At 67.3% G+C, this 83,884-nt stretch carries 69 protein-coding genes, 1 tRNA gene and 1 pseudogene; 42 read left to right on the forward strand and 29 right to left on the reverse strand.

What is annotated here, in order from left to right; all coding sequences use genetic code 11:
* The 3 genes from Q0Q36_RS11765 to Q0Q36_RS11775 form a co-directional block, all read right to left on the reverse strand.
* On the reverse strand, positions 1–385 hold a 385-nt coding region (locus Q0Q36_RS11765), incomplete at its 3' end, for an HAS-barrel domain-containing protein (RefSeq protein ID WP_367187173.1).
* Complete coding sequence (locus Q0Q36_RS11770; RefSeq protein WP_293798345.1) at positions 385–954, reverse strand: F0F1 ATP synthase subunit delta; 570 nt, start codon at positions 952–954, stop codon at positions 385–387. The genes Q0Q36_RS11765 and Q0Q36_RS11770, both read right to left, overlap by 1 nt.
* A gap of 208 nt (positions 955–1,162) precedes the next feature.
* Positions 1,163–3,346 (reverse strand): primosomal protein N', encoded by a 2,184-nt coding sequence (locus Q0Q36_RS11775; protein WP_293798347.1) that lies wholly within the window; start codon positions 3,344–3,346, stop codon positions 1,163–1,165.
* A gap of 89 nt (positions 3,347–3,435) precedes the next feature.
* Here Q0Q36_RS11775 and Q0Q36_RS11780 point away from each other — a divergent pair.
* Together Q0Q36_RS11780 and Q0Q36_RS11785 are read left to right on the forward strand one after the other, a co-directional pair.
* Positions 3,436–4,332: pseudogene (locus tag Q0Q36_RS11780) on the forward strand (tyrosine recombinase XerC); the annotation flags it as partial.
* A gap of 67 nt (positions 4,333–4,399) precedes the next feature.
* Positions 4,400–4,960: a DUF4337 domain-containing protein gene (locus Q0Q36_RS11785; protein ID WP_293798350.1), complete on the forward strand. Its 561-nt coding sequence runs from the start codon at positions 4,400–4,402 to the stop codon at positions 4,958–4,960.
* A 13-nt stretch (positions 4,961–4,973) separates the two neighbouring features.
* Here Q0Q36_RS11785 and Q0Q36_RS11790 read toward each other — a convergent pair whose 3' ends face one another.
* Genes Q0Q36_RS11790 through Q0Q36_RS11805 form a run of 4 tightly spaced genes read right to left on the reverse strand, consistent with a single transcriptional unit; the run spans position 4,974 to position 9,115 of the window.
* The gene (locus tag Q0Q36_RS11790) at positions 4,974–5,774 is read right to left on the reverse strand and encodes an SDR family oxidoreductase (protein ID WP_293798351.1); all 801 of its coding nucleotides are present in this window, start codon (positions 5,772–5,774) and stop codon (positions 4,974–4,976) included.
* 23 nt (positions 5,775–5,797) lie between these two features.
* Positions 5,798–6,658: an ABC transporter permease gene (locus tag Q0Q36_RS11795; RefSeq protein WP_293798353.1), complete on the reverse strand. Its 861-nt coding sequence runs from the start codon at positions 6,656–6,658 to the stop codon at positions 5,798–5,800.
* Entirely contained in the window at positions 6,655–7,599 is a 945-nt protein-coding gene (locus Q0Q36_RS11800; RefSeq protein ID WP_293798355.1) for an ABC transporter permease, read from the reverse strand. The genes Q0Q36_RS11795 and Q0Q36_RS11800 overlap by 4 nt, the downstream gene beginning before the upstream one ends.
* Positions 7,600–7,624: 25 nt before the next feature.
* Entirely contained in the window at positions 7,625–9,115 is a 1,491-nt protein-coding gene (locus Q0Q36_RS11805; RefSeq protein WP_293798356.1) for an ABC transporter substrate-binding protein, read from the reverse strand.
* Between the two features lie 177 nt (positions 9,116–9,292).
* On the opposite strand from Q0Q36_RS11805, the gene uxaC reads away from it, so the two are divergent.
* From uxaC to Q0Q36_RS11820, 3 genes are all read left to right on the forward strand, one after another.
* Positions 9,293–10,696 carry a glucuronate isomerase gene (gene uxaC, locus Q0Q36_RS11810; RefSeq protein WP_293798357.1) on the forward strand — a complete coding sequence of 468 codons (1,404 nt, stop codon included), beginning with the start codon at positions 9,293–9,295 and terminating at the stop codon, positions 10,694–10,696.
* On the forward strand, positions 10,693–12,162 hold the full coding sequence (locus Q0Q36_RS11815; protein ID WP_293798358.1) for a mannitol dehydrogenase family protein: 1,470 nt from the start codon (positions 10,693–10,695) through the stop codon (positions 12,160–12,162). The genes uxaC and Q0Q36_RS11815 overlap by 4 nt, the downstream gene beginning before the upstream one ends.
* Before the next feature lie 170 nt (positions 12,163–12,332).
* Positions 12,333–13,160: a transporter substrate-binding domain-containing protein gene (locus tag Q0Q36_RS11820; RefSeq protein WP_293798359.1), complete on the forward strand. Its 828-nt coding sequence runs from the start codon at positions 12,333–12,335 to the stop codon at positions 13,158–13,160.
* A 3-nt stretch (positions 13,161–13,163) separates the two neighbouring features.
* Here Q0Q36_RS11820 and Q0Q36_RS11825 read toward each other — a convergent pair whose 3' ends face one another.
* A complete protein-coding gene (locus Q0Q36_RS11825; protein WP_293798360.1) occupies positions 13,164–14,324 on the reverse strand; it encodes an amidohydrolase in 1,161 nt (386 codons plus the stop codon).
* Positions 14,325–14,532: 208 nt separating this feature from the next.
* Between Q0Q36_RS11825 and Q0Q36_RS11830 the strand changes: the two genes are divergently transcribed.
* The 3 genes from Q0Q36_RS11830 (at position 14,533) to Q0Q36_RS11840 (ending at position 18,404) form a co-directional block, all read left to right on the forward strand.
* The gene (locus Q0Q36_RS11830) at positions 14,533–16,242 is read left to right on the forward strand and encodes a lysine--tRNA ligase (protein ID WP_293798362.1); all 1,710 of its coding nucleotides are present in this window, start codon (positions 14,533–14,535) and stop codon (positions 16,240–16,242) included.
* A gap of 19 nt (positions 16,243–16,261) precedes the next feature.
* The gene (locus tag Q0Q36_RS11835; protein ID WP_293798364.1) at positions 16,262–17,647 is read left to right on the forward strand and encodes an FAD-binding oxidoreductase; all 1,386 of its coding nucleotides are present in this window, start codon (positions 16,262–16,264) and stop codon (positions 17,645–17,647) included.
* 64 nt (positions 17,648–17,711) lie between these two features.
* On the forward strand, positions 17,712–18,404 hold the full coding sequence (locus tag Q0Q36_RS11840; RefSeq protein WP_293798366.1) for a nitroreductase: 693 nt from the start codon (positions 17,712–17,714) through the stop codon (positions 18,402–18,404).
* 120 nt (positions 18,405–18,524) lie between these two features.
* On the opposite strand, the gene Q0Q36_RS11845 is transcribed toward Q0Q36_RS11840, so the two are convergent.
* Positions 18,525–20,594, reverse strand: a complete 2,070-nt coding sequence (locus tag Q0Q36_RS11845; RefSeq protein WP_293798368.1) for a 3-hydroxyacyl-CoA dehydrogenase NAD-binding domain-containing protein — start codon at positions 20,592–20,594, stop codon at positions 18,525–18,527.
* 189 nt (positions 20,595–20,783) lie between these two features.
* On the opposite strand from Q0Q36_RS11845, the gene Q0Q36_RS11850 reads away from it, so the two are divergent.
* The 3 genes from Q0Q36_RS11850 (at position 20,784) to pbpC (ending at position 29,224) form a co-directional block, all read left to right on the forward strand.
* The gene (locus Q0Q36_RS11850) at positions 20,784–21,530 is read left to right on the forward strand and encodes an enoyl-CoA hydratase-related protein (protein ID WP_293798371.1); all 747 of its coding nucleotides are present in this window, start codon (positions 20,784–20,786) and stop codon (positions 21,528–21,530) included.
* A gap of 183 nt (positions 21,531–21,713) precedes the next feature.
* Positions 21,714–26,972 carry an alpha-2-macroglobulin gene (locus Q0Q36_RS11855; protein ID WP_293798373.1) on the forward strand — a complete coding sequence of 1,753 codons (5,259 nt, stop codon included), beginning with the start codon at positions 21,714–21,716 and terminating at the stop codon, positions 26,970–26,972.
* 206 nt (positions 26,973–27,178) lie between these two features.
* A complete protein-coding gene (pbpC, locus tag Q0Q36_RS11860) occupies positions 27,179–29,224 on the forward strand; it encodes a penicillin-binding protein 1C (protein WP_293798432.1) in 2,046 nt (681 codons plus the stop codon).
* A gap of 170 nt (positions 29,225–29,394) precedes the next feature.
* On the opposite strand, the gene Q0Q36_RS11865 is transcribed toward pbpC, so the two are convergent.
* Both Q0Q36_RS11865 and Q0Q36_RS11870 read right to left on the reverse strand, forming a co-directional pair.
* Positions 29,395–32,490 carry an efflux RND transporter permease subunit gene (locus Q0Q36_RS11865; protein ID WP_293798376.1) on the reverse strand — a complete coding sequence of 1,032 codons (3,096 nt, stop codon included), beginning with the start codon at positions 32,488–32,490 and terminating at the stop codon, positions 29,395–29,397.
* Between the two features lie 11 nt (positions 32,491–32,501).
* Positions 32,502–33,581: an efflux RND transporter periplasmic adaptor subunit gene (locus Q0Q36_RS11870; protein ID WP_293798378.1), complete on the reverse strand. Its 1,080-nt coding sequence runs from the start codon at positions 33,579–33,581 to the stop codon at positions 32,502–32,504.
* Between the two features lie 427 nt (positions 33,582–34,008).
* Between Q0Q36_RS11870 and phnC the strand changes: the two genes are divergently transcribed.
* The 4 genes from phnC to phnE (Q0Q36_RS11890) all read left to right on the forward strand — a co-directional run bounded on the left by phnC (position 34,009) and on the right by phnE (Q0Q36_RS11890) (position 37,721).
* A complete protein-coding gene (gene phnC, locus Q0Q36_RS11875) occupies positions 34,009–34,827 on the forward strand; it encodes a phosphonate ABC transporter ATP-binding protein (RefSeq protein WP_293798380.1) in 819 nt (272 codons plus the stop codon).
* Positions 34,828–34,909: 82 nt separating this feature from the next.
* A complete protein-coding gene (gene phnD / locus Q0Q36_RS11880) occupies positions 34,910–35,824 on the forward strand; it encodes a phosphonate ABC transporter substrate-binding protein (RefSeq protein ID WP_293798382.1) in 915 nt (304 codons plus the stop codon).
* 164 nt (positions 35,825–35,988) lie between these two features.
* Positions 35,989–36,870 (forward strand): phosphonate ABC transporter, permease protein PhnE, encoded by an 882-nt coding sequence (phnE, locus tag Q0Q36_RS11885; protein ID WP_293798384.1) that lies wholly within the window; start codon positions 35,989–35,991, stop codon positions 36,868–36,870.
* On the forward strand, positions 36,867–37,721 hold the full coding sequence (phnE, locus tag Q0Q36_RS11890; protein ID WP_293798385.1) for a phosphonate ABC transporter, permease protein PhnE: 855 nt from the start codon (positions 36,867–36,869) through the stop codon (positions 37,719–37,721). Before phnE (Q0Q36_RS11885) ends, phnE (Q0Q36_RS11890) begins: the two co-directional genes overlap by 4 nt.
* 135 nt (positions 37,722–37,856) lie before the next feature.
* On the opposite strand, the gene phnF is transcribed toward phnE (Q0Q36_RS11890), so the two are convergent.
* Positions 37,857–38,600 (reverse strand): phosphonate metabolism transcriptional regulator PhnF, encoded by a 744-nt coding sequence (gene phnF / locus Q0Q36_RS11895; protein ID WP_293798386.1) that lies wholly within the window; start codon positions 38,598–38,600, stop codon positions 37,857–37,859.
* A gap of 88 nt (positions 38,601–38,688) precedes the next feature.
* On the opposite strand from phnF, the gene phnG reads away from it, so the two are divergent.
* From phnG to Q0Q36_RS11935, 8 genes are read left to right on the forward strand one after another with little or no spacing between them, the layout of a single operon-like run.
* Positions 38,689–39,120 (forward strand): phosphonate C-P lyase system protein PhnG, encoded by a 432-nt coding sequence (gene phnG, locus Q0Q36_RS11900; protein WP_293798387.1) that lies wholly within the window; start codon positions 38,689–38,691, stop codon positions 39,118–39,120.
* Positions 39,120–39,722, forward strand: coding sequence for a phosphonate C-P lyase system protein PhnH (gene phnH / locus Q0Q36_RS11905; RefSeq protein WP_293798388.1), 603 nt, complete (start codon positions 39,120–39,122; stop codon positions 39,720–39,722). The genes phnG and phnH overlap by 1 nt, the downstream gene beginning before the upstream one ends.
* Positions 39,722–40,834: a carbon-phosphorus lyase complex subunit PhnI gene (locus Q0Q36_RS11910; protein ID WP_293798390.1), complete on the forward strand. Its 1,113-nt coding sequence runs from the start codon at positions 39,722–39,724 to the stop codon at positions 40,832–40,834. Before phnH ends, Q0Q36_RS11910 begins: the two co-directional genes overlap by 1 nt.
* Positions 40,831–41,754, forward strand: coding sequence for an alpha-D-ribose 1-methylphosphonate 5-phosphate C-P-lyase PhnJ (locus Q0Q36_RS11915; protein ID WP_293798392.1), 924 nt, complete (start codon positions 40,831–40,833; stop codon positions 41,752–41,754). The genes Q0Q36_RS11910 and Q0Q36_RS11915 overlap by 4 nt, the downstream gene beginning before the upstream one ends.
* Positions 41,751–42,557 carry a phosphonate C-P lyase system protein PhnK gene (gene phnK / locus Q0Q36_RS11920; protein ID WP_293798393.1) on the forward strand — a complete coding sequence of 269 codons (807 nt, stop codon included), beginning with the start codon at positions 41,751–41,753 and terminating at the stop codon, positions 42,555–42,557. Before Q0Q36_RS11915 ends, phnK begins: the two co-directional genes overlap by 4 nt.
* A 45-nt stretch (positions 42,558–42,602) precedes the next feature.
* Entirely contained in the window at positions 42,603–43,298 is a 696-nt protein-coding gene (gene phnL / locus Q0Q36_RS11925; RefSeq protein WP_291659470.1) for a phosphonate C-P lyase system protein PhnL, read from the forward strand.
* A gap of 2 nt (positions 43,299–43,300) precedes the next feature.
* Complete coding sequence (locus tag Q0Q36_RS11930) at positions 43,301–44,440, forward strand: alpha-D-ribose 1-methylphosphonate 5-triphosphate diphosphatase (RefSeq protein WP_293798394.1); 1,140 nt, start codon at positions 43,301–43,303, stop codon at positions 44,438–44,440.
* Positions 44,437–45,132, forward strand: a complete 696-nt coding sequence (locus tag Q0Q36_RS11935; protein ID WP_293798395.1) for a DUF1045 domain-containing protein — start codon at positions 44,437–44,439, stop codon at positions 45,130–45,132. Before Q0Q36_RS11930 ends, Q0Q36_RS11935 begins: the two co-directional genes overlap by 4 nt.
* Positions 45,133–45,230: 98 nt before the next feature.
* On the opposite strand, the gene phnN is transcribed toward Q0Q36_RS11935, so the two are convergent.
* Positions 45,231–45,782, reverse strand: a complete 552-nt coding sequence (gene phnN / locus Q0Q36_RS11940) for a phosphonate metabolism protein/1,5-bisphosphokinase (PRPP-forming) PhnN (protein ID WP_293798396.1) — start codon at positions 45,780–45,782, stop codon at positions 45,231–45,233.
* 46 nt (positions 45,783–45,828) lie between these two features.
* On the opposite strand from phnN, the gene Q0Q36_RS11945 reads away from it, so the two are divergent.
* Both Q0Q36_RS11945 and Q0Q36_RS11950 read left to right on the forward strand, forming a co-directional pair.
* The gene (locus Q0Q36_RS11945) at positions 45,829–46,452 is read left to right on the forward strand and encodes a chloramphenicol acetyltransferase (RefSeq protein ID WP_293798398.1); all 624 of its coding nucleotides are present in this window, start codon (positions 45,829–45,831) and stop codon (positions 46,450–46,452) included.
* 196 nt (positions 46,453–46,648) lie between these two features.
* Positions 46,649–48,163, forward strand: a complete 1,515-nt coding sequence (locus Q0Q36_RS11950; protein WP_293798399.1) for a globin-coupled sensor protein — start codon at positions 46,649–46,651, stop codon at positions 48,161–48,163.
* A 21-nt stretch (positions 48,164–48,184) separates the two neighbouring features.
* Here Q0Q36_RS11950 and Q0Q36_RS11955 read toward each other — a convergent pair whose 3' ends face one another.
* Complete coding sequence (locus Q0Q36_RS11955) at positions 48,185–48,844, reverse strand: methyltransferase (protein WP_293798401.1); 660 nt, start codon at positions 48,842–48,844, stop codon at positions 48,185–48,187.
* Positions 48,841–49,995: a glycosyltransferase gene (locus tag Q0Q36_RS11960; RefSeq protein WP_293798402.1), complete on the reverse strand. Its 1,155-nt coding sequence runs from the start codon at positions 49,993–49,995 to the stop codon at positions 48,841–48,843. Before Q0Q36_RS11960 ends, Q0Q36_RS11955 begins: the two co-directional genes overlap by 4 nt.
* Before the next feature lie 142 nt (positions 49,996–50,137).
* Between Q0Q36_RS11960 and Q0Q36_RS11965 the strand changes: the two genes are divergently transcribed.
* Positions 50,138–50,611: a 2TM domain-containing protein gene (locus tag Q0Q36_RS11965; RefSeq protein ID WP_293798403.1), complete on the forward strand. Its 474-nt coding sequence runs from the start codon at positions 50,138–50,140 to the stop codon at positions 50,609–50,611.
* Positions 50,612–50,630: 19 nt separating this feature from the next.
* On the opposite strand, the gene Q0Q36_RS11970 is transcribed toward Q0Q36_RS11965, so the two are convergent.
* From Q0Q36_RS11970 to Q0Q36_RS11985, 4 genes are all read right to left on the reverse strand, one after another.
* Positions 50,631–52,112 carry a S8 family serine peptidase gene (locus Q0Q36_RS11970; RefSeq protein ID WP_293798404.1) on the reverse strand — a complete coding sequence of 494 codons (1,482 nt, stop codon included), beginning with the start codon at positions 52,110–52,112 and terminating at the stop codon, positions 50,631–50,633.
* A gap of 61 nt (positions 52,113–52,173) precedes the next feature.
* On the reverse strand, positions 52,174–52,866 hold the full coding sequence (locus tag Q0Q36_RS11975) for a hypothetical protein (protein ID WP_293798406.1): 693 nt from the start codon (positions 52,864–52,866) through the stop codon (positions 52,174–52,176).
* Between the two features lie 48 nt (positions 52,867–52,914).
* The gene (locus Q0Q36_RS11980) at positions 52,915–53,475 is read right to left on the reverse strand and encodes a sigma-70 family RNA polymerase sigma factor (protein ID WP_265056511.1); all 561 of its coding nucleotides are present in this window, start codon (positions 53,473–53,475) and stop codon (positions 52,915–52,917) included.
* 283 nt (positions 53,476–53,758) lie between these two features.
* Entirely contained in the window at positions 53,759–54,133 is a 375-nt protein-coding gene (locus tag Q0Q36_RS11985; RefSeq protein WP_293798407.1) for a DUF6481 family protein, read from the reverse strand.
* Positions 54,134–54,476: 343 nt separating this feature from the next.
* Between Q0Q36_RS11985 and proB the strand changes: the two genes are divergently transcribed.
* From proB to Q0Q36_RS12030, 9 genes are all read left to right on the forward strand, one after another.
* Entirely contained in the window at positions 54,477–55,601 is a 1,125-nt protein-coding gene (gene proB, locus Q0Q36_RS11990; protein WP_293798408.1) for a glutamate 5-kinase, read from the forward strand.
* Between the two features lie 46 nt (positions 55,602–55,647).
* Positions 55,648–56,952 carry a glutamate-5-semialdehyde dehydrogenase gene (locus Q0Q36_RS11995; protein ID WP_293798409.1) on the forward strand — a complete coding sequence of 435 codons (1,305 nt, stop codon included), beginning with the start codon at positions 55,648–55,650 and terminating at the stop codon, positions 56,950–56,952.
* Positions 56,953–56,967: 15 nt separating this feature from the next.
* Positions 56,968–57,591 carry a nicotinate-nucleotide adenylyltransferase gene (locus Q0Q36_RS12000; protein ID WP_293798410.1) on the forward strand — a complete coding sequence of 208 codons (624 nt, stop codon included), beginning with the start codon at positions 56,968–56,970 and terminating at the stop codon, positions 57,589–57,591.
* Positions 57,592–57,741: 150 nt separating this feature from the next.
* Positions 57,742–58,071: a ribosome silencing factor gene (rsfS, locus tag Q0Q36_RS12005; RefSeq protein WP_293798433.1), complete on the forward strand. Its 330-nt coding sequence runs from the start codon at positions 57,742–57,744 to the stop codon at positions 58,069–58,071.
* 12 nt (positions 58,072–58,083) lie between these two features.
* Positions 58,084–58,563, forward strand: coding sequence for a 23S rRNA (pseudouridine(1915)-N(3))-methyltransferase RlmH (gene rlmH, locus Q0Q36_RS12010; RefSeq protein WP_293798411.1), 480 nt, complete (start codon positions 58,084–58,086; stop codon positions 58,561–58,563).
* Positions 58,560–59,906 (forward strand): peptidoglycan DD-metalloendopeptidase family protein, encoded by a 1,347-nt coding sequence (locus tag Q0Q36_RS12015; protein WP_293798412.1) that lies wholly within the window; start codon positions 58,560–58,562, stop codon positions 59,904–59,906. Before rlmH ends, Q0Q36_RS12015 begins: the two co-directional genes overlap by 4 nt.
* Entirely contained in the window at positions 59,906–61,267 is a 1,362-nt protein-coding gene (locus Q0Q36_RS12020) for a S41 family peptidase (RefSeq protein WP_293798434.1), read from the forward strand. Before Q0Q36_RS12015 ends, Q0Q36_RS12020 begins: the two co-directional genes overlap by 1 nt.
* 350 nt (positions 61,268–61,617) lie before the next feature.
* Complete coding sequence (locus Q0Q36_RS12025; protein ID WP_293798413.1) at positions 61,618–62,667, forward strand: divergent polysaccharide deacetylase family protein; 1,050 nt, start codon at positions 61,618–61,620, stop codon at positions 62,665–62,667.
* Complete coding sequence (locus Q0Q36_RS12030; RefSeq protein WP_293798414.1) at positions 62,664–63,188, forward strand: RNA pyrophosphohydrolase; 525 nt, start codon at positions 62,664–62,666, stop codon at positions 63,186–63,188. Before Q0Q36_RS12025 ends, Q0Q36_RS12030 begins: the two co-directional genes overlap by 4 nt.
* 5 nt (positions 63,189–63,193) lie before the next feature.
* Here Q0Q36_RS12030 and Q0Q36_RS12035 read toward each other — a convergent pair whose 3' ends face one another.
* Both Q0Q36_RS12035 and Q0Q36_RS12040 read right to left on the reverse strand, forming a co-directional pair.
* The gene (locus Q0Q36_RS12035) at positions 63,194–63,781 is read right to left on the reverse strand and encodes a hypothetical protein (protein ID WP_293798415.1); all 588 of its coding nucleotides are present in this window, start codon (positions 63,779–63,781) and stop codon (positions 63,194–63,196) included.
* A gap of 83 nt (positions 63,782–63,864) precedes the next feature.
* A tRNA-Arg gene (locus Q0Q36_RS12040) sits at positions 63,865–63,941 on the reverse strand.
* A gap of 34 nt (positions 63,942–63,975) precedes the next feature.
* Between Q0Q36_RS12040 and Q0Q36_RS12045 the strand changes: the two genes are divergently transcribed.
* The 3 genes from Q0Q36_RS12045 to Q0Q36_RS12055 all read left to right on the forward strand — a co-directional run bounded on the left by Q0Q36_RS12045 (position 63,976) and on the right by Q0Q36_RS12055 (position 67,201).
* Positions 63,976–64,743 carry a hypothetical protein gene (locus Q0Q36_RS12045; protein ID WP_293798416.1) on the forward strand — a complete coding sequence of 256 codons (768 nt, stop codon included), beginning with the start codon at positions 63,976–63,978 and terminating at the stop codon, positions 64,741–64,743.
* Between the two features lie 4 nt (positions 64,744–64,747).
* A complete protein-coding gene (locus Q0Q36_RS12050) occupies positions 64,748–66,232 on the forward strand; it encodes a M48 family metalloprotease (protein ID WP_293798418.1) in 1,485 nt (494 codons plus the stop codon).
* A gap of 99 nt (positions 66,233–66,331) precedes the next feature.
* Complete coding sequence (locus Q0Q36_RS12055; protein ID WP_293798419.1) at positions 66,332–67,201, forward strand: dienelactone hydrolase family protein; 870 nt, start codon at positions 66,332–66,334, stop codon at positions 67,199–67,201.
* 74 nt (positions 67,202–67,275) lie between these two features.
* On the opposite strand, the gene Q0Q36_RS12060 is transcribed toward Q0Q36_RS12055, so the two are convergent.
* The 6 genes from Q0Q36_RS12060 to Q0Q36_RS12085 form a co-directional block, all read right to left on the reverse strand.
* Positions 67,276–67,872, reverse strand: a complete 597-nt coding sequence (locus Q0Q36_RS12060; protein WP_293798421.1) for a CarD family transcriptional regulator — start codon at positions 67,870–67,872, stop codon at positions 67,276–67,278.
* A gap of 378 nt (positions 67,873–68,250) precedes the next feature.
* On the reverse strand, positions 68,251–68,586 hold the full coding sequence (gene fdxA / locus Q0Q36_RS12065) for a ferredoxin FdxA (protein ID WP_293798422.1): 336 nt from the start codon (positions 68,584–68,586) through the stop codon (positions 68,251–68,253).
* A 173-nt stretch (positions 68,587–68,759) separates the two neighbouring features.
* Positions 68,760–69,068: a S4 domain-containing protein gene (locus tag Q0Q36_RS12070; RefSeq protein WP_265056526.1), complete on the reverse strand. Its 309-nt coding sequence runs from the start codon at positions 69,066–69,068 to the stop codon at positions 68,760–68,762.
* Between the two features lie 21 nt (positions 69,069–69,089).
* Positions 69,090–72,419: a helicase-related protein gene (locus Q0Q36_RS12075; protein WP_293798423.1), complete on the reverse strand. Its 3,330-nt coding sequence runs from the start codon at positions 72,417–72,419 to the stop codon at positions 69,090–69,092.
* Positions 72,420–72,724: 305 nt separating this feature from the next.
* Positions 72,725–73,171 (reverse strand): helix-turn-helix domain-containing protein, encoded by a 447-nt coding sequence (locus Q0Q36_RS12080; protein ID WP_293798424.1) that lies wholly within the window; start codon positions 73,169–73,171, stop codon positions 72,725–72,727.
* 69 nt (positions 73,172–73,240) lie between these two features.
* A complete protein-coding gene (locus Q0Q36_RS12085; protein WP_293798425.1) occupies positions 73,241–74,215 on the reverse strand; it encodes a KpsF/GutQ family sugar-phosphate isomerase in 975 nt (324 codons plus the stop codon).
* Between the two features lie 148 nt (positions 74,216–74,363).
* On the opposite strand from Q0Q36_RS12085, the gene Q0Q36_RS12090 reads away from it, so the two are divergent.
* Entirely contained in the window at positions 74,364–75,893 is a 1,530-nt protein-coding gene (locus tag Q0Q36_RS12090; RefSeq protein ID WP_293798426.1) for an outer membrane beta-barrel protein, read from the forward strand.
* 108 nt (positions 75,894–76,001) lie between these two features.
* Here the strand turns inward: Q0Q36_RS12090 and Q0Q36_RS12095 are convergent, their stop codons facing one another.
* The gene (locus Q0Q36_RS12095) at positions 76,002–77,843 is read right to left on the reverse strand and encodes a M3 family oligoendopeptidase (RefSeq protein ID WP_293798427.1); all 1,842 of its coding nucleotides are present in this window, start codon (positions 77,841–77,843) and stop codon (positions 76,002–76,004) included.
* Positions 77,844–78,022: 179 nt separating this feature from the next.
* On the opposite strand from Q0Q36_RS12095, the gene Q0Q36_RS12100 reads away from it, so the two are divergent.
* From Q0Q36_RS12100 to Q0Q36_RS12110, 3 genes are all read left to right on the forward strand, one after another.
* Positions 78,023–79,519 carry a sigma-54 dependent transcriptional regulator gene (locus tag Q0Q36_RS12100; RefSeq protein ID WP_293798428.1) on the forward strand — a complete coding sequence of 499 codons (1,497 nt, stop codon included), beginning with the start codon at positions 78,023–78,025 and terminating at the stop codon, positions 79,517–79,519.
* A 105-nt stretch (positions 79,520–79,624) separates the two neighbouring features.
* The gene (locus Q0Q36_RS12105) at positions 79,625–81,541 is read left to right on the forward strand and encodes a L,D-transpeptidase family protein (RefSeq protein WP_293798429.1); all 1,917 of its coding nucleotides are present in this window, start codon (positions 79,625–79,627) and stop codon (positions 81,539–81,541) included.
* A 189-nt stretch (positions 81,542–81,730) separates the two neighbouring features.
* Positions 81,731–83,512, forward strand: a complete 1,782-nt coding sequence (locus tag Q0Q36_RS12110) for a DUF882 domain-containing protein (protein WP_293798430.1) — start codon at positions 81,731–81,733, stop codon at positions 83,510–83,512.
* Positions 83,513–83,515: 3 nt separating this feature from the next.
* On the opposite strand, the gene Q0Q36_RS12115 is transcribed toward Q0Q36_RS12110, so the two are convergent.
* Entirely contained in the window at positions 83,516–83,692 is a 177-nt protein-coding gene (locus tag Q0Q36_RS12115; protein WP_293798431.1) for a hypothetical protein, read from the reverse strand.
* Positions 83,693–83,884: the final 192 nt, after the last annotated feature.

Consider the following 83,884-nt stretch of genomic DNA (forward strand, 5'->3'; position numbering starts at 1 on the left):
CGCGGGCGCGCTGGGTCGCCTTGATCGGGCCCTTGCCGTCGATCGGGTTGCCGAGAGCGTCGACGACGCGGCCGAGCAGCTCCTTGCCGACGGGAACGTCGACGATGGCGCCGGTGCGCTTGACGGTCTGGCCTTCCTTGATGTCGCGGTCGTTGCCGAAGATCACGACGCCGACATTGTCGCTCTCGAGGTTGAGCGCCATGCCGCGCACGCCGGACTCGAACTCGACCATCTCACCGGCCTGGACCTTGTCGAGGCCGTAGACGCGGGCGATGCCGTCACCGACGGAGAGAACCTGGCCGACTTCGGTAACCGAAGCTTCCGAGCCGAAATTCGAGATCTGAGCCTTCAGGATGGCGGAGATTTCAGCGGGGCGGATGTCCATCAGCCGACCTCTTTCATGGCAAGACGAATTGAATTGAGCTTGGTTTTCAGCGAGGCGTCGACCATGCGGGAGCCCATCTTGACGATGAGCCCGCCGATCAGGGTCGGGTCGATCTTGATCGCGACGTCGACATCCTTGCCGGCGACGCCCTTCAGCGCCGCGCGGATCTCGTCGACGCGCTTGGCCGTGGGCTCCTCGGCGACCGTCACCTCGGCGGAGACGATGCCCTTGGCCTCGGCGACCAGACGCTTGTAGCCGGCAATCATGCCCGGCAGCGCGAAGAGACGGCGCTTGCTGGCGACGAAGCCGATGAAATTGGCGGCGATGCCGGTGATGCCGGCCTTCTCGAGCACGCCCTTGATCGCCGCGACCTGTTCCTCGGCGGTGAAGGCCGGGCTCTCGATCAGGCGGGTCAGATCCTCGCTCTCGGCGAGCAGGCCGTTGAAGCTATCCAGAGCGGCCGCGACGGTGTCGATCGCACCCGTCTCCTCAGCCAGCTCGAACAGAGCGGTGGCATAGCGCTGAGCTACGCCCGACACCAATGTCCCCTGCGATCCGCCTTCAGCCACGCTTCCCGTCTCTCGTTTCAAGGAACCACACCGGCGACCTTCCTGACGAAGGTGGAGTGCATGGTTCCGGCGCTGCGAGTATCAATGGCGCAAAGCCGGCAAGACGACTTCGCGACCGAAATGTGGCGGTGCACTAGCATGTGGTTCCGGGCCGCGCAATCGCTGATTGCCCTTCATAAGCGGCGATTTTGCCGCGCCTTTCAGCGCTTCAAAGGAAGCTTTGCGGATCGACGTCGACCGCGACCCGGACTGAGCCCTTGGGCCGGGGCGCCCGTTTCAGCCAGGCGCGCAGGTAATCCTGCAGGTTGATCTCGCGCGCCGTCTTGACGATCAGGCGCATGCGATGGCGCCCGCGCAGCACCGCCAAGGGCGCTTCCGCCGGCCCCAGCACCATGATTCCGTCGCTCGCCTCGGCCGAGCGCGCCAGCGCCCGCGCATGGCTTTCGGCCTCCGCCTGACTATTGGCCGAGACGATCAGGGCCGCCAATCGCCCGAAAGGCGGCAGCCCGGCAGCCTCTCGCGAGGCCTCCTCTGCGGCATAAAACCGCTCCGGGTCCCCCGAGATCAGGGCTTTCAGCACGGGATGCTCGGGTTCATGCGTCTGAAGCAGGGCGCGACCGGGCTTCTCCCCCCGTCCCGCGCGGCCCGTGACCTGCCTCAGCGCCTGAAACGTCCGCTCGGCGGCCCGCGGATCGCCTGAGGTCAGGCCGAGATCCGCATCGATCACCCCGACCAGCGTCATGCCCGGGAAGTTGTGGCCCTTGGCGACGAGCTGGGTACCGATGACAATGTCGAATTCGCCCTCCGCCACGGCCATCAGCTCCGTCTTCAACCTTTCCGTGCCGCCCGGAAAATCACTGGAGAGCACGATCGAACGCGCCTGTGGAAAAAGCGTCGCGACCTCCTCGGCCAGCCGCTCGACGCCGGGCCCGCAGGCAACAAGGCTCTCGGGTTTGTGGCAGGCGGGGCACTCATGGGGCCGGCGCTCGACATGGCCGCAATGATGGCAGACTAGGGACCGCCGGAAGCGATGGTCGACCAGCCAGGCCGAACAGTTCGGGCACTGGAAGCGATGGCCGCAGTCCCGGCACAGCGTCAGCGGCGCATAGCCGCGCCGGTTGAGGAAGAGCAGCGACTGCTCCTTCGCCTCCAGATTGGCCTCGACCGCCTTGATCAGCGCGCTCGAGAGCCAGCGCCCGCGCTCCGGCTTGTCGCGGCGCAGGTCGACGAGGCCGAGAACAGGCAATTCGCGCCCGCCAAAACGCTCCGGCAGCTTGAGATGGGCATAGCGCCCGCGCTCGGCATTGACGCGGGTCTCTAAGGAAGGTGTCGCGGAAGCGAGCACGACCGGCGCATTTTCGATCCGCCCCCGCACCACCGCCATATCGCGGGCATGATAGGAGACGCCATCCTCCTGCTTGTAGGCGCTCTCATGCTCCTCATCGACGACGATGAGGCCGAGATCGCTATAGGGTAGGAACAGGGCCGAACGCGCGCCCGCCACCACCTTGGCCTCGCCGCTAGCGATCGCCGCCTGCAGCCGCTCGCGCTTGCGGCCGGTCACCGCCGAATGCCACAGGCCCGGCCTGACGCCGAAACGCGCCTCGAAGCGGTCGATGAACTGCGCCGTTAGCGCGATCTCGGGCATCAGGATCAGGCTTTGCCGGCCGAGCCGAATCGCCTCCGCCACCGCCTCGAAATAGACTTCCGTCTTGCCCGAACCGGTTACGCCTTCGAGCAGCGAGACGCCGAAGGTTTTCGCCTGCACCGACCTGACCAGCGCCTGCGCGACTTCGCCCTGCCCTTCCGAGAGCTCGGGCACGGCATGGTCGGGATCGGGCCACGCCGCGATCGCCTCGCGCGGCAAGGGCTCGACGATGAAGGTGCCCGCGTCGACGAGGGAATCGATCACCGCTGCGCTCACTGAAGCTGCCTCGGCCAGCGCCGATTTCGCGATCAGCAAACCGCCCTCTGCTGCCGCGATGGCGCGGGCTCGTGCTGGGGTCATCCGTCCCGGCGGCGGACCTGCGAGCCTGACGCCGAGCTTCGGTCGCTCCGGCGTATCGTCCGGCTGCCGCCGCAGCGCCAAGGCCAGAACCGAGCCCTTGGGCGCCAGCGTGTACCAGGCCACCCAATCGACGAGCTTGCGCAAGGCCGGATCGAGCGGCGGCATGTCGTATTTGCCGGTGACCTTTTTGAGATTGCCGCCGCGCCCGCTGCCGACATCCCAGACGACGCCGACGGTCTCGCGCGGCCCGAGCGGCACCTGCACGACATCTCCGGGCTTGAGCACGAGCCCAGCCGGCACGGCATAGCTATAGGCCTGGTCGAGCCCGAGCGGGATCAGCACATCGACCGTGCCGCCTTCGATCATGTCCGCCGTCTCATCCATCGCGCCAGTGTCTAGCACCGATTCGGCTGGTGTTAAGGCAGGAGCGTCATGCTGCCGCGATGACCGATTTCGATAGCTTCCGGCGCGACTGGCTTTCGCACCTTGCGGCCGAGCGGCGTCTCTCGCCGAAGACGCTGGAAGCCTATGCGCGCGATCTCGGCCAGTTCCACGCCTTCCTCACCGAACATCTCGGCGGCGCGCCCTCCCTTTCCGACATTGCCGCGCTGAAGCCCGTCGACCTGCGCGCCTTCCTGGGTCAGCGCCGTCGCGACAATGTCGGCAACCGCACCTTGATGCGCCAGCTCGCGGCTCTGCGCTCCTTCGCCCGTTTCGGCGAGCGGCAGGGCAAGTTCACTGCCGCCGCCTTCGCCGCGACGCGCGGCCCGCGCCTCGGCAAGTCGCTGCCGCGCCCGCTCGAACCCTCCGCCGCCCGCGCCATCACCCAGGCCGATAACCGTGCCGGCGAAGAGCGAGAGCAATGGATTCTCGCTCGCGACGCCGCCGTGCTCGGCCTGCTCTATGGCAGCGGCCTGCGTATATCGGAGGCGCTCTCGCTCGCCCGCACCCAGGCTCCGCAACAGGCCGGCGATACGCTCACCGTCATCGGCAAGGGCAGCAAGACGCGGATGGTCCCGGTGCTGCCTGTCGTGATCGCGGCGATCGCCGAATATCTCGAGCTCTGTCCCTGGCGGCTGCCGCCGGAGGGCCCGCTTTTCGTCGGCGCCAAAGGCGGCCCGCTCTCGCCGCGCATCATCCAGCTCGCCGTCGAGGGCTTGCGTGGCGCGCTCGGCCTGCCCTCCTCGGCGACGCCGCATTCCCTCCGCCATTCTTTCGCGACGCATCTCTTGGGGCGCGGCGGTGACCTGCGCGCGATACAGGAACTGCTCGGCCACGCCTCGCTCTCGACGACGCAGATCTACACTCGCATCGATTCGGCCCGCCTGATGGCGGCCTATGACGCTGCCCATCCGCGCGCCGGGCGCTGAACGCATCCCTCTTGATGCCGCAACGGAACACCCTCACAAGGCGCCAGCCACCTCAGGGAATGATTCGATGTCGGGACATGTCGAGGCGCCGGAAAGCGGCAACAAGAAGATTGCCCTGCTGATCGCCGTGCTCGCGCTGCTGCTCGCGCTGGCTGAAATCGGCGGCAAGCAGGCAGAGAACGAAGCCGTATCCAAGAACATCGAGGCCTCCAATCTCTGGGCCTTCTTCCAGGCCAAGACGATCCGCGGCACGGTCGTGCGCACTGCGACGGAGGCGATGGAGCTCGACCTCGCCGATACCACTGATGCCGCCGCGCGCGACCGCATGCAAAAGCGCATCGAGGCGTGGAAGGCGACCGCGACCCGCTACGACACCGAGCCCGAAACCAATGAGGGCCGCAAGGAGCTGGCCGCGCGGGCCAAGGCGGCCGAGCAGAAGCGCGACGACTACAAGGCCCGCAACGAGAATTTCGAGATCGCCTCCGGCCTGCTCCAGATCGGCATCGTTGTGGTGTCGGCTTCGATCATCACCGGGGTGACGCTGCTTGCCTTCGTCGGCGGCGGCCTGGGTGCGGTTGCGCTCAGCTTCATGGGCCTCGCGCTCTTCGCGCCGCATCTCCTGTTCTGAGGATCAACGCCCCTCAGTAATGGATCGCCCCGCGGATGCCGCCGCCGCAGGCGATGGCATCGCCATTGATCGCGACGCTGCGCGGCGAGGCCAGGAAGGCGACGATGTCGGCGACCTCGGCCGCATCGACCAGCCGCCCGATCGTGATGTTCGAGATCATCCCGGCCTCGATCTGCGCCGCACTCTTGCCGCTGGCCGCCGCCTTTCCCGCGATCAGGGGCACGGTCTTCTCCGTGCGCGTCAGGCCGGGATGAACGACGGTGACATTGATGCCCTGCGGCCCGAGTTCGTCGGCGAGGTTCTTGGTCAGCGCCGCCACCGCGACATTGCGCATCGAGCCGATGGTCGAGCCGGTCGAGCGTGCCGCGAGCCCGCTGATATTGATGATCCGGCCCCAGCCATTGGCCGCCATATGCGGCGCGGCCTCTCGCGCCACCCGCAGATAGCCCATCACCTTCACGTTCACATCGTCCCAGAACAAGGCGTCGGTGATCTCCGCGAGCTTCGGCGGCGGCGCCTGCCCGCCAGGCTTGCCGGCGGCGTTAACGAGGATGTCGAGCCCACCAAGAGCCGCAACCGCCTCCGCGACGAGGCGCTTTACCGAATCGTCGTTGGCGGTATCCGCGACGATGCCCGTGACCTTTCGCCCAGTCTCGGCGGCAAGCGCTGTGGCCGCGGCATCGAGTTCACCCTGGTTGCGCGCGGCGATGACGAGATCGACGCCTTCCCGCGCGAGCTGTCGGGCGACGGCGAGGCCGATGCCCTTGCTGCCGCCTGTCACCAGTGCGCGCTTGCCTTCGAGCTGCAGATCCATGGCCTGTCCTTCCCTGTGGGGGCCTACCGGGCGCGCCGCAGGCGCGGATCGACCGCGTCGCGCAGGCCGTCGCCCAACAGGTTGAAACCCAGCACGGTCAGCGCGATCGCGGCACCCGGAAAGATCGCAAGCCAGGGCTGCGCCGCCATGAAGGTCTGCGCTTCGTTGAGCATCCGCCCCCAGGACGGGTTCGGCGGCTGGGTGCCCAATCCCAGATAGGACAGCCCCGCCTCGGCCAGCACCGCGAGCGCGAACTGGATCGTCGCCTGCACCACCAGGATGCCGGCGATATTCGGCAGGACATGGCGCACAGTAATCTGCCGGTTGTTGAGCCCCGCCGCCCGCGCCGCCTGGATGAAATCCTGCGCCCAGACCTGCAAGGCCGCCCCACGCGAGAGCCGCGCAAAATAGGGCAGGTTCAGCACCGCGATGGCGACGATCGCGTTGAGCATGCCCGGCCCGATGATCGCGGTCATCATGATCGCGGTCAGCACGGCCGGGAACGCATGGGTGAAATCGGCCGTGCGCATGATGATGTGGTCGAGATAGCCGTTGCGCCGGACGGACGCGGCCAACCCCAGCGCCGTGCCCGCGACCATGCCGATGCCGACCGCGCCCAGCCCCACCGCAAGCGAGTTGCGCGCGCCGACCATGATCATCGAAAACACGTCGCGGCCGAACTGATCGGTGCCGAACCAGTTCACGGCCGAGGGGCCCTTGAGCCGGTTCAGGATCATCATCTGCGTCGGCTGGTAGGGCGTCCAGACGTAAGAAGTCAGCGCCGCCGCGACGACGAGCACAGCCAGCACGGCACCGATCACGAAGGAGGGCGCGAGCCACCAGTGTCGCTTGCCGCCGGGCGCCTTGTCCTGGACCGCGCTCATGACTGCCTCAGGCGCGGATCGATCAGCCCATAGAGCAGTTCGACCGCGAAATTGATCAGGATCGCCAGCCCGGCGAAGAGCATGACGAGATCCTTGACCACGATCAGGTCATGCTGGGCGATGGCCTGGAAGACGAGCCGCCCCAGCCCCGGAAGGGCGAAGACGTTCTCAATGATGATGGCGCCCGCGATCAGGACCGAAAACTGAAGGCCCAGGATGGTGATGACCGGGATCAGCGCGTTGCGCAGCGCATGCCGGCGCATCGTCGTGCCTTCGCTCAGGCCCTTGGCGCGAGCGGTGCGGACGAAATCCTCCTGCAATGTGTCGAGCATCGAGGAGCGCGTCACCCGCGCGATGATCGCCGCCTGCGGCAACGCCAGCGCCAGCGCCGGCATCAGCAGCGCCTTCAGCGAGACACCTATTCCCGCCTGCCAGCCCGGAAAGCCGCCAGCCGGCAGCCAGCCGAGCCCGACCGCGAAGACGAGGACCAACAGGAGGCCGAACCAGAAATTCGGAATGGCGAGACCGGCCTGCGCGAAAGCCATCACGCCGGCATCGGCCAGCCTGCCATGACGCGAGGCAGCGAGCATGCCGAGCGGGATGCCGATCGCCGTGGCCAGCGCGATCGCCATCAGCGCCAGCGGCAGCGTCACCGCCATGCGCTCGGCGATGAGTTGCAGCACCGGGACGCGATAAGTGTAGCTCTGACCGAGGTCGCCGGTGACGAGCCCGCCCAGCCAGATGAAGAAACGCAGCACTGCCGGCTTATCGAGCCCCATCTCGGCATGGAGCGCGGCCAGCGCCTCGGGCGCCGCGTTGAGGCCGAGCGTCACCGCTGCCGGATCGCCCGGCAGGATTTCGAGCACGACGAAGATCACCACCGCCGCCGCGAGCAGGGTCAGGCCCAGCGCGACGAGCCGGCGCAGGATATACCCGATCATGGCGTTCTGGCGCCTGCCGACGCCTTCACCGCCAGCGCAATTCCGCCAGCGGCGTCACCGGCAGCGGCCAGTCGGTCCACATGCCTTCCAGCGCAGCATTCGCCACCGTGATCTTCGGCAGGATGAACAGGAAGCCGTTGACCGCGTCCTGAGCCAGCTTGCGCTGCGCCTGCTTGTAAAGCTCGTTGCGGGCGCCCTCGTCCAGCGTCTCCGAAATCTTGGCGATCAGCGCCTTGAACTCGGGATTCTTGTACTGGAAGTAGTAGCCGTCGCGGGCATAGATATCGATGTCGAGCGGCTCGGTATGGGCGATGATGCTGAGATCGTAATCCTTGTTGCGGAAGACGCGCTCCAGCCATTGCGGGAATTCGAGCGGCTCGATCGCCGCGTTGATGCCGACCTGCGCGAGCATCGCCGCGACGATCTCGCCGGAGCGGCGGGCATAGGATGGCGGCGGCAGCTTCAGCGTGCAATTGAAGCCGTTCGGGAAGCCGGCCTCCGCCAGCAGCGCCTTGGCCTTGGCAGGGTCGTAAGGATAGGTGCCGGTCAGGTCGATATAGGCCGGGTGCAACGGCGAGAAATGGCTGCCGATCAACGGCACGTCGAAGCCGTAGACGCCGAGCGCGATGGTCTTGCGGTCGAGCGCATGGGCGATCGCCTGGCGCACCTTGAGATTGTCGAAGGGCGGCTTGGCATTGTTGGTGGCGAGCACTGTCTCGCCCTCGGTGCCGCCGATTGTGACCTTGAGCTTGGGGTCGGCCTTCAATTGCGGCACGGCCTCCGGCGCCGAGAGATTGGTATGGGCGTCGACATCGCCGGCCCGAAGCGCCGCGACCTGCGCCTGCGGGTCTGACATGAACCGGAAGGTGGCCTTGGCCAAAGCCGGCTTTTCGCCCCAATACCCGTCGAAACGGGCGAGCTCGAGCCGGTCGCCGCGGTTCCAGCGCACGAACTTGAACGGTCCGGTGCCGACCGGCTCGGTCTTGTTGTTGGCGGCTGTCGCCGGCGCCACGATCACCGCATCGCCCCAGGCGAGGCCGAAGAGAAAGTTCGCCGTCGGCTGCTTCAGCTTAATCACCACGGTCGCCGAATCCGGCGTCGTGATCTCGGCGATCGGCGTGAAGAGCTGACGCTGCGCATTGGTCGAATCCGGCGCGACGGCGCGTTCGAACGAGAACTTCACCTGCTCGGCTGTGAAGGGCGTGCCGTCATGGAATTTCGCACGCTGCCGCAGCTTGAAGCTGTAGGTGACGTTGTCGCCAGCGATCTGCCAGCTCTCGGCGAGGCAGGGCTGGATCTTGCCGGTGCGGTCGATCTTGACCAGGCCCTCGAAGATGTTCTGCAGCGTCACCTCGCGAATAGCCTGCGCGGCGCCGGAGGTCGGGTCCAGTGTCGGCGGCTCGAGCGTCTGGGCGATGGTGACGCTGTCCTTCGCCTGGGCCAGCGCGACGACGGGAAGCTGCGCCGCCAGCGCTGCCAGTCCCGCCCCTGCCAGGAGTTCACGCCGCGTCGTCATATCCATCGCTCCGGTGCCGTTGTGGCGCGAGGATGGCGCGGGAAACCCGGCAAACGCAAGCCCGCTTCCGGCACAATCCCCGATGGGCGGAAACCGGCATCTGGCGCACTAGTATACCAGGCAATTGACCCCTGCCGCAGCCGGCTCTAGAGATCGGAACGACCGATGGAGTTGCCCATGCTGTTGCACGACGATCGCCTCTTCCCCGCCGATCCGGTAACGCGCGGCATCGCGCGCCGGCTCTTCGCCACGGTCCGCGATCTGCCGATCATCTCGCCACATGGCCATACCGACCCGCGCTGGTATGCCGAGGACAATGCCTTTCCCGATCCGGCGACCCTCTTCGTCAAGCCGGACCACTACATCTTCCGCATGCTCTATTCGCAGGGCGTCCGGCTGGAAGAGCTCGGCATCAACAGAAAGGATGGCGGTGAGGTCGAGACCGATCCGCGCAAGATCTGGAAGCTCTTCGCCGATCACTGGCACCTATTCCGTGGCACGCCGACGCGGCTCTGGTTCGAGCACGCGGCCTCGACCGTCTTCGGCATCAACGAACGCCTGACGCCTGAGAATGCCGACAAGATCTACGACAGGATCGCCGCCAGGCTGGACGAGCCGGAACTGCGCCCCCGCGCCCTGTTCAAGCGCTTCAACATCGAGGCGATCAGCACGACCGAGGGCGCGCTCGACGATCTGCGCTGGCACGACATGATCAGAAATTCAGGCTGGGATGGCAAGGTCGTCACCGCCTACCGGCCCGACAGCGTCGTCGATCCGGAATTCGAGGGCTTCGCCGACAATCTCGAAAAGCTCGGGGAGCTTACCGGCGAGGATATCGGGTCCTGGACCGGCTACCTCGCCGCCCATCGCAAGCGGCGCGCCTATTTCAAGGAGCGCGGCGCCACCTCCTCCGACCATGGCCATGCCACAGCCCGCACCGCCAATCTCTCGGATGCGGATGCCGAAAAGCTCTATGCCAAAATCCTGAAGGGCAAGGTCTCTGCCAAGGATGCCGACCTGTTCCGCGGCCAGATGCTGACCGAGATGGCCAAGATGAGCCTCGATGACGGGCTCGTCCTGCAAATCCACCCGGGCTCCCATCGCAACCACAACGCGGCGCTGTTTGAGCATTTCGGCCGCGACATGGGCTGCGATATCCCGACCGAGACCAATTATGTCGAGGCGTTGAAGCCGCTGCTCGACGCGGTCGGCAACGAGCGCAACCTCACGGTCATCGCCTTCACGCTGGACGAGACCGCCTATTCGCGCGAACTCGCCCCCCTCGCCGGCCATTATCCCGCGCTGCGGCTCGGGCCGGGCTGGTGGTTCCTCGATGCGCCGGAAGCGATGCTGCGCTTCCGCGAACTCACCACCGAAACGGCCGGCTTCTACAACACCGTCGGCTTCAACGACGACACCCGCGCTTATCTCTCGATCCCTGCCCGGCACGATGTCGCCCGCCGCGTCGACTGCGCCTATCTCGCCAAGCTCGTCGCCGAGCACCGGCTGGAAGAGGACGAGGCAGCGCAAGTCGCCTATGACCTCGCCTATCGCCTCGCCAAGGAGGCGTACAAGCTGTGACCCGCCTCTCCGCCGCCACGCTCGCCGGCCTGCCGGCCTCGGTCCGCCGCCCGGCCTATGACCGCTCGGCGCTCAAGCCCGGCATCGTCCATCTCGGCCTCGGCGCCTTCGCCCGCGGCCACCTCGCCGAGTACACTGAGGACGCGCTGGAGAAACGCTTCGGCGCCTGGGGCATCGTCGGCGCCAGCCTCCAGCGCCCCGATCAGCGCGACCGGCTGAAGCCGCAGGACGGGCTCTACACCTTGCTCAAGCTTGCCCCGGCGGGGCCGGAACTGCGCGTTATCGGCTCGGTGCTCGATGTGCTCGTCGCGCCGGAAAGCCCCTCGGCCCTCATTGCCCGGCTGGCCGCGCCCGAGACCCGCATCGTCTCGCTCACTGTTACCGAGAAGGGCTATTGCCACGATCCGGCGACCGGCAGGCTCAAGGCCGACCATCCCGATATCGTCCATGACCTCGCCAATCCGCAGGCACCGCGTTCGGCCATCGGCATCCTCGTCGCCGGCCTCAAGGCGCGCCGCGATGCGGGGCTGGGGCCGTTCACCGCGCTCTGCTGTGACAATCTCCCCTCCAACGGCCATGTGCTGAGCGGCCTCGTCCGCGATTTCGCGGCGCTCACCGACGACAGGCTGGCCGCCTGGATCGAGGCTAATGGCGCCTTCCCGGCGACGATGGTCGACCGCATCGTACCCGCTACGACCGACGCCGATATCACCGAGGTCACCCGCCTGATCGGCGCCGAGGATGCCGCGCCCGTCATCGGCGAGCCCTTCCGGCAATGGGCGATCGAGGACGTTTTTGCCGATGGCAGGCCCGATTGGCATGCAGTCGGCGCGCAGATGGTCTTGGAGGTCGCGCCCTTCGAGTTCATGAAGTTGCGCATGCTCAACGGCGCGCATTCCTCGCTCGCCTATCTCGGCTATCTCGCCGGCCATGAGACCGTCGCCGAGGCCAGCGGCGATCCCATCCTCGCCCGCTTCCTGCAAGGGCTCTGGGCCGAGATCATCCCGACCGTGCCAGCCCCGCAAGGCGTCGTGCTGACGGATTACGCCAAGGCCCTGCTGACCCGCTTCCAGAACCCGGCCATCCGCCACCGCACCTGGCAGATCGCCATGGACGGCTCGCAGAAGCTGCCGCAGCGCCTGCTCGGGACGATCCGCGAGCGCCTCAAGGCCGGCGCCCCGATCGACCACCTCGCGCTCGGCGTCGCGGCCTGGATGCGCTACGTCACTGGCACCGACGAGAAGGGCGCCGCCATCGACGTGCGCGACCCGCTGGCCGCCGAGCTCAAGAGTCGCACGGAAGCGGCTGGCCGGAATGCCAAGGCGCTGGTCAAGGCACTGACCGGCATCGAGGCGATCTTCGGGGCCGATCTTCCGAGCGACCTTCGGTTTACAAAACCGCTGACCGCTCACCTCGCCTCGCTCCTCGACAAGGGCGCGAAGGCGACGGCGACGAGCTTGGGCTGAGCCTCCGTCGTCATGCTCGCCCTTGTGGCGAGCATCCACGTCTTGGACACGACCTTCGACCAACGAAGACGTGGATGGTCGGGACAGGCCCGACCACGACGTCGAGCATGGCCGCATGTGGGCGGCGTGGCCCCTTGATCCACGCCTCCATCCCACGCCACATAGGCGCGATGCTTCGCGCGCTCGCCCTCGCCGTCTCGCTCCTCACCGTCGCCACGGCGCTGGCGCAGGAGCCCGCACGCATCGCCATTCCCAATCTCTGGGACCCGCGTATCCGGCTCGACCGGCCGGAACCCGGCCCGCCGCGCGTCGTGCGCTTCCTCGCCGATGACGATTATCCGCCCTTCCATTTCGGAGGGCCGGACGGGGCGTTGACCGGCTTTTCGGTCGAGCTCGCTCGCGCCGTCTGCGACAAGCTGGCCTGGACCTGCACGATCCAGCCGCGCCGCTTCGATACGCTGGCCGACTCGCTGGCCGAAGGCCGGGGCGACGTGCTCGCCGCCGCGATGAACCTGACGCCGGCCCTGCGCGAGCGCTTCGCCGCGAGCCATCTCTATTTCCGCGCGCCCGCCCGCTTCATGACCACACGCGGCAACGCCCGGACAGCGCTCGACGGAACAGCTTTGCAAGGAAGGCGCGTCGCAGTCGTCTCCGGCACGGCCCATCAGGCCTTCCTCGAACAGCTCATGCCCTTCGTGCAGCGGCGCGGGAGCGCCAATCTGAACGCCGCGATCGCGGCACTGCGCAGCGGCGAGGCGGAGTATGTCTTCGGCGACGGCGTCGCCCTGTCGCTGGCGCTTGCCGGCAGCGGCGGCGAGTTCGCCTTCTCGGGCGGGCCCTATCTGGAAAGCCGCTATTTCGGCGAGGGCGTCGCCTTCCTGCTGCGCAAGGACGACCCTGCCCTGAAGCGCGCGATCGACTACGCGCTGCAGGGCCTCTGGGACGACGGAACCTATGCCCGCCTCTACCTGCGCTTCTTCCCGGTCAGCCCATACTGACCGTCAGGGCGCGTTGCTGGCCAGCGCCTGCTTCGCCACCGCCGCGAGCCAGCCGGAAGCCGCAGGCAGTATCTCGTCGTTGAAGTTGTAGCGGTCGTTGTGCAGGTCGCCGCCGTTCACCGAGGGGCCGTTGCCCATCCAGATATAGCAGCCAGGGCGCTTCTCCAGGAAATAGGCGAAATCCTCGCCGGTCGTGCTGGCCTTCATGTCGCGCCGCACGGGAAGCCCTGCCGCTTCACCGGCCGCGGCAGCCATATCCTCTTCCGCCAGCGTGTTGATCGTGGCGCTGCCATAGGTGAATTCGACCGCAGCCGTCATCTCGAAGGTCGCCGCGATGTTCTCGGCGATCCCCTTGAGACGCGACAGCAAACGGTCGCGCACCGCCGGAACGAAGGTGCGGAAGGTGCCTTCGATGAAGACATTGGTCGGGATCTGGTTGGAGGCGAGCCCGCCATGGACCTGACCGATCGAGACGACCGCCGATTCCATCGGATCGACATTGCGCGAGACGATCGTCTGCAGCGCGACGATGAGATGACCCATCGCCACGATCGGATCATGGGTCTGCTCGGGCAGCGCCGCATGGCCGGCCTTGCCGGTGAGCGTGATCTTGAAGCGCCCGGGCTCGGACATCACCGGCCCACGATGCACCGCGACGGTGCCAGCCTCCAGCCCCGGCCAGTTATGCAGCGCGAAGACGCGCTCCATCGGGAAGCGCTCCAGCACGCCATCCTCCAGCATCGCGAGCGCGCCGCCCGTGCCCTCTTCCGCCGGCTGGAAGACGAACTGCACCGTTCCGCTCCAGCCATCATCGGCCTTGAGCAGCGCCGCCGCGCCGAGCAGCGAAGTCGTATGGCCGTCATGGCCGCAGGCATGCATCACGTTCGGCGTCTTCGACTTGTAGGGGAGATCGTTGACCTCCTGGATCGGCAGCGCGTCCATGTCCGCTCGCAGGCCGACCGTGCGCTCGGAAGCGCCCTTCGTCAGCGTCGCCACCACGCCATAGCCACCGACATTGGCGACGAAAGGCACGCCGAGCTCGGTCAGCTTCTCCTGCACGAAGGCGCTGGTCATCTTCTCGTGGCGCCCGAGTTCGGGATGGGCGTGGAGATGTCGTCGCCAGGCGGTCAGCTTGTCGAGCAGGTCGCGGTCCAAGGCGGGCATCCTTTCAAAGGCATCATCTAACTGGAAAAAGACGAGGGGGAGCCTATACGGTCATGCCGAGCCGGCAAGGCGCTTTGCGCGAGGGCCGCACCCTCGTTTGCCGCATTTCAACCGCCTTCTCGCATTGACGGCGCCCTTCGCAATCTGCGAAAGCCCCTTCTTCGCTTTTGCGATATGGCTTTTCACTCAGGAGAGGACACCGCCCCTTATGCCCGCCTTCGACGCAGCCCTCGTTGACGCCGCCCAGCGTTCGGCCGCCTGGCCGTTCGAGGAGGCGCGCAAGCTCGTGGCCCGCATCGAGAAAACGGCTAAGAAATCGGTGATCTTCGAAACCGGCTACGGCCCCTCGGGCCTGCCTCATATCGGCACCTTCGGCGAGGTCGCGCGCACCTCGATGGTCCGCCACGCCTTCCAGGTGCTGACCGGCAACACCATCCCGACGCGCCTTATCGCCTTCTCCGACGACATGGACGGCCTTCGCAAGGTGCCGGACAACGTGCCGAACAAGGAGCTGCTCTCCGCCAATCTCGGCAAGCCGCTGACCGAGGTGCCGGACCCGTTCGGCACGCATGACTCGTTCGGCCGCCACAACAATGCGCGGCTTTGCGCCTTCCTCGACAGCTTCGGCTTCGACTACGAGTTCAAGTCCTCGACCGACTCCTACCGCGCCGGCGAATTCGACGCGACGCTGCTCAAGATGCTCGCCCGCTACGACGCCATGATGAAGATCATGCTGCCGACCTTGCGCGAGGAGCGGGCCGCGACCTATTCGCCCTTCCTGCCGATCCACCCGAAGACGCGCGTCGTCATGCAGGTGCCGATCGGCGAGGTCGATGTCGAGGCCGGCACCATCGCCTGGACCGATCCGGAGACCAAGGAGCGGTTCGTCACCCCGGTCACCGGCGGCAACGTCAAGCTGCAGTGGAAGCCCGACTGGGCGATGCGCTGGGTCGCGCTCGGCGTCGATTACGAGATGGCCGGCAAGGACCTGATCGACTCGGTCAAGGTTTCCTCGCAGATCGCACGCGCGCTCGACGGCATCCCGCCGGAAGGCTTCAACTACGAGCTCTTCCTCGACGAGCAGGGCCAGAAGATTTCGAAGTCGAAGGGCAACGGCCTGACGATCGAGGAATGGCTGACCTATGGCCCGCCGGAGAGTCTGGCGCTCTACATGTTCCAGCGCCCGCGCGAGGCCAAGAAGCTGCATTTCGACGTGATCCCGCGCGCGGTCGACGAATATCTCCAGTTCCTTGGCGGCTACGAGAAGCAGGACTGGAAGAACCGCCTCGGCAACCCGGTCTGGCACATCCATGCCGGCAATCCCCCGGCGCCTGAGGTCATTGCCTCGGGCGAGGGCGACAACGCGGTCAGGACGCAGGTCACCTTCGGCCTGCTGATGAACCTCGTCGCCGTCGCGAATTCCGAGGACAAGGCCGTGCTCTGGGGCTTCCTCCAGCGCTATGCCCCGGGCATGTCGCCGGAGACCCATCCGCGCCTCGACGCGCTGGTCGGCTACGCGATCGCCTATTTCCGCGATTTCGTGAAGCCGGCGAAAAGCTACCGTCCGGCCGACGAGGTCGAGCGCGACGCCTTCACCAAGCTCGACGCCGCTCTGGCCGCCCTGCCGGCCAATCCGACGCCCGAGATGGTGCAGGACACGGCTCTGGACGTCGCCCGCGCGATCCCGCGCTACCAGAACCTCACCGCCAAGAACGCGACGCCGGAACGGCCGGGCGTCTCCGGCGACTGGTGGAAAGCGATCTACCAGGTGATGTTCGGCGAGGATCAGGGCCCGCGCTTCGGCTCCTTCGCGGCGATCTACGGCCTGCCCAACACCCGCGCCCTGATCGCCAAGGCGCTGGCCGGCGATCTCGTCCGGGAACACGCCTCCTTCCTCGCGGCGCGCAAAGCCGACTGACCGGCCGACGGAGCCTGCCATGATCATTCCCGACGACGCGCTCGTAGCGCTGGCGGAGGTGGTCGGCTCCGGCAGCCTGCGCAGCGGCGCGGCGATCCCTGCCCGCAACCGCAAGGATGGCTCCGAAACGCCGGAGGGCCTGCCGGCCCTCCTCGTCGCTCCGCGAACGACCGAGGAGGTCGCCGCGGTGCTGGCGGCCTGCTCGCGCTTTTCCGTGCCTGTCGTCGTCCAGGGCGGCATGACCGGCCTGGCCGGCGGTGCCGTGCCGCAGGCCGGCGAAGTCGCGCTTTCGCTCGAACGCATGAGCGGCGTCGAGGAGGTCGATCCGGTGACGCGGACGATGACCGTGCTCGCCGGCACGCCGCTCGCGGTCGTTCAGGAGAAGGCGGCGGAAGCGGGCTTTCTCTACGGCGTCGATCTCGGTGCGCGCGGAACCTGCACCATCGGTGGCAATGTCGCCACCAATGCCGGCGGGGTGCAGGTGCTGCGCTATGGCATGACCCGGCGCAACGTGCTCGGTTTGGAAGCGGTAATGGCTGATGGCCGCATCGTCAGCCACCTCAAGAAGGTGGTGAAGAACAATGCCGGCTATGACTGGACGCAGCTCTTCATTGGCAGCGAAGGCACGTTGGGCGTCGTCACCCGCGTGCTGCTCGCCTTGCAGCCGGCGGTCACCGGCACGCAGACCGCGCTCTGCGCCGCCGGCAGCGTCGCCCAGGCGCTCGCGGCGCTCAACCGCCTCGAAGCCCGACTCGGCGGCGGCCTGCTCGCCTTCGAAGCGATGTGGTCGGAATATATGAAGGCCGCGACCGAACAGGGCGGCCTGCCCGTTCCCTTCGCCGGCGAGCCCGAGCTTGTCCTCGTCATCGAGGCCGCAATGGGGCCGGGCAGCACGTGCGAGGAGACCTTCGCCGAGGCCTTGGCCGAGCTGGCCGAGGAAGGCCTGCTGAACGATGCACTGATCGCGCAATCGGGCCGCGACCGGCAGCGTTTCTGGGCCTATCGCGAGGCCAATTACGAGTTCTACCGTGACCTGCCGCCCGGCGTTCATTTCGACGTCAGCATTCCCTTGGGCTCGATGGCGTATGCGGTCGCGCTGCTGCGCCAGCGGGTCAAGGCGCGCAGCGCCACGGCCTTCCCGATCGTCTTCGGCCATCTCGCCGACAGCAACCTGCACCTCTCGCTCCACGACGAGACCGGAGATCTCTCCGGCTTTGCCGATATCGTCTACGAGCTGGTCCGCGAGAAACAGGGCAGCATCTCGGCCGAGCACGGGGTCGGCATCCTCAAGCGGCCTTATCTCGGCATGAGCCGCTCGGACGCTGAACTCGCGTTGATGACATCGCTGAAGCGGACTCTCGACCCCAGTAATATCCTGAACCGCGGGCGCATCCTGCCGGCTTGAGGACGATGGCGCCGGACGATCGGCTCTGCCAGAACGAGAGAGAGCAGATCAGGAGATGCGGAGCATGGTCGAGGAGATGACACAGGCCGAAGCCGTCGAATACGCCATCCGCGCGCGCCGTGCCATCCGCGCCTTCCTGCCCGATCCCGTCGAGCCCGGTCTCGTCCGCCGCCTGATCGACCTGGCGGCACAGGCCCCTTCCGGCACCAATATGCAGCCCTGGAAGCTTCGGGTTATCGGGCCGCAGACACGGGCGCGCCTCGAAACCGCCCTGCTCGCCGCCGTCGAAGCCGGCGAGCGCCCGGGCGTCGAGGAATATCGATACTATCCCGCGCAGTTCCGCGAGCCCTATCTCGCGCGTCGTCGCAAGGTCGGCTGGGACCTCTACGGCCTGCTCGGCGTGGCGAAGGGCGATACCGAAGGCATGAAGCGCCAGACCGCGGCAAACCTGCGCTTCTTCGATGCGCCAGTCGCGCTGATGCTGACGATCGACCGGGATCTGGAAATCGGCTCCTGGCTCGATCTCGGCATGTTCATCCAGACCCTGCTGATTGCCGCACAGGGCCACGGCCTCGATTCCTGCCCCCAGGCGATCTTCGCGCAATTCCACACGATCGTCCGGCGCGAGCTCGCCATTCCCGAGGATGAGGTCCTTGTCTGCGGCATCGCCATCGGCAAGGCCGATCCGAACGCGCCGGCCAACCGCCTCGTGCCTGAGCGCGAGCCGGTCGAGGGCTTTACCACCTGGCTGGACTGAGGCTGGTTCAGCTTCCAGTCATGGTCGGGCCTGCCCCGACCATCCACGCCTTTGCTGGTCAAGCGCTGTGTTCAAGACGTGGATGCTCGCCACAAGGGCGAGCATGACGAACCAGACGCCTCACCCCTTCAGGTTGGCGAACCCTTTGCCTTCAGCAGCAAGACGCTTCAGCAACGGCGCCGGCTCCAGAGCCTTGTCGCCGATCTCGGCCGCCAGCGCCTCCAGCCGCTTCACGATCAGGTCGAGCCCGACGCTGTCGGCCCAGAACATCGGCCCGCCGCGCCAGGCCGGCCAGTTATAGCCGTTGATCCAGACGATATCGATATCGCCCGGCCGCGCCGCTATGCCCGCTTCGAGGATGCGCGCGCCCTCGTTCACCATCGGGTCGAGCAGGCGCGCCAGGATTTCCTCCTGCGTGAAGGAGCGCCGCGTCACGCCCTGCTCGGCCGAGATGCGCGCGATCAGCGCCTCGACCTCGGGGCAGCGCTGCCCGGCGCGCGCGCCCTGCGGATAGATGTAATAGCCGCGCCCGGTCTTCTGGCCGAACCAGCCGGCCTCGCAGATCGCATCCGCCACTGCGGCCTTGAGGCCACGTGCCTTGCGCGAGCGCCAGCCGATATCGTTGCCGGCGAGATCGGCCATCGCGAAGGGACCCATCTTGAAGCCGAAGCCGACCAGTGCGGCATCGACCTCATGCGGCAAGGCGCCGGCGACCAGCAGGCGCTCGGCAGCGCGGGTGCGCTGCTCCAGCATGCGGTTGCCGACGAAGCCGAAGCCGTTGCCGACCACGACCGGCACCTTGCCGAGCTTGCGGCCGAGCACGACGGCGGTTGCGATCGCATCGTCGGCCGAGCCTGCCGGCCGGACGATCTCCAGGAGCTTCATGACGTTGGCCGGGCTGAAGAAATGCATCCCGATCACGTCCTGGGGACGTTTCGTCGCTGCCGCGATCGTGGGCACGTCGAGATAGGAGGTGTTGCTGGCGAGGATCGCGCCGGGCTTCGCCACCTTGTCGAGCTCGCCGAAGATCTGCTGCTTGACGCCCATCTCCTCGAAGGCCGCCTCGACGACGATATCCGCTCCCGCCGCGGCAGCCAGGCCGACCGCCGGCTTGATCAGCGCCATGCGCTGGGCCTTCGCCTCCAGCGTCAACGAGCCTCGCTGGACCGAGATGTCGTAGATCGCGCCGATGCGGTTCACGCCATTGTCGAGCGCGGCCTGCGCCGTCTCGATCAATGTCACCGGGATGCCGGCATTGGCGAAGCACATCGCGATGCCGCCGCCCATCGTGCCGGCGCCGATCACCGCGGCGCTGGCGATCTCGCGCGGCTTCACCTCCGGCCCGATGCCCGGCACCTTCGCGACTTCGCGCTCGGCGAAGAAGACATGGCGCAGGGCCTTCGAACGCTCGTCGGCGACGAGCGACAGGAAGAGCCTGCGCTCGACGGCCGCACCCTCCGCGAAAGGCAATGCGGTCGCACGCACGGCCTCGACCAGCGCCGCCACGTTCGGCATGCCATCCGCCTTCTTCAACGCGTCCTTGGCCAGCGCCTCGAAGACCTCTCGGTCGGCCTCGGTCAACTCGCCGGTAGCCGCGCTCCTCACCGCGCGTCGCCCCTCCGCCGCCAGCGCCTCGGCCAGCCGGATCGCGGCGGCGGCGACATCGCTGGAGGCGACCTCGTCGAGCAGGCCATATTCGAGTGCGAGTCCAGCCGAGATCGGCTCTCCCGAAAGCATCATCGGGAACCCCTTGGCTGCCCCGATCAGGCGCGGCAGGCGCTGCGTACCGCCGGCACCGGGAATGAGTCCGAGCTTGATCTCGGGCAGGCCGAGCTTCGCGGCCGGCAGCGCGACGCGGCCATGGCAGGCGAGCGCGACTTCCAGGCCACCGCCCAGCGCGACGCCCTGGATCGCGGCGACGACCGGCTTCGCCGAGTTCTCGATCGCATCGAGCACCTCCGGCAGGCTGGGCGGAGCTGGCGGCTGGCCGAACTCGCTGATATCGGCACCGGCGATGAAGGCCTTGCCGGCGGAGGCGATGACGATCGCGGCGACGGCAGCGTCAGCGTTGGCCGACTTGATGGCGTTCGCCAGCCCCTCGCGCACGGCCGCGCTCAAGGCATTGACCGGCGGATTGTCGATGGTGGCGACCGCGACCTTGCCGCGAACCTCGAGTTGAACCTGCGTCATCGACGTCTCCGCAATCCCTGTCCCGCGCCCGACTCGCACGCTTAGGCAGCGAAGGCGTCTGGGCGGGCAAGGGAGAATCCGGACCGCGCGATGTCAAGCGCCAGGCGGTGACGAAAGGCGCATCCGGCCTCGCTTGACCCCCGACGAAAGCCCGTGCGATCCCGGCTGCCTAATCAGGAGCGGACCCCGATGAGCGAAGTGTTGAGCGAAATCGTCGCGGCCGGCGTGGTGCAGGTCACCATGAACCGACCGGACCGCAAGAATGCACTCGACCGCGCGAGCTATGCCGGGCTGATCGCGGCGATCTCTGCCGCCGAGGTCGATGCCTCGATCCGCGCCATCCTGCTGACGGGCGCCGGCGGCTGCTTCACCAGCGGCAACGACATCAAGGATTTCGCCATGGCCGCCGCGGCTGGCGAGGGCTCTCGTATTGCGATCGACTTCCTCGAGACAATCTCGACGGCGAAGAAGCCCATCGTCGCGGCGGTCGAGGGCTTCGCGGTCGGCATCGGCACGACGATGCTGCTGCATTGCGACCTCGCCTTCGCCGCCCGCTCGGCCACGTTCCGCCTGCCCTTCGTGACGCTCGGCCTCTGCCCCGAAGGCGGATCGAGCTATCTGCTGCCGCTCGTCGCCGGCTCGAAGAAAGCGGCTGAGCTGCTGATGCTGGGCGAAGCCTTCAACGCCGAGACGGCGGCCGGCGCCGGCCTCGTCAATACCGTCACCGAGGACGGCACGGCGCTGGAGGCCGGCCTCGCCAAGGCCAAGGCGCTGGCTGCGCTGCCGCCTGAATCGCTCGCGCTGACCAAGATGCTGCTGAAGCGCGGCTCGGCTCAGGCTGTGGCCGAGACAATCGCGACCGAGGCACACCATTTCGGCGAGCGCCTGAAGTCGCCGGAGGCCATGGCCGCCTTCATGGCCTTCCTGAAGAAATAGCTTTCTCGTCACTCCGGGAACACCGCGCGGCCCGGGAGTCCGGCTCTTGGGGCTGCGCCCTGCATTCGCATGACTTGAACGAACGCGGCACGGTGATAGCCTGCCGGCCCCGTCTCACGCCGTCATCGGCTTGAAGCCATGTCCGGCGATCCTGGCCGGGCCGATCGACGAAGAGGACCGACGATGACCCTGCTTTCCCGTCTCGCGCTCGCCCTCTCGCTCACGCTCGTGGCAGTCCCCGCCTTCGCCCAGAAGGCCTATGTCCGCAACGACCTGATGGCCGACGGCCAGCGCCTGGAAGAGCGCCTGAAGCGCGAAGTTGCCGCCGGCAACCGCTCGGCGGCGGACGCGATCCGCGCCGGCGAGATAGCGCTCGGCCGCGGCGATGCCCGCTCCGCCCTGCCCCAGGCCAATGCCGCGATTGTCGCCGATTCCGCCAATGCCGCCGGTTGGCGCCTGATGGCGCGCGCCGCCAACGCGATCGAGCCGCGCGACTATCGTGAGCGCTGGGAATTGCGCGAGCGTGCCGTCGCCGCCGCCTATCTCGCCTATCAGCGCTCGACCAATCGCAATGACGAGGCCGCCTCGCTGGGCGTGCTCGCCCGCACCTTCGAGAAGAACGAGCTCTGGCGCCCGGCGCTGACCACCTATCGCCTCAGCCTCGACCTCGCCGCCAATGCAGCCCTGCAAAGTTCCTACGAGAGCCTACGCGAAAAACGCGGCTTCCGCCTGATCTCCAACAAGACCGATTCCGACGCGGCTTCGCCCCGCGCCTGCTTCGAGTTCTCGGAGGCCCTGGCACGCGGCCGCATCGATTTCGCGCCCTATGTGGCGATTTCAGGCGGCAAGGGCGATTTCGCCGTCAGCGCCGAGGATCGCCAGATCTGCGTCGACGGCCTGAAGCACGGCGAGCGCTACGCCATCGTCATCCGCCAGGGCGTACCCTCGGCCATCCCCGACGAGACCCTCCTGAAATCGGCCGATTACGAGATTTATGTCCGCGACCGCACGCCCTCCGTGCGTTTCACCGGCAAGAATTACGTCCTGCCACGCACCGGCCAGCAGGGCATTCCGGTCGTCTCGGTCAATTCCGGCAAGCTCGACCTCGAGGTCATGCGGATCGGCGACCGCAACCTGATCAACTCCGTCCATTCCGAGGATTTCCTTAGCCAGATCGGCTCCTATTCCGCCAAGCAGATCGCCAGCGACAAGGGCGAGACCGTCTGGACCGGCACGATGGACGTGAAGTCCGAGCTGAACCAGGACGTGATCACCGCCTTCCCGGTCACCGAAGCGGTCGGCAGCCTGAAGCCCGGCGTCTACGTCATGTTCGCCAAGCCCTCGGGCGGCCCGGCGGCCGCGCCCGCTAGCGACGACGGCGATTCCTACGATGACGGCTCGACGCGGGCCACGCAGTGGTTCGTCGTCTCCGATCTCGGGCTGACCTCCTTCACCGGACCGGACGGCGTGCATGTGCTCGCCCGCTCGCTCGCCGACGCCAAGCCCATCGCCAATGCTGAATTGCGCCTGATCGCCCGCAACAACGAGGTGCTCGGCACGGCCAAGACCGATGGCAACGGCTATGCCCGCTTCGATGCCGGCCTCGGCAAGGGCCAGGGCGGCAATGCGCCCGGACTTGTCACCGCCTCGCTCGCCGAGGATTATGGCTTCCTCGACCTCAAGCAGGCCGCCTTCGACCTCTCCGACCGCGGCGTCAAGGGCCGCGTCGCCCCCGCCGGGCTTGACGCCTATCTCTACACCGAGCGTGGCGTCTATCGCTCCGGTGAGACGGTCTATCTCACCTCGCTGCTGCGCGACGCCAAGGGCGCTGCCGTCACCGGCCTGCCGCTGACCATCGTGGTCAAGCGCCCTGACGGCGTCGAATATCGCCGCCGACAGGTCGAGGATCAAGGCGCGGGCGGGCGCGCCCACTCGATCCAGCTCGTCTCCGGCGCCGCGACCGGTACCTGGCGCGTCCTCGCCTATTCCGACCCGAAGGGCCAGGCGATCGGCGAGACCTCCTTCCTAGTCGAGGATTACGTGCCCGAGCGGCTGGAGCTGACGCTGACGCCGAAGGCGCCGCTGCTGCAGGCCGGTCAGCCGGCCGAGCTCGACGTCAACGCCCGCTATCTCTACGGCGCGCCGGGCTCCGAGCTCGACGTCACAGGATCGATGACCATCCGCGCCGCCGATGCCAGCGCCATCCCCGGCTTCAAGGACTATCAAGTCGGCCTCACCGACGAGGCTTTCGAGCCTGTTCAGAGCGAGTTCGAGGAAAGCACGACGACCGACGCCGCCGGCAAGGCGACGATCTCCAATCCGGTCCAGCAGGCCGACACCAACCGCCCGCTCGAAGTCGAGATGACCGTGCGCGTCGGCGAGCCCGGCGGTCGCGCCATCGCCCGCTCGGTCACGCTGCCGATCGTGCCCAAGGGCGCTGCCATCGGCGTGAAGAAGCTGTTTCGCGACGGCGATCTCGGCAACGGCCAGACCGCAAATTTCGAAGTCATCATGGCGACCGGAGACGGCAAGCGCCTCGCCCGGCCCGGCGTGAAATGGGTGCTGTCGAAGGTCCGCCGCAACTATCAGTGGTTCTTCCAGGACGGCCGCTGGAACTACGAGGGCGTGAAGACCACCCGCCGCGTCGCCGACGGCGAGATCGCGGTCGCTGAGGCCGCCGGCGCCAAGATCGCTGCTCCCGTCGAATGGGGCAATTACCGGCTAGACGTGACCTCGGACGGCAACGAGGCGGCCGAGACCTCGGTCTCCTTCAGCGTCGGCTATGAGAGCGACAAGACGGCCGATACGCCGGATGTGCTCGATGTCGCGCTGGACAAGGCGTCCTATGCCGATGGCGAGAGCCTGCAGGTCCGCCTGTCCCCGCGCTTCGCCGGCAAGGCGACGCTCGCCGTCATCACCGATAAGGTCGCGGATATCCGCACCATCGATATCGCCGAGGGCGGCACCTCGGCCAGCATTCCCGTGAAGGCGGAATGGGGCGCCAGCGCCTATCTCGTCGTGCTCGCCCATCGCCCGATGGATGCCGCCGCCAAGCGCCTGTCCGGCCGCGCCATCGGCCTCTCCTGGTTCCAGATCGGCAAGGAGACGCGCACGCTGGCACTCGATCTCGGCGCGCCCAAGCTGGTGCGCCCGCTCACGACGCTGTCGCTCCCGGTCAAGGTCACCGGCATGAAGGCCGGCGAAGAGGCCTATGTCACGCTCGCTGCCGTCGATATCGGCATCCTCAACCTCACCCGCTACGAGAGCCCCGATCCCAGCAAGTTCTTCTTCGGCCAGCGCCAGCTCGGCCATGACCTGCGCGATCTCTACGGCTACCTGATCGACGGCATGCAGGGCACGCGCGGCGCGATCCGCACCGGCGGCGACGCTGCACCGAAGATGGACGGCGAGAAGCCGACGCAGGAGCCGCTCGCCCGCTATTCCGGCGTGGTCAAGGTCGGGGCCGACGGCACGGCCAAGATCGATTTCGACCTGCCGGCCTTCAACGGCTCGGTCCGCGTCATGGGCGTCGCCTGGTCGGCCGGCCGCACCGGCCAGGCCAGCGCCGACGTGATCGTGCGCGACCAGATCGTGGCGCAGGCCACGCTGCCGCGCTTCCTCGCCATCGGCGACCAGTCACGCTTCCATCTCCAGGTCGACAATGTCGAAGGTCCGGCCGGCGCCTATACCGTCGATCTCGACGTGAAGGGCCCGGTTCTGGTCGCCGCCGACGCCACCCGCCGCACGATGCAGATCGGCGCCGGCGCCAAGACGCAGATGACGATCCCGGTCACCGCCGCTGGCCTCGGCCGCGCCGAATTCGACGTGCGCGTCTCCGGCCCCAACGGCATCGGCACGGTGCAGAACCTTGCCGTGCGCGTGCAGCCCTCGGCCGCGACGATCGCGCGTCGCATCGTCCGCGCCATTCCCGGCAATGGCGGGGCGATCACCGTCTCCTCCGATCTGCTGGCCGATCTCGTGCCGAATTCCGGGCAGGTCTCGGTGACGGTCTCGCCCTTCGGCTCGCTCGACGTGCCCGCCCTCCTCAAGGCGCTCGACCGTTACCCCTATGGCTGCACCGAACAGACCGTCTCGCGCGCTCTGCCGCTGCTGGCCGTGAACCAGCTCGCCTCGCTGGAGCAGCTCGCGCTCGACGACAAGGCCGACGAGCGCGTCGTCAATGCGATCGAGCGCGTGCTCGCCCGCCAGGGTGGCAACGGCTCCTTCGGCCTATGGGGTGTCGGCGGCGACGATCTCTGGCTCGACGCCTTCGTCACCGACTTCCTGACGCGGGCTCGCGAGAAGCAGTTCGCGGTGCCGCAGATCGCCTTCAACCTCGCGCTGGACCGCCTGCGCAACCAGGTCGTCAACACCAGCGAGATCAATAAGGAAGAGGCCGCCGGCATCGCCTACGCGCTCTATGTGCTCGCCCGCAACGGACGGCCGGTGATGGGCGACCTGCGCTACCTCGCCGATAACAAGCTCGGCGATTTCGCGACGCCGCTGGCCCGCGCCCAGATCGGTGCCGCGCTCTCGGCGCTGGGCGATCGCGGCCGTGGCCGCGCGGCCTTCGGCAGCGCGCTAGGCCTGCTCCAGCAGGCGAGCGACGATGGCCTGTCGCGGCCCGATTACGGCTCCCGCCTGCGCGACGGCGCCGGCGTGCTCGCCCTGATCGCCGAGGCCAATGGCGAGCGCGCCGATATCAGCCGCGCCGTCTCGATCGTCGACGCCACCCGCAACAGCGCCCGCTACAACTACACATCGACGCAGGAGCAGATGTGGATGGTGCTGGCGGCGCAGGCCATGGCCAAGGACGCCGAGGGCATGACGCTGACGGTCGACGGTACGGCTCGCAAGGGTGCGCTCTACCGCACGCTCTCTGCCGAGGCGCTGGAGGCCAAGTCCCTGACCATCGCCAATCCGGGCGCCGGCAATGCTCAGGCGGTCATCACCGTCGCGGGTATCCCGACCGCGCCGGAGCCGGCCTTGAACCAGGGTTTCGGGCTTGAGCGCGTCATCTACACGATGAAGGGTGAAAAGGCCGATCCGGCACGTCTGCGCCAGAACGAACGCTATGTCGTGGCGCTGACCGTGACGGAGGCCGCGCCACGCTATGGCCGCCTGCTGCTGGTCGATCCGGTCCCGGCCGGGCTGGAGATCGAGAATGCCAACCTGACGGAAGGCGCCTCGGTCGCAGGGCTCGACTGGCTGAAGCAGGAGGTCTCGCCGGTTCATACCGAGTCGCGTGACGACCGCTTCGTCGCGGCTTTCGAGCGCACAGGCTCGAAGAGCGACAAGCCCTCCTACACCGTCGCCTATATCGCCCGCGCCGTCTCGCCCGGCCGCTATGTCTCGCCCGCCGCCGTGATCGAGGACATGTACCGGCCGGATCGCTTCGGCCGAACGGGCTTCGGCGCGGTGGAGATCAGCTCGGCGCGGTGATGAGCGCGCAGCGCGAAAAGACGAGCGCAACGGAGCCCCCTCTCCCCTCGAGGGAGAGGGATGGGGTGAGGGCCGGCGCGACGCTTGATCGTTTGCCGACCCGCCTAGCCGCCCTCATCCGTCAGCGCTTCGCGCTGCCACCTTCTCCCCCGAGGGGAGAAGGGAAGACTCCACGACGCTTTCGCAAACTGAAGATCGCTGCCGGCATCCTTGCCGTCTCGACGATCACTGCGACAGCGGCCCTCACCCTCTACACGCGCTCGCTGCCGCCGCTCGACCTCGCGGCCGCGGCCGACCGCTCGACCGTTGTGCTCGACCGCGAGGGCAAGCTGCTGCGCCCCTTCCTCACCAGTGACGGGCGCTGGAAGCTCCCCGTCACATCAGAGGATGTCGATCCCCGCTATCTCGCTATGCTCAAGACCTTCGAGGACAAGCGCTTCGACCAACATCGCGGCATTGACCCGCTGGGCATCCTGCGCGCCGCCGGTCAGATGCTGCTGAACGGCCGCGTCGTCTCCGGCGGCTCGACCCTGACCATGCAGGTCGCGCGCCTGCTCGAACCGCGCGAGGAGCGCACGCTCTCGGCCAAGCTGAGGCAGGCCGTGCGCGCAGTCGAACTGGAGCGACGCTTCGACAAGGCCGGTATTCTCGACCTTTACCTCACGCTCGCCCCCTTCGGCGGTAATCTCGAAGGCGTGCGCGCCGCGAGCTTCGCCTATTTCGGCAAGGAGCCGAAGCGGCTTTCGACCGCCGAGGCAGCTCTCCTCGTCGCCCTGCCGCAATCGCCCGAGACGCGCCGGCCGGACCGCTTCGTCGAAGCCGCCCGAAAGGCGCGCGAACGGGTGCTGGAGCGGGTCGAGCAGGCGGGCTTAGCCACCCGTGACGAGGTCGCCGCCGCCCGTAACGAGCCGATCCCGACCGCGCGCCGCCCCTTCCCGAATCTCAGCCCCCATATCGCCGAGCAGGCGGTGGCGGAGGCTCCGGCCGAGCGCGTCCAGAAGCTTTCGCTCGATGCACGCCTGCAAACCGCTCTCGAAGGCCTCGCGCGCGAACGTAGCCTCGGCCTTGCCCCCCAGGTCTCGATCGCGATCCTCGCCGTCGACAACGAAACCGGCGAGATCCGCGCCTCGGTCGGCGGCGTCGATTACTTCGCGGCGGAACGCGCCGGTGCGCTCGATCTGACGCGGGCGTTGCGCTCGCCGGGCTCGGCGCTGAAACCCTTCATCTACGCGCTCGCCTTCGACAACGGCATCGCCCATCCCGAGACGATGCTGGAGGACCGGCCAGCCCGCTACGGCATCTACATTCCCGAAAATTTCGACATGACCTTCCAGGGCATGGTCAGCGCCCGCAAGGCCCTGCAGCTCTCGCTCAACGTGCCGGCGGTGGAGCTGCTTTCGGCGCTCGGCCCGCAGCGCTTCCTCTCGCGGCTGCGCGATGCCGGTGTCGCCATCGCCATGCCCAAGGACAGCGGCGCGCCCGGCCTCGCCGTCGGTCTCGGCGGCCTCGGCATCACCTTGCAGGACCTTACCCGCGCCTATGTCGGGCTCGCCCGCGGTGGCGAGATGCTGCCGCTGCGCTTCCGCCAACAGGCGGCGCAAACCGGTCCGGCTCCGCGCCTCGTCGATCCCGTCGCGGCCTGGTATGTCGCCGATACCTTGCTCGGCGCGCCGCCGCCACTCAATGCCGTGCCCGGCCGCATCGCCTACAAGACCGGTACCTCCTATGGCTATCGCGATGCCTGGGCCGTCGGCTTCGACCGCAAGCATACGATCGGCGTCTGGGTCGGCCGCGCCGATAACGGCGCCGTGCCCGGACTGGTCGGGCGCACGGTGGCGGCGCCGATCCTGTTCGACGCCTTCGCCCGGCTCGGCATCGATCAGCGCCCCTTCCCGCAGCCGGCGGACGCGATCGTCGCCAGTACCGGCCATCTGCCGCCGCCGCTGCGACATCTCCGGCAGGACGTGCCCAAGACCGTAACGGCGATGTCGACGCCGACGCTGAAGCTCGCGTTCCCGCCGGACGGCGCTCGCATCGACCTCTCCACCGCCGCGCTCGACGGCAATGCCCGGCTCAACCTCAAGGCGGCCGGCGGCTCGCCGCCCTATACCTGGCTGGTCGACGGCACGCCGGTGACCGAGCCGCAGCGCCGCCGCGAGACGCAATGGCAGCCGCCCGGGAAGGGCTTCATGCGGATTTCGGTGATCGACGCGACTGGGGCGAGCGAAAGCGTCTCGGTGAGATTGCAGTAGCGCTGCTTCCCCCTGTCCGCTGTGTCATCCCGCACGCGCTGCGGCACGTCAGTGCTGTTGCGCAGATGCGGGACCGCATGACGATAAGGCGCCTTTTCCTGAGAACGGTCCCGTGTCGGCGCAGCGGCACTGACGTGCCGCAGCGCGCACGGGATGACAGCGGGTGATCCTTACTCCGCCGGCGCCGGATGCGCTCCATGGGCATCATGCGCCTCGTCATGCGCGCCATGGCGCGAGCCATGAACCTTGCGGGCGAGGTAGCTGTAGGCGACCGGCACCACATAGAGCGTCAGCAGCGTGCCGAAGGTCATGCCGCCGACGATGACCCAGCCGATCTGCGAACGGCTCTCCGCGCCGGCACCATGCGCGATGGCCAGCGGCACGGCGCCGAGCACCATGGCGCCGGTCGTCATCAGGATGGGCCGCAGGCGCAGTTCCGCCGCCTCGACGAGGGCGTCGATCATCTCGCGGCCCTCCTCGCGCAACTGGTTGGTGAACTCCAGGATCAGGATGCCGTGCTTGGTGATGAGGCCGACCAGCGTGATCAGGCCGATCTGGCTGTACACGTTCATCGTCCCGCCCGTGTAATAGAGCGCGGCCAGCGCGCCGGTGAGCGAGAGCGGCACCGAGACCATGATCACGATCGGGTCGACGAAGCTCTCGAACTGCGCCGCCAGCACCAGATAGATGAAGCCCAGCGCCAGCAGGAAGACGACGAAGATGCTCGCGCCCGACTGCTTGAACTCGCGGCTCTGGCCGGAATAGTCGATCTGCACGGTGTTCGGCAGCACGCGCTGCGCGCCCTCCTCCAGCACCTTGAGCGCGTCGCCGAGCGAATAGCCCGGTGCGGGAATCGCGGTGATCGTCGCCGAGCGAAGCTGGTTGAAGCGGACGAGCTCCTTCGGCGCCACCGTCTCTTCGACCTGGACCAGGCTGGAAAGCTGGACCACGGCGCCGCCGCGCCCCATCAGGTAGATCGATTGCAGCGCCTGCGGCGTGTTGCGCTCGGCACCCTCCACCTGCAGCACGACGTCGTACTGCTTGCTGTTCATGTTGAAGCGGGTCACCTGCCGGCCGCCGAGCAGGGTCTCCATGGTGCGGCCGATGATGTCGACATTGACGCCGAGATCGGCCGCGCGCTGCCGGTCGATCGAGACCTTGATCTGCGGCTTGTCGAGAATGAGGTTGCTCTCGACATTGGTCAGGATCGGCGAGTTCGCGACCTCTGCCATCAGTTGGTCGACATAGGACTTGATCTGGGCGTAGGGCTCCGACGAGCGCAGCACGAACTCGACCGGCTTGCTGGTCGCCTGGCCCTGGCCGAGCGAGGCCGGATTGGTGGCGAACAGGCGGATACCCGGAATCTGCGACAGCCCCCGATTGATCTCCGCGACGAGATCCTGCTGTTTGCGGTGCCGCTCCTCCCACGGCTTCAGGCGGGCCATGGCGATGGCGCGCGTCACGTCGGGGAAGCCGGTGATGACGAGATAGGTCTCGACCTCGGGAATCTTCCTGAAATACGCCTCGACCTGGCGCGCGTAATCGGCCGTGAAGCTGATCGTAGCGCCCTCGGGCGCAACGCCGATCACATTGATCGTGCCGCGATCCTCGACAGGCGACAATTCCGCCCGCAGGCTCGTGAAGAAGAAATAGCCGCCGCCCGCGACGCAGAGCGCCAGCAGGACGATGAGCGGCCGCACCGACAGGGCCGCGCGCAACGAGGCCTTGTAGCCGCGCGACAACGCGTTGAAGCCGCCCTCCAGTACATTGTAGAGCCAGTTATGCTTCTCGTGATGGCGCAGGAGCTTGGCGCACATCATAGGCGTCAGCGTCAGCGCGACGAAGCCCGAGACCAGCACCGCGCCGGCTAGCGTCAGCGCGAACTCGATGAAGAGCTTGCCGGTGCGCCCCGTCGAGAACGCCATCGGCGCATAGACGGCGACCAGCGTCAGCGTCATCGCCACCACCGCGAAGGCGATCTCGTTGATGCCACGGATCGCCGCGGGCGTCGGCTTCATGCCGTCCTCGATATGACGGTGCACGTTCTCCAGCACGACGATGGCGTCGTCGACGACGAGGCCGATGGCGAGCACCATCGAGAGCAGCGTTAGCGTGTTCACGGTGAAACCGAACGCATACATCAGCGCGAAGGAGCCGATCAGCGAGACGGGAATCGTCACCAGCGGGATCAGGGTCGCGCGGGCCGAGCGCAGGAAGATGAAGATGATCAGCACGACCAGAACGATCGCCTCGAGGATCGTCTGGAAAACCGCCTTGATCGAGCGGTCGATGAAGACCGAGCTGTCATAGGACTTGGCGAGCGACATGCCTTGCGGCAGGTCCTCGATGATGCCGGGCAGCGCCTCCTCGATTCCGGCCGAGACGTCGAGCGGGTTCGCCGTCGCCTGCTTGACGATGCCGATCGTCACCGAAGGCGTACCCCTGAACCAGGCGGCGTTGCGCTCCTCGCGGGCACCGAGTTCGACCTTGGCGATGTCCTTGACCTTGACCGGGAAGCCGTTGGCGTCCTTGACGACGATCTCGCGGAATTCAGCCGGCGTGGTCATGCTGGTCTGCGAGAGCACAGTGAATTCGCGGTCGTTGCTCTCGATGCGGCCCGACGGAATCTCGATATTCTGCGACCGGACCGCAGCCTCCACTTCCTGGACGCTGACATTGTAGGCCGACATGCGGGCGCGATCGAGCCAGATGCGCATCGCATACTGACGCTGGCCGAGAATGCGGACCTCCGCCACGCCGGTAACGTTCTGCACGCGGTCGGAAATGAAGCGGTCGGCGAAATCGGTGAGTTCCAGCGGTCCGTGCCGCGAGCTGGTGAGGGAGAGGTAGAGGATCGGCTGCGAGTCCGCCTCGACCTTGGCGATGACCGGCTCGTCGATTTCGTCCGGCATGCGGCTGCGCACGCGGCTGACACGGTCGCGCACGTCGGAGGCCGCGACGTCGGGATCGACATCCGGACGGAAGCGCACCTGGATGAAGCTGCGCTCCTGGCGGCTGGTCGAGGACAGGATTTCGATGCCCTCGATGCCGGCGATCGAGTTCTCCAGGATCTGCGTGACCTGCGTCTCGATGATTTCGGCCGAAGCGCCGCGATAATCGGTACGGACCGAGACGATCGGCTCGTCGATATTCGGGTACTCGCGGACGGTCAGGCGGCCATAGGAGACGATGCCGATCAGCATCACCAGAAGGCTCAGCACCGTCGAGAGAACGGGCCGGCGGACGAAGAGTTCGAAGAGGCTCATCAGGGTTCGTCCTAGAGCTGGCTCGTCTGGACGACCTTGTCCTTGATCGCGATGATCGCACCGTCGCGCAACCGCATCTGGCCGGCGGTGATGATCTGCATGTCGGGTTTCAGCCCGCTGACGATCTCGACCTTGCCGGGCAGACGCTTGCCCAGCTCGACGGTGACGCGCTTCGCCTTACCTTTGTCGACGACATAAACCATCTTGCCGACGGCATCCGGCACCACGGCCATTTCCGGCACCAGGATCGCGTTCTCGCGCTGGTCAACGGTAATGGCGAGGCGAGCGAAGAGGCCGGGCTTCAGCACGAGATCGGCGTTCGGGATGTTGGCGCGCAGGCGGATCGCCCTGCCGTTCACGTCGACCACCGGGTCGATCGCGTAGATCTGGCCCTGGAACTTGCGGTCCGGCACCGCATCGACCTTCATCTGCACGGGCTGTCCGGTCTTGAGGCGGCTGAGATAGATCTCGGGCACGCGGAAATCGATCTTGATCGGGTCGATGCTGGTCAGCGTGATCAGTTGCTTGCCGACCGAGACGTAGTCGCCGACGCCGACCGAGCGCAGGCCGACGACGCCGTTGAACGGCGCCACGATGGTCGACTGCGCGAGCTTGGCCCTGGCGAGCTGGACGCGGGCCTCGGTGGAAGCGAGCTTCGCTGCGGATTCATCGAGCGCGACCTGCGTGCCCGAACCGCGCGAGACCAGCCCCCGGAGCCGGTCATTGGTGTCGCGGGCGAGGTTGAGGTCAGCCATCGCCTGCTTGAGCTCGGCATCGAGGATCGCCGTATCGAGCTTGACCAGTTCCTGTCCGGCTTTGACGGGCTCGCCCTCCTTGAAGCCGAGGAAGACGACGCGGCCGGCGATTTCAGGCGCAATCACCACGGTTTCGTCGGCGGCAAGCGTGCCGAGCGCCTCGACCTCCTCGCTGACGGTAGCGAGCTCGATGGAAGCGACCTCGACCGGCACGGCGCGCGGGCCGGAGACCGCGCTGGCCTGTGCCTGCTGGGTGCCGGCGCGCTGGTTGCGGTAGGCGTAATAGCCACCGCCCGCGATGGCGGCGACGAGAACAAGAAGAACAAACCGCTTCATCAGGCTGGAGGCTCCGTTGCCGCGCATTAGTCTTAAATGGAACGAAAGGCGTTGCTAAGATGCCGGCGTGCCACAGCGGCACAAAAATAGCGATTTTTGCGCCGATGCCGCATCGATCCGGCCTTGCGGCCATCAATGCAAGATGCTTGCCGGCAGGAAGCCCACCGTCACGGGCCTCTCCGCCGCACGCAGACATCCATCGTGATCCTGCCGGCTGGCCGGGAAACGTCCAAGCGCATTCTGGCGACCTCACGAAACGTTGACCGACTGGCGCAGGCGCGATGGCTGCTTTTTCGCGGCTTTGCACCTGCTGTCACGCCGCTGTCATCGGTGGCCGCTAGGGCTCGCGGCGATCGAGACGCCTGACCCTCCGGCCCTGGCCGGACGGGGACGCGCTCACGCCCGTATCCTGCCCGAGAACCATTTCATGCTCCGCATCGAAGGCCTGACCAAGCGCTTTGGCGACAGGAACGCGGTCGACGCCGTCACCCTGACCGTGCCGAAGGGAGAGATGGTCGGCGTCATCGGCCCCTCCGGCGCCGGCAAGTCGACGCTGCTGCGCATGCTGAACCGCCTGACCGAGCCGACATCCGGCCAGATCGTCTGCGAGGAGCAGGATGTCACCGGCCTGAAGGGCGCCTCGCTGCGCCGCTGGCGTCGCGACACCGCGATGATCTTCCAGCAGTTCAACCTCGTCGGCCGTCTCGACGTGTTGACCAATGTCCTGCTCGGCCGGCTGAACCACCGCTCGGCGGCGCTGACGCTGGTCAAGAGCTTCTCCGAGGACGACAAGATCCGCGCCATCGCGGCGCTCGAGCGCCTCGACATGGGTCATCTCCTCGCGCAACGCGCCGAGACCCTGTCCGGCGGGCAGCAGCAGCGCGTCGCCATCGCCCGCGCCCTTGTCCAGGAGCCGCGCATCATCCTCGCCGATGAGCCGATTGCCTCGCTTGACCCGCGCAACACCCAGGTCGTCATGGACGCGCTGTTCCGCATCAATCGCGAGGACGGCATCACCGTGATGTGCAATCTGCACGACCTCGACATCGCCGCGAAGTACTGCGACCGCCTGATCGGCATGTCCGCCGGCAAGGTCGTGTTCGACGACGTGCCGCAAGCGCTGACCCGCGAGATCGCGGCCGAGCTCTACGGCATCGAAGCCAAGGATGCCGGCGCCGAGGCGCTGGATGCGCTCGACGCAATCGCCGCCTCCGAGGCGAAGCGCGCCCGCCAGAAGACCGCCTGACTTCCTGAGATCGCCGGACCGGCCCGAAGGCCGTCGCCGCGAGAAGACCATCCCGCCTACGACTACAACCAGGAGCACACCGATGCTGACCCGTCGTCATACCCTCAAGCTCGCCGCCGCCGGCCTCGCCGCCGCCGCTGCCCCGGCTTTCGCCCAGGACTGGAAAGCGAAATATCCGGAGATCGTCTTCGCGATCATCCCGGCAGAGAACGCTTCGGGCGTCGTCGAGCGCTACACCCCCTTCGTGAACTACCTCGCGAAGGAACTCGGCACCAAGGTGACGCTGCGCATCGCCAACGACTATGCCGCGATCATCGAAGGCCAGCGCGCCGGCAACATCCATATCGGCATGTATGGCCCGGCTTCCTTCGCCCGCGCCCGCATGACCGGCGCCAAGGTCGATGCCTTCGCCATCGAGACCAATCTCGACGGCACCAAGGGCTATCACTCGGTCTTCTACGTGAAGAAGGACTCGCCCTATCAGAAGGTCGAGGACCTCAAGGGCAAGAATCTCGGCCTCGTCGACCCGAACTCGACCTCCGGCAACAACGTCCCGCGGTTCGTGCTGAACCAGATGAAGATCGAGCCGGAAACCTTCTTCTCGAAGGTCGTCTACACCGGCAGCCACGAGAACGCGATCATCGCGCTCCAGCAGGGCACGGTCGACATGGCCGCCAACTGGTGGAACGACGAGCAGGAATCCAACCTGCAGCGCATGGCCCGCAAGAACATGGTCAAGGCCGACGACTTCCGGATCATCTACAAGTCCGAGCAGATCGTGAACTCGCCGATGGCCTATCTCTCCGACATGCCGGAGGAGCTGAAGGCCAAGATCCGCGACGCCGTCCTGAACCTCGCCACCAAGGACAAGGTTGCCTTCGACAAGATCTATGAAGGCAAGCAGGGCCCGCTCGTCGCCGTCGACAACAAGGCCTACGACCCGATCATCGAGCTCAACAAGTTCGTCGACGAACTCCGCAAGAAGAAGTCGTCGTAAGCAGCACGCCTGCTCTCGCCGTCATGGTCGGGCTTGTCCCGACCATCCACGCCTTCGCTTCGCCGATCGAACGCGGTGTTCAAGACGTGCATGCTCGCCACAAGGGCGAGCATGACGGCTGAGGCGCCACCTGGCGCCCTCTCCGGCAACGGACGCAGAATTCCATGACCCTCGCGATCGACCGCAACGACCCTGCCATCCGAGCCCATGCCGAGACCTATCGGCAGACAGCCTCGGCCAAGCGCCGGCAGGCCCTGATCGGCATCGTCGTCTTCATCGCCTGCGTGCTGCTCTCGGCGCGGGGCGCCGAGGTCGATCTCGCCAAGTTCTTCGAGAACATCAACCGCTTCCCGAAATACATCTACGAGACACTGCCGACGCTCCGGCTCTCAAGCCTCGGCTCTGACCTCGCCGAATGGTACTGGGGCCTGAAAGGCTGGCTGAAGCTGCTCTGGCAGACCGTGCTGATCGCCTATGTCGGTACGATCCTTGGCGCCGCCGGCGCCTTCCTGTTCTGCTTCGCCGCCGCTGCCAATCTCGGCCGGGCCACCTGGCTGCGCTTCGCGGTACGCCGCTATCTCGAATTCTGCCGCACCGTTCCCGAAATCGTCTTCGCGCTGATCTTCGTCATCGCCTTCGGCCTTGGGCCTTTGCCCGGCGTGCTCGCCATCGCGATCCACACCATGGGTGCGCTCGGCAAGCTCTTCTCCGAGGTGGTCGAGAATATCGATCTGAAGCCGGTCGACGGCGTCACCGCATCCGGCGGAAGCTGGTGGCAGATTGTACGCTTCGCCGTCGTGCCGCAGGTGCTCTCCAATTTCGCGAGCTACGCGCTACTGCGCTTCGAGATAAATGTCCGCGGCGCCTCGATCATGGGCTTCGTCGGCGCCGGCGGCATCGGTCAGGACCTGATCGAAGCGATCCGCAAGTTCTACTTCACCGATGTCAGCGCCATCCTGCTGCTGATCATCATCGCGGTGATGCTGATCGACTACGGCACCGAGCGACTGCGCCACGCCCTCCTCAGCCTGGAGCACGGCCGATGAGCCTCGCCCTTTCGACAGCCGAGCGCGCCGACATCCTCAAGCGCCATGAGGCCGCGATCCGGGGCTCCCTCAGGACGAAGCTCGCGACGATCGGCACCATCGCCGCCCTCGCCGGCCTCTTCCTCTACGGGTTGACGACGCTCGAGACCTCTCTGTGGAAGCTGATCGGAGGCTTGAGCAATCTCGGCACCTTCGTCGTGCTGATGCTGCCGCCCGATCCCGGCTCCTTCGCCCGCGCCATCATCTTCGTGAAGGCCCTGTTCGAGACCATCGCCATCGCCTTCCTCGGTACCGTTCTCGCCGCCACCCTTGCCCTGCCGCTCGGTTTCATCGCGGCGCGCAACGTCGTCGCCAACCGCGTCGTGCATTTCCTCGCCCGCCGCTCGCTCGACACGGTGCGCGGCGTCGACGCCCTGATCTGGGCGTTGATCTGGGTGAACGTCGTCGGCCTCGGCCCCTTCGCCGGCATGCTCGCCATTATGACCAGCGATCTCGGCGCCTTCGGCAAGCTCTATTCCGAGGCGATCGAGGCGGCCGACCGCAAGCCGGTCGAGGGCGTCTCCTCCGTCGGCGGCGGCAAGGCGCATGAGATCCGCTTCGGCCTGCTGCCGCAGGTGCTGCCGGTGATCGCGAGCCAGGTGCTCTATTTCATCGAGTCGAACACCCGCTCTTCGACCATCATCGGCATCGTCGGCGCCGGCGGCATCGGCCTCTATCTCGCCGAGACGATCCGCACGCTGGAATGGCAGCAGGTCTCCTTCCTGATCTTGCTGGTCCTGGCTGCGGTCTCGGCGATCGACTTCCTGTCGGGCAAGCTGCGCTTCGCGATCATCGGCCGCCGGACGAGCTGAGATCGGAGACAGACCTGGAAGGACCAGGCGTCATGCTCGCCCTTGTGGCGAGCATCCACGTCTTGAACGCCGCAATCGCCGAAAGAAGACGTGGATGGCCGGGACAAGCCCGACCATGACGAGGATCGTACTCCTTCAATCCCCGAACGGCTCGATCACCATTTCCATGCGCTCGGCAGCGAAGACGCTGCTCACGAGATGCACCGGTGTCAGGTCCGGCAAGGCGTCGACCGCCGTCGAGATCATCACGGCCGCCTCGGGCGCGATCTCCAGCAGCTCCGCCTCGCGCTCATCGGCCAGTCTCGCCGTCAAACGCGTCGACAGGCGGACGTAGTCCGCGATCCCATAGACCTTGAAGGCGGCCGTGATCGAGCCCGCCGCCTCGCGATAGGCCTTGTCGAAATCCGGAAAGCGCTCGACCGAGAGCCAATGCGTGCCCGTGCCCATCGGCACGCCATCGGCGAGACTCACGCCCTGCACCTGCCAAAGCGGCGTCCCGGTCTTCAGCTTGAGCGCAGTACAAGCCGCCGCCTCGCCCACGACCACCTCGGCCGAGAGCATGCGGCTCGTACCGGTGATGCCGAGCCTGCCCATATTGGTGCGCATGCTGACGCGCCGGCCGATCGGATAAGGCAGGCGCGGCGCCGTCACCTGCGTGCCACGGCCGCGCGCAACCGTCACCAGCCCCTGATCGGCCAGATGCCGGAAGGCTTGCCGCACGGTATGGCGATGCACGCCATAGCGCTCCGCCAGCGCGACCGAGGCCGGCAGCGTGTCACCGAGCTTGTACTCGCCGCGCCCGATCGCATCCGCCAGTTCATCGGCAATGCGCCGCCAGGCCGTCCCGCCGTCACGTTCCGCAAGCGCGGCATCCGTCATCGAATTGTCGCTCAAAAAGTATAGACCTTTGCCATCAACTCTCCTAGCATAGTCTAGACATTCGGAACTGACCAGCGAGCTCGCGCCGATGACCCCAAGAACCCCGAGGCAAAGCTGGATGGCGACGCTGGCGCGCGCCTCCCGCAGCGAGATCGAAACCCTGCTCGGCGATCCGCCAGACCACGATCTGCTCAAGGCACCGGAGACCGGGACCGTGATGGTCGAGGGCCGGGCCGGTGGCGCCGGCCGCCGCTTCAATCTCGGCGAGGCCACTGTGACGCGCTGCGTCGTGCGTCTCTCCAATGGGCGTATGGGCTTCTCCTATGCGCTCGGCCGCGACGGTCGGAAGGCACGGCTCGCCGCCCTGCTCGACGCCCGTCTCCAGGACGAGGCCGAGGGCAGCGGGTTGCATCAGGGCGTCGCCGCGCTCGCCGCCCAGCAGGCGGCTGCTCGCGACCTCGCCTCGCGCAAGGCAGCCGCGACCAAGGTCGATTTCTTCACACTCGTCAGGGGCGCGTGATGCCGGCCGAAACCATGATCGCTCCCGGCTTCGCCGATCCGGTCTTCCAGTCGCAGGCCGCATTCCGCGCCCTGCTCGCTGCCCTCTCCGAGCCCGGTACGCTGCAAAGCGTCGCCGCCGAAATCGCGCCGCCGGAAGGTCTTGCCACCGCTACGGCCACCGCCTTGCTGACGCTGGCCGATTACGAAACGCCGGTCTGGCTGCCGGAAGCCCTGCGCAGCGGCCCCGCCGGCGCTTGGCTGCGCTTCCACTGCGCCGCCGCACTTGTCGGAACCCCCGCAGAGGCCGCCTTCGCGGTCATCGATGGCCTGGCGGATGAGCCCAAGCTCTCCACCTTCAATCTCGGCACCGATCAGTTCCCGGATCGTTCGACCACCGTGATCGTGCAGGTCCCGGGCCTCGAAGGCGGCCCCGCTCTCACGCTCGCCGGCCCGGGCATCCTCGGCTCGTGCAATATCGCGCCGCAGGGCCTGCGCCCCGGTTTCACCGATGAATTACGCGAAAACGGCGCGCTCTACCCGCTCGGCGTCGATGTTCTGCTCGCGCATGGCGAGAGCCTGATCGGTCTGCCGCGCTCGACGCAAGTTGAGGAGGCCCGCTGATGTATGTCGCAGTGAAAGGCGGCGAAGCCGCCATCCTCGCCACGCATGACCTCGTCGCCGAGGCCCGTCGCGGCAATCCGGCCGTGCCGGAAATCTCGGTTGCCCAGATCCGCGAGCAGCAGGCCCTGGCCTGCGCCCGCGTGATGAACGAGGGCTCGCTTTACGATCAGGACCTCGCCGCGCTGGCGCTGAAGCAGGCGCAGGGCGATGTCATCGAGGCCGCCTTCCTGATGCGGGCCTATCGCACGACGCTGCCGCGCTTCGGCTCCTCCGAGCCGCTCGATACCGCCGCGATGGCGATCCGCCGCCGCGTCTCCGCCACCTACAAGGATCTGCCCGGCGGGCAAGTGCTTGGGCCGACCTATGATTACACGCACCGTCTCTTCGATTTCGCCCTGATGGACGAAGGCGGCGAAGCCGCGCCCCGCAAGGCCGCGGCTCCGCTCGACGCTACCATGCCGCGCGTCCCCGATATCCTCGGTGCCGAGGGCCTGATGGAAGCCGAGGAGCCGCCGGAAGGCGACCCGCGCCCCTTCGACCTGACCCGCGATCCCGTCTCCTTCCCGGCCGATCGCGACGTGCGCCTGCAATCCATGGCGCGCGGTGACGAGGGCTTCCTGCTCGGCCTCGGCTATTCCGTGCAGCGCGGCTTCGGCGGCACGCATCCCTTCGTCGGCGAAGTCCGCGTCGGCGAGGTCGCGGTCGAGTTCGTGCCGGAGGAGCTCGGCTTCGCCATCGATCTCGGCGACATCACCCTGACCGAATGCCAGATGGTCAACCAGTTCCAGGGCTCGAAGGACGTCCCGCCACAGTTCACCCGCGGCTACGGCCTCGTCTTCGGCCATAGCGAGCGCAAGGCGATGTCGATGTCGCTGGTCGACCGTGCCTTGAAGGCGCGCGATTTCGGCGAGGCGACCAACTACCCGGCGCAGCAGGACGAGTTCGTCCTCTACCACGCCGACAATGTCGAGGCGGCCGGCTTCGTCGAGCATCTCAAGCTGCCGCATTACGTCGATTTCCAGGGCGAACTCGAACTGATCCGCCGCATACGCAGGGAGCGCGAGGAGCGGCTTGCACAGGAACAGGAAGCCATGCCGGAGGCTGCGGAATGACCATCCATCAGATGCCGGCGGACGATACCAAGCCGGCTTACAACTACGCCTATCTCGACGAGCAGACCAAACGGATGATCCGTCGCGCCTTGCTCAAGGCGGTCGCGGTGCCCGGCTATCAGGTGCCGTTCGGCTCACGCGAGATGCCGCTGGCACGGGGCTGGGGCACGGGCGGCATCCAGATCACCGCCGCGATCATCGGCCCCGCCGACACGCTCAAGGTGATCGACCAGGGCGCCGACGACACCACCAACGCCGTCTCGATCCGCAAGTTCTTCGAGCGCACGGCCGACGCCCGCACCTGCGAGGCGACGGATGAGGCGACGATCATCCAGACCCGCCACCGCATTCCGGAGGCGCCGCTGAAGCCCGGACAGGTCATGGTCTATCAGGTGCCGATGCCGGAGCCGCTGCGCCGTCTGGAGCCGCGCGAGGCCGAGACCCGCAAGATGCACGCCTGGGCCGAGTATGGGCTGATGCAGGTCAAGCTCTACGAGGACATCGCGCGCTATGGCGAGATCACCAAGACCTATGACTACCCGGTCAAGGTCAACGGCCGCTACGTGATGGCGCCTTCGCCGATCCCGAAATTCGACAATCCGAAGATGCACATGTCGCCGTCGCTGCAATTGTTCGGCGCCGGTCGCGAGAAGCGCATCTACGCATTGCCGCCCTATACCAGCGTGCGCAGCCTCGATTTCGAGGATCACCCCTTCCGCATCCAGAGCTGGAAGCAGCCTTGCGGACTCTGCGGTGCGGCCGACTCCTATCTCGACGAGGTCGTGATCGACGACCAGGGCGGGCGCATGTTCGTCTGCTCCGACAGCCATTATTGCGAGACCCGCCGGGCGGAAGGCCATCGCGGCGCGATGCTGGGCGATGCCGCCGCGAGCGGCCTGGTCGAGGAGACCACCCCATGACGCTCCATGTCGCAGCGGCCGAGCTCGCGCTCGAACCCGCCCCCCTGCTCTCCGTCGACGGCGTCAGCCGCTTCTATGGCGAGCGCATCGGTTGCGCCGATGTCTCCTTCGACCTCTGGCCGGGCGAGGTGCTCGGCATCGTCGGCGAATCCGGCTCCGGCAAATCGACCCTGCTGCGCTGCCTCGCCGGCATCGACAAGCCCGACGAAGGCGAGGTGCTGTTCAGGGGCGGAGTCGAGCCCTTGGATATCTACTCGGTGTCCGAGCAGGAGCGCCGCCGCCTGATGCGGACGGCCTGGGGCATCGTCCACCAGAATCCGCGCGACGGGTTGCGCATGGATGTCACCGCCGGTGGCAATGTCGGCGAACGCCTGATGGATCGCGGCGACCGGCATTACGGCCAGATCCGCGAGCGCGCACTCGACTGGCTCCAGCGTGTCGAGATCGCCGGCACCCGCATCGACGATCGCCCGCGCCAGTTCTCCGGTGGCATGCAGCAGCGCCTGCAGATCGCCCGCGTGCTGGTCTCGGAACCACGCCTCGTCTTCATGGACGAGCCGACCGGCGGCCTCGACGTTTCCGTGCAGGCCCGCCTGCTCGACCTGCTGCGTGTGCTGGTGCGGGATCTCGGCCTCGCCGCGATCATCGTCACCCACGACCTCGCGGTGGCGCGTCTCCTGACCGACCGTCTGATGGTGATGAAGGATGGCCGCGTCGTCGAGCAGGGCCTGACCGACCAGGTACTGGACGATCCGCACCACGCCTATACGCAGCTTCTCACCTCGGCGGTGCTGAGCGTGTGACCTCGTCACACCCTCGTCACCTCGCCGGCACAAGGCACTGACCCCATGACCACGATGATTCAGGTCGAGAACGTCGCCAAGACCTTCACCCTGCACAACCAGGGCGGAGCGCGTCTGCCCGTCTTCGACAACGTCAATTTCCATGTCGAGGCCGGCGAGGCGCTGGTGCTGGCCGGCGCGTCCGGCGCCGGCAAGTCGAGCCTGCTGCGCATCCTCTACGGCAACTACAGGCCCACGAGCGGGGCGATCCGCATCACCCATGCCGGCCGGCCCGTCGACATCGTTGCCGCCGTGCCGCGCACCGTGCTCGACATCCGCCGCCGCACGCTCGGCTTCGTCTCGCAGTTCCTGCGCGTGATCCCGCGTGTCTCCACGCTCGACATCGTGCGCGACCCGCTGCTGGCGCGCGGCGCCACGCCGGAGACCGCGACCGAACGCGCCAAGGCCATGCTCGCCCGGCTCAATTTGCCCGAGCGCCTCTGGAACCTCGCGCCCGCCACTTTCTCCGGCGGCGAGCAGCAGCGCGTCAACATCGCCCGCTCCTTCGTCGACCCCTCCGCTATCATGCTGATCGACGAGCCGACCGCCTCGCTCGACGCCGCTAATCGCGACGTCGTCGTCGAACTCATCGCCGAGGCGCGCGCCGCCGGTTCCGCCATCGTCGGAATTTTCCATGACGAGGCGGTTCGCGAACGCGTCGCGACGCGCTATCTCGACATCACCGCTTTCCGGAAGGCCTGACGATGCAGACCGTTCTCACCAATGCCAAGCTCATCCTCGAGAACGAGGTCGTCACCGGCACGATCGCCTTCGACAAGACCGGCATCACGGCCGTCGACCAGGGCAAATCCTCCCTTCCGGGCGCCATCGATGCCGGCGGCGACTATGTCGCGCCCGGCCTCGTCGAAATGCACACCGACAATATGGAAAAGCATTTCATGCCGCGCCCGAAGGTCTTCTGGCCGAACGGGCTGGCGGCGGCGCTCGTCCATGATGCGCAGATGGCTGCAGCCGGCGTCACCACCGTCTACGACGCCGTTTGCGCCGGCACGCCCTTCTCGGCCAAGGATTATCGCAAGGACATCTTCGCCGACGTGATGAAGTCGCTGGCCTATGGCAAGAGCGAGAACGTCTTCCGCATCGACCATCGCATCCACATGCGTTGCGAGCTGACGAGCCCGCAACTGCTGGAGGACATCGAGCCCTACCAGGACGACGAATTGGTGCAGCTCGTCTCGCTGATGGACCACACCCCCGGCCAGCGCCAGTGGCGCGATCTCCAGCACCTCAAGACCTATGCGGTCGGCAACGGCAAGACCGTCGCGGAGTTCGAGGAAGACGTTGAGGTGCGCCAGCGCGAAGGCGCCGCCAATGTCGCGAAGAACTGGCAGGCCGTGGTCGACATCTTCCGCGCGCGCGGCATCCCACTCGCGACCCATGACGACACCATCCCCGAGCATGTCGAGGAAGGCGTCGCCTCGGGCGCGGTGATCTCGGAATTCCCGACCACGGTCGAGGCCGCCGCCGCCGCCAAGCAGCACGGCCTCGCCACGGTCGCCGGCGCGCCGAACGTCGTGCGCGGCGGCTCGCATTCGGGCGGCGTCTCGGTCTCCGAGCTCGCCGAGAAGGGGCTGCTCGACGGGCTCTCCTCCGACTATGTGCCGGCGAGCCTGCTGCAGGCGGCGGTCAAGCTCAATGCCGACCATGGCATCGCGCTGCCCGAGGCCATGGGCATGGTGACCTGGAAGGTCGCCGATATCCTCGGCCTCCGGGACCGCGGCCATCTCAAGACGGGCCTGCGCGCCGATCTCGTGCGCTTCAAGGTGCTGGGCGCGACCCCGGTTCTCGCCGCCGTCTGGTCGCAGGGCGAGCGCGCATTTTGAGCAAGCCGCGCTACGCCGTCTATTATGCCCCCGCCGCCGACAGCGCCCTCTGGCGCTTCGGTTCGACGGTGCTTGGCTATGACGCCTTGACCGGCGAGGACCTGCCCTTCGCCGTTCCGCCCGGATGCGATCCAACGCTGTGGCCCGGCTTCACCGAGGAGCCGCGCCGCTACGGCTTCCACGCGACGCTGAAGGCGCCCTTCGAACTCGCCGACGGCCGCAGCGAGGAGCAGTTACGCGCCTTCGCCCGCAACCATGCCGCCGGGCTTGATGCCGTCACGCTGGCGGGCCTGAGCGTCACGGCGCTCGGCTCCTTCGTGGCACTGACGCCGTCCGAGCCGAGCGAGGCCTTGCAGCGCTTCGCCTTCGCGGCCGTGCAGGCCTTCGAATTGTTCCGGGCGCCACTCTCGGAGGCCGACAAGGTACGGCGCCTCAAGAGCCCACTGACCCCGGCCCAGCACGCCTATCTCGAAGCCTATGGCTATCCTTATGTCGGCGACGCCTTCCGCTTCCACATGACGCTGACAGGCTCTTTGCCGGATGATCAGGCGGGACCGGTGAAGCAGGCCCTCGAAAGCGCTTACGCAACGGCTGTTCCGACCGGTCAGGTCACGATCGGTCGCTTTGCGCTATTCAGGCAGGATGACCGCGCCGGTCGCTTCCGTCTGCTCGACTCCTACGCTTTCGGCTAGAGCGTTTTCGAGCAAAGTGGACACCGGTTCACATGAAGAAAATGCGACCAGACAAAGATCTAGAGCTGCGCCATGTTGCGGAGACATGCGGCGTAGCTCTAGGAGCGATGTCGTCCCAGCGCGCGCAGGACGGCCAGAAGCTCCTCGGCGGCCTCGGCGACGCTGCGATCGTTCAGGATCGTGACGATCTCGGCACGCTCCGCCGTCAGGGGCGCCTCGCGCTTCAGGCGGGCCGCGATATCGGCCTCGGTCTCGCGCCCGCGCGCCGCGAGCCGTTGCGCCAATACCGCCGCCGGGGCGGTGATGTTGAGCACGACGACGCGCTCCGCCAATTGCTCGGCCACCGCAATGGCGGCGCGCGAGACATTGACGATTACCACGGCGCCCGCGCCGATACCGGAAAGCTCGGCCGCCGGAATGCCGTAGCTCAGCCCATGCGCCCGCCAGCTCAGTGCGAGGCCGCCATCGGCCTCGATCGCTCGGAAACCCGCTTCGTCGCAGGAATCGTGATCCTCGGCACCGGCCATGGCCGGGCGGGTGATCAGGCGGCGCGCGAAGCGATAGCCGAGATCGCCGGCGAGGCCTGCCCGCGCCGCGTCCATCAGCGTGTCCTTCCCCGCGCCGGAGGGGCCGACCACGAGAACGAGCACGCCCGTCTGCACGGCGGGAAACGCGATATCAGGAGAGGATAAGGGCATGGCTGCGAAGAAGCTGGGACTCGAACCGCTGATCGACCCGACCGCCCAGGTGAGGCAGGCGACGCTCGGCCGCTACACCGCCATCGGTGCGCGCACCATCTTCGCCGAGTCGACGATGGGTGACTACTCCTATGTCGTGAACGACGCGAATGTCATTTACACGACAATCGGCAAGTTCTGCTCGATCGCGGCGATGACCCGGATCAACCCCGGCAACCATCCGATGCATCGCGCCAGCCAGTCACATTTCACCTATCGCGCCGCCGCCTATTTCGACGATGCCGAGGATGACGAGGCCTTCTTCGACTGGCGCCGGGCGCATGCCGTCACCATCGGCCACGATGTCTGGATCGGCCATGGCGCGATCGTGCTCGCCGGCCGTAATATCGGCACCGGCGCGGTCGTCGCGGGCGGCGCTGTTGTCACCAAGGACGTCGCGCCCTATACGATCGTGGCTGGCAATCCGGCCCGGCCGGTGAGGTGCAGGTTCCCTAGCGACATCGCGGAAAGGTTGCAAAACCTCGCCTGGTGGGACTGGGACCACACGCGGCTGCGCGCCGCGCTCGACGATTTTCGCCACCTCTCGGTCGAGGGCTTTCTGGAGCGTCACGAAGCGGGCTAAATGGCATTTATCCCGTTGTTATCGCCAGCTTTTGGGGCTTCCTTTCCCTCCGGCTTCAAGCGCGAATCCGGGATAATACGGCCGGACCTTGTAGAAATTGACCCAGATCAAGACATGCCCTCATAGGTTGTTAACCTTGTGAGCTCATGGTCGGTCTCCGGCGGAAACGGTTTCCGCCCGAGGCTGGGGACCTCTGATGTCGGCACTGGATCATCTCGGCAAGCGACTTGCCTTCATGCAGCTCGGCCCGGAGGCGCAAGCGCGCATCCGCGATGTCGGAGAAGCTCTTGGCGCATCCGTTCCGGGCGCGCTCGACGCCTTCTACGCGCAATTGCGCGCCTTCCCGGAGACGAAGGCGTTCTTCAGCAACGAGCAGCATATCGAAGGCGCCAAGCAGCGCCAGGCCAGGCATTGGGGCGGCATCGCCACCGGCAAGTTCGACGAGACCTACATCGGCGCCGTCACCCAGGTCGGTAAGGTCCATGCCCGCATCGGCCTGGAGCCGCGCTGGTATATCGGCGGCTACGCGCTGATCCTCGAGAAGCTTCTTGCCGGCGTGCTGGAAGCCCGCTGGCCGAAGAACGCGCTGGGCCGGCGCATGCCCGGCGCGGCTGAGCGCTCTGCCGAGATCGGCGCCATCGTCAAGGCGGCGCTGCTCGACATGGATTACGCCATCACCGTCTATCTCGAAGCCTCCGAGGAAGCCCGGTTGAAGGCCGAGGCCGAGGCCCGCGCCATCGAACAGGCCAAAGCGGCAGAGCGCGACAAGGCCATTGCCTGCGTCAGCCAGAGCATGGCCGCGCTGGCTGACGGCGACCTGACCTACCGCATGAGCGCCGAGATCCCGGCCGAATATTCCGAGATCCGCGACCATTTCAACGGTGCGATGGCGCGCTTGCAGGAGATGGTCGGCACGATCAAGGCGACGTCCGCCGCGATCGCCTCCTCCTCGCAAGAGATCAGCACCGGCGCGCAGGATCTCTCGATGCGCACCGAGCAGCAGGCCTCGGCGCTGGAGGAGAGCGCTGCAACGACCGAGCAGCTCGCGGCTTCCGTCAAGACCTCGACCCAGGCCTCGCGCGAATCCGTCTCGCTGGCCGACGAAGCTGCCAATGTCGCGCGCACCGGCGGCGATATCGTCCGCGAGGCCGTCGAGGCGATGGCGCGGATCGAGGGCGCCTCGAAGCGCATCTCGGAGATCACCGACGTGATCGACGGCATCGCCTTCCAGACCAATCTGCTGGCGCTCAACGCCGCCGTCGAGGCGGCACGCGCTGGCGATGCCGGGCGCGGCTTCGCCGTCGTCGCGGCCGAGGTCCGGGCCCTGGCGCAACGCTCGGCCGGCGCCGCCAAGGACATCACCGGCCTGATCTCCTCCTCGGATGCGGAGGTGGCCGAGGGCGTCAAGCTCGTCCGTCAGGCCGGCGAGACGCTGGACCGCATCGTCGCCGCCTCGGCCAAGGTCTCCAGCACGGTCGAGGAGATCGCCTCGGCCTCCAGCGAGCAGGCCAACGGCATCGACGAGATGAGCCAGACCGTCAGCCACATGGACGAGATTACCCAGCAGAACGCCGCGCTGGCCGAGGAGAGCGCGGCTTCAGCTCGCGTTCTGCTCGACCAGATCGGACAACTCAACCGCCTGGTCGCCGCCTTCCGGACCGAGCAGGGCGGAGCGATGGCCACCGGCACCGCCCGGCGCCGCGCGGCTTGAGCTTTCCGGCTGGCGGCGCGCCTATCCGGCGAGCCGCCAGACCGAGCTGCGCTTGATCTCGGCATCCTCCAGCGCCCGCGTCACCGGCACTTCATAGGTCGCGACCGCTTCGAGCTTGCCGCGCGGCAGATAGCTGCGGCCGGGGTCGCCGATCAGCACCGTCGCGCCCCGCGCCGACAGTCCGGAGAGCCAATCGATGACGCGCTCGGCCATCGCGCGCTCGTAGCAGACGTCGCCGGCGCAGACGACGTCCCAGCCCTCGTCGCGGCCGATCAAGTCCTCGCAGCGTGGCGTCACCGCAACGCCGTTGGCCGCCGCGTTGATGCCGATCGCCGCCGCGGCGAAACCGTCGATATCGCAGGCCTCGACCGGCGCAGCGCCAACCCTGGCCGCCGCGATCGCCGCCAATCCGGAGCCTGAGGCGAAATCCAGCACGCGCCGTCCCGCAACGATCTGCGGATGATCCAGCAGATAGCGCGCCAGAGCCTGCCCGCCGGCCCAAGCGAAAGCCCAGAACGGCGGCGGCAGGCCGATCACCGCGAGCTCGTCCTCGGTCTTCTGCCAGAGTTCGGTCGCCTCCTCCGCGACATGCAGCGCGATCTCCGGCGCATGCGGCACCGGGAGCAGCCGGGTATGGGCGCGAATGAAGGCCTCGCGGTCGAGAACGGTCTCGCGGCTCATGCCGCGGCCTCCGGCGCCGCACGGCCGAGCAGGCCGAGATAGAGCGCCTTCACGCCATTCATCACGTCGCGCTCGGTATGGCCGTCGAGCAGGCGCGCGCGAGCATTCTCGCCCATGCGCTCGGCGAGGCGCGACGTGCCGGCCAGCGCGACGAGCGCCCTCGCCAGCGCTGCAGCATCATCGGCCGGCACGACCATGCCGTCCTGCCCGTCGCGGACGAAGCTGCGGCAGCCCGGCACGTCCGTGGTCAGGATCGCCCGGCCGCAGGCTGCCGCTTCCAGGATCGTGCGCGGCAGGCCCTCGCCGCCCCGCGAGGGAAGGATGCAGAGATGATGCGCCTTCCAGACGCCCTCGATATCGCGCGTCGGCCCGGCCCAGGTAACGCCCGGCCGCGCCGCCCATTCCTTCAGCGTCGTCTCGGGGATCGCCTTGGGATTGGACGGATCCGGCGCACCATGGATGGTGAGCGTGACCTTCGCGCCCTCGGCCCGCGCCAGCCTGACCGCCTCGACCGCGAGATCGACGCCCTTGGACCAGAGCATTCGCGCGACCAGCGCGACCTTGAGCGGCGGCGCCGGCGGCATCGGCGAGGGCATCATGATCAGCGGATCGACGCCGGCCCCGCCGACGATCGCGACCTTCGCGGCATCTTGCGGGTCGAGCCCGAGCGTCACGGGATCATCGGGATTCTCGAACAGGAAGCGCACCTGCGGCCCGTCGATCGCGCCGCGCAGCCAGGTGATCGCGGCGAAGCGGGCCATCGCCGCAAGCGCGCCCTGCTTCGCGCCGAGAAAGCCGAGCCCGGTCAGCGCATAGACGCGGCGCTCGACACCGGCCAGCTTGCCGGCGAGCCCGGCGAGCGCGATCGGCTTCAGCGCGATGCAATGCAGGATATCGGGCTTCTCCGCCGCGATCAGGCGCTTCAGCGCCCTGACCTGCCTGAACAGCGCCCGCGGATCGATGCTGCGCCGCTCCGCCTCCAGTCCGATCAGCCTTGCGCCCGTCGCCTCGATCACGCGCCGGTGATTGCGCTCGCGCGCGATCACCGCGACATCGAAGCCGAGCTCGCGCGCGGCCCGCGCCATCGGCAGGAAATGCGAGGCGAAGAACCAGTCCTCGGTGGCGACGAAAAGGAGTTTCGGGCGCGGCATCGCGCCATCAGGCCGATACGGCGGCGAAATGCAACCCGCCACCGCGCTGTCATGCTAATGTCGGGTCGATGTCGGGCTCCTGACGTGGCGTATCGGTTCCACTCCGCCGCATCCTGCGATCGAGGCGAGCAACGAGGGATCCATGCTCATTCAGAAGCTCAGACTTCAGCGCGGCTGGTCGCAGGAACAGTTGGCGCATCTCAGCGGGCTCAGCGTCCGGACGATCCAGCGGATCGAGAACGGCCAGACCCCGAGCATGGAATCCCTGAAGTCGCTCGCCTCCGTCTTCGAGATGGATTTCAGCGAACTGAGGGAAAACGACATGACATCGACAGATCAGGCCCCGGCCGTCACGCCGGACGAGGAGCTCGCGCTCAATCAGGTCAGGCAGATCAAGCGCTTCTACCTGCGGGTGGTGCAATCGGGCGTCTTCATCGCGCTCCTGGCAGCCATCAACCTGACGGTGAATCCGCATTTCCTGTGGTCGCTATGGGTCGCCTTGTTCTGGGGCCTGGCGCTGGCCTTCAAAGGGCTGCGCGTCTTCGACAAGATCCCTTTCCTCAACGCGGATTGGGAGAAGCGGCAGGTCGAGCGCAGGCTGGGCCGTCAGCTCTGAAACGCCGGGCGGAAGCCGTTCAGGGGCGCGCCGTCGCGACCGGCAGCACGCGCGCGATCGCCGTCGGCGGATCGATCCGACCGGCGCCATAGACCGGATCGCGCCCGCGCGAACCGAGATCGACGGCGCTTTCGGCGAGCACCCGGCGGGCGCTGTCGGAATCGAGCTCCGGCTGCTTTTCGAGCAGGAGGGCGACCAGCGCCGTGACATGGGCCGCGGCGATCGAGGTGCCGGACGTGAAAGCGTAGCGGCCGCCGGGCTCGGCCGTCAGCACATCGACGCCCGGCGCCGCGATCGCGACATAAGAGCCGCGATTGGCCTCGCTGAAGACCTTGTCCTCGGCATCGGTCGCGGTCACCGCGATCACGCTCGGATCGGCACCGGGATAGAGCGGGGCCGACCGGGGACCGCCATTGCCGGCGGCGCCGACTGTGATCACGCCGCGCTCCTTCGCGCCGGCCAGCGCCTTGGACAACAGGCGGTCCTGCGGGCCGGCGAAGCTCAGATTGATCACCTTGGCGCGCTGCTGGACCACCCATTCGAGCGCGGTCAGGATCTGGAACGACTTGCCGTTGGCGGAGACCGCCTGCGGGCCGCCAAAGGCGCGGGCGACGACGAGGCGGGCCGCCGGTGCGATGCCTTGCAGTTCGCCATGCGCGACGATCGCCGTCGCCATCGAGGTGCCATGGGCATGAGGCGTCGCCAGCCCGTCGATCGCGTCGAGATAGCCGACGACCGAGCCCTGAATCTCGGGATGGTCCATGTCGACGCCGGAATCGATAATGCCGACCCGGACGTTGCGCCCCTGCGCGAGCTTGCGCACCTCGCCGAGGCGCAGCTTGTCGACGACATATTGCGGCGGCAGCACGCGCCGCACCGCCGCGGTGCCGCGCGCCGCCGTTGCGGGATCGGCCAGCCGCAGGCTCGGCTGCGTTGCCGGGGTGGTCGCCTCCGAGGATGCGGTAGCCGCCCCCGCCGGCGTATCGGCGCGGGATTGCGAATCCTGCTGCAATTCGAAGAGGAAATTCGGCTGTGCCCCAGCGATATTGGTGTCGTCGGCCATCTCGGTCAGCACAGCGCGCAGATCGCGCCCTGCCTCGAGCTTGGCTCGGATGATGGTGACGCCCGCGAGATCAAAGCGCTGGCGCGCGATCAGCGTCGCGCCGTAACGGCGCAGCACCACTTCCGCCTCGACATTCGGCGCAAGCTCGAACAGCACCTCGTCGGGCACGAAGCGATTCTCGTTGAGCGCCGGGACAATGGCGCGCTGGGTCCGGGGCTGCAGCCAGGAGCCGGGCGGCACCTGCATCGAGCGGTTGGTCCCGCCCGCGGAAGGCTGCTGCGGGCTCGTCGTCGGTGCGGCGCGCTTGCCGTCGCCGGTGCCTCCTGCGGGCTGGGCGAAGGCCAGCCCCGGCACGAGCGCAAGCGCACATGCGAGAAGGCCGGCCGCGGCGAGACGCCGGGCCGACGATGTTCGATGAGCGAACGGGGACGGCAGCATGGCCTCACCCTCCTGCGGCGACGACATCATGCCATGGCGCCAAGCGACCGCGCCAGCCGGATCACGGCGCCGGCGCGACGAAGCTGACGATGGCGCTCTCGCCCTTCATCCGCGCCGCGATCGCATCGACCTGGGCGGTGGAGAGCGAGGCATCGCCGACGCGCACCTTGAAAAAGCCGTTGGCGCGGGGACCGTCGACCACCGAGGCGTCGAAGCGCTTGAAGAAGGAGGCGATCTCGCCGGCCTTCGCCTCGGGTGAGAAGCTCAGCAGCACATAACTCTCCGACGCGCGCGTACCCGGCGCCGAAGCCGTCTGATAACCGGGGCCGCCGTCGCGCAGCGCCAGGCCGGTGATCGCGACGCCCTGCAGCACGATCAGCGCAATCGCGGCGGCGCTGGCATAGGCGAGACGGCGCGGCGTCTGCGCGGCCAGGAGGCCACCAAGCCAGCCCAGCAGGCCGCGGCCGTTTTCCTGGGCTCGCGTCAGCAGCGGCGCCGGCCGGACCTCGGCTTCGATCCCGGCCATCAGCTTTTCGAGCGCATTGTGCGAGGGGGCGCCGAGGCTCTCGTTGAGCAGGACCGTCTCGGCCATGTCGTCGCGGATCAGGTCGAGCCGGGCGGCAAGCTCGGTGTCGCCGGCGAGCGCCGTCTCGACGCGGCGCTTGTCGGCATCCGAGATGCGGCCATTGGCGTAGAAGGGCAGCAGCTCCTCGAGCTCGCGGCGCTTCGGATCGCTGGCGATGCTGTCGTTCATCACGCCACTCCCTGCGCAGCCGGGCCGCGCCTCATAGAAACAGAAATCTTACGGCCAGCCGCGGTCGATACCGGCGGCCTTGAGCATTTCGCCCAGCTTCTTGCGGGCGTGGAAGAGCCGGGTCTTGACGGTATTCTCGGGAATACCGACGATCCGCGCGACCTCCTCGACGGAGGTCTCGTGGTAATAGACGAGATCGATGACCTCGCGGTGCTCGGCTGAAAGCCGTCCGAGGCAGGCGCGGATGGCGAGACCCTTGTCCTGCTTTTGCAGAACGACCTCGGGGCCATCGGCGTCATCCTCAAGGCTTTCGGCGTAATCCTCGTCCAGCTCGGCGTCGCGGCGCTTGCGCAGGAGCGACCAGGCCTTGTTCCGGGCAATGGCGAGCAGCCAGGTCGAGACCGAGGCGCGTGCCTCGAACCGATCAGCCTGTCGCCACAGATCCATGAACACGTCACTGATCACATCCTCGGCAAGCGTCTCGTCGCGGACGAGCCGCAGCACGAAACGGTAGACCCGCACCTGATGCCGCGAAAACAGCACCTTCATCGCGAGCCGGTCACCAGAGGCGATCCGTTTGACGAGATCCTCGTCCGATTCCGTATGCATTGCCCCTCGAAGGCCAGGCATCCCGGCTCGCATTCAGTCGTCGCGGCGAGCGGGGAAAAGGTTCAACCCGGCGTGCACATTAATCTGCACGCGCGGATTTGCCGATAGGTCGATGCGAAACGATGAGGGGTTTTTTGCCCGAAATTCAGTCCTTGGCCGGGGCAAGCGCTGCCATCTCGGTTAAGCGGATATGAAAAGGGGCGCTCGCGGCGCCCCAAATCGCATTCTCAGGAGATGCGGAAATTCCTGGCATTCAGCCTCTATCGGCCGAACGGCAAAGGCGTCAGCGGCGCTTGCCGGCCGTGCGCATCTGCATGTACTGCACGGCTTCCAGCAGCACCTTGCGCGGACGCTCGGCGTCGCGCTTGGCCTGCTCGGCCTTGCGGGCGGCTTCGCGGGCGAGCTCTTCCTGGCGCTTCTCTTCGGCGATGCGCTCACGCTCGATCGCTTCCAGGCGCTCCTTCTCGGCCCGGATCTTCGCCTTCTCGGCTTCGCGCTCGGCGCGCGCCGCGGCGATGGCTTCCCGCTCCTCGCGTCGCTGCACCATCACCGGGTCGTCGGCCTTCGGCCGGGCCTTGAAACGCTCGAGCAGCGCCTTCTTGGCATTGGCGGAATTGGACTGGCGGTCGGTAAAGCTGCGGTCGTTCGGGTTCTTCAAGGGTGATCTTCTCTCGGGTTGTTACGGGCATTCATCGGCCTGCGCGGGCGAGATAATCCAGATCCGGTCGGATTGGTATCGAAATCGACGCGCGGCAGCCCCGCTTCCAGCGCTTATCGGGCGGCAGGTCCTGCATACTGCACGCTAAAAACGCATGAGAACGGCAGGATCGGCACCCATCAGGCGGGCGGGCCGGGCCATGCATATGGGCAGCGTGTCCTGCCATGTCAATGCAAACAACCCTTTGGAAGCTATATTGCAGCCCGAAAACCAGCTCTATGCTTTACAAGCGTGGCATTTTCGCCAACAGGCAGGATGACCGCCGCAACAACGCCGTGCTCCCGTGAAGACGCCCCTGCTCTCCGATTTCCGCCGCATCGTCGTCAAAGTCGGCTCCAGCCTGCTGGTCGACCGTGAGCGCGGCCGCTTGCGCCACGCCTGGCTCGCGGCATTGGCCGAGGATCTCGCCGACCTGCACCAGCGCGGCGCCGACGTGCTCGTCGTCTCCTCCGGTGCGATCGCGCTGGGACGCACCGTGCTCGGCCTGCCCTCCGGTCCGCTGCGTCTGGAAGAAAGCCAGGCCGCCGCCGCCGTCGGCCAAATCGCGCTTGCCCGCAACTGGGCCGAGGCGCTCGGCGCCCACGGCCTCACCGCCGGCCAGGTTCTGCTGACGCTGGCCGATACCGAACAGCGCCGCCGCTATCTCAACGCGCGCGCGACACTCGGGCGCCTGCTCGACCTGCGCGCCATCCCCGTCATCAACGAGAACGACACCGTCGCCACCACCGAGATCCGCTATGGCGACAATGACAGGCTCGCGGCACGGGTCGCGACCATGGCCGGCGCCGACCTGCTGGTGCTCTTCTCCGATATCGACGGGCTCTATACCGCCCCGCCCGCGAAGGACCCGGCCGCGCAACATATCCCGGTAGTCGAACGCATCACGCCCGAGATCGACGCCATGGCCGGCGGCGCGGCTTCCGAGCTCTCGCGCGGCGGCATGCGCACCAAGATCGAGGCCGGCAAGATCGCGGCGGCCGGCGGCACCCATATGCTGATCGCCGACGGGCGCGCCAAGAACCCGCTCGCGAGCGTCGCCAATGGCGGGCGCTGCACCTGGTTCCTGACGGCCTCCACGCCAGCCACCGCCCGCAAGACCTGGATCGCCGGCTCGCTAGAGCCGCGCGGCACGCTGCATCTCGATGCTGGCGCAGCTCGCGCCCTGCGCGGCGGCGCGAGCCTGCTGCCGGTTGGCGTCACCCGGATAGAGGGCGAGTTCGCGCGCGGCGACGCCGTGCTGATCCGTGATCCCGAAGGGCAATTGCTCGGCCGCGGCCTCGTCGCCTACGACGCCTCCGAGGCGGCGTTGGTGCTCGGCAAGGCCTCCCGCGATATCGAGAGCGTCCTCGGCTATCCCGGCCGCGCCGAAATGATCCACCGGGACGACATGGCGCTCGGGCTGGGCTAAGCTTCCTCACGAACCGGCATTGCCGGCGACCATCGGGCTGAACGAGATGACCAGCGACAGCGCATTGCGCATCATCGCGACGAACGAAGCCGCCGATATCGGCAGCGTCATGCAGGATGTCGGCCGCCGCGCGCGTGCTGCCGCGCGCAAGGTCGCGCTCAGCCCAACCGAGCAGCGCAATGCCGCCCTCCTCGCCATGGCCGAAGCGCTGCGCGCCCGCAGCGCCAAAATCCTCGCCGCCAATGCGCAGGACCTCATCGACGGCAAGGCGGCGGGCCTGAGCGGCTCTTTCATCGATCGCCTCGCCCTCGACGAGAAGCGCCTCGCCGCCATCGCCGATGCCGTCGCCGAGGTCGCGGACCTGCCCGATCCGCTCGGGCGCGTGCTGGCGGAGTGGACCCGGCCGAACGGCCTGCGCTTCGAGCGCGTCGCGACGCCGCTCGGCGTCATCGCCGTGATCTTCGAGAGCCGGCCGAATGTCACCGCCGATGCCGGCGCTCTCTGCTTGAAGAGCGGGAACGCCGCGATCCTGCGCACCGGCTCCGATTCCTTCCGCTCCTCGACCGAGATTGCCGCCGCGATGCGCGAGGGCCTGGAAGCAGCCGGCCTGCCCGCCGACGCGATCCAGCTCGTGCCGACACGCGACCGCGCCGCCGTGGGCGAGATCCTCTCGGGGCTGAACGGCAATATCGACGTGGTCGTGCCGCGCGGCGGCAAGAGCCTCGTCGCCCGTGTCCAGAGCGAGGCGCGCGTGCCGGTCTTCGCTCATCTCGATGGCAACTGTCATGTCTATGTCGATGCCAAGGCCGATCTCGCCATGGCCCGCGAGATCCTGCTCAACGCCAAGCTCCGCCGCACCGGTGTCTGCGGCGCGGCCGAGACGCTGCTGGTCGACGAAGCCTGCGCGACAACGCATCTCGCCCCGCTCGTTATCGCACTGCTCGACGCTGGCTGTGCCGTGCGCGGCGATGCGGCCGTGCAGGCAATCGATGCACGCGTAACGCCCGCAAGCGACGAGGATTGGGCGACCGAATATCTCGATACGATCATCGCGGCGAAGGTCGTGCCCGGCCTTGACGCCGCGATCGACCATATCGAACGCTACGGCTCACACCATACCGACGCGATCGTGACAGCCAACGAGGTCGCTGCCGCCCGCTTTTTGGCCGAAGTCGATTCCGCCATCGTCATCCACAACGCTTCGACCCAGTTCGCCGATGGCGGCGAGTTCGGCTTCGGCGCCGAGATCGGCATCGCCACCGGCCGCATGCATGCGCGCGGGCCCGTCGGTGTCGAGCAGCTCTGCTCCTTCAAGTACCGCGTCCATGGCGCGGGCCAGACCCGGCCCTGAGGCGAAGCGCGGCGCATGACGAGCGAGCTTCCGCGCCTGCCGTCCCGGCTGCCTCCCCATGCGCCCGGCCTGCGGGTCGGCCTGTTCGGAGGCAGCTTCAACCCGGCCCATGACGGGCACCGGCTCGCAAGCCTCACGGCCTTGCGCCGGCTCCAGATCGATCGCGTCTGGTGGCTGGTCACCCCCGGCAATCCGCTTAAGGATAATGCGAAGCTACCCTCGCTCGCCGAGCGCATCCGTCAGGCCGAAAGCATCGCAGGCCATGCCCGCATCGACGTCACCGGCGTCGAGGCGATGCTGCGCACCCGCTATACCGCCGACACGCTGCGCGCGCTGAAGCGGCGCTGCCCGGGCGTGAACTTCGTCTGGGTCATGGGCTCCGACAATCTCGCTAGCTTCCACCGCTGGAACGAATGGCGCGCCATCGCCCGGATGATGCCGATCGCGATCATCGACCGGCCGGGCTCCACCCACAGCGCCATGGCCTCGCCCGCTGCCAACTGGCTCTCGCGCTGGCGCCTGCCCGAAAGCCGGGCCGCGAGCCTGCCGCGCATGAAGCCTCCGGCCTGGGTCTTCCTGCACGGCAAGCGCTCGACATTATCCTCCACGATGCTGCGCAAACAGGCCGGCCGCGATTGAACTCCGGGGCTTCCCGGCTTATTTTGGGCGCACCGCGCCAACGCGCATCAGGATCGAGAGGATACGTCACTGACCCGTCAAACCCTTGGTGAAGCCGAGCCGAAGCCGCTTCCCCAGGCTGCCGTCGCGGAGAATCCTTCTGCCGACAGCATCGCCCTCGCCCAGCGTGTCCTCGAGGACATGAAGGCCGAGGACATCACGGTGATCGACCTCGTGGGCAAGACTTCGCTGGCCGACGCGATGATCATCGCGTCCGGCAACGTCAACCGCCACGTCGCCGCCATCAGCGAAGCCCTGATCGAAGCTCTCAAGAATGCCGGGAAGCCGTCGCCGAACGTCGAGGGCATGCCGGCTTGCGACTGGGTGCTGCTCGATACCGGCGACATCATCATTCACGTCTTCCGGCCCGAAGTGCGCCAGTTCTACAATCTCGAGAAGATGTGGGGCACCGACCGGCCGAACGAACGCCTCGATAGCTGACGTCGCTCCCGGATGCGGCTCGCGGTCATCGCCGTCGGCCGGCTCAAGGACGGGCCGGAACGCGAGCTCTGCGAGCGCTATCGCGAGCGTGGCGTCGCGCTCGGCCGCGGCATCGGCCTCAGCGGTCCCGACATCGTCGAGATCGCCGAGGGCCGGGGCCGCCGCTCCGACGAGCGCAAGCGCGAAGAGGCGCAAGCCATCCTCGCGAAAGCGCAAGCTGGCCTGATCATCGCCCTCGACGAGCGCGGCCGCGCACTCGGCAGCGAGGCCTTCGCCACCCGCCTCGCCACCGCCCGCGATTCCGGCACCGGCCATGCCAGCCTGATCATCGGCGGCGCCGACGGGCTGAGCGAGGAAATCCGCGACAAGGCCGATATCACGCTCGCCTTCGGCGCCCTGACCATCCCGCACCAGATCGTGCGGGCGCTCGTGCTCGAACAGCTCTATCGCGCGATGACGATCATCTCCGGCCACCCCTATCATCGCGTATGAGCTTGCTGATTCGCTCCGGACTGCGCGGCCTGTGCCTTGCCGCCCTGTTGGCGACATCGGTTGGGGCACTCGCCCAGACGCCCCAACTCGACCCCGATGCCCTCCAGCGCGAGGCGATGCAGAAGCTTGTCGAAAAGCAGGCGCGCGAAAGCGAGCTCAAGGCGATCGAGCAGCGCCTTGCCGGAAACGCAGACGCCCGCGCGAATCTCGAGAAGGAGATCGCGGCAATCCGCGCCGATCGCGCCGCGCTCAACAAGGCCCTGCTCGACACCACCGCGAAAACCCAGGCGGCCGAAGAGCGGCTCGGCGGTCTGGAGACGCGGCTTGCGCTGCTGCAATCCAGCGAGACCGCGATTCGCCGCTCGCTCGACGGCCGTCGCAACCTGATCGCCGAAGTACTGGCCGCTTTGCAGCGCATCGGCCGGCGCCCGCCCCCTGCCGTGCTGGTTCGCCCCGAAGATATTCTCGAAGCCGTGCGCGCCTCGATGCTGCTCGGGGCCGTCGTACCCGATCTCCGGCAGGAGGTCGAGATCCTCGGCACCGATCTCGCTGAGCTCGTCCGGCTGCGTGACGGCATCGCCACCGAAAAGGGCAAGATCGGCGCCGAGATGGAGCAGATCGCGGCCGAGCGCCAGCGCCTGGCCTCCCTGATCGAGGCCCGCCGCGAACGCGAGGCCAGCGCCGCCAAGGATGTCGAGCAGCAGGCCGCGCTCGGCAAGGAGCTCGCCGGCCAGGCGCGCTCGATGCGGGATTTCGTCGAGAAGATCGAGAAGGAGATCTCCGTCGCCAACAAGGCAGCCGATTCGGCCCGCCAGGCGATCGAGCAGGAGACACGCGAACAGCGCGAGCGCATGACCGCGCTGGCCTTCAAGGATCCCGCCCGCCTCGCCCCAAAGATCGCTTTCGCCGAGGCCAAGGGACTGCTCTCCCTGCCCGTCTCGGGATCACGATTGCGTGGCTTCGGCGATTCGGACGGCGCCGGCGGCACGATTCGCGGGATATCGCTGGAGACCCGCCCGAACGCCCTAGTTTCGGCGCCTTCCGATGCTTGGGTTGTTTACGCGGGACCGTTCCGTTCGTTCGGGCAACTCTTGATCCTGAACGCCGGCGGGGGCTACTACATCCTGCTGGCTGGCATGCAGCGGATCGATGTCGCGCTCAATCAGTTCGTGCTGGCGGGGGAGCCGGTTGCGACGATGGGCGAAACATCGGAAGCTGCCGCTACAACCGTAGGGGTGGGAACCGGGCAACCGGTTCTGTATATCGAATTCAGGAAAGACGGCGTCTCGATCGATCCGACGCCGTGGTGGACGAAATCGCAAGGCGAAAAGGTTCGCGGATGATGCGCAAGGTTTCCCTCGTTCTCGCCGGCGCCATCATGGGCGCGGGCCTGACCGGACTGGCCACACAGACCAGGCTGCTCTCCTCGACCAGCGCGGTGGCCGCTTCGGCCGAGGTCTACCGCAGCCTCAACCTGTTCGGTGACATCTTCGAGAAGATTCGCACCGACTATGTCGACAAGCCCGACGAACAGAAGCTGATCGAAGCCGCGATCAACGGCATGGTCTCCTCGCTCGACCCGCACTCCTCCTATCTCGACGCCAAGTCCTTCCGCGAGATGGACACCGACATGCGCGGCCAGTTCGGCGGCCTCGGCATCGAGGTGACGATGGAGGACGGCGTCCTCAAGGTCGCGAAGCCCATCAAGGATACGCCCGCCTCCAAGGCCGGCATCCTCACCAACGACATCATCCGCCAGATCGACGGCCAGGAAGTGAAGGGCCTGTCCCTGACCCAGGCGGTCGAGAAGATGCGCGGCCTGATCAACACCCAGGTCACGCTCAAGATCGACCGTCCCGGCAAGACCGAGCCGCTGGAGTTCACCCTGACGCGCTCGACCATCGTCGTGCCGGCCGTCGAGGAACGGGTCGAGGGCGATGTCGGCTATATCCGCATCGGCACCTTCTCCGAGCAGACCTATGACGGCCTGCGCAAGGCGCTCGAGAAGACCACCAGCGAGATCGGCGCCGACAAGATCAAGGGCTACATCATCGACCTCCGCAACAACCGCGGCGGGCGCCTCGACCAGTCCGTGCTGGTCTCGGATGCCTTCCTCGAGCGCGGCAAGATCGTCTCGACCCGCGGCCGCAATGCCGAGGAGACCCAGGTCTTCAACGCCAAGTCGGGCGACCTGACCAAGGGCAAGCCGCTCGTGGTGCTGATCAACGGCTCGTCGGCCTCTGCGGCCGAGATCGTCGCCGGCGCCCTGCAGGACCATAAGCGCGCGGTCGTGATGGGCACGCGCTCCTTCGGCAAGGGCTCGGTCCAGACCGTGATCCCGCTCGGCTCCAATGGTGGCCTACGCCTGACCACGGCGCGCTACTACACGCCGTCGGGCAACTCGATCCAGGCCAAGGGCATCACGCCGGATATCGAGGTCCAGCAGGACATCCCGCAGGAGATCAAGGACAAGCTCGTCGAGAACAAGGGCGAAGCCGCGCTCAAGGGCCATCTCAAGGCCGGCGAGGGCGAGGAGCAGTCCGGCTCGAGCTCCTATGTCCCCTCCGATCCGACCAAGGACACCCAGCTGATCGCCGCGCTCAACCAGCTGCGCGGAGTCAAGACCGGTGCCGCGGCCCCCGCGGAGAAGCCCACCGCTCCGGCGGCTTCCGCGACGACCGAAGCCCCCAAGCAGCCTAACTGAGCCTGCGGGCTCGACGCCGGGCTCCTCGGGCGCCAAGCCAGGAGCCCGTTCGGCTCTCGTTTTCAGATCGAAAACGCGCGACCGATCAGATTGCGATGCAATCCGATCGGCGCGTACTCTGGCGCGCGGGCTGCTGATTCGGACCCGCGTCGCAACCTCGAGGACGGCCTCTCACGGCCGGAACGCCGCTGACGGAGCTCAATCGACCGCTCGGCCAGGATCGCCCGCCGGCCTCTGGTAGGCCCTGGGGACGCTGGCTTGCGACGGCGGCTGCCGGCTGCGTCGGCGCTGCCCTCCTCGGCCTGGTGCTGACGGTTGCCTTGCATCGCGATCCCGATGGCGGCGAACCGATGGCCGTGGCCTCGATCGAGAAGCGCGCTGCTCCCGTCCCCTCCGCGTCCACCACTGCCGATCCGGCTGCAGCCACGCCGCACGGCCCCGCCAGCGCCGCCCAGCTCGAGAACAGCGCAGGCGTGACCGTGACACGCGCCGGCGAGGACGCGCCGGAAGCGATCATCATCACCATTCCCGACGAGGCCCGCACCATCAAGCTGGCGACGGCGCCCGATAATCGCCTCGTCGAGCGCTCGCGCTACGGGCTGTTGCCAAAGACCGGCCCCGACGGCGCGACCCCGGCCAAGATCTATGCCCGCCCGCTCGGCACCGAGCCCTCGGCAAAGCCGGCGGGCCGCATCGCACTGCTCGTCGGCGGCCTCGGCATCAGCCAGAATGGCACGGCGGACGCGATCGCGAAATTGCCCGCGCCGGTCTCGCTCGCCTTCGCGCCCTACGGCACCGAGCTCGAGCGCACCGTCCAGCGCGCCCGCAACGAAGGCCACGAGGTCTTTCTCCAATTGCCGATGGAGCCCTTCGACTATCCCGACAACGACCCCGGCCCGCACACGTTGCTGACCGGCCCGAAGGCGCCCGACAATATCGACAAGCTGCATTGGGCACTCGGCCGTTTCACCGGCTATGTCGGCATCGTCAATTTCCTCGGCGGTCGCTTCACCGCCGACGAGAGCGCCCTCTCCCCGGTTCTGCGCGAGCTAGCCGGCCGCGGCCTGATGGTCATCGATGACGGCTCCTCCCCACGCAGCCTGCTTGCCGGTGCGGCGGATCGCGCCCGTATCCCCGCCCTGAAGATCGACCGCGTCATCGACGGCGTCACGCGCGCCGACGCGATCGACAAGGAGCTGGCAGCGCTTGAAAATATCGCCCGCGAACAAGGTATCGCCATCGCGGCCGCCAGCGCCCTGCCGGTCTCGATCGAACGCATCAACCGCTGGGCTCAGTCGCTGGACGCCAAGAAGATCGTGATCGTGCCGGTGAGTGCCGCCCGTAGTTTCCGCTCGCCCAAGAGCACCGGATCGATCAAGTCCACGGGATCGCTGCAATGACCGACAAGGCTCCCGAAGGCTATCGCCCCTGCGTGGGCCTGGCCCTATTCAATGCCGAGGGCCTCGTCTTCGTTGGCCGCCGCGCCGACAAGACCAAGCGCGAGCACGTTGCGCCCGGCCATGCCTGGCAGATGCCGCAAGGCGGCATCGACGCGGGCGAAACCCCATTGGAAGCCGCGCACCGCGAGCTTGCCGAGGAAACCAGCGTGACATCGGTCGAGCTTCTCGCCGAGGCGCCGGGCTGGCTCTCCTACGACCTGCCCGTCGATATCGGCAAGGAGGCCTGGAAGGGCCGCTGGCGCGGCCAGGCGCAAAGATGGTTCGCCTTCCGCCTGACCGGCTCCGAGGACGAGATCGATATCCTCAACCCCGCCGGCGGCCACAAGGCCGAGTTCGATGCCTGGCGCTGGGCGCGGCTCGACGAGACGCCGGACCTGATCATTCCCTTCAAGCGGGATGTCTACCGGCAGGTGGTGGGCTATTTCGCGCCCTTCGCGGCCGGAGCCGTCAGGAAGGGCTGAGTGCCTCAGCCCATCGTGTAGACGACGCGGCCGATCCAGTAGAACTGATAGAGGAGATGCACGCTGGCGAGCGAGATATGCACCCAGCGTCGCGCCGAGACATAGGCGATCAGGCACAGTGCCAGCCCGATCGGGACCTGCACGAGATAGTCGCCGCTCAGCTGGGTCCAGTGCTCGGTGCCCTTGATCAGCGTGTCGACGATATCCAGCAGAAAGGCCGCCGCCAGCAAGCCAAAGAACCAGCGCCGCCGCCGGATGAAGAAATCCTCATAGCCGGCATATTCCGCGATATTGTCCGGGAAGAGCAGCGCCGAGATCAGGTAGAGCACGACGGCATAGCCGATCAGGAAGAGATAGACGCCGAAGCTCCAGACCGGGATGCGCGACAGCCCGAATTCCCACCACCAGAACAGCACGAGCTCGAGCAGGATCGAACCGACCCAGAGCATATGCAGCAGCGAGACGCGGTGGCGGCCGGGATGCTGGATGAAACCGGCAATACCTGCCAGCATTCGCGTGATGCCCAGGCCGACGACCATGCCCAGGACGATGCGGACATGGGTGAAGAGTTCGTGAGGCGAGACGGTCTCCATGCTCCGTGCTTAGAGCATCGGACGCGCTGGTGGCCATCGATTTCAGGACGCGCCGCATGGCGATCGCCACGACGAAGGCGAAATGGCCTCCCGGAAGGGATTCGAACCCCTGACCTACGGTTTAGGAAACCGTTGCTCTATCCTGCTGAGCTACCGGGAGACACGAAACTCCGTGTAGCATAATCGCGATGCGGGTGAAGTCCCTTCTTGTCATCGTCATATTCTCCGCCTTCGCCGCAGCGTCGGCGCGGGCCGCATCCGGCTGCACGCCCGACGATGCCGCCGCGACGGTGCAATTGACCGGTCTCGATCCAGCCGGAGACCCGCTCCTCAGTGACGGCCGCAGATTGCGGCTCATCGGCCTTGCGCCGCGCCAGAGCCTCGAGGAAGTCTCGCGCTTCGATGCCGGCCTGCGCGGTTTCGTCGGGCAACCGCTCGGCCTCAGCATTCTCGGCGAGGTCGATCGTTGGGGCCGCTTGCCTGCGCGACTATCGATGCCTTCCGCCGCGCCCGGCGGCCCGATGCGGGATCTTGCGGAAATGCTGCTGCAGCAGGGCGCGGCCCTGCCTCTCCCCGAACCGGGCTCTTCCCCTTGCAAAACGCCCCAGACGCCCGCCGTTCAGAAAACGGTAACATCTGCGACGCAAGTTTCGCCACTGACGGCCGTCGATGGCCATGATCTCGCCGCTGTAAAGGCGCAGGAGGGGCGTTACGTCATGCTGGAAGGCCGGATCGCCTCGGTCGGCGAGCGCTCCCAGCGGACCTATCTGAATTTCTCCCGCCGTCCCAAGGAGGCTGCCTCGATCGTCCTGTCGCGCAGCCTCTGGCGCGAACTGAAGAGCGCCGGCTGGACCGCGAGCCATCTCGGCGGTAAACGGCTGCGCGCCTATGGTGTCCTGTCCGGGCGCGACGGCCTCCTGCTGGAGGTCGCATCCCGTACGGCGCTGGAACTGATCGACTGAGGACATGCTGGAGCTCTTGCGAGCATCGCTTTCGCGACCTTCGAAGCGGCTGGCAGCCATCGTGCTGCCCGGCTTGCTGCTGGTCGGCTGCCTCGGCGACCAGAGCCCGATCCTCCAGGCGAGCAACAGCTCCGAAGGCGAGATCGCGCCGCGCATCAACACGGTTCAGCGCGCCTCCGATCAGGAGCATCAGCGCCTGCTGACCGCCTTCGGCGGCGAGTACCGCGCTCCGCGCGCCCGCGCCGCGCTCGACGAGGTCGTCCAGCGGCTGGCCAAGGCGGGCGAGGGCCAGATCGGCCATTACGAGATCACCATCCTGAACTCGCCGGTGGTGAACGCCTTCGCCCTGCCCAACGGCCGGCTTTATGTCACGCGCGGCCTGCTGGCCCTCGCCAACGACACGTCCGAGATCGCTTCGGTGCTGGCGCATGAGATTGCCCATGTCACGGCGCAGCACGCCGTCGAGCGAGCCGAGAAGGAGGCGGAATCCGCCCTGGTCAGCCAGGTCGTCTCGCAGGTCCTGAACGATCCGACCCGCAGCGCGGCCGTGCGCGCAGGCTCTAAGCTCTCGCTGGCGAAGTTCTCGCGCCAGCAGGAATTGACGGCCGACCAGATCAGCGTCCGCAACATCGCCCGGGCCGGCTACGACCCTTACGGCGCCAGCCGCTTCCTCGCCACGCTCGGCCGCAATACCGCTTTCCGCGCCAGCGGCCAGAACCAGAGTGCCGACGACAAGCGGCTCGACATCCTCTCAAGCCACCCGCAGACGCCGGAGCGCATCGCTGCGGTCACTGCTGCCGCCCGCCAGATCGGCGCGCCCGGCATCGGTGAGCACGACGCCGGGCGCTGGCTCAACGCGATCGAAGGGCTCGCCTATGGCGACGATCCTCGCGATGGCGTGGTCAGGGGCCGGCGCTATCTCAACAGTGCGCTGCGCATCGCCTTCAGTGCGCCAGACGGCTTCAGCCTGGAAGCGGCGCAGGACATGGTCATCGGCGTCAGCACCAATGGCGCGCAGGCCCTGCGCTTCGATTCCGTGACGCTGAAGAGCGGGCAGACGCTGGAATCCTATGTCGCCGCCGGCTGGATCGATGGCGTCGAGACCACCGGCATCGAGAAGACCGAAATGGGCGGCCAGCCGGCCGTACGCGCCCATGGCCGCGGCACCGACTGGACCTTCAGCCTCGCCGCCGTGCAGATCGGCGACCGGGTCTACCGCTTCATCCTGGCGGCCCGCGGCGGCAGCGACCCGGAGCGGCAGATGCGCGCCATCGCCGATAGCTTCCGCGTGATGACGCCGGTGGAGGCGCAGGCCGTCCGCCCGATGCAGATCCGTCTGGTCGCGGCCGAAGCCGGCGACACCATCGCCAGCATGGCCGAGCGCATGCCGGAGCAGGATCGGCCTGGCGAGCTCTTCCAGCTCCTCAACGGGCTCGACCGCAATGCCGCGCTGACGCCCGGCCAGCGCTACAAGGTCGTCGCCGAATAAGGCCCGCCTTCACAAGGCCGCGAGACCCGCCGGAGCCATCCTGCATCGCCCGCACCGGACGCTATGATCCGCGCAAGGCCACGTTCAAGGGAGGAAAGGATGGCGCTCGATCGCCGGATCGTCGAACTCTACGACGAGTACACGCATAAGCCGCTCGACCGCCGCGTCTTCATGAACCGGCTGCTCGCCATCGTCGGCACCACGGCTGCGGCAGAAGCCGCGCTCGCGCTGCTCGAACCCAATTATGCCAAAGCCCAGCAGGTCGCGCCCGACGATGCCCGCATCACCGCGAGCCGGCTCGACCAGACCGTCGATGGCGTCGCGCTGAAAGGCTATCTCGTCACGCCGAAGGCTCAGGCCAAGCGCGGCGGCGTGCTCGTGATCCACGAGAACCGGGGCCTCAATCCGCATATCGAGGATATTACCCGCCGCATGGCGCTGGAGGGCTTCACGGCGCTTGGCCTCGACTTCCTGACCCCGCTCGGCGGCACGCCTGCGGATCCGGACGCCGCTCGCGCCCTCTTCCCGCAGCTTTCCGTCGAGAGTGTCGTGACCCAGGGCCGCGCGGCGCTTAAATACCTGGCCTCGCGACCTGATGCGAATGGCAAGACCGGCGCTGTCGGCTTCTGCTGGGGCGGCGGCTCGGTCAACGATCTCGCCGTCTCCGCGCCCGAGCTGGCGGCAGGCGTCGTCTTCTACGGCCGCCCTCCGGATCTCGCGAAGGTGCCGCAGATCAAGGCTCGCCTGCTGATCCAGCAGGCCGGGCGCGACACCCGTCTCGTCCAGATGCTGCCCGACTACGAGAGGGCACTGAAGGCCGCCGGCGTCCAATACGAGGCGATCGTCTATCCCGATGTCGACCACGCCTTCATGAACGACACCAGCGCCGAGCGCTACAACGCCGCGACAGCCAAACAGGCCTGGGCCAGGACGGTGGCTTTTCTGAAGGCCGGGACCGGGACGGCGTAGTCATCCTCAGCTCGGGCAACAAAAAACCCGGCGGTCGCCCGCCGGGTTTCTCGAAACAATGAGGCAGGAGCCGCTCAGGCGGCCTCTTCCGCCAGATCGTCGTTGTCGCCTTCCAGCTCCGCCTCGGCTTCGGCCTCGGTCTTGCTGGCGCGGCGCGGCGACTTGGCGAGCTGGCCCTCGATCTTCTTGAGCGCCTCGGTCTCGGTGACGTCGTCGACGACAGCGATCTCGCGGGTCATGCGGTCGAGAGCCGCCTCATAGAGCTGGCGCTCGGAATAGGATTGCTCGGGCTGAGCCTCGGACCGGTAGAGGTCGCGCACCACTTCGGCGATGGCGACGAGATCGCCCGAATTGATCTTCGCTTCGTATTCCTGCGCGCGGCGCGACCACATGGTGCGCTTGACGCGGGCGCGGCCGGTGAGCGTGGTCAAAGCCTTGGCAACGGCATCGGCATCGGCGAGCTTGCGCAGGCCGACGCTGGCGGCCTTGGCGGTCGGGACACGCAGCGTCATCTTGTCCTTGGCAAAGCTGACGACGAACAATTCCAGCTTGAAACCCGCGACTTCCTGCTCTTCGATCGCCGTGATCTGACCGACACCATGGGACGGATAGACGACGTACTCGCCCGTCTTGAAACCCTGGCGCACAACAGCTTTCTTCGCAGTGGACATGCCGTTACGACTCCTGACCGGCCCGCTCGACGCGAGCACGTGATGATTCAGCCCCCGGCCGGCTGGCAGGGGACTTTCCGCCTGATGCGACGCTGTGAAAACGCACCGCTTCACGCTCCCTAGTCGATTGTTTCATTGGGCCCTGACGAGAACGACGACCAAAGCCCCGGCGCCGAAGCCGGCTCTTTCATCACCTGTGTTCTCTGGGGGCGCCCCGAATTGCAGGAACCTCGCAGGGGCATGCGGAACGACTTCGACTAGGGCTGGCTTGTAACACAAAAAACACGCCGAATCAAAGGTAAACGCCGGGCGGCGCTCCTCTGCGGCAGCATGGCAAGGTCGTGGTTAACGCAGCGCGACGGGAGAAATCCCGTCAGATCAGTCGCCTTCGCCGGGCTCCGGCGACAGCATGTCCAGCTTCCCGGCGACGCCGTCGAACGCCTTGGCGTCGGCCGGCGGGTCCTTCTTCTGCGTGATATTGGGCCAGCTCGCCGCAAACTTGCCGTTGAGCTGCAGCCAGCTTTCGAGACCGGGCTCGGTATCCGGCTTGATCGCCTCGGCCGGGCATTCCGGCTCGCAGACGCCACAATCGATGCACTCGTCGGGATGAATGACGAGCATGTTCTCGCCTTCATAGAAGCAGTCGACCGGGCACACCTCGACGCAATCCATGTACTTGCACTTGATGCAGTTCTCGGTGACCACATAGGTCATGATGGGTCGGCCCTTCCAACGCTTCTAAACAGCCCCATAAACCCTTGCCCGGCGCAGGTTTCAAGGTCGTTTTCGTGATCTCTTGCAGAACGATTCGTCATTGCGGCGGCGCTGCAGGGAAGATTTACCTCCCCCGACCCGATTTCAGCACCAGCCACAGGCAAGGCGCGGATTTAGTCCTCGTCTTCCGCCGCCGCAAGCGACGCATCGCCGCTGCCGCCGTCGAGGCGCTCATAGAGCTGCTGGGCAACCGTGAAGGACCCGCGTCGCTCGGCGAAGCCGAGGACCCTGGCCACGACCGTCGCGTGCGGTAAAGCCAGCGTCAGCACCGCCCCGACCTTGATGCCTTGCGCCGGGTTGTCGCAGCGACGCCCCTCGATCCGGACATGCCCGTCCTCCACCAGACGCACAGCCGCCGGGCGGTTGCGAGCGAAGCGCGCGAACCAGAGCCATTTGTCGAGGCGCTGACGACCGTCCTGCAAATCGCGCGCGCCTCCCCGCTCTTAGTTTTTGCTGCCTTCGAGCTGGGCCTTGAGGGCCGCGAGCTTGGCGAAGGGCGAATCCGGATCCGGCTCGCGATTGGCCGGGCGCGGACGCGGTGCCTGCTGGAAGCGCTCGGCCCCACCCCGCTCCTCCCGGCGCGGGCCGCCGGGACGGCCGTCGCGCTTGAAATCGGGACGCGGACCGCGATTGCCCTCGGGACGATCCTGCCGCTGCGGCCGGTCGTCACGACGCGGACGCTCGTCCTGACGGGCGCGCGCGTCGTTGCGCTCCTGGCGCTGCGCCGGAGCGCCCTCGCCAGCGGCAGCCGCCGGCCGGTTGTCAGGGCGACCGTCGCGACGCGGACCACCGGGACGACCATCGCGCTGCGGACGGTCGCCGCCACGTCGCTCGCCACCCTCACGACGCTCGCCACCTTCGCGGCGGCCACGCGGATTGCCATGCTCGGGACGGCGTCCGCCCTGATGACGATGCGGCCGCCAGACCTCGATCAATTCGGGCTCGGCAGGCGCGGCCTCGGCAACCGGAGCTTCTTCAGCAAAGGCTTCGGCAGACACCGTCTCTTCCGTCGTAGCAGCCGGCAGCGCGGCCATCGCATCGGCCGGCACCGGCTCACGGACCGCGTCCAGCTCCGCCTCGGTCAGGATCGGCGTGTCCGCCGTCTCGACCGCCGGCGCCTCGACGGCAGAGGTTTCGCCCTCGGCAAGCCCGTCCTCGTTCAGCGCGGCCACCGGCTCGCTCGGACCTTCCGCCTCGGCAGTGACTTCAACGGCTTCGCCCTCGGCCGGAGCGGCTTCCGCTTCGCCCGCCACCACAGGCTGGGCCGGCTCGGTCGCGGCCGGAGGCGGCGCCAGCGGCACGGTGATAGCCGGCCCCGGACGCTTGACCGAGACATAGCCAAGCGAACGCAGGATCGAGGCGAAATCCTCGCCCGCGCAGCCGACGAGCGAGGTCATCGCGCCCGTGGCGACGAAGCCGTCCTGATCGGCGCTCCCTGCCGGCGGCGTGCCTTGCGTGACGCCGGGGCGATAGGCGATCGCCGGGCGGATGAGGTCGGCCAGACGCTCGAGGATGTCGACGCGCACCGCCCGCTCGCCGCAGACGCGGTACCCGGCGGCGCGGTAGAGTCCCTTCGGCACGGCCTTGTCGACCGGGAAGGAGGTCCGGCCCGAAGCCGCAAGATGGGCGATGTCGTCGAGCCCGGCCGTCTCCGGTCCGCCATGCTTCAGCGCCCAGAGCTGAGCGGCAAGCGCGCGCGGCGCCGGCTTCAGCAGCGCCGGCATATAGATGTGGAAAGCGCCGAAGCGGATGCCGAGCTGGCGCAAAGCCGCGCGGCCTTCCTGGTCGAGCGCCTTCATTTCCTCGCCGACCTTGGCGCGTTCGAGCACGCCGAGTGCCTCGGCCGCCTGATAGGCGATGCCGCGGGCGATGCCGGTAACGTTCTCGGCCGCTTCCAGGATCTGCACGGCGCCGAGCAGGCGGGTGATGTGATTCTTCAGCCAGAGATTGAGCCGGGTCTCGACCTGCTCGCGCGCGGGGCCATTGAGATGCTCTTCCACCAGCAGGCGCAAGCGCGGTTCCAGAACCTTTTCGCCGGCCGTCAGGCGCGCCACCGGCTCGCCGGTCCAACGCACCAGCCCGTCATGCGACAGCACGAAGGCATCGTCGCCCGCCAGCACGACGCGCGCCGCCCGGGCCTCGATCTCGGAGCCGAGCGCCTTCATCGCCGCCAGGTTCAGCGCCTTGACCTCGGAACCGCCGGCCTTCGGATCCGCCGTGAAGCGGAAGCCCTGCAGCATCCCCACATGCTGGCCCTCGACGAGCACGTCGCCCGTCGCGGTGACCTCAGCCTCCAACATCGCATTCTCCCGCAAGCGGCGCATCAACACGCTGGTGCGCCGATCGACAAATCTATGGGTCAGGCGCTCATGCAGAGCATCCGACAGCTTGTCCTCTACAAGACGAGCCATGCCCTGCCAATGCTCTGGATCAGGCAACCAGTCGGGACGGTTCGCGACATAGGTCCAGGTCCGGACCTGCGCGATCCGCGCCGAGAGCGTGTCGATCTCCCCATCCGTGCGGTCGAGCGCAGCGAGCTGCCCCGCATACCAGTCGCTGTCGAGCCGGCCGTGGCGCATCAATCGCAGATACAGCGTCGTCGCGAGATCGGCGTGCTGCATCGGGGATATCTTGCGATAATCCGGTAGTCCGCAGACCTCCCAGAGCCGCTCGACCGCTGCGCGGCCCTGCGCGAGCTTCGCGATATCCGGGTCCCGCGCCAGCACTTCCAGCGTCGTCATGTCCTCGGCAATCAGCGCGCGCGTCAGTCCTTGCTCAGAGGGTTGCATGTTCAGCGTGTCGAGCAGGCCACCGACCGAGCGCAGGTCGAGATCGGAATTGCGCCACTGCATCTGGCGGATCGGCTCGAAGCGGTGATTCTCGATCGCCTCGACCAATTCCGCATCGAATGGCGGGCAACGCCCGCTGGTGCCGAAGGTACCGTCGCGCAGATGCCGCCCCGCGCGCCCGGCGATCTGGCCGAACTCGGCCGGATTGAGCTTGCGATAGTGGTGTCCGTCGAATTTCTTGTCCGCGGCGAAAGCGATATGGTTGACGTCGAGATTGAGCCCCATGCCGATCGCGTCGGTGGCGACGAGATAATCGACATCGCCGGACTGGTAGATCTCGACCTGGGCGTTGCGGGTCCTGGGCGAGAGCGCGCCGAGCACCACGGCCGCCCCGCCCTTCTGCCGGCGGATCAGTTCGGCGATGGCATAGACCTCCTCGACCGAGAAGGCGACGATGGCGGAACGCGGCGCCAGCCGCGTGATCTTGCGATCGCCGGCGAAAGTAAGCTGCGACAGGCGCGGGCGCGTCACGACGTTGACGCCGGGAATGAGCTGCTCGATCAGCGGCTTCATCGTCCCCGCGCCGATCAGCATGGTCTCGGCCCGGCCGCGCCGGTTCAACAGGCGGTCGGTGAAGACATGGCCGCGGTCGAGATCGGAGGCGAGCTGAATCTCGTCAATCGCGACGAAATCGACGGCGAGATCGCGCGGCATCGCCTCGACCGTGCAGACCCAGAAGCGCGGCCGCTGCGGCTTGATCTTTTCCTCGCCGGTGACGAGGGCGACGGCTTCGGGGCCGACCTTGTCGACGACGCGTTGGTAGACCTCGCGTGCCAAGAGACGGAGCGGCAGGCCGATCATCCCGGTGGGATGGGCGATCATGCGCTCGATGGCGAGATGGGTCTTGCCGGTATTGGTCGGGCCCAGCACGGCTGTAACGCCATTGGCGCGGGCGGCGGGCGGCAGCGAACGGAAAGGAAGCAAGGCGCAGGAGCCGATCTTCTCGCCCGCCCATGCGGGCGGGAGCGTGGACGGAGCTTATGCAGGTCTCAGGCGGAGACCCAACAAGAACGAGTCTGGAACGAAGCGGGGCCGAATCGCTGACTCCAGCAGAATCGGGTTTTGTTCCCTTTTCGGAGGCCGTCCCCTGGCGGCATGGGCCCTATCGTCATCGCGCCCTCCCGTATTGACGTGGCGAGGCAGCCTAGAGCCGCCCGGCAGGAATCCTATTTAAGCCTTTTCGTCCCGGAGACGAGAGGCAAGGCAGAACTCGGGCCCGCGCCCATGCTTCAATGATGGGCGTGGTCGCACTGCCCATGATCGGCGAGAGCCTCGATGATCGCGCAATCGCAGGCCGCGACGCCGCCCGAGCAGGTCGTCGCGATCCGCTCCAACTCCTTCTCCAGCGAGCGCAGTTTCGCGATCTTGTCGCGGACTTCATCGAGATGCGCGACCGAGATCGCGTGCGCCTGGTCGCAGGCCATGCCGGGCGTGTCGGAGAGTTTCAGCAGCGTGCGGATATTCTCGACCGCGAAGCCCAGATCGCGCGCATGCTTGATGAAGGCGAGCCGCTCGGCGTGGCGCCGACCGTAGCGGCGTTGATTGCCCTCGGAGCGCTCCGGCGGCGGCAGAAGCCCGACCTGCTCGTAATAGCGGATGGTCTCGACCTTGACCCCGGTGCGATCGGCCAATGCGCCGATCGGCATCACGCGTTCGAGCTTACCGGCAGCGGTCATCGCGTCACCTCAAGAAGCTATAGTTCCTATAGCTTCAGATAGTCACACGCGATCTGTTTGCAAGCGCGATCAGGCCACACCCATCGCCAGCAGGTCATGGACATGCACCAGCCCGGCCGGGCGATCTTCCGCATCCACCACGATCAGCGCGGTGATCCGGCTGCGGTTGACCAGTTCCAGCGCCTCTACGGCCAGTGTGTCGAGGCCGATCCGGCGCGGATTCGCGGTCATGATGTCGCGCGCCCGGAGCGAGGCGCCACCACCCATCGCAGCCTTGCGACGCAGGTCGCCATCGGTGACCACGCCCGCGAGCTTGCCGTCGAGGTCCATCACCACGGCGCAGCCGAAGCCCTTGTCGGAGATCATCGCGATAACGTCCGGCAGCAGCGTGTCGAGGCCGATCAGCGGCAATTCGGTGCCCCGATGCATGATGCTCTCGACCGTCTTGAGCTGCGCGCCGAGCTTGCCGCCGGGGTGGTAGACGAAGAAATCCTGCCGCGAGAACCCGCGCGCCTCCAGCAAAGCCACCGCCAGAGCATCGCCGAGCGCCATCTGCATCGTCGTCGAGGTCGTCGGCGCGAGCCCGTTCGGGCAGGCTTCCGTCGCCTTGGGCAGAACGAGCGCGATATCCGCCTCCTTGCCCAGCGTGCTCTCGGCATTGGCTGTGATCGCGATCAGCCCGACACGGAAGCGGCGCGTGTAGCCGACGAGCGCGGCAAGCTCGACGGCTTCTCCGGACCAGGACAGCGCGATCACGACATCTTCAGGCTGAACCATGCCGAGATCGCCATGGCTCGCCTCGGCCGGATGGACGAAATGCGCGGGCGTGCCGGTCGAGGCCAGCGTCGCCGTCAGCTTGCGCCCGACATGGCCGGACTTGCCCATGCCCGAGACGATCACGCGCCCGCTCGACGCCCGGATCATCGCGATAGCCTCGGCAAAAGGCCCGCCCAGCCCGTTCGCAAGCGCGGCGTGGAGCGCGTCGAGCCCGGCGCGTTCGGTGGCGATGGTGCGGAGAGCGGAGTCGCGAATATCGGCTATCATGGCCGGCGCTGTAGCACGGCGCCCGCGATCATTTCCACCGCCTGCCACAGGTACGCCCCGCGTTGACGCCTCCTTAACCCTGTTCGTTCTAACTCCATTAACCATGCGCGCCCTCCGCGCGCCCGTTATCTGGAGCCCTGCGACGCCCGTGTCCGGCCGCGCGACGACCCTGCTTCTGTCCAGCACGGCCCTGGCCGGGCTGGCGCTCGCCTGCGCAACGGCGCAGGCGCAGCAGATGCCGCGCGGCAATCTCAGGACGGGCACGCCGACTTATGTCGCACAGCAGCCCGCGCCCCCGCAGCCCGATCCGACTCAGGCCGCGCCCGGACCCGATACCGGAGATGCTGCCAGCCCGGCCCTGCGGCAAAGCTCCTCCATCTCCGGGCGGCAGCCGCCGCGCGCCAGCAAGCCCGTGCAAGCCCCGGCGCTGCGCGGCGTCACCCAGCGCCCGGTCCGGATGGAGCCGCCGGCAGTCACGGTCATGCCCCCTCCACCCGCCCCGCCCCCGCCGCGGCGGAAGCGGCCTGCGGTCGATGAAGACCCCTATGCTCCGCTCGGCATCCGGCTCGGCTCGATCACGTTGCGCCCGGCGATCACCAACTCGATCGGCTACGACACCAATCCGCAACGCACGACAGCAACGGGCGCCAAGGGCTCTCCCTATAGCCGTTACGAGGGCGAGGTGGCTATCCAGTCCGACTGGAACGTCCACGAGCTCAAAGGCCAATTGCGCGGCGGCTATCTCCAATACTTCCGGAACAAGGAAGCCTCACGCCCGGATGCGGACGGCAATCTCGACCTGCGGCTCGATATGAGCCGCGATACGCGCATCCTCCTGGAATCGCGCGCCAAGCTCGACACGCAGCGCCCGGGCTCGCCTGACTTGACCTCCGCCGTGACCGGCCGCCCGCAGACCTACCAATATGGCGGCTCGGCCGGCATCACCCACGACATCAACCGTCTGCAATTGACGCTGCGCGGCTCGGTCGATCGCAGCGACTACGAGGATGCGCATCTGACCAGCGGCGCGCTGCTCTCGCAGAAGGATCGCAACCAGACGCAATACGGGTTGCGCCTGCGCGCCTCCTATGAGGTCACGCCCGGATTCAAGCCCTTCGTCCAGGCCGAGATCGACCAGCGCGAATTCGACGAGAAGGCCGATTCCAACGGCTATATGCGCTCTTCGAACGGCATGACCGGGCGCATCGGCACGAGTTTCGAGATCAGCCGACAGCTCACCGGCGAAATCTCCGGCGGCTATCAGGACCGGAAATACGAAGACACGCGCCTGAAGAACCTGCGCGGCTTCGTCGGCGACGCCGCGATCCTGTGGTCCCCGACCCCGCTGACGACGGTGACGCTGCGCGGCGGCGCCGAACTCGGCGACACCACCATCCCCGGCTCCTCGGGCACGACCGCACGGCGTGTCACACTGGAAGTGGCGCATGCGCTGCGCCGCAACCTCACCGTCACTGGCTTCACCAATTTCACCCGGACCGAATACGACGGGCAGGGCCTGCGCGAAGACAGCATGAATGTCGGCGCGCGGCTCGAATACAAGCTGACGCGTACCTTCGCCATCCGCGCGAGCTTCACCCATGAGCGCCTGAACTCGACGGCGCAGGGCTCCGACTACACCGCGAATGTCTCGCTGGTGGGCTTGAGGGTGCAGTTCTGATCCCCACCGTCATGCTCGCCCTTGTGGCGAGCATCCACGGCTTGAACACTGCACGCGCCGAAGAAAGACGTGGATGGTCGGGACAAGCCCGACCATGACGATCCAGCCTCACTCCATCCCTTCGAGCTCGATGATCATACCCTCGATCATCCGAAGGCCGATCTGCCAGAAACCAGGGTCCTTCGCATCGAGCCCGAAGGGCGCGAGCAGCTCGGAATAGGGCTTGCTGCCGCCGGCCGAGAGCAGCGCGAAATAGCGTTCCTGGAAGCCTTCGGCGGCGTTCTGGTAAACGCCGTAGAGCGAATTCACCAGGCAATCTCCGAAGGCATAGGCATAGACGTAGAAGGGCGAATGGATGAAGTGCGGGATGTAGCACCAATAGGGCTCATATCCCGCCGACAGCCGGATCGCCGGACCGAGGCTCTCTTCCTGGACGCTCATCCAGATCTCGCAGAGCGCTTCCGGTGTCAGCTCGCCTTCGCGACGCGCTTCATGGACCTTGCGCTCGAAAGTGTAGAAGGCGATCTGGCGCACGACCGTGTTGATCATGTCCTCGACCTTGGCCGCCAGCATCGCCTTGCGCTGCTTCTTGTCGTTGGTCGAATCGAGCAGCTTGCGGAAGGTCAGCATCTCACCGAAGACGCTCGCCGTCTCGGCCAGCGTCAGCGGCGTCGGCGCCATCAGAGCTCCGTTCGGCGCCGCCAGCACCTGATGCACGCCATGGCCGAGCTCATGCGCGAGCGTCATCACGTCGCGCGGTTTGCCTTGGTAGTTCAGCAGCACATACGGATGCGCGGATGGCACGGTCGGATGCGCAAACGCGCCCGGCGCCTTGCCGGGGCGCGGCGGCGCGTCGATCCAGCGCTCGTCGAAGAAACGCTTGGCGATCGCCGCCATCTCCGGCGAGAAAGCGCCATAGGCGGAGAGCACGGTCTCGCGCGCCTCGGTCCAGGGAATCGTGCGCTGCTCGACCTGCGGCAGCGGCGCGTTGCGGTCCCAGAAGTCCAGCTCCTCGCGGCCGAACCACTTCGCCTTCAGGCGATAATAGCGGTGCGATAGGCGCGGATAGGCTTCGCGAACGGCCGCGACGAGAGCGTCCACGACCTCGCGCTCGACCCGGTTGGCGAGGTGACGGGAATCCGCGACATCCTCGAATTTCCGCCAGCGGTCGGAGATTTCCTTGTCCTTGGCCAGCGTATTGGTGATCAGCGCGAAGATGCGGAGTTCCTTGCGGAACACCGTGCTCAGCGCCTCGGCCGCCTTGCGCCGGACCTCGCCATCGCTGTCCTGCAGCTTGTTGAGCGTGAGTTCGAGCGTCAGCTCCTCGCCCTCGACGGTGAAGCGCAGCGAGGCGATGGTCTCGTCGAAGAGTCGGTTCCAGGCGGCCGCGCCCGTCATCGACTTCTCGTGGAACAAAGCCTCGATCCGGTCGTCGAGCTGGTGCGGCTTGTCCTTGGCGAGATCCTCCAGCCATGGCTTCCAATGGGAGAGCGGCGCCTGGGCCGCGACCTTCGCCAGCAAGGCGGGCTCGATCCGGTTCAGCTCGAGCTCGAAGAACAGGAGCTCGGTGATCGCGGCGTTCAACTTGTCTTGGGTGTCGCCATAGAACTTGGCGCGCTGCGGATCGGTGGTGTCGCCGGAATAGACCAGGCCGGCATAGGCGCCGATCCGGCCGAGCAGATCACTGAGGCTTTCATAGCTCTTCACTGCGGCAGCAAGCGTCGCGCTGCCGTCCGGCGCGGCGGCGAGATCGGCAAGCTTGCCGCGATAGCGGCCGGCCAGCGCCTGCGCCTCGGCAAGGCCGCGCTCCAGATCGCCCTTGAACTCCGGCGATTCGATGCCGGGATAGAGATGGGTCAGGTCCCATTCCGGCAATTCGCCGGTGGTCTGGACCGATTTTGCCGCCCCCGCCTTGGTGGCGGAACGCAGGACGGTGTCATGAAAACCCATTCGCTCGATACCTCTGCGCACTGAAACGAGCCTCATCCTTAGGCCGGCACGGGCCAAGCGATCAACGGCCGCGGCTTAAACCCCGCTTAACCCTTCTGGCCGACCATGCCCCAGAACGGAACAGATGATTCCGCCTGCGGCCAAGATTTCTTTCATGCTGCACGGGCTTTCGAGGTGCCATGACCGATACCGTCCTCATCGTCGATGACGATCCCGTCCAGCGCCGCCTGCTCGACGCGATGCTGAAGCGTTTCGGCTACGATGTGGCGAGCGCCGAGAACGGCGAGACGGCGCTTGCCCTGCTCGGGCTGCCCGAGGGCGAGCGCTTCAGCGCCATCGTGCTCGACCTCAACATGCCCGGCCTCGACGGCATGGGCGTGCTGGCGGCCCTTCGGGAGCGCGGCATCGAGATCCCCGTCATCGTCCAGACTGCGAACGGGTCGATCGAGACCGTCGTTTCCGCCATGCGGGCGGGCGCGGTCGATTTCGTGGTCAAGCCCGTCGGCGCCGAGCGCCTGCAGGTCTCGCTGCGAAACGCGCTTAAGCTCGGCGCACTCGAGCACGAGCTGCGCCATATCAAGCGCCGCGCCTCCAACACGCTGGGCTTCCGCGACCTCGCGACCAAGAGCCCGGACATGGCCCGCGTCGTCCGCCTGGCCGAGCGCGCGGCGAAATCGAACATCCCGATTCTGATCGAAGGCGAATCCGGCGTCGGCAAGGAGGTGCTGGCCCGCGCCATCCAGGGCTCCAGCGACCGCAAGGGCAAGCCTTTCGTCACGGTGAACTGCGGTGCGATCCCGCATAACCTCGTCGAATCCATTCTGTTCGGCCATGAGAAGGGCGCCTTCACCGGCGCGACCGAGCGCCATCTCGGCAAGTTCGTCGAGGCCAATGGCGGCACGCTCTTCCTCGACGAGGTCGGCGAATTGCCGCTCGATGCCCAGGTCAAATTGCTGCGCGCCATCCAGGAGGGCGAGGTCGACCCCGTCGGCGGCAAGAAATCGGTGCGCGTCGACATCCGCTTGATCTCAGCCACCAACAAGAGTCTGCTCGACCAGGTGAAGCGCGGCGAATTCCGCGAGGACCTGTATTACCGCCTCAACGTCTTCCCGATCACGCTGCCGCCTTTGCGCCAGCGCCGCGAGGACATCGCCGATCTCGCCCGCGGCTTCCTCGCCCGCTTCGCCGCCGAGGAGGGCCGCAAGCTCTCGGGGCTTACGGCCGAGGCTGCTGCCCTGATCACTGGCTACGATTGGCCGGGCAATGTCCGCCAGCTCGAAAACGCCGTATTCCGCGCGGTCGTGCTGGCCGACGGGCCTGAGCTCGACGTCTCCGAATTCCCGCAGATCGCCGCGCAGATGGACGGTTACGAGATCCGGATTCCGCCCGCCCCCGCGCCGCTCGCCCGGTCCGAGGCGCAAGGCGAGCCGCCGCCGCGCATCATCCAGATGCCGGTGCGGGACCCCAACGCACTCGACCTCGTCACCGGCTCCGACATGCGCAAGCTCGACGACCTCGAACGCGAGATCATCACCTTCGCTCTGGCGCATTACCGCGGCCACATGTCCGAGGTCTCGCGCAAGCTCGGAATCGGTCGCTCGACGCTCTACCGCAAGCTCAAAGATTACGGGTTGATCGAGAGCGAATCGAACGGCGACGAAACCGACGCGGCATGACCTGCAACTAACCGAATGCGGTGGTCTGTTGCACCGCCGCATCTTGTTTCAACCAGCCGAGTCACGCAGGAATGGCGGAGTTCGGCAGCAATCGGGATAGCGACCATGCGTCCTCGCCATTGGGCGAAACTGACCTCGGCATCCGCCTTGGCCATCATTCTGGGATGCCTCCCGCTCCGCGCCGAGACCCCTCTCAATACCGATGCGACGCTCGGCATTCCGCTGCCGGAGCAGCCGGAGCTCAAGCTTTCAGACGCAGCGCCTGCGGCCGCCCCAGCGCAGGCAGCAGCCGCGCCGGAACACTCCGCCGACGCGGAGATCGTCACCGGCACCGTCACGACCGGAAGCCGCCCGCTGGACCCGGCGAAGCAGGATGCCGCCGCGCCGCTCGACGTGACCGAGGAACCGGTCACGCTCAACATCCCCGCCATCGAGATGCCGGCGGCAGACCCGGCCCTGACGCCCGTCGTCAAACCGCCGGAGCCGGCCGAGGCCGCCCCCCAGCCCGGGCCGTTGCGCGCGGTCGAGCCGCTGGTGCCGCTGCCGGAGGTGCCGAAGGTCGTCATCGCGCTGCCGCCGGGCTCCGAATTCTCCGCCGCCATCGCCGCCGCGCTGCCTGAAGCCTTGACGGTCCGCCGCCTCGGCGAGCGCGAGCGCAGCGAGATCATCGCAGCCTATCAAGCCAATGAGAACCGTCCCTTCTGGGTCGGCGCCAAGGGCTGGAACGAGGCCGGCAAGCGCATTGCGACGCAACTCAGCCGCGCGAGCGAGGATGGCCTGCGCCCGAACGACTATGCGCTGCCCGTGTTCGAGGCGAGCGACAAGGCCAAGCTCGCCGAGGCCGATATCCGCCTCTCGGCCATCGCCGTGCTCTATGCCCGCGACGCCCGCGGCGGCCGCCTCAACCCGCGCCAGCTCTCGAAGCTGATCACGCCGACGCTCTACCTGCCTTCCGCGACCGAGGTGCTCTCGGAAATGGCTGGCGCGGCCGACGCCGGCGCGGTGCTCGCCGCCTACAACCCGCCGCATGAGGGCTATCGCCGCCTCAAGGCCAAGCTCGCGGAGATGCGCGAGCATCTCGACGATACCCCGCTGGTGCGCATCCCCGCCGGCCCGCCGCTCAAGCTCGGCATGCGCGACGAGCGCGTGCCGCTGGTGCGGGCGCGCCTCGGCCTCGGCCCGATCGAGGAGCCGGTCTTCGACCGCTCGACCGCGCTGGCTTTGGCCGATTTCCAGAAGAAGGCTGGCCTCCCCGCCAACGGCATCCTGAGCGAGCGGACGCTGGCCGCGCTCGGCAAGCCGGCGAGCGCGCGCGGCGAGGAAGACATCATCGCGCAGATGGAGCGCTGGCGCTGGTTGCCGCCCGATCTCGGCACCGACCACATCATCGCCAATATCCCGGAGATGCGGGTCCGCGTCATCCGCTCCGGCAAGGTCGTGCACGAGACCCGCGCCATCATCGGCAAGCCGGAATCGGCGACGCCCATCTTCTCGCACAAGATGGACCACGTCATCGTCAACCCGTCCTGGTATGTACCGCCCTCGATCCTGAAGAAGGAATTCCTGCCGGGCCTCGCCGCCGATCCGAACTATGCCGCCAAGCGCGGCTATGTCGTGACCCGCACCAAGAGCGGCGGCATCTCGGTGCGGCAGCCGCCGGGCGAGCGCAATGCGCTCGGCTGGATCAAGTTCATGTTCCCGAACGAGCATGCGGTCTATCTGCACGACACCCCGAATCGCCGCCTGTTCGCGGGGGAGAGGCGCGCGCTCAGCCATGGCTGCGTCCGCGTCGAGAACCCCTTCGCGCTCGCCGACCAGGTGCTCGGCCCGGAATGGACGCATGAGCGCCTGAAGCGCCTGATCGGCTCGGGCGAGCGCCGCATCAACCTGCCGCAGCCCCTGCCGATCCACCTCGTCTACAACACCATCGTCGTCGGCGAGGACGGCCATATCACCCGCTTCGACGACGTCTATGGTTTCCACAGGCTGGTCCGGCAGGCGCTCGAGCAGCAGGGCGGCTGAGGATTCCAAGGAAAAGGTGCCCTCACCTATGGGCACCTTTTCGCCATGATCCCACTTTAGCCACCTTCCGCAGGAATTTCTCGGCGCGGCGATTGCCGGCTCGCTAACGAGACGTTAACGCTTCTCCGCAACTGTTCGTTCACGTTTATCGCACCGCTTCGGCGGGAGCACCGAGACGGGTCAGACAGATTGGGCAGGATTACCGCCACGCTTGCAGGATGCGCGCCGTCCGGCTCGAAGCCGACCGCGCGACAGGCGCTGGTGCTCGGCCTGGCCCTTGTCGCCTCGCTGGTCGGCATCCGCGGCACGCAGGATGCCGCCGCCAATGGTGATACCCGCACCATAACCATCCGGCACATGCACACGAAGGAAGAGACGACCGTTACCTTCAAGCGTGACGGCCGCTATAATTCGGCAGCGCTGGAAAAACTGAACTGGGCCCTGCGCGACTGGCGCACCGATGAGCCGACCCGCATGGACCCGCGGCTCTTCGACGTGATCTGGGAGGTCCAGCGCCAGCTCGGCTCCGAGCAGCCCTTCCACGTCGTCTCCTCCTATCGCGCGCCCGGCACCAACGCGATGCTGCGCCGCCGCTCGCGCGCCGTCGCCAAGCACAGCCAGCACATGCTCGGGAAGGCGATGGATTTCTATCTGCCTGACGTGCCGACCGCCCGCATCCGCGAGGTCGGCATGCGACTCCAGCGCGGCGGCGTCGGCTTCTATCCGAACGCGCATACCCCCTTCGTCCATCTCGATGTCGGCTCGGTCCGCTCCTGGCCGCGCATGACGCGCGACCAGCTCGTCCGGCTGTTCCCGGACCAGAAGACCGTGCATATCCCGGCCGATGGCCAGCCCCTCGCCGGCTATGACCTCGCCCGTGCCGAAATCCTCTCCGGCGGCGGCTCTGTCGCCGGCTATGCCGTGGCCGATGCCGATGAGGGCGCCGTCGCCTCCTCCGGCCGCAAGAGCCTGTGGGCGACGTTGTTCGGCGGCGACGACGAGGAAGCCGATGCCCGGCCGACGGCGCGGCGCGGTGCTCCTCGCCAGCAGCCCACCGTCATGGCCTATGCCGCTCCCAACACCGGCTATACGGGCAGCAACAGCAACGACGATGGCCGCTTCCTGATCCAGCCCATCCAGGAATCCAGCACGAGCGCGATCACACGCGAGCGCTCGCAGCGTCTCGCGCCGCAACCAGCCACCGAAGCAGCGCCCGCGCCGACACCTGCTGCCGCAGCGCCGACGCCTATAGCTCCGCCCCCGCAGATCGCCAGGGACACGCGCCCGTTGCTCGTCGACGTGCCCTTGCCGCTGGCACGGCCCCGCGGCCTGTCGATGCCTGCCGACGACGGCGCGCCCGTACAGGTCGCAGCCCTGCCTTCAGCCGGTGGCGCCCTCGCCTTCGCTCCGCAGCCGGACCAAAAGCTCGTCCTCGCCTCGCTGCCGCCGCGCCGCCCCGGCGAGGTCGCGAGCCCGAGCGAAATCGTGGTCGCCGGCCAGCCCACCAATGCCCCGCTGCCGCCGATCCGGCCGACCGCCCTCGCCGATGCGGCCATCGCCTCGCTGCGCGGCACGGGCACTCCCGAAACGCCGCTCGCCCAGGCGGCCGACGGGCGCCTCGTCACCGCCTCCCTGCCGCCGGTGCGGCCGCGTGAGGGCGGCGTCAGCTTCGCCACGGCGACCCAACGCTCCGTCCCGATTCCGGAAGAACCCGAGGACACCGCCGAGATGGATCGCGGCGGCCTGAACTCCCTGTTCGCAACCGTCTCGCGCACCGGCAGCACGCCCGGCAAGCCGGTCAATGTCGCAACGGCGCGTGCCAAGGCAGCCGGTCCGTCAGGCGCGCCGATCGCCGGCCCGAGCCCGGCTGCGGCGCTGGGCTTCAGCCATGCCGAACCGGTCGACGCCAAGCCCGGCACCTTCACCGGCCCGGCCGTTCGTCCTCTGCCGACGAATTTCGTCCAGAACTGACAGTTACTCCCGGTCGATCGGCCAGGCCTTGAACAGGTCGAGGGCTTCGCAAGCGCGCGCTTGCTCGGCCAGGGCCGGCCAGCGCTCCTCCGGCACGAATTCCGGGATCACGAAGCGGCAGAAGCCCCAGGCGATGGCGGCGGCGATATCGCTCGGCAGCAATTCAGGCCCGGCCGTCAACTCGCCTTCCTTCGCCGCCGCATCGAGCAGGTCGAGCGCGACATGGAGCTGGGTAACGATGCGCTCCTGCCAGGGCGCGTAGCGCTGCGCCTCCGGGCGCTTGCGCTCGTACTCGATCGAGACCGCCTTGTCGGCGGCTGTCCGTCGTCAGATGATTTGAGACTGTTTCGGCGTCTCAGGAACGGAGGTTCT

Origin of the sequence: uncultured Allobosea sp. (assembly GCF_945957345.1) — a bacterium.
Lineage (GTDB): Bacteria > Pseudomonadota > Alphaproteobacteria > Rhizobiales > Beijerinckiaceae > Allobosea.

Coding starts and splice junctions, on each gene's coding strand:
- Q0Q36_RS11775 (WP_293798347.1), bottom strand. CDS start 3,346: ATGGATGAGACGGCGGACATGATCGAAGGCGGCACGGTCGATGTGCTG.
- Q0Q36_RS11785 (WP_293798350.1), top strand. CDS start 4,400: ATGTCGGGACATGTCGAGGCGCCGGAAAGCGGCAACAAGAAGATTGCC.
- Q0Q36_RS11790 (WP_293798351.1), bottom strand. CDS start 5,774: ATGGATCTGCAGCTCGAAGGCAAGCGCGCACTGGTGACAGGCGGCAGC.
- Q0Q36_RS11795 (WP_293798353.1), bottom strand. CDS start 6,658: ATGAGCGCGGTCCAGGACAAGGCGCCCGGCGGCAAGCGACACTGGTGG.
- Q0Q36_RS11800 (WP_293798355.1), bottom strand. CDS start 7,599: ATGATCGGGTATATCCTGCGCCGGCTCGTCGCGCTGGGCCTGACCCTG.
- Q0Q36_RS11805 (WP_293798356.1), bottom strand. CDS start 9,115: ATGACGACGCGGCGTGAACTCCTGGCAGGGGCGGGACTGGCAGCGCTG.
- uxaC (WP_293798357.1), top strand. CDS start 9,293: ATGCTGTTGCACGACGATCGCCTCTTCCCCGCCGATCCGGTAACGCGC.
- Q0Q36_RS11820 (WP_293798359.1), top strand. CDS start 12,333: ATGCTTCGCGCGCTCGCCCTCGCCGTCTCGCTCCTCACCGTCGCCACG.
- Q0Q36_RS11825 (WP_293798360.1), bottom strand. CDS start 14,324: ATGCCCGCCTTGGACCGCGACCTGCTCGACAAGCTGACCGCCTGGCGA.
- Q0Q36_RS11830 (WP_293798362.1), top strand. CDS start 14,533: ATGCCCGCCTTCGACGCAGCCCTCGTTGACGCCGCCCAGCGTTCGGCC.
- Q0Q36_RS11835 (WP_293798364.1), top strand. CDS start 16,262: ATGATCATTCCCGACGACGCGCTCGTAGCGCTGGCGGAGGTGGTCGGC.
- Q0Q36_RS11840 (WP_293798366.1), top strand. CDS start 17,712: ATGGTCGAGGAGATGACACAGGCCGAAGCCGTCGAATACGCCATCCGC.
- Q0Q36_RS11845 (WP_293798368.1), bottom strand. CDS start 20,594: ATGACGCAGGTTCAACTCGAGGTTCGCGGCAAGGTCGCGGTCGCCACC.
- Q0Q36_RS11850 (WP_293798371.1), top strand. CDS start 20,784: ATGAGCGAAGTGTTGAGCGAAATCGTCGCGGCCGGCGTGGTGCAGGTC.
- Q0Q36_RS11855 (WP_293798373.1), top strand. CDS start 21,714: ATGACCCTGCTTTCCCGTCTCGCGCTCGCCCTCTCGCTCACGCTCGTG.
- Q0Q36_RS11865 (WP_293798376.1), bottom strand. CDS start 32,490: ATGAGCCTCTTCGAACTCTTCGTCCGCCGGCCCGTTCTCTCGACGGTG.
- Q0Q36_RS11870 (WP_293798378.1), bottom strand. CDS start 33,581: ATGAAGCGGTTTGTTCTTCTTGTTCTCGTCGCCGCCATCGCGGGCGGT.
- phnC (WP_293798380.1), top strand. CDS start 34,009: ATGCTCCGCATCGAAGGCCTGACCAAGCGCTTTGGCGACAGGAACGCG.
- phnD (WP_293798382.1), top strand. CDS start 34,910: ATGCTGACCCGTCGTCATACCCTCAAGCTCGCCGCCGCCGGCCTCGCC.
- phnE (WP_293798384.1), top strand. CDS start 35,989: ATGACCCTCGCGATCGACCGCAACGACCCTGCCATCCGAGCCCATGCC.
- phnE (WP_293798385.1), top strand. CDS start 36,867: ATGAGCCTCGCCCTTTCGACAGCCGAGCGCGCCGACATCCTCAAGCGC.
- phnF (WP_293798386.1), bottom strand. CDS start 38,600: ATGACGGATGCCGCGCTTGCGGAACGTGACGGCGGGACGGCCTGGCGG.
- phnG (WP_293798387.1), top strand. CDS start 38,689: ATGACCCCAAGAACCCCGAGGCAAAGCTGGATGGCGACGCTGGCGCGC.
- phnH (WP_293798388.1), top strand. CDS start 39,120: ATGCCGGCCGAAACCATGATCGCTCCCGGCTTCGCCGATCCGGTCTTC.
- Q0Q36_RS11910 (WP_293798390.1), top strand. CDS start 39,722: ATGTATGTCGCAGTGAAAGGCGGCGAAGCCGCCATCCTCGCCACGCAT.
- Q0Q36_RS11915 (WP_293798392.1), top strand. CDS start 40,831: ATGACCATCCATCAGATGCCGGCGGACGATACCAAGCCGGCTTACAAC.
- phnK (WP_293798393.1), top strand. CDS start 41,751: ATGACGCTCCATGTCGCAGCGGCCGAGCTCGCGCTCGAACCCGCCCCC.
- phnL (WP_291659470.1), top strand. CDS start 42,603: ATGACCACGATGATTCAGGTCGAGAACGTCGCCAAGACCTTCACCCTG.
- Q0Q36_RS11930 (WP_293798394.1), top strand. CDS start 43,301: ATGCAGACCGTTCTCACCAATGCCAAGCTCATCCTCGAGAACGAGGTC.
- Q0Q36_RS11945 (WP_293798398.1), top strand. CDS start 45,829: ATGGCTGCGAAGAAGCTGGGACTCGAACCGCTGATCGACCCGACCGCC.
- Q0Q36_RS11950 (WP_293798399.1), top strand. CDS start 46,649: ATGTCGGCACTGGATCATCTCGGCAAGCGACTTGCCTTCATGCAGCTC.
- Q0Q36_RS11955 (WP_293798401.1), bottom strand. CDS start 48,844: ATGAGCCGCGAGACCGTTCTCGACCGCGAGGCCTTCATTCGCGCCCAT.
- Q0Q36_RS11960 (WP_293798402.1), bottom strand. CDS start 49,995: ATGCCGCGCCCGAAACTCCTTTTCGTCGCCACCGAGGACTGGTTCTTC.
- Q0Q36_RS11965 (WP_293798403.1), top strand. CDS start 50,138: ATGCTCATTCAGAAGCTCAGACTTCAGCGCGGCTGGTCGCAGGAACAG.
- Q0Q36_RS11970 (WP_293798404.1), bottom strand. CDS start 52,112: ATGCTGCCGTCCCCGTTCGCTCATCGAACATCGTCGGCCCGGCGTCTC.
- Q0Q36_RS11975 (WP_293798406.1), bottom strand. CDS start 52,866: ATGAACGACAGCATCGCCAGCGATCCGAAGCGCCGCGAGCTCGAGGAG.
- Q0Q36_RS11980 (WP_265056511.1), bottom strand. CDS start 53,475: ATGCATACGGAATCGGACGAGGATCTCGTCAAACGGATCGCCTCTGGT.
- Q0Q36_RS11995 (WP_293798409.1), top strand. CDS start 55,648: ATGACCAGCGACAGCGCATTGCGCATCATCGCGACGAACGAAGCCGCC.
- Q0Q36_RS12000 (WP_293798410.1), top strand. CDS start 56,968: ATGACGAGCGAGCTTCCGCGCCTGCCGTCCCGGCTGCCTCCCCATGCG.
- rlmH (WP_293798411.1), top strand. CDS start 58,084: ATGCGGCTCGCGGTCATCGCCGTCGGCCGGCTCAAGGACGGGCCGGAA.
- Q0Q36_RS12015 (WP_293798412.1), top strand. CDS start 58,560: ATGAGCTTGCTGATTCGCTCCGGACTGCGCGGCCTGTGCCTTGCCGCC.
- Q0Q36_RS12020 (WP_293798434.1), top strand. CDS start 59,906: ATGCGCAAGGTTTCCCTCGTTCTCGCCGGCGCCATCATGGGCGCGGGC.
- Q0Q36_RS12025 (WP_293798413.1), top strand. CDS start 61,618: ATGGCCGTGGCCTCGATCGAGAAGCGCGCTGCTCCCGTCCCCTCCGCG.
- Q0Q36_RS12030 (WP_293798414.1), top strand. CDS start 62,664: ATGACCGACAAGGCTCCCGAAGGCTATCGCCCCTGCGTGGGCCTGGCC.
- Q0Q36_RS12035 (WP_293798415.1), bottom strand. CDS start 63,781: ATGGAGACCGTCTCGCCTCACGAACTCTTCACCCATGTCCGCATCGTC.
- Q0Q36_RS12050 (WP_293798418.1), top strand. CDS start 64,748: ATGCTGGAGCTCTTGCGAGCATCGCTTTCGCGACCTTCGAAGCGGCTG.
- Q0Q36_RS12055 (WP_293798419.1), top strand. CDS start 66,332: ATGGCGCTCGATCGCCGGATCGTCGAACTCTACGACGAGTACACGCAT.
- Q0Q36_RS12060 (WP_293798421.1), bottom strand. CDS start 67,872: ATGTCCACTGCGAAGAAAGCTGTTGTGCGCCAGGGTTTCAAGACGGGC.
- fdxA (WP_293798422.1), bottom strand. CDS start 68,586: ATGACCTATGTGGTCACCGAGAACTGCATCAAGTGCAAGTACATGGAT.
- Q0Q36_RS12080 (WP_293798424.1), bottom strand. CDS start 73,171: ATGACCGCTGCCGGTAAGCTCGAACGCGTGATGCCGATCGGCGCATTG.
- Q0Q36_RS12085 (WP_293798425.1), bottom strand. CDS start 74,215: ATGATAGCCGATATTCGCGACTCCGCTCTCCGCACCATCGCCACCGAA.
- Q0Q36_RS12095 (WP_293798427.1), bottom strand. CDS start 77,843: ATGGGTTTTCATGACACCGTCCTGCGTTCCGCCACCAAGGCGGGGGCG.
- Q0Q36_RS12100 (WP_293798428.1), top strand. CDS start 78,023: ATGACCGATACCGTCCTCATCGTCGATGACGATCCCGTCCAGCGCCGC.
- Q0Q36_RS12105 (WP_293798429.1), top strand. CDS start 79,625: ATGCGTCCTCGCCATTGGGCGAAACTGACCTCGGCATCCGCCTTGGCC.